Genomic DNA, 110,652 nt, shown 5'->3' on the forward strand with positions numbered 1-110,652 from the left:
TGGCTTCCATGGGGGTGGATTGGTAACCGCGGGGGGCGCTCTCCGGGTCCCGGGGGCGGCGGCCCGGCCGGGGGGCGACGTCGTCGCCCGCGGCCTTCGCCACCGACTGGCTGCTGGTGTCCACAGCCATCTAGCCGGTCTGCCTTCCTCGTCTGCTGCCGCTGCTGCCGTTACCCGGTGCTGCCGTTACTTCCAGCCCTTGAGGAGCTTGCGGTAGTTGTCGCCCACCGCCTTGGCTCCGTCCTCCGGGCTGGTCTGGTTGGTGAGGACCTTGGTGTACTCGGTGACGAGCGGGGTGAAGAGGCTGCCGCCCTCGGGGATCCAGGGGCGCTCGACGGCCTTGTCGACGACCGGCTTGAAGAACGTGATCATCGGGTTGAGGGCCACGTCGGGGTCGTTGTAGGCCGACTGACGGGTCGGGAGCAGGCTGAGCTCCTTGGCGACCTTGATCTGCGCCTCGGGCGAGCTCATGTACTGGACGAAGGCGTAGGAGGCGTCCAGGTTCTTCGACCCGGCGTACACGGCGAGGCCCTGGCCGCCCTGCGGGGCGCCCTGGCCGGCCGAGCCGGCCGGGACCGGGGCGATGCCCAGGTTCGCCTTGTCGGCGAACTCCTTGCCCGTGTAGGTGTCGGTCACGGCCCACGGGCCGTTGATCATCATCGCGACCTTGCCGTCCTTGAAGGCGGCCTGCATGTTGTCCCAGCCGTTGGTCGCGTCCGTGATCGCGGCCTTGGAGTCGACCAGGTCCTTGACGGTCTTGAACGCCTTGACGCCGGCGGGGTTGTCGATGGTGACGGTCTTGCTGTCGGCGTTGACCATGTCACCGCCCTCGCCGTACAGGAAGGAGAGGAACCAGTAGGCGTCGTCGCCGCGCAGGTAGAGGCCGGTCTTGCCGGTCTTCTGCTTGATCTTGGCGGAGACGGACTTCAGCTCGTCGATGGTCTTGGGGACCTCGACACCGGCCTCCTTGAAGATCTTCTTGTTGTAGAAGATGCCCATGGAGTCGATGACCTGCGGCACCGCGTAGGTCTTGCCGTTGTACTTGGTGGACGCGGCGGCCTGCTTGAGGAAGTCGTCCTGGTCCTTCAGCGCAGGGGTGCCGTCCAGCGGCGCGAGGTAGCCGAGGTTCGCGAAGTCCGCGGTCCAGGCGACCTCGGAGCGGATCACGTCGGGGGCGCCGGCGCCGGACTGGGCGGCGTTCTTGAACTTGTTCTGGGCCTCGCCGAAGGGCACGTTGACGTACTTGATCGTGACCTTGGGGTGCTGCTTGGTGAAGTCCTCGGCAAGCTGCTTGAAGACCTTGTCCTCGGAACCGACCGTGGACGTGTCCCACCAGGTCACGGTGCCGGAGAGCTCGCCCGAGCCCTTCGAGCCGCCGCCGGAGGAACCGTTGTCGCCGCTTCCGCACGCCGCCAGGGTCACGCCCAGGGCCGCGACCAGCGCGGTGGCCGCTATGCCACGCCGCATGTGAACTCCTTCAGGATGGTCCCGGGTGGACGAGGGGCTCGAACCTTCCTCATGCGACCGCTCCCTCGCGGCGCGCCGGGCTGGGCAGGAACGTAACAGGGATGAAAACTCGCCGAAAGACCTTGCGGGAAATTTCTGCAAGACCGGGGGATCGTTACATCCGCGTGTCCCGAAGGTTGCCGATGAGCCGCTTGACAGCGAAGAGACCCCGGTTCGGCTTGCAAGAACTTGCGAAAGAACACCCGAAGGGAGTCGAGAGCGGCCGGAACCCGTACGTGGTGGGCAATCCGACCCGCGAGCGGTACAGTCCACTCCCATGACCGCGCGGCTTTCCGACATCGCAGCCCAGGCGGGGGTCAGTGAAGCCACAGTCAGCCGCGTGCTCAACGGCAAGGCCGGTGTGGCCTCGGCCACCCGCGAATCCGTGCTTGCCGCGCTCGACGTGCTCGGCTACGAGCGGCCCGTACGGCTGCGCCAGCGCAGCGCGGGCCTCATCGGACTGATAACCCCCGAGCTGGACAACCCGATCTTCCCCGCGCTCGCGCAGGTCATCGGGCAGGCCCTCACCCGGCAGGGATACACCCCGGTGCTCGCCACCCAGACCCCCGGCGGGTCCACCGAGGACGAGCTCGTGGACATGCTGGTGGAGCGCGGCGTGGCCGGCATCATCTTCGTCTCCGGACTGCACGCCGACACCACGGCCGACATGGGCCGCTACGACCGGCTGCGCGGCAAGGGCGTCCCGTACGTCCTCATCAACGGCTTCTCGCCCAAGGTGCAGGCCCCCTTCGTCTCCCCGGACGACCGGGCCGCGATGGTGCTGGCGGTGACGCACCTGGCGGCGCTCGGCCACACCCGGATCGGGCTCGCGGTCGGGCCGAAGCGCTTCGTGCCGGTGCTGCGCAAGATCGAGGGTTTCGGCAAGGGGATGCGGGAGCGGTTCGGACTCTCCCCGGAGGAGACCGACGAGCTGGTCCAGCACTCCCTCTACACGCTGGAGGGCGGCCAGGCCGCCGCCGCCGCGCTCATCGCCAAGGGCTGCACGGCGATCGTGTGCGCGAGCGACATGATGGCGCTGGGCGCCATCCGGGCGGCCCGGCAGCAGGGGCTGCAGGTGCCGAAGGACGTCTCCGTCGTCGGCTTCGACGACTCCCCGCTCATAGCGTTCACCGATCCGCCGCTCACCACCATCCGCCAGCCCGTGCAGGCGATGGGGCAGGCGGCGGTCCGGGCGCTCCTGGAGGAGATCGGCGGGACGCCGGCGCCGCACAGCGAGTTCGTCTTCATGCCGGAGCTGGTGGTGCGCGGATCGACCGCCTCGGCGCCCGTGTCCCCGGCCGTGTCCCCTGCCTCTTCCCCTACGTCCTGAGGCGGAGCGGGTGCGCCTGATACCCGACCGAGGGATGATCGGTCGAGGAGCAGGCATCTGGCAAACTCTCCTCCTATGGGTGAAACGACCGTGAAGACCTCGGAAATTCGGACGACCCCGTCGTCACCCATCGTGGCCGACGGCTGGTTCGCGCGCGCTCTGCGGGCCCGTACGCCCCGGCGCCCGCGGATCTGGTTCGAGGTGCTCCTGATCGCGGTCAGCTACTGGACGTACTCGCTCATCCGCAACGCGGTCCCCGAGCAGAAGACCCAGGCCCTCAGGAACGCCGACTGGGTGTGGCAGACCGAGCACAGCCTCGGGCTCGCCTTCGAGCACGCCGTCAACCAGGCCGTGAACTCGGTGACCTGGCTGATCGTGGGCATGAACTACTACTACGCCACGCTGCACTTCGTCGTGACCATCGGTGTGCTCGTGTGGCTGTACCGATGGCATCCGGGCCGTTACGCGGCGTTCCGCACGGTGCTCTTCGCGACGACGGCCGTGGCCCTGGTCGGCTACTACCTGTACCCGCTCGCGCCGCCCCGGCTGATGAACGGCGGCCACTTCACCGACACCGTGCTCGTGCACCACACCTGGGGCTCGATGGCGTCGGGCAACCTCAAGCACATGTCGAACCAGTACGCGGCGATGCCGTCGATGCACATCGGCTGGTCGCTGTGGTGCGGGCTCACCATCCTCCTGCTGGCGAAGGCGCCCTGGGCGCGGATCCTCGGCATGCTCTACCCGGCGGCGACGCTCGTCGTCATCGTGGCCACCGCCAACCACTTCTGGCTGGACGCGGTGGGCGGCGTGCTCTGCCTGAGCTTCGGCTTCGCCGTCGCGTACGTCTGGTTCGGCACGCACCCGCACCGGCTGCCGAAGCTGGTGGAGCCCCTCGCGTCGGTCCCGCAGGGCGTCACGCCGGGCGGTCCGCCCCCGGCGGAGGGGGCGGACCGGGACCCGGCGGACGCCGGGGCCCAGGACTCCCCGGAGCGCGTCAGCTCCGGTAGGTGATCCTCCCTCCCGCGACCGTGAGCCGGATCGGCGCGGTCGCGGTCTCGTCGGCCGGGGCGTCGACCGGGTCGACGGTGAAGGCGGTGAGGTCGGCCCGGTAGCCCGGCGCGATCCGGCCCGCGATCCGCTCCTCCCCCGCGGCCAGCGCCGCGTGCGTCGTCATGCCCTCCAGGGCCATCCGTCCGGTGAGCCCGGCGCGGGCGGACGCGGCGCCGCGCGGGGCCTGGGCGGTGGCGAGGACCTGGCGGGCGTCGTGGTGGGCGATCGGCCAGTCGGAGCCGAGCGCGAGCGTGGCGCCCGCGTCGCGGAGGTCCCGGCAGCGCCAGGCCCGGGCGGCCCGTTCGTCGCCGAGCCGCTTCGACCACTCGTCGGTGCGGTCGGCGCGGGTGTACGCGGTGTGCGGGGGCTGCATGGAGGCGGCGACGCCGAGCGCGGCGAACCGGTGGAGCTGGTCGTCGGGCACGGTCTCGATGTGCTCGATCCGGTGCCGGGGCCCGGTCCGGTGGGCTGAGGCGCCCAGGGTTTCCACGGTGTCGAGCACATGGCGCACCGCCGCGTCGCCGATGGCGTGGGTGGCGGTGCCGACGCCCGCGCCGTGCAGGTGCCGTACGGCTGCCGAGTACGCGGCCGGGTCGGGCCAGAAGGCGGCGGTGCCCTGGCCGTGGCAGTCGGCGTGCTCCAGCCAGGCGGTGCCGCCCTCGACGGTGCCGTCCATGAAGAACTTCACCCCGCCGACCCGCCAGAGCCGCCCGGCCCGCTCCTGGAGCCGTACGAGCGTGTCGAGCTCCTCGGCGGTGGCCCCCGGCATGCACCAGGGCGCGAGGCGGAGCCGCAGCGGCAGGTCGCCGTCCGCCTCGATCGCGGCGAGCAGGCCGGGTACGTCGTGGCCGCCGAGGTCCATGACATGGGCGCCGGTCAGTCCGGTGCCGGCCATCTCCGCGAGCAGTGCGACGAGCCGGTCGCGGCGCTCCGCGTACGGCTGGGCGGGCAGCACGTGGGTCATCAGTTCCATGGCGGCGTGCTCGACCAGGTGCCCGGTGGGGCGTCCCGCGCCGTCGCAGACGATCTCGGAGCGCTGGGTGAAGGAGCGCGGCCCGTCGATGCCGGCGGCTTCGAGGGCGGTGGCGCTGACCAGGACGGAGTGGCCGTCGTAGAGGCGGAGGTGGGCGGGGGCGCCGTCGAGGGCGTCCTCGATCAGCTCGTGGTGGACGGGCCGGCCGGCGAAGACGTTGTGGTCGAGGCCGAAGCCGAGGACCCAGCCGTCCCTGCGCTCGGCGGTCCGCAGCGCGGCGCGCAGCCCGTGGAGGTCGGTGACGGCGGAGAGGTCGGTGCCGGTGTACATCTCCAGGCCCCACACGGGGTGGCTGTGGGAGTCGGTGAGGCCGGGGGTGAGGGTGGCGCCGCCCAGGTCGACGACCTCGGTGCCGGGGCCGCGCCAGTCCCGGGCGTCGGTGTCGTCGCCGAGGGCGGTGATCACTCCGTCGCGGACGGCGACAGCGGTGTGGTGGGAGGGGTCGGGGATGCGGAGGCGGGCGTTGCGGAGGACGAGCTCGGGTGCGGGCACGGGGCGTCGGCTCCTTCGGTGGGCGGCTCGGCGGCGAAGTGGGCGTAGACCTCGGGGCGGGTGCGGCGCAGCCGGTACGCGAGGAGGAGCCCGAGGACGAGGACGGCGGGGACGACGGCCACGAGGACCGCGTTGACGGTGGTGGAGGCGCCGGTGAACAGGGCCACCTTGGAGGCGACCAGCCAGAGCGCGACGGCCAGCAGGACGGCGGCCGCGACCGGGGCGACGAGGGTGCGCAGGGCGCCCTCCTGGTGCGGGACACGGCGGAAGTAGCGCACGACGGCGACGGCGGCGAGCAGCATCATCGCCATGAGTCCGAGCATGCCGGGGGTGTTCACCCACAGCAGCAGCTGGGTGTACGGGTCGGCGCCGGCGGCCGCGAAACCGAGGACGATCACGGCGCCGAGCACGGTCTGGACGACGCCCGCGAGGTACGGGGAGCGGTGGCGGGGGTGGATCCGGCCGAGCGCGGCGGGCAGCACGCCCTCCTCGGCGAGGGCCAGGCCGTAGCGGTTGATCGCGTTGTGGAAGGCGAGGAGCGAGGCGATGATGCTGGTCACGATGAAGAGGTGCATCAGGTCGGCGGCCCAGGAGCCCACGTAGGTGGTGATGGCGCTGAAGAAGAGCCCGCCGGTGTCGCCGGCGGCGGCCGCGACGACCTGGTCGTCGCCGAAGGCCTGGATCACGGTCCACACGACGAAGGCGTAGAAGAGGCCGAGGAAGCCGACCGCGATGTAGGTGGCGCGGGGGATGGTGCGGGCCGGGTCGCGGGCCTCGCGGCGGTAGATCACGGTCGACTCGAAGCCGGTGAAGGCCGAGAACGCGAAGGCGAGCACGGCGGCGGTGCCGGGGACGAGCACATGGCCGGGGGCGAAGGAGGCGAGCGAGAGCCCGTGCGCGCCGCCCTTGAGCAGCACCCCGCCGGCGAGGAGCACGAGGATGCCGGTCTCGGCGACGAGGAGGACGCCGAGGACCTTGGCGCCGAAGTCGATGGAGCGGTAGCCGCCGTACCAGATGAGCAGCAGGCCGGCGAGGGCGATCGGCAGCCAGGGCAGGTCGACGCCCCACAGGGCGTGGGCGGTGTCGGCGGTGGCGGAGCCGAGGAGTCCGTAGACGCCGATCTCCATGCCGTTGTAGCCGACCATGGCGATGAGCGCGGCGGCGATGCCGAGGGGTTTGCCGAGGCCCTGGGCGATGTACGCGTAGAAGGCGCCGGCGCTGCGGACGTGGCGGCTCATGGTGGTGAAGCCGACGGCGAAGATCGCGAGGGTGACGCCGGCGAGGAGGTAGCCGGCGGGGGCGCCGATGCCGCCGAGGACGAGGGCGATGGGGGCGACGCCGGCCATCACGGTGAGCGGGGCGGCGGCGGAGACGACGAAGAAGGAGATGTCGGCGGTGGTGAGGGTGCCGGTTCTCAGCCCGGGCGCGCCGGGTGGCTTGTCGGAGGTGCTGGAGGACATGGCTGGGGAGGCCCTTCCGCGACAGGAACAGGAAACCTAAAGCCTTTCGGTTGGCGCAATGTAGCCTCGGGTCCGACGATTCGGGAAGACCTGACCTAGGGGAAAACCTTCATGGGCCGGCCGCGCACGCCCCTCCTCGACCGGGAGCGCATCACCACCACGGCGCTCCAACTCGTCGACGAGCAGGGGGACTTCAGCGTCCCGCAGATCGCTCGGCGGCTCGGGGTGCAGACGGCATCGGTGTACCACCATGTGGACGGCCGGGACGGCATCGTGGAGCTGCTGCGGGAGCGGGTCTGCGACGCGATCGACGACGGCACCCTGGACCTCCAGCCCTGGGACGCGGCCGTGGCCGCCTATGCCCGCTCCTACCGGGCCGCCTTCGCCGCCCACCGGCGCGCGATCTCGCTCCTCACGACGTCACCGGTCCGCGCGCGCAAGGTGCTCCTGCAGTACGAGAAGGTCGTCGCCCGGCTGCTCGACGCGGGCTTCCCGCTGCGGGACGTGATGCCGGTGCTCATCGGCATGGAGAACCTGGTCCTCGGCTCGGCCCTCGACATGACGGCCCCGGCCTCGATGTGGGAGCTCCCCGACGAGACGACGACCCCGCGGCTCGCCCGCGCGCTCACGGAGATGACGGAGGACCGGGCGGACGAGGCCTTCGAGCTGGCGCTCGCCGGGTACCTGGAGCACTGCCGGCGCCGGCTGGACGGCTCCTAGCGGGTTGCGGGCAGCCGGACCGTGACGCGCAGACCGCCGGCCGGGCGCGGGACGAGGTCGAGGGTCCCGTCGTGGGCGCGGACGACGCTGTGCACGAGGGCGAGGCCGAGGCCGACGCCGGCGTGCTCGTCGGTGCGGGCGCGTTCCGCTCCGCGCTGGAAGGGCTCGGTGAGGGTCGGCACCAGGTCCGGCGGGACGACACGGCCCGTGTTCTCGACCCGCAGCACGCTCGCGCCGTCCCGCGCCTCGGTGTGGACGGTCACGCTGCCGCCGGCGGGCAGGTTGTGGACGATCGCGTTCTGCACGAGGTTCGTCGCCATTCGCAGCAGCAGCTCCGCGGAGCCGCTGGTCAGGGCCGCTCCCCCGGTGACGTCGAGCGTGAGCCCGCGCCGCTCGGCGAGCGGCAGCAGGGTCTCCGCGGCCTCCTCGGCGACGAGGGAGAGGTCGACGGTCTCACGGTTGAAGGCCCCGCTGTCGCTGCGGCTGAGCAGCAGCAGGGCCTCGGTGAGGTCGATCGCGCGCGTGTTGGCGGCCTGGAGGCGGGCGAGGACCTCGTCGCGGTCGCGGGCCGGGTCCCTGCGGGCGACTTCGAGCAGCGTCCGGGAGACGGCGAGCGGGGTGCGCAGTTCGTGGGAGGCGTTCGCCGCGAAGCGCCGCTGCTCGCCGACGTGCGACTCCAGCTGTTCCAGCATGGTGTCGAAGGTGTCGGCGAGTTCCCGGAACTCGTCCCGGCGGCCCGGCATGCGGATCCGGTGGGAGAGCGATCCGTCGCCGGCCAGCCGGGCGGCGGCCGTGATCCGGTCGAGCGGCGCGAGCATCCGCCCGGCCAGGAGCCAGCCGCCGAGGAGGCCGAAGACGAGCAGGAAGCCCATGGCGACGGCCGCGGCGGGGGCGAAGGTGTGCACGAGCAGGTAGCGGTTGGGCGAGATCCCGAGCAGGCCCTGGTCGTTGTCGGGAACGTACCGCAGCAGGAAGACCCACACGACGGCGAGGAGCAGGCCGCCGGCGACCGCGAGGAAGCCGGCGTAGCTGAGGGTGAGCTTGAGCCGGGCGCTGAGCCCGGCACGTCTGGTCGCGGTCACGCCTCGTCCGTACGGTCGGGGCACGGGTCGATGCGGTAGCCGACGCCCGGCACCGTGGCGATGAGCCAGGGTTCGCCGAGCCGTTTGCGCAGGGCGGAGACGGTGATGCGGACGGCGTTGGTGAAGGGGTCGGCGTTCTCGTCCCAGGCCCGTTCGAGCAGCTCCTCGGCGCTGACGACCCCGCCCTCGGCCGCGACGAGGACGTCGAGCACGGCGAACTGCTTGCGGGTGAGCGCGACGGGGCGCCCGTCGCGGAAGACCTCCCGGCGGAAGGGGTCGAGGCGCAGGCCCGCGATCTCGCGGACCGGAGGCCGGGCGTACGCGCGCCTGCGGTCGAGAGCCCGCAGCCGCAGGACGAGCTCCCGCAGCTCGAACGGCTTGGTCAGGTAGTCGTCGGCGCCCAGCTCGAAGCCGGACGCCTTGTCGTCGATCCGGTCGGCGGCGGTCAGCATGAGGATCGGGATGCCGCTCCCGGAGGCCACGATGTGCCGGGCGACCTCGTCGCCGGACGGGCCGGGGATGTCACGGTCGAGCACCGCGAGGTCGTAGGAGTGAACGCCGAGGAGCGCCAGGGCGGTGTCCCCGTCGCCGGCGATGTCGGCGGCGATCGCCTCGAGCCGCAGGCCGTCCCGGACGGCCTCGGCCAGATGCGGCTCGTCCTCCACGATCAGTACGCGCATGGGCGAAGCCTAGGGAACGGGGCATATCGGCGGCGTATGCGCCGGTGTCTCCGCCGCCGTGCGCCACCAGCGGCGCGAGGCCAGCCCGGCCAGGACCGCGCCGGTGGCGTTGACCAGGACGTCGTCCACGGAGGTGACCCGGTCGAGGCGCAGCACGTACTGCGCGGTCTCGACCAGGACCGAGCAGCCGGCGCCGAGCGCCAGGATCCGCGGCAGGGACGCCATCGCCGTCCAGCGCATCGGCGCGAAGAAGCCCAGCGACGCGAAGACCAGCAGGTTTCCGACGATGCCGAGCGTCCCCATGCCGACCAGGTCCCGCAGCGGTACGAGGCTCACCCGGGCGGGCGCGATGCCGGGCGCCGCGCCCGGCATCAGGGTCATCCCCAGGAACGGCACCGTCCCGTGGACCATGCCCACCTCGGCCAGCGAAAGCCGCCACGGCGACGCGACACCGGCGGCCCGGCGGTGCCGCGCGAGGGCCCACGCCACCAGCACGGCGAGCGGCAACGCGACCAGCGTCATGAGCACGACGCCGTTGAAGGTGTCGTAGCAGCCGTGCCACCGCCCGGCCATGCACCTCGGGGCGGCCATCATGAGCGGCCCGCGCAGGGCGTAACCGGCGCTCGCGAGGCCGAGGAGCGCCAGACCGGGGATCACGAGACGGCGGGCGTTCAGGGGTGCGTCGTGGTTCATGCGCCCATCGGACACGAGGGAGTGTTGCGCCGGCGTATGCGTTTTCCGCCCGTCCACACCCTGCCTACGCGCCGTAGAACAGCTCCTCCATCACCGCCCGCGCCCGCCGGGTGATCCGGCGGTAGTCGTCGACCATCTCACCGACATGGCCGGGGGCGTAACCCAGAAAGCGGCCGACGGCGGCCAGCTCGCGCGGCTCGGAGGGGAAGGTGTCGCCGGCGCGGCCGCGCACCAGCATCACCGCGTTGCGCACCCGGGTGGCGAGCACCCAGGCCTCGTCCAGGGTCTGCGCCTCCTCCGTGCCGATGAGCCCGGCCGCGTGGGCGGCGGCCAGCGCCTCGCGGGTGCGGGTGGTGCGCAGGCCCGGTTCGGCCCAGCCGTGCCGCATCTGGAGCAGCTGGACGGTCCACTCGACGTCGCTGAGGCCGCCGCGGCCCAGCTTGGCGTGCAGGGTCGGGTCGGCGCCGCGCGGCAGGCGTTCGGTCTCCATGCGGGCCTTGAGGCGGCGGATCTCGCGGACCGCGTCCTCGCCGAGGCCCTCCATGGGGTAGCGCAGCGGGTCGACGAGCTCGATGAAGCGCTGCCCGAGTTCCCGGTCGCCGGCCATCGGCTCGGCCCGCAGCAGGGCCTGGGACTCCCAGACGAGCGACCAGCGGCGGTAGTAGGCCCCGTAGGACTTCAGGGTGCGCACCATCGGGCCGCTCTTGCCCTCCGGGCGCAGGTCGGCGTCGATGAGCAGCGGCGGGTCGGCGGTGGGCAGCTGGAGCAGCCGGCGCATCTCGGTGACGACCCGGTTCGCGGCCTTCGCCGCCTCCTGCTCGTCGACGCCCTCGCGCGGCTCGTGCACGAAGAGGACGTCGGCGTCGGAGCCGTAGCCGAGTTCGTGCCCGCCGAAGCGGCCGACGCCGATGACGGCGAACCTGGTCGGCAGCTCCTCGCCCCACTCGGCGCGCACGGCGGCCCGGAGCGCGCCCGAGATCGTCGCCGCGTTGAGGTCGGTGACGGCGCGGCCGACGCGGTCGACGAGGGCGCCGGGGTCGGCCTCGCGGGGGTTGTCCTCGGTGCCGTAGGAGGCGATGAGGTCGGCCGCGGCGGTACGGAACAGCTCCCGGCGGCGCACTCCGCGGGCCGCGGCCACCGCCTGCTCGGGGCCCTCGGCACGGCCGACGGCGGCGAGCACCTCCTGTTCCAGGTGGTCGCGGCCGCGCGGCTTCAGGCCCTCCGGGTCGCCGAGGATGGCGACCGCCTCGGGGGCGCGGAGCAGCAGGTCGGGGGCGAGCCGGCCGGCGGACAGGACCCGGGCGAGGTTCTCGGCGGCGGCGCCCTCGTCGCGCAGGAGGCGCAGGTACCAGGGCGTCTTGCCGAGCGCGTCGGACACCTTGCGGAAGCCGAGCAGGCCCGCGTCCGGGTCGGCCGAGTCGGCGAACCAGCCGAGCAGCACCGGCAGCAGCGTGCGCTGGATGGCGGCCTTGCGGGTGACGCCGGAGGACAGCGCCTCCAGATGACGCAGGGCGGCGGCGGGGTCGGCGTACCCGAGCGCTTCGAGCCGCTGCCCGGCGGCCTTCGGGCTGAGCCGGATCTCGCCGGGGGCGAGCTGGGCGACGGCGTCGAGCAGCGGCCGGTAGAACAGCTTCTCGTGCAGCCGGCGCACCACGGCCGCGTGCCGCTTCCACTCCCGGTTGAGCTCGGTGACCGGGTCGGTGCGCAGGCCGAGCGAGCGGCCGAGGCGTCGCAGATCGGCCTCGCCCTCGGGGACGAGGTGGGTGCGGCGCAGCCGGTACAGCTGGATGCGGTGCTCCATGGCGCGCAGGAAGCGGTAGGCGTCGTCGAGCTGGGCGGCGTCGGCGCGGCCCACGTAGCCGCCCGCGGCGAGGGCGGCGAGCGCGTCGAGGGTGGTGCCGCTGTGCAGCGTGGCGTCGCTGCGGCCGTGCACCAACTGCAGGAGCTGTACGGCGAACTCGACGTCCCTGAGGCCGCCGGGGCCGAGCTTCAGTTCGCGGTCGACGTGGCCGGCCGGGATGTTGTCGACGACCCGGCGCCGCATCTTCTGCACGTCGGGCACGAAGTTCTCGCGCTCGGCGGCCTGCCACACCAGCGGGGAGACGGCGTCGATGTACGCGGCGCCGAGGTCGGCGTCGCCGGCCACCGCGCGCGCCTTCAGCAGGGCCTGGAACTCCCAGGTCTTGGCCCAGCGCTGGTAGTAGGCGAGGTGCGAGGAGAGGGTGCGCACCAGCGGCCCGTTGCGGCCCTCGGGGCGCAGGTTGGCGTCGACGGGCCAGATGCTGCCCTCGACCGTGGTCTCCGAACAGATCCGCATGAGGTGGGAGGCGAGCCGGGTCGCGGCCTGCAGCGCCTTGGACTCGTCGGTGCCGTCCGCCGCCTCGCCGACGAAGATGACGTCGACGTCGGAGACGTAGTTCAGCTCGTGGCCGCCGCACTTGCCCATGGCGATCACGGCGAGCCGGCAGTGCGCCGCGTCCTCGGGCGCGGCGGCCCTGGCGATGCGGAGGGCGGCCCGCAGGGTGGCGGTGGCGAGGTCGGCGAGTTCGGCCGCGGTCTGCGCGACGTCGGTCGTGCCGCACACGTCACGGGCGGCGATGGCGAGCAGACAGCGCCGGTAGGCGACCCGCAGCGTCACCGGGTCGACGGCCTCGGCGAGCCCGCGTTCGAACTCGGCGACGCCCGGGTGCAGATCGGCCGCCTCGTACGTGACGAGCGCCTGCCAGTCGTACGGGTGCCGGGCCAGGTGGTCGGCGAGCGCCTCGGACGCGCCGAGCACCCCGAGCAGCCGGTCCCGGAACGGTTTCGCGGAAAGCAGCGTCGTGGTGAAGGCCGGCCGCTCGGCCGGCGGCTGCGCCTCGACGAGCCGGACCAGGCCGAGCAGCGCGAGATCGGGGTCGGCGGTGGCGCCGAGGGCGTCGAGCAGCACGGAGTCGCCGCGCAGCGGGGCCAGGTCGTCCAGGTCGAGCAGCCGCTCGGCGGCGGACGGGTCGGTGAACCCGTGCCGCAGCAGCCGGGTGAACGTACTGCTCCTGCGTCCCGGCGCCGTCATTCCGCCGCTCCCTCCACCGGTCGATTGAATGCCCGGTCGAGCCTATCCCCGGCGGGGCGCCGGGTCGCCCCGGGGAGCGCGCGGCGGGGCGCGGCGGCAGAATCGGGGGCATGAACTGGACACTGGAAGTGGTCCCCGTACCCGTCAGCGACCTGGACCGGGCGAAGGAGTTCTACGGAGGCCGGCTCGGCTTCAAGGTCGACCTCGACCAGGAGGTCGCCCCGGGCGTCCGCGTCATCCAGATCACCCCGCCGGGCTCGCGCTGCTCGCTCTCCCTGGTCCAGGGCATGCCGCCCTTCCCCGGCGCCCGCCAGATGGAACCCGGCACCCTGCACGGGCTCCAGCTGTGCGTCACCGACATCGACGCGGCGCGCGCCACGCTCGCCGCCGCGGGCGTGGACATCTCGCCGGTGGTGCACGTGGGCGCGTCGGGCTGGGAGGAGGGCCGGGGCCAGCCCTGGAACTCGTTCCTGACCTTCGCCGACCCGGACGGCAACGGGTGGGTGGTGCAGGAGGCGCCGTCGGAGCTGTCCCAGCGCTGACCTCCGGACGGACGCCCGGCGTCGCCACTCCGCCCCGAAGCGTGGCCGAGCGGATGCGCCAAGGGGCCCGTGACCAGGGGGACCTGACGCCTGGTCAGCGTCCGGTGGCATGTGGAGAACACGATCACGGCCCCGGTCGCGCACCGGTGCGTTCCCGGCGTCGCCGTCGCCCCGCCGGGCACGGTCTTCGGCGACGACACCTGGCGCCTGGTGCTGCGCCGCCAGGGCGGCGCGCCGACCGTGTCGGTCGACGGCGCGTACGCCCGGATGTGACGGCCCCGGACGGGCCTCAGAAGACCAGGCGGTAGTTCCGCACCTTCTCGTCCTCGCCCTCGTACGCCATCCCGGCGGCCTCCATCACCCGCTGCGAGGGGATGTTGTCGAGGTCGGCGTCACCGCGCACCGCGGTGGCGCCGGCCTCGCGGGCGCGGGCGATCAGGGCGCGCAGGGACTCGGCGGCGTAGCCCTGCCCGCGGGCGCCGGGCACCAGGCCGTAGCCGATGGTCACGACGCCGTCGGCGTCCGGCGGGCCGTGGAAGCCGATGCCGCCGACGGTGGTGCCGTCCGCCAGGAGCCGTATCGCGTACGGCCGGTAGTCCCCCGGGTCACCGCGCTCGGCCACCCCGTTCAGGAAGCCGCGCGCGCTGCGCTCGTCGCCCGGGGTCGGGTACTCCTCGGCCCAGCGGTCGCCGGGCGCGGGCGCGCCGTCGACGATGCGCCGGGCGTCGTCGACGGAGAGCGGCTGGAGCAGCAGCCGCTCCGTCTCGATGATCTTCGCGTTGGTCACGGGCGGCAGTCTCGGCCCCGCCGCACGCGGGGCGCAACGGGGTTTTCCGGCCCGCCCCGCTACAGCACAGGCAGGTTCTTCCGCAGCTCGAAGGCGGTGACCTCGGAGCGGTACTCCTCCCACTCCTGCTTCTTGTTGCGCAGGAAGAAGTCGAACACGTGCTCGCCGAGCGTCTCCGCCACCAGCTCGCTGCGCTCCATCAGGGTGATCGCCTCGCCCAGGTTCTGCGGCAGCGGCTCGATGCCCATCGCGCGGCGCTCGGCGTCGCTGAGGGCCCAGACGTCGTCGTCGGCGCCGGCCGGGAGCTCGTAGCCCTCCTCGATGCCCTTGAGGCCGGCGGCGAGGAGGACGGCGTAGGTCAGGTACGGGTTGGCACCGGAGTCGATGGAGCGGACCTCGACCCGGGAGGAGCCCATCTTGCCGGGCTTGTACATGGGCACGCGGATCAGCGCGGAGCGGTTGTTGTGGCCCCAGCAGATGTACGCCGGGGCCTCGCCGCCGGAGCCGGCGGTGCGGCCGGAGCCGCCCCAGATGCGCTTGTACGAGTTGACCCACTGGTTCGTGACGGCCGAGATCTCGCCGGCGTGCTTGAGCAGGCCGGCGATGAAGGAACGTCCCACCTTGGAGAGCTGGTACTCGGCGCCCGACTCGTAGAACGCGTTCCGGTCGCCCTCGAAGAGGGAGAGGTGGGTGTGCATGCCGGAGCCCGGGAACTCGGAGAACGGCTTCGGCATGAAGGTGGCCTGCACGCCCTGCTCAAGGGCCACCTGCTTCATGACCAGGCGGAAGGTCATGATGTTGTCCGCGGTGGAGAGCGCGTCCGCGTAGCGCAGGTCGATCTCCTGCTGGCCCGGCGCGCCCTCGTGGTGCGAGAACTCCACCGAGATGCCCATCGACTCCAGCATGGTGATGGCCTGGCGGCGGAAGTCCATGCCCACGTTCTGCGGGGTGTGGTCGAAGTAGCCGGACTCGTCGGCCGGGGTGGGCCGGGAGCCGTCCAGCGGCTTGTCCTTCAGCAGGAAGAACTCGATCTCGGGGTGGGTGTAGAAGGTGAAGCCCAGGTCCGAGGTCTTGGCGAGGGCCCGCTTGAGGACGTACCGCGGGTCCGCGAAGGACGGCGAGCCGTCCGGCATCAGGATGTCGCAGAACATCCGGGCGGTGCCCGGGGCCTCGGCGCGCCAGGGCAGGATCTGGAAGGTGGCCGGGTCCGGCTTGGCGATCATGTCGGACTCGTAGACCCGGGCGAAGCCCTCGATCGCGGAGCCGTCGAAGCCGATGCCCTCGTCGAAGGCCTGCTCCAGCTCGGCGGGTGCGACCGCGACCGACTTCAGGAAGCCGAGCACGTCGGTGAACCACAGACGCACGAAGCGGATGTCGCGCTCCTCGAGCGTACGGAGCACAAATTCCTGCTGCTTGTCCATTTCCACACCCATCCTCGCCGGTCAGGCCGCCTGCTCCCGGACCCGAGCATCCCACCACATGGTTTCGTTCACGTTGCACACCCATACTGCCTGCTCGGCTGTGACTCAGGTAACGGGGGACGGCCGGCTTCGTACCCCGTTCGGCCCACGGGGCCCCTTCTGCCACTACGATCTGCGCCCATGGGAGCCTCCCGGCTCGACGGCCCGCCGCGACACGCGCGTCCCCTGGCACTGGCGAGTGCCGTGGCGACGCTCCTCGGCGCGCTCTTCCTCTGTCTCGCGGTGACCGCCGAACCCGGCGACCCGGAGCAGCACGGCCGGCACACGGCCGCGCGGACCGCGCAGGCGGCCACCGGGATCACGGGCGACCGGTACGCCTGCCCGTACGAGCCCGGCGGCTGCTCGCTCTTCCCGGCCCTCTCGCCGGCGGTGCTCAGCGCGCCGCCGATGGATCCGCCGCTGCACGCGGCGGGCCGCCTCCCGCACATCGGCGTGCCGCACCGCGCCGGCCAGGCGCCCCGCGCCGACGCGCGGCCCCGTGCGCCGGACCTCCACGTCCTTCAAGTACTGCGGACGTAAGCCGCCGGTTCTTCCGACGCGTTCCCCCTCCGTACACCTTTTTTCTCATACTTCACGAAGGACGACATTCCACATGGCCGCGAACCGCACCGCCACCGCCGAACGCCGCGCCCGAATAGAGGAGATGCGCCGCGCCGAGCAGGCCCGTGAGCGCCGCAACCGCTTCCTGACGATCGGTGTCTCCGCCGTCGTCGTGCTCGGCCTCGTCGGCTTCGGCGGCTGGGTGATCAACAAGCAGAGCAACGAGAAGGACCAGGCGGCCGCCGCCGCCAAGGCCCCCATCAAGGGCGAGAAGGACTGGGACGCCAAGAAGCTCGGCCGGAACCACGTCACCACCCCGGTGAAGTACCCGATGAACCCGCCGGTCGGCGGCGACCACAACCCGGTCTGGCAGAACTGCAACGGCGACGTCTACGACAAGCCGGTCGCCGACGTGAACGCCGTGCACTCCCTGGAGCACGGCGCCGTCTGGGTGACGTACAACAAGAAGGCCGCCCAGGGCGACCTCGACAAGCTGCGCGCCAAGGTCAAGAAGACCCCGTACTCGCTGATGAGCCCCATCGACAACCAGTCCGGCGCGATCATGCTGAGCGCCTGGGGCAAGCAGGTGACCGTGGACGGGGCCGACGACCCGCGCGTCGACGCCTTCTTCACCAAGTACGTCAACGGCCCGCAGACCCCGGAGCCCGGCGCCGCCTGCACCGGTGGCATCGACGCGAGCGGCCAGGGCGGCGCCGGGATGGGCCAGTGAGGCTGAACCGGACGCAGTGGGCGTCCGTCACCGCCGTCGCCCTCGCGGTGCTCTTCGCCGGCGGCGCGGTCACCGTCGCCTCGGCGAACCGCGACGAGGCGCCGCGGACGCCCACCGCCGAGTCGGCGGACGCCGGTTTCGCCCGTGACATGGCGGTCCATCACCAGCAGGCCGTCGAGATGTCGTTCATCGTCCGCGACCGGACGAAGGACGAGGAGGTGCGCCGCCTCGCCTACGACATCGCCAACACGCAGGCCAACCAGCGCGGCATGATGCTGGGCTGGCTGGACATGTGGGGGCTGCCGAAGGTGCAGTCCGGCGTGGCGCCGATGACCTGGATGGGCATGGGTGACATGCCCGGCATGGACATGGGCGGCGAGGACGGCGAGCTGATGCCGGGCATGGCCACCCGCGCCGAACTCGACCAGCTGCGCAAGGCGTCCGGCCGGGACGCCGAGGTGCTCTATCTGAAGCTGATGACCGAGCACCACAAGGGCGGCATCCACATGGCCCAGGGCTGTGTGGAGAAGTGCGCGCCCGGCATCGAGCGGAACCTGGCGCAGGGCATGGTCGACGCCCAGGCGTCCGAGATCAAGCTGATGGCCGACATGCTGAAGGCGCGCGGCGCCGGAGCGTAGCTCTCCGTGACGGCCGCGACGGCCCCCGTGACCGCTGCGGTCGCGGGGGCCGCGTCGCGCCGGGACAATTGAGGGTGCTCGGGGACGTACGTACGAAGGCCGTACGCAGGTGGTACGACGACGTTCTACGAAAGGCACGCACCCCATGACCACGGCGAAGGACATCATGCACCCCGGGGCCAAGTGGATCCCGGAACACGAGACGCTCGACCGCGCCGCCCAGATGATGCGCAACGAAAACGTCGGCGCGCTGCCCGTCGCCGACGCGAACGAACGGCTCTGCGGGATCATCACGGACCGCGACATAGTGGTCGGCTGTGTGGCGCTGGGCCACGACCCCGCACAGGTCACCTGTGGGGACATGGCCAAGGGCACCCCTCGCTGGATCAAGACCGACGCGGACGTCGACGAGGTCCTGACGGAGATGGAGGGCCACCAGATCCGGCGGCTGCCCGTCATCGACAACGACAAGCGGCTGGTCGGCATGATCAGTGAGGCCGATCTGGCCAGGCACCTGACGGACGAGCAGCTGAAGGAGTTCTGCGCGAACGTCTACGCCTGATCCCCGTCGCGTGAAACTCTCGTGAATCGAGACCGCCCGGACCACCGCGTCCGGGCGGTCTGCCATACGGGGCGGGGGTATGCTGCCCGGTATGTCGGAGACCAGGCGGGCGCGGAGGGGCGCGGAGCGGCTGCTGCTGCTCGCGGCGCTGCTGCTCGGCCTGGTGACGATGCACACGCTGGGACATGAGCCCCCGGGGCACGGTGCCGCGGCGGCGCAGGCGGCGCCGATGACCGGGATGACGTCCACGACGTCGATGACGACGGCGGTCCACGGCCGCGTCGGTCAGCACACCGGCCCCGACGCCCCGGCCCATCGCTCCGGCGACTCCGGCGGCCCCCTCGCCGTCTGTCTCGCCGTGCTCGGCGCGCTGGTCGTCGTGCTGGGCGGGGCGGCTCTGCGCCGGGCGCGGCGAACCGGGTGGGCCCGGCTGCGTGCGGCCGGAGTGGGGTGGCGCGCGGGGCGCCGTGCGCCTCCCGTGCCGATAACGGTTCTCGACCGGGTGGCGGTACTGCGGATCTAGGAGGAACGGGCAGCAGACGCGTTCCCGTTCCCTCCCTCCTCCCCCGAGAGGTGTCTTCGTCATGTCTCCGCAGTTCAACCGCCGTTCCGTCCTGGGCGCCGGGCTCGGCCTCGCCGGCACCGGCCTGCTCGCCGCCTGTTCCGACACGCCCGCCCCGGCCAAGGGCGGCGCGGGTTACGTCTCCCCCACCGGCACCGAGGTCGGCGCCGCCGAGCGGATGCGGCCCGGCGGCGGCCGGGTCCGCGACGTCCGGCTGACCGCCACGCCCACCACCCTGGACCTCGGCGCGGGCCGGACGGTGCGGTCGTGGGCGTACGGGGACTCCCTGCCCGGCAGGGAGGTGCGGGTCACCGCGGGCGACACCCTGGCCCTCACCCTCGCCAACCATCTGCCGCAGCCGACCTCGCTGCACTGGCACGGTCTCGCGCTGCGCAACGACATGGACGGCGTCCCGGGCCTCACCCAGCCGGAGATCAGGGCGGGCGGCGAGTTCGCCTACCGCTTCAAGGTCCCGCACCCGGGCACGTACTGGTTCCACCCGCACTCGGGCGTCCAGCAGGACCGCGGACTGTACGCGCCGCTGATCGTCGAGGACCCGAAGGAGCCGCTCGCGTACGACGAGGAGTGGGTCGTCGTCCTGGACGACTGGGTCGACGGGGTGGACGGTTCGACGCCCGACGCGGTGCTCGCCGAACTCCGCGCGGGCATGGGCGGCATGGGCCACGACATGGGCTCCATGCCGGGGATGGACCACTCCATGCCCGGCAGCACGGCCCCCTCCGCCGGTCCCTCGCGCATGATGATGGGCGCCGTCAGCGAGCTCCTCGGCGGCGACGCGGGCGATGTGGCCTACCCGCACTACCTGGTCAACGGCCGGGTCCCGGACGCCCCGAGCGAGTTCCGGGCCAGGCCCGGCGACCGGGTCCGGATCCGCTTCGTCAACGCGGGCGGCGACACCGCCTTCCGCGTCGCGCTCGGCGGCCACGAGATGACCGTGACGCACACCGACGGCTTCCCGGTCGTCCACACGCGGACCGACGCGCTGCTGCTGGGCATGGGCGAGCGGTACGACGTGCTGGTCACCGTCAAGGACGGCGTCTTCCCGCTCACCGCGCTCGCCGAGGGCAAGCGGGCGACGGGGCTCGCGGTGCTGCGTACGGGAAAGGGCGCCGCCCCGGCCGCCTCCGTACGGCCCAGGGAGCTGGACGGGCGGGTGACGACGGCCGACAGGCTGAGGCCGGCGCCCGGCTCGGCCCTGGCGGCGCGGAAGCCCGACCGGACGATCACCTCGAAGCTCACCGGCGGGATGATGAAGTACGACTGGGCCTTCGACGGCACGCCGTACGACCCGGCGCGGCGCTTCGGCGTGCGGGCGGGCGAACGGGTCCGGATGGAGTTCACCAACACCACGGACATGTGGCACCCGCTGCACCTGCACGGCCACACCTTCGCCCTGGCGAACGGAGTGCGGAAGGACACGGCGGTGGTGCTCCCGCGGCAGACCCTGGCGATCGAGTTCGACGCCGACAACCCGGGCCTGTGGATGATCCACTGCCACAACGTCTACCACTCGGAGTCCGGGATGATGACCGTCCTGGGATACCGGACCCCGTAAGCGGATTCTCGCGGACGCACGACATAGCGTCGGATTGACGATAAACTGAGCGGGTGCCTCAACTACGCCTCGCTCTGAATCAGATCGACTCCACCGTCGGCGATCTCACCGGGAACGCCGAGGCCGTCGTCCTCTGGACCCGGCACGCCGCCGAACAGGGTGCGCACCTCGTCGCGTTCCCCGAGATGGTCCTCACCGGCTATCCGGTCGAGGACCTGGCGCTGCGCTCCTCGTTCGTCGAAGCCTCCCGGGACGCCCTGCGGGGCCTGGCCCGGCGGCTCGCCGACGAGGGGCTCGGCGAGCTGCCCGTCGTCCTCGGCTACCTGGACCGCTCCGAGCGGGCCGTGTCCCGGCTCGGGCGGCCCGCCGGGTCGCCCGAGAACGCGGCGGCGGTGCTGCACCGCGGCGAGGTGGTGCTCCGGTTCGCCAAGCACCACCTGCCCAACTACGGGGTCTTCGACGAGTACCGCTACTTCGTGCAGGGCGACACCCTGCCCGTCGTCCGCGTGCACGGCGTCGACGTGGCCCTCGCCATCTGCGAGGACCTGTGGCAGGAGGGCGGCCGCGTGCCGGCCACCCGCACCGCCCGCGCCGGGCTGCTGCTCTCGATCAACGCCTCGCCGTACGAGCGGAACAAGGACGACACCCGGCTCGAACTGGTCCGCAAGCGGGCCCAGGAGGCCGGCTGCACCACGGCGTACGTGGCCATGATGGGCGGTCAGGACGAGCTGGTCTTCGACGGCGACTCGATCGTCGTGGACGCGGCGGGCGAGGTGATCGCTCGCGCCCCGCAGTTCACCGAGGGCAGCGTCGTCCTCGACCTGGAGCTGCCGGCCGCCGATCCCGGTGCGCCCGGGCCGGGCAGCGTCATCGACGACGGGCTGCGGGTCGACCGGGTCGTGCTCTCCGCCGATCCGCTGCCCGCGTACGAGCCGGAGGTCACCGGCGGTTACGCGGACCGGCTCGACGACGACGAGGAGGTCTACTCGGCGCTCGTCGTGGGCCTGCGGGCGTACGTGAACAAGAACGGCTTCTCGTCCGTCCTCATCGGCCTGTCCGGCGGCATCGACTCGGCGCTCGTCGCCGCCATCGCCTGCGACGCGCTCGGCGCGCGGAACGTGTACGGGGTCTCGATGCCGTCCAGGTACTCCTCCGACCACTCGCGCCACGACGCCGCCGAGCTGGCCCGGCGCACCGGCCTCAACTTCCGTACGGTGTCGATCGAGCCGATGTTCGACGCCTACATGGGCGCGACCGCCCTGACCGGGCTCGCCGAGGAGAACCTCCAGTCCCGGCTGCGCGGCACGCTCCTGATGGCGCTCTCCAACGAGGAGGGCCACATCGTCCTCGCCCCCGGCAACAAGTCCGAACTGGCGGTGGGTTACTCGACGCTGTACGGCGACTCCGTCGGCGCGTACGGCCCCATCAAGGACGTCTACAAGACCGACATCTTCCGGCTGGCCCGCTGGCGCAACCGGGCCGCCGAGGAGCGCGGCCAGACCCCGCCGATCCCGGAGAACACGATCACCAAGCCGCCGAGCGCCGAACTGCGCCCGGGCCAGGTCGACACGGACTCGCTGCCGGACTACGACGTCCTGGACCGGCTCCTGGAGCTGTACGTCGACCGGGACCGCGGCAAGGAGGCCATCGTGGCGGCGGGCTTCGACGAGGAGCTGGTCACCCGCACCCTGCGGATGGTCGACATCGCGGAGTACAAGCGGCGCCAGTACCCGCCGGGCACGAAGATCTCCGCGAAGGGCTTCGGCAAGGACCGCCGGCTGCCGATCACCAACCGGTGGCGGGAGACCCGTTCCTGAGGCCTCTCAGAGCTTGACGCGGGCGGCCACCGGGAGGTGGTCGCTGTTCGTCTCCGGCAGCGTCCACGACGACATCGGCTCGACCCCGCGCACCAGGATCTGGTCGATCCGGGCCATCGGGAACGCGGCCGGCCAGCTGAAGCCGAAGCCGTCGCCGGCCGCGCCCTGGGTGGAGCGGAGCTGGGCCGTGACGCCGTTCAGGGCGCGGTCGTTCATGGTGCCGTTGAGGTCGCCGAGCAGGACGATCCGCCGGTGCGGGTCGCGCGAGATGGCCTCGCCGAGGGCGCCCGCGCTGGCGTCGCGCTGGTTGGCGGTGAAGCCGGCGTTCATCTTGACCCGTACCGAGGGCAGATGGGCGACGTAGACGGCGACCTCGCCCGCCGGGGCGGCGACGGTGGCGCGCATCGCGCGGGTCCAGCCGAGCCGGATGTCGACCGGCTGGGCGCCGCGCAGCGGGTACTTGCTCCACAGGCCGACGGTGCCCTGGACGGAGTGGTACTTGTACGTGCCGGCCAGGCCGCGCTCGTACACCGGGACCATGTCGCCCTTGAGCTCCTCCAGGGCCACCACGTCCGCACCGGAGGCGGCCATCTGACGGGCCGTGCCCTCGGGGTCCGGGTTGTCGGCGTTCACGTTGTGCGACACGACGGTGAGGTCGCCGCCGGCCTGCGCCTTGTCGACGACCAGGCCGCCGAAGAGGTTGAGCCAGACCACGGCCGGGAGCACCAGCGCGATCAGCGCGGTCGCGGAACGGCGCAGCAGGGCCAGGACCAGGAGCAGCGGCACGCAGAGGCCGAACCAGGGCAGGAAGGTCTCGCCGAGGCTGCCGAGGTTGCCGATCCGGTTGGGCACGTCGGAGTGAAAGCCCATCAGGAGCGTGAGCAGCACGGCGCACAGGGCGAGGAGGATGCCGCGCCGCCAGATCCCGCGGTCGCCGCGGAGTCTGGCGAGTCTGCCGCCGAGGCCGGGCCGGGAGCCGGGGCGGACCGCGGAACCCTGCTCGTCCGGCGTTCCGCCGTGCTCGGTCCCCGTCATGTCCACCCGCGTCATCACTGTCGTCCTCACTGCCTTGCCGTGCGACCCGGTTTCCGACACTAGGCGATTCCGGGTCGGTCGTACGCATCGAGGGACGACACACGCCCGTGGCGGGTTCCTGCAGGTGGCGCGGGGCGGACGGCTGTGACAGAACGCGCACATTCGTACGAGACGGCCGAGACGGGGGCAAGAGGCCCCCTTGGCGTCACGCGGCGGGGCGCAGGCCCTCCAGGACGGCGTCGACGATCTGTTCGGCGAGGCCCGGCTCCAGGGCGGCGCCGGGCCGGATGACCGTGCGGGTCAGCAGGGGGCCGATGAACAGGTCGTTGACGAGCTCCACGTCGAGGTCGGTGCGGAGCTCGCCGCGCGCCATGCCGCTCCGGACGGCGTCCGCGATCATCTGGCGGCGCGGCTCGATGACGGTCTGCTGGTAGGCGTCCCACAGCTTGGGATACATCTGCATCTGCGAGAACACGTTGTACAGCAGCGCCGAGCTCCGCTTGACCAGGCCGCGCCGCCGCATCGCCTCCAGCATGGTGACGAGGTCCTCCCGGACCGAGGTGCCGGGCAGCACCGGGTCCGGGGGCTCGACGGACCGGATGAGGTCGATGAGGAGCTCCTCCTTGCCGGTCCAGCGGCGGTAGATGGTCGCCTTGCCGACACCGGCGGTGCGGGCGATCTTCTCGATGGACAGGTCGGTGAGCGGGACCCCGCTCTCCAGGAGTCCGATCACCGCGTCCAGGATCGCCTGGTCCGCCGCCTCGCTGCGGGGCCGCCCGCGCCGTGCGGTGCCTCCGCACGGCGACTGGGTCTGGGCCTCGGCCTGGGACACGTCCGTTCCGCCTCTCCTGTTGCGCCTCTGCCGGTTACCTCGGTACTGATTCTCCCGCCTCCGCGCGGCTGCCCGGAACGACCGCCTCCGCGTCCGGGGCGGCCGGCGGGCGGCCCGGGAGGAAGACGGCGACGACGATCGCGCCGAGGACGGCGACGGAGGCGGAGCCGATGGCGGTGATGTGCATGGCGTCGAGGAAGGCGTCGTACGCGGGGGCGACGAGGCCGCGGCCGGCCGGGCCGAGATTCTCGGCGACGGCGAGGGTGGCCTCGATGGACTCGCCGGCCGCGTCGCGGACGCCCGCCGGGAGCGCGCCGAGGTGCTTCTCGATCTCGCCGCGGTACGTGGTGGACAGGACGGAGCCGAGGACGGCCACGCCGAGCGCGCCGCCGACCTGCCGGAAGGTGTTGTTGATGGCGGAACCGGAGCCGGCCTTCTCCCGGGGCAGCGTCTGCATCACGGCGACGGTGACCGGGGTCATGATGTGCGCCATGCCCGCGCCCTGGAGGAAGAAGACGACCTCCAGGACCCAGATCGGGCTGTCGGCCCCGAAGAAGGCGAAGGAGCCCAGGCCGACGGCGACGGCGAGCATGCCCGCGGTGCACACCGCCTTCGCGCCGAACCGCTCGACGACGAGCCGGGCCCGGGGCGCGAACACCATCTGGGCGACGGCGAGCGGCAGGATCAGCAGGCCGGACTGCAGGGCGCTGTAGCCGCGGACGCTCTGCAGGTAGAACGCGGAGAAGAAGGTCACGCCCATGAGGGCGAAGAAGGTCAGCGCGATGGCGGCGACGGCGGCCGAGAAGGCGGGCTTGCGGAAGTACGAGATGTCGAGCGCCGGGTGCTTGCTGCGCTTCTCGTACGCGACGAAGAGGGCCAGGACGGCGAGGCCGGCGAGCGCCGGGGCGAGCACACTGACGTCGGTGAAGCTGGCCAGCTCGCCGCCGCGGATGATGCCGTACACGAGCAGGACGAGGCCGAGGACCGAGAGCAGCACACCAGGGAGGTCGATGCGGCCCGGCTTGGGGTCCTTGGAGTCGGGGACCAGCCACACCATGAGGGCGAGGGCGAGCAGCCCGATCGGCACGTTGACCAGGAAGATCGAGCCCCACCAGAAGTGCTCCAGGAGCAGGCCGCCGGTGATCGGGCCGATGGCGATGGCGAGGCCGACGCCGCCGGCCCATATGCCGATGGCCTTGGGCTGCTCCTCGCGCTCGAAGACGTTCATGAGCACGGCGAGCGTGGCCGGCATGACGAACGCGGCGCCGAAGCCCATCACGGCGCGGTAGGCGATGAGCTCGCCCGGCGAGCCGGAGTGGGCGGCGAGCGCGGAGCCGATACCGAAGACGACGATGCCGAAGAGCAGGATCTTCTTGCGGCCGAGCCGGTCGCCGAGCAGGCCGGAGGTGAAGAGCAGGCCGGCGAAGACGAGCGTGTAGGAGTTGATGGCCCACTCCAGCTCGCTCTGGGTGGCGCCGATGCCGGTGGGGGCGGGGCTGGCGATGGTCTTGACGGCGACGTTCAGGATCGAGTTGTCGAGGACGACGATCAGCAGGCTGAGCATGAGCACGCCGAGGATCGCCCAGCGACGGCGGTGCACGGCCTCCGGGACACGGGGCGCGCCCGGGCCGTCCGGGGCGGCGGAAACAGGTGACGGCTGAGACATGTTCCCCACCCTAGCCCTATTACGATACGAGACCGTCTCGTATCGGAAAGGGTTACGGACTCTTTACGTTGCGGGGGTGTGAACAGCGCCACTCGCCCGCTCCCGCGCCCGACTTCCCCGTCAGCCCGGCGGAGTGCCACCATGGATGTGGTCCGGGGACGCCACAGGGCGCCTCGAGATGACACAGAGGAGCCGTTCACCATGACGCTTCAGGCTGCCCAGAAACCGCCCGCCGACAGCAGCAAGGCGCTGTACGGGGGGAAGGGCACCCGCCGCATCACCGTCCACGACATCGCCGCCGCCAAGGTCCGCGGCGAGAAGTGGCCCATGCTCACCGCCTACGACGCGATGACCGCCTCCGTCTTCGACGAGGCCGGCATCCCGGTGATCCTCGTCGGCGACTCCATGGGCAACTGTCACCTCGGCTACGACACCACCGTGCCCGTCACGATGGACGAGATGACGCTGCTCTCCGCCGCCGTCGTACGGGGCACCAGGCGCGCCCTCGTCGTCGGCGACCTGCCCTTCGGCTCGTACCAGGAGGGGCCCGTCCAGGCCCTGCGCAACGCCACCCGGCTGGTCAAGGACGCCGGCGTCGGCGCGATCAAGCTGGAGGGCGGCGAGCGCTCGCTGCCGCAGACCGAACTGCTCGTCCAGGCCGGCATCCCGGTCATGTCCCACCTCGGCCTGACCCCGCAGTCCGTCAACACCATGGGCTACCGGGTGCAGGGCCGCAGCGACGAGGCCGCGCACAAGCTGCTGCGCGACGCCAAGGCGGCCCAGGACGCGGGCGCCTTCGCCGTCGTCCTGGAGCTGGTCCCGGCCGAACTGGCCGCCGAGGTGACCCGCTCCCTGCACATCCCCACCATCGGCATCGGCGCCGGCGCCGGCACGGACGCCCAGGTCCTCGTCTGGACCGACATGGCCGGTCTGACCGGCGGCAAGGTGCCGCGCTTCACCAAGCAGTACGCCAACCTGCGCGAGACCCTGGGCGACGCCGCCCGGGCCTTCGCGGAGGACGTCAGCGGCGGGGCGTTCCCCGCCGAGGAGCACACCTTCCACTAACCACCACCGGCACCACCGAGCAGCCCGCCGACCTTCCCCCGTCGGCGGGCTGTCGCCGTCCGCAGGCACCGCTGTCGGTGACCGCCGGCGGCTGTCGGTGGCTGTAGGCGGCCCTGTCGGTCGGCTGTCGGTGCGCTGTCGGTGGGCGCCTGTTCCATGGTGGACATGACGCGATCACACACCAACGCCGTCGAGGTACGGGGCCTCGTGAAGCACTTCGGCGACACCAAGGCCCTCGACGGGGTCGACCTGGACGTCCGCGAGGGCACGGTGCTCGGGGTCCTCGGCCCCAACGGCGCCGGCAAGACCACCCTCGTCCGCTGCCTGTCCACCCTGATCGTCCCGGACGCCGGGACCGCCACCGTGGCCGGCTACGACGTGGTGCGCCAGCCCCGCCAGCTGCGCCGCACCATCGGCCTCACCGGCCAGTACGCCTCGGTCGACGAGAAGCTGTCCGGCTGGGAGAACCTCTACATGATCGGGCGACTGCTCGACCTCTCCCGCAAGGACGCCCGCGCCCGCGCCGACGAGCTGCTCGAACGCTTCTCGCTCACCGAGGCCGCCAAGCGCCCGGCCATGAACTACTCCGGCGGCATGCGGCGCCGGCTCGACCTGGCCGCCTCCATGATCGGCCGGCCCGCCGTGCTCTACCTGGACGAGCCCACCACCGGTCTCGACCCGCGCACCCGCAACGAGGTGTGGGACGAGGTCCAGCGGATGGTCGCCGAGGGCGCGACCGTACTGCTCACCACCCAGTACATGGAGGAGGCGGAGCAGCTCGCGAGCGAGCTGACCGTCATCGACCGCGGCCGGGTCATCGCCCGGGGCGGTGTCGACGAGCTCAAGGCGAAGGTCGGCGGCCGCACCCTCCAGGTCCGCCCGGCCGACCCGGCCGACCTGACCGCGATGGCCGCGGCGCTGCGCGAGTCGGGGCTCGACGGGGTGGCCGGCGCGACCGTCGTGCCCGACGAGGGCCTGCTGTACGTGCCGATCCTCAGCGACAGCCAGCTGACCGCGGTCGTGGGCCTGTTCGGCGCCCGCGGCTTCGGCATCGCCCACATCGGCACCCATCTGCCCAGCCTGGACGAGGTGTTCCTCGCCATCACCGGCCAGAAGACGACTGCTTCCGACCCGATCCACGAGGAGGTCGCCGCATGAGCACGACCACGGCCACCCGTACGTCCGCCCCCGCGCCGGCCCCGGTGAAGCGGCCCGCCACCACCGACGGCCGGATCGGTCTGCGGGCCAACCTCCGCCACATCGGTGCCCTCGTCCGGCGCAACGCGCTGCAGATCAAGCAGGACCCGGAGTCGATGTTCGACGCGGTCCTGATGCCGATCATCTTCATCCTGCTGTTCGTGTACGTCTTCGGCGGCGCGATCGCCGGCAAGGGCAACAACGACGCGTACGTGAACTACGTCGTTCCCGGCCTGATGGCGATGATGGGCATGAACATCGCGATGGCCGTCGGCACCGGCATCAACGACGACTTCAAGAAGGGCGTCATGGACCGGTTCCGGACCATGCCGATCGCCCGCTCCTCGGTCCTCATCGCGAAGATCGTCGTCGAGGTCGGCCGCATGCTGGTCGCCACCGCGATCCTGCTCGGCATGGGCTTCCTGCTCGGCCTGGAGATCAAGACCTCGGTCCTCGACCTCTTCGCGGCCGTCGGCCTGTCGATGGTCTTCGGCGCCTCGCTGATGTGGATCTTCATCCTGCTGGGACTCACCATGAAGACGGCCCAGGCCGTCCAGGGAGTGGCCATGCTCGTCCTGATGCCGCTGCAGTTCGGATCCTCGATCTTCGCACCGCCGACGACGATGCCCGGCTGGCTGCAGTCCTTCACCGACTACAACCCGCTGTCCAATCTCGCCGACGCCGCTCGCGGCCTGATCAACGGCGGCCCGATCGCCCACTCGGTGTGGATGACGCTCGGCTGGGCGGTGGCCATCACCGTGGTCACGGCGCCGCTCGCGGTCGCCAAGTTCCGCAAGAAGACCTGACCCGCCGACGCGGGGGAAAGACTCGGCGCGCCTCAGATCGCGTCGGCGCGTTCGAGCAGGGCGGCGGCCTCCTCCAGGGAGAGGCCGTCGCCCTCGGCGTACGCGGCCTCGAAGACGGCGTCGTCGCCGAGCACGGCCCGGGTCAGCCCGGTCGCCCGCGCCCGGTTCTCCCGCTCCATCGGCGGCGGCAGATGACCGGGCGGGAGCAGCCCCTCGTACGCGCCGAGCAGTACGGCCGCGGTCCGGGCCAGCTTCGGGTCGCCGGGCCCGGCGAGCGCCCAGGCGGCGGTGACCAGGTGGATCGCCGGCATCTGCGGGGCGACCATCATCGACAGCGCCCCGAGGGAGCGCATGTACGCGCGCCGGGACAGCTCGAAGGCCGAGGCGTACCGCCCGTCCAGGTTGTCGATCCAGCCCAGGCTGCCGAGGGTGAAGCCCTCGAAGATGGAGTAGGTCTCGGAGCGGAACTCGTCGAGCAGCCGCAGCAGATGGACGCGGGCCTCGTCCGTACGGCCGGTGCGGCCGAGCAGCAGCGCCAGGAAGATCCGGGCCGCGAGCATCGGCTCGTGGCCGCGCCCGTGCCCGCCCTCCACGACCTCCCGCAGGATGCGCTCCGCCTCCTCGCGCCGGCCGGTCTCGATGAGCATGTCGGCGTAGCGGGCGCGCAGCAGCGCCATCTGCGACTGGGCGCCGATCCGCTGCGCGTAGCCGATGGCGGCCTCGAAGTCCTCGGCGGCGCCCTCGAACTCCAGCCGTCGCTCGCGTGCCTCGGCCCGCGAGGACAGCGCCTCGGCCGCGCCCCAGGCGTCGCCGAGGCGGACGAAGATCTCCAGGCTCTCCTCGGCGTCCGCGGCGGCCTGCTGGGCCAGGTCGGAGCGGTTGGCCAGCATGTTGGCGCGCAGCTGGAGGGCGTTGCCGAGCTCCCAGTCGTAGCCGTAGCGGCGGCAGGCCGCCACATGGGCCTCCAGGGCCTCGCCCATCCGGCCGGGTTCGCCGATGAGGAGGACGGCGAAGACGGTGAAGGAGCCGGGCAGCCGGCAGGTCTGCGGCAGCCCCGGCGCGTACACCTCGGTGATCCGCCGCAGCCGCGCCACACCCTGCGGACTCGTCCACCGCCCGGTCTCGTGGTCCATGTTGAGCAGTTCGATCATCCGCACCCCGCGCCTGGCCTCCCACAGCTGCTCCTCGCTGAGCGGCGGCGGGGCGGCCGTGATCGACTCGTACAGCGGTACGACGGGAGCCGCCGACGGCCCGAACGGGTCGGGCCCGAGCGCCGACACCGCCTCGGCCCACTGCAGCGCGTCGGTGCGCAGGTCCCGCATGTTCCAGTACCAGAGCAGCGCGTGCACGAGGACGAGCCCCTCGTGCTCGTCCCGCAGCCGTACGGCGGTCCGCAGCGCGGTCCGCAGGTTGCCGTACTCCAGCCCGAACCGGTTCACGGCGGCCACCTGCCGCCCGCCGCGCAGCTCGGGATCGGTCAGCCGCGCCAGCTCCCGGTAGTGGGTGAGGTGCCGCCGCTCGGCGGCCGCCCGGTCGCCCGCCTCGTCGAGGCGTTCGGAGGCGTACTCGGCGACGGTCTCCAGCAGCCGGTAGCGCATGCCGGCGCCGCCGTCGCCCGGCGAGGCGGCCGCCTGGGTGGCGACGACGAGCGACTTGTCGACGAGCGAACCGAGCAGGTCGAGCACGTCACCGGGAGCGGGCGTGCGCGGGCCCCGCGGGCCCGGCGCGGACGGTGGTTCGCCGCAGACCGCCTCCGCCGCCTCCAGGTCGCAGCCGCCGGTGAAGACCGCCAGGCGGCGCAGGACCGCTCGTTCGGGCTCGTCCAGCAGGTCCCAGGACCAGTCGACGACCGCGCGGAGGGTCTGCTGGCGCGGCAGCACCGTCCGCGCGCCCGAGGTGAGGAGGCGGAAGCGGTCGTCGAGGCGGTCGGCGATCTGGCGCGGCGTGAGCATCCGCAGCCGGGCGGCCGCGAGTTCGATCGCCAGCGGGAGGCCGTCGAGACGGCGGACGATCTCCGCGGCCGCCTCCGGGTCGTCGGCGACCAGGAAGCCGGGGCGCACGGCGGCGCCGCGTTCCGCGAACAGCCGGACCGCCGTCTCCTCCGGCAGCGGGCCGACGGGGTGCAGGACCTCGCCGGGGACGCCGAGGGGTTCGCGGCTGGTCGCGAGGACGGTGACGCCGGGGCAGCGGGCGAGGAGGACCTCGGCCAGCTCGGCGGCGGCGCCCACGACGTGCTCGCAGTTGTCGAGGAGGAGCAGCAGCCGGCGGCCCGCGCAGTGCTCGACGAGGCGGCCGGTGCGGTCCTGGTCCTCGCCGAAGCGGAGTTCGTCGGCGCCGGCGCCGCGCAGTACGGTCTCGCGGGCGCCGAGGGCGGTGAGGACGGCCTCGGTGACGGCCTCCGGGTCGGTGACCGGGGCCAGTTCGACGAGCCAGACGCCGTCGGGCCACAGCTCACGTCCGGCGGCGCGTTGGGCGGCGCGCTCCGCGGCCTCCTGCGAGAGGCGGGTCTTCCCGGCGCCGCCGGGGCCGAGGAGGGTGACCAGGCGATGGGTGCGCAGGCCGTCCTGGAGCGCGGAGATGTCGTCCTCGCGGCCGACGAAGCTGGTGAGCCGGGCGCGCAGATTGCCGGCCGCGGGCCCGCCGCCGCGACGGGCGGGCGTGGCCGTCGGCGTGGCCAGCAACCCGGCGTGCAGGTCCCGCAGTTCGGGCGCCGGGTCGGCGCCGAGCCGCTCGGCGAGCCCGCGCCGCACCTCCTCGTACGCGGCCAGCGCCTCGGACGGCCGCCCCGTGTCGCGCAGCGCCCGGATCCGCAGGGCCTGCAGCGGCTCGTCCAGCGGGTGGGCGGCGCACAGCGCGTCCAGTTCGGGCAGCACCGCGGCGGCCTCGCCCAGCGCGAGCGCGGCCGCGAGCCTGCCCCGGCGGGCGTCGAGCCGGCGGGCCTCCCAGCGGGCGGCCTCGGCCTCCCGGTCGGGCAGGTCGGCGAGGGCCGGGCCCTTCCACAGCGCGAGCGCCTCGTCGAGGAGTCCGGCCGCGCGCGCCGGCCGGCCCGCGTCGAGTTCCCGTGCGCCCTCGGCGGCGAGCCGTACGAAGCGGTGCGCGTCGACGTCGTCGGGCTCGGCGGCGAGCCGGTAGCCGCCGTCCGCGGAGAGCACCCGGTCGTGGCCGAGGGCCCGGCGCAGCCGCCCCACCAGGGCCTGGAGCGCGGCCACGGCGTCGGCCGGCGGTTCGGCGCCCCACACCTCGTCGACGAGCACGCCCACCGGCACCGCCCGTCCGGCGCGCAGCGCGAGCACGGTGAGCAGCGCGCGCACCCGCGGGCCGCCGGGAGCGACGGCGGTGCCTTCTGACGTGTGGGCCCGCGTCGGGCCGAGGACGGAGTAGCGCACGGGCCCATTCTCCGTGAGGAATCGTCAGCCGCCGCCGGGACCCGCGTCAGGAACCCGCGCGCCCGCCCGGTACGTTTCCCGCACACAACAGACCGTCACCGCGGACCGTCACCACGGACCCTCATCCCGGGAGCAGGCATGTCCACGACCACCCATCGCCACGACGAGCGGCGGATCAGCCCCGTCTTCCTGGCGATCCTCGCGGTCATGGCCGTCACCGGCTGGGCCGTGTGGACCGGCTTCGCCACCTCCACGGGGCTCGCGGTCTTCCTCTTCGTGACCTCGGCGTGGGTCGTCTCGCTCTGTCTGCACGAGTACGCGCACGCCCGCACCGCCCTGCACGGCGGCGACATCACCGTGGGCGCCCGCGGCTATCTGACGCTCAACCCGCTCGCGTACACCCACGCCGTGCTGAGCATCGTCCTGCCGGTGCTCTTCGTGATGCTCGGCGGCATCGGCCTGCCCGGCGGCGCCGTCTTCATCGACCGCAGCCGGGTGCACGGCCGCTGGAAGCACAGCCTCATCTCGGCCGCGGGCCCGCTGGCGAACGTCCTGTTCGCCGTCGTCTGCACGGCCCCGTTCTGGCTGCACGCCCTCGACGGGGTGCCGCGCGCCTTCCAGTACGCGCTCGCGTTCCTGGCGTTCCTCCAGGTCACGGCGGCGCTCCTGAACCTGCTCCCGGTGCCGGGCCTGGACGGCTACGGCGTGGTCGAGCCCTGGCTGTCGTACAACTTCAAGCGGCAGATCGAGCCGTACGCGCCCTACGGCTTCTTCGTCGTGATCGCGCTGCTGTTCATCCCGGCGCTCAACAACGCGTTCTTCGACGGGATCGACGCGCTGCTGCAGGCGCTGGGCGTGCCGGAGCTGTCCCGCTACTGCGGCTCGACGCTCTACCGCTTCTGGGAGTCGGCCCCGGACTTCTGCGAGGTCTAGCCCTGGTGCTGGGTGCGGCCGCGCTTGATGTAGTACCAGGCCATGTTGGAGGAGAGGCCGGCCAGCAGCACCCAGACGATGCCGAGGAAGCTGCCCTGGGCGAAGGAGACGACCGCCGCGGCGACGGCGAGCGCGCAGACGACCAGGGCGTAGAGGGCGAGGCGGGGCATGGGGGTCGGCTCCTGTCCGGTTACGGGCGATGTGCCCGTCCAGTGTCCCCCATGCCCGTCCGGCGCCCGGGACCGGCTCGGCGCTCGGCTCAGACGTCGGTGACGCGCAGGCCCGCGTGGGCCTTGTAGCGGCGGTTCACCGAGATCAGGTTGGCGACGAGCGACTCGACCTGGTGGGCGTTGCGCAGCCGGCCGGCGAAGACGCCGCGCATGCCGGGGATGCGGCCGGCCAGGGCCTGGACGATCTCCACGTCGGCCCGCGCCTCGCCGAGGACCATCACGTCGGTGTCGATCTCGGCGATCGAGGCGTCCTGCAGGAGGACCGCCGACAGGTGGTGGAAGGCGGCGGTGACCCGCGACCCGGGCAGCAGCGCGGCGGCCTGCTCGGCGGCCGAGCCCTCCTCCGGCTTGAGCGCGTAGGCGCCCTTCTTGTCGAAGCCGAGCGGGTTCACGCAGTCGACGACGAGCTTGCCGGCCAGTTCCTCGCGCAGCGACTCCAGGGTCTTGGCGTGGCCGTCCCAGGGCACGGCGACGATCACGACGTCGCTGCGCCGGGCGCACTCGGCGTTGTCGGCGCCCTCGACGCCGAGGCCGAGCTCGGCGGCCGCGGCCTGGGCGCGGTCGGCGGCGCGGGAGCCGATGATCACCTGCTGGCCGGCCTTGGCGAGCCGGTAGGCGAGGCCGCGGCCCTGGTCGCCGGTGCCGCCGAGGACGCCGACGACGAGCCCGGAGACGTCGGGGAGGTCCCACGGGTCCTTGGGTGCCGGGCTGGAAGTGGTGGAGGAAGTCATGGCCTCGACATTACTGGCCGGTCGGGCCGGCGGAACCCGTCCGGGTGAGTCCGCGCCGAACCGCTCGCGGGGCCGTGCGGGGCGGGGCACGATCCGGGGCCATGGACGCCGTACGTGTCGCGCTGCTGCGCGAAGTGCTCGCCGGTACGGAGTGGCCGGCGGCCGCCCGCCGCTTCGCCGGTTCGCTCCGCTCCTCGGTCGTGTCGCACGGCGGTGGGCTGCTCCTGGTCGGCACGGCGGAGTACGAGCCGTGGCACCTGGCCGCGCACCTGGTGGACGAGTCCGCCTGGTCCGGCCGCCCGGAGCTCGCGCCCACCCTCGTACGGCACCGTGCGCGGCCCGGCGACCCGCCGCACCTGGCGGTCGGGCTCGGCCGGATCGAGTCGGCGGGGCGCGGGGCGACGCTGCTGATGGTGGCGCCGTCGCGGCCGGAGGCGGGGCTGCTGGAGCGGGTCCACGACGCCCGCCGGGCGGGGGCGACGGTGCTGTCCCTGGACGGCGGCGCCCCGGAGCTGGGCGGTCTGGCGCACGAGACGCTGACGGTGGCGGCGGACGCGGGGGTCGACCTGGACACGGTGCAGCACCTGGTCAGCGCGGCGGCCGGCGAGAACTGCCTGCCGCCCGCACCCCGGGGCCGGCTGCGCTTCCGCGACCGGCTGTCCCGGCTCGCGGACCGGCTGACGGCGCCCCCGCCGCCCCGCTGGTGACCCCGGCCCCCGGCGCTCGGTCCGGGGGTTAATTCGGTTGCCCGCGGGCGGGCGGGCTCCCGACCATGGCCTGTCGTGACCCTGGTGAAACGTCTCCTGCCCGATCTGGCCCCCTGGCGCTCCTCCCGCGACTTCCGGCTGCTCTGGGTCCAGGGGACCGTCACCGTCTTCGCGAGCTTCATGGCGCTGGTCGCGCTGCCGCTGCAGATCGCGGACCTGACCGGCTCGCCGCTCGCCGTCGGCGCGATGGGCGCGGTGGAGCTCGTCCCGCTGGTGGTGTTCGGGCTGTACGGCGGGGCGCTCGCCGACGCCGTCGACCGGCGCAGGGTGATCGTGGCGACGGAGGCCGGGCTCGGCCTGCTCGCCCTGCTGCTCCTGCTGAACGCCCTGCTGCCGGACCCCATGCTCTGGCCGCTGTACGTGGTCGCCGCCGGCGTCTCCGCCCTGTCCGGGCTGCAGCGGCCGGCGCTCGACTCGCTGCTCTCCCGGATCGTGCCGCACGAGCAGCAGACGGCGGCCGCCGCCCTGAACGGGCTGCGCTGGCAGATCGGCTCCATCGCGGGCCCGGCGCTCGCGGGCCTGGTCGTGGCCTGCGCGGGGCACGCCGCCGCGTACGGGGTGACCGTGGTCGGCTACGTGGTGTCCGTGCTGCTGTGCCGGGGGCTCTCGCCCGCGCCGGCCGCGCACGACGCCGACAGGCCCTCGCTGCGCGGGATCGCGGAGGGCGCGCGGTACGCGTGGTCGCGGCCGGTGCTGCTCGGCACGTACGCGATCGACCTGGCCGCGATGTTCTTCGCGTTCCCGAACACGATCTTCCCGTTCCTCGCGGCCGAGCTGGACGCGGAGTGGTCGCTGGGCCTGATGTACGCGGCCGGTTCGGTCGGCTCGCTCGTCCTCGGCCTGACCAGCGGCTGGACCTCGAAGCTGCGGCGGCACGGGCTGCTGGTGGTGGCCGGGGCGACGGTGTGGGGCGCGGCGATCGCGGCGGCCGGCTGGTTCGGGAACGTGTGGCTGGTGCTGCTGTGCCTCGCCGTCGCGGGCGCGGGCGACATGCTGAGCGGACTGGGACGCTCCACCATCTGGAACCAGACCATCCCGGAGGAGCTGCGCGGCCGGCTCGCGGGCATCGAGCTCATCTCGTACGGCGTGGGCCCGCAGCTCGGCCAGGTCCGGGCGGGCACGCTGGCCGGCTGGACCGGCACCCGTCCGGCGATCTGGTCGGGCGGTCTCGCCTGCGTGGCCTCGGTGGGACTGCTGTGCCTGGCGCTGCCGAAGCTGCTCGCGTACGACGCCGCGACGGACGAGGACGCGCTGGCGCGCAGGGCACAGCAGGAGGCGGTCACCGCGGCCTAGCGGGTCCGCCGACCGTCCTCGGGGTCATGGTGAGGGCGAGGGCGAGGCTGATGGTGGTGATGGCTGAGGGAGGCCACCGCCAGGGTGGTCAGGACCGCCGCGCCCGCCGTCTCGACGTAGAGGGTCGGGCGGACCAGCTCCGCGCCGATCGACTCCTCGAAGCCGAACAGGCCCGTGGTGAGACTCAGGAACAGCGCGCCGAGGGTGCCGGCCGTGAACAGCGCGGTGACGGCGGCGACGGGCCCGAGCCAGCGTTCGGGCGTGACGAGCAGCGCCACGGCGAGCAGGATGCCGACGATGCCGTTGAGCAGGAAGAGCGGGCCGATGGTGGCGAGGTTCTGGTAGCCCTCGGCCCACAGCCGCAGGTGGATCGCGGCCATGGCCGCCGTCAGGCCCGCTCCGGCCAGGCGCAGGACGAGCCGCGCGGCCGCTCCGTTCGTGGTCATGACGGGCTCAGTAGCCGGTGCCCGGGGACTGGTTGTCGTTCGAGGGGCTCGACGGGTTGTTCGCGGCCGGGGCTCCGCCGACCGTGATGTCGGTCTTCATGCCGAGGTCCTTGTGTCCGTCGACCGGGCAGTAGACCTCGTACTTGCCGGACTTCAGCGTCACGGTGAGAGTGGTGGACTCGCCGGGCGAGACGTTCTGGCTGCGGTGCTCGTCGCTCTCGCCGCCGCTGCCCTCGACCACCAGGGCGTGCTCGACCTTGCCCGTGTTCTTCGCGGTGAAGGTGTAGCTGCCGGGCTGGAACTTCTCCGTCGAGAGCTTGATGTGGAAGTCGGACAGCTCCGCCGTGACCTGGGTCGCCGAGGTGCCGGACTTCGGCGGGGGCGGCGGGGTGGTGCTGCCGCCCCCGTTGCCGTTGTCGCTGCCGCCGCAGGCGGCGAGCAGGGCGGTCAGTCCGCCGGCGGCCACGCCGAGCACCAGGCGCTTGCTGGTTCGTACGGTTGCCATGAGTCTGTCCTCCAGATCGTCCCCGAAAGGGGATACGGAGCTGCCGGGGCGAGGGATTGCGTCACGGGGGATCGCGTCGCGCGGGTCGCGTCCCGGGATCGCGCCCGGGGGCTTCGGGGGCGTCGCGGGCGGACAATGAGTGCCAGGGGGCAGAGCGCAATCCCTTCCGGGCGGCGGAACGTATTCCTGGCATGTGGCGCATGGCCCTTTCTCTCGGGCGGGTACCCGACGAGGCACTGCTCACCGGTCTGACGACGGGCGACCCCGAACTCGCGGTCGCCTTCGTGCGCCGTTTCCAGCGCACGGTCTTCGGTGTGGCCGTGGCCGTCGTCGGCGACCCCCAGCTCGCCGAGGACGTCGCCCAGCAGACCTTCGAACGGGCCTGGCGGCACGCGCAGGTCTACGACCCGCGGCGCGGTTCCGTACGGGCCTGGCTGACGACGATCGCGCACAACCTGGCGATCGACGCGGTACGGGCCCGGCGCGCGAGCCCGGTGGCCCCGGAGGACCTGGAGACGCTGCTCGGCGCCATGACCGAGACGCCCGAGCGGCGGGCGCTCGCCGACGACAGCGCGGAGCGGGTCCGGCGGGCGGTGGCGGAGCTGCCCCGGGAGCAGGCGCGGGCGCTGGTGATGGCCGGGATCTACGGGATGACGGCGCGCGAGATCGCGGAGGCCGAGGGCGTGCCGCTGGGCACGGCGAAGACCCGGATCCGGACCGGGACGATCAAGGTGCGGGCGCTGCTCGAACCGGCGGAGGGGAGGTGACGGCGGTGGGCGGCATGAACGGCATGAACGGCGGCAGCGGCATGTACGGCGGCGACGGCATGAGCGGCATGGAGTGCGAGCGGCTGCGGGAGCTGGCCGCCGAGCTGGCGCTCGGGGTCCTGCCGGCCCGCGAGCGGGCCGAGGCCGTCGCGCATCTGGACCGCTGTCCCGAGTGCCGTGAGCACGTCGAGCGGCTGACGGCCGTCGGCGACGGGCTGCTCGCGCTGCTGCCGGGCGCCGAGCCACCGGTCGGTTTCGAGTCCCGGGTGGTGCGGGCGCTGGGCGCGGCGCCCGTACGGAAGCCCCGCCGGCACCGGCTGCGGCTCGCGGCGGCCGGCGCGGCCGCGGCGGTGGCCTGCGGGTTCGGCGGGTGGGCGGTCGGCTCGGCGGTCGTCGAGGGCGCGCCGGCGCCGGTGTCGCAGCGGACGGGGCTCGTGGAGGCGGCGCTGGTGTCCGGGACGGCGGCCGGCGGCCACGAGGTCGGCCGGATCTGGGCACACCCGGGCGGCGGCGGCTGGGTGTACATGTCCGTCGACCTGGACGGGGCGGGCGCCGGGCCGGTCCGCTGTGTGCTCGTCCACTCCGACGGGTCGACGGTCCCGGTGGGCTCGTTCCCGCTCAGGAACGGCTACGGGTACTGGGGCGCGCCGGCCGGCGCCGATCCGGCGACGGTGACCGGCGCGAGGCTGCTCGGCCCGGACGGGAACGTCCTGGCGACGGCGCGCTTCCCCGGCGCCTAGCGCGCCGGGGCGTGCCTGGCGGACCCGGCCGTGAACCGCCGGTCAGGTCCTACTCGGCGGACTCGTCCTTGCCGGCCCGGTCGTGCCACTTCGGGTCGGTGTCCCACTCCAGGTTCCGGTCCTGCGCCGTCTGCATGGCGTGGGCGGCCTCCTCACGGCTGGCGTAGGGGCCGAAACGGTCCTTCGCCGGACACTCGGGGCCCTCCTCTACCTTCTTGTGCTCCAGGCAGTAGAACCACTCGCCCGGCTTGCCGACCGTGCGCTTCTTGAACAGGGCCATCCTCGGCTCCTTCCTCCGTCATCATGCTGCCCCAGACGCGGTCGTTAGACTCGCTGACATGTCTGGCCAGTCGCTTCTCGTACCGGGGGAGCTGTCCCCCCACCGTTCCGTTCCGGGGTCCATCCGCCGCCCCGAGTACGTCGGCAAGCCCGCGCCCACCCCGTACTCGGGGCCCGAGGTGCAGGACGCCGACACGATCGAGCGGATGCGGATCGCCGGCCGCATCGCCGCGCAGGCGATGGAGGAGGCCGCCAAGCTCATCGCGCCGGGCGTGACCACGGACGAGCTGGACCGGGTCGCCCACGAGTACATGTGCGACCACGGCGCCTACCCCTCCACGCTCGGCTACCGCGGCTTCCCGAAGTCGCTGTGTTCGTCGGTCAACGAGGTCATCTGCCACGGCATCCCCGACTCGACCGTCCTGAAGGACGGCGACATCGTGAACCTGGACGTGACCGCGTACATCAATGGCGTCCACGGCGACAACAACGCCACCTACCTCTGCGGTGACGTCGACGAGGAGTCCCGGCTGCTCGTCGAGCGCACCCGGGAGTCCCTGAACCGGGCGATCAAGGCGGTCAAGCCGGGCCGCCAGGTCAACGTCATCGGCCGGGTCATCGAGTCGTACGCCAAGCGCTTCGGCTACGGCGTCGTCCGGGACTTCACGGGGCACGGCATCAACTCGTCCTTCCACTCCGGGCTGATCATTCCGCACTACGACTCGCCGCACCACACGACCGTCATGCAGCCGGGCATGACGTTCACGATCGAGCCGATGCTGACGCTGGGCACGCACGAGTACGACATGTGGGACGACGGCTGGACCGTGGTCACGAAGGACCGGAAGCGGACGGCGCAGTTCGAGCACACGCTGGTGGTGACGGAGACCGGGGCGGACATTCTTACGTTGCCCTGACCCGTCAGAGGGGTAGCGTTTTGCCGACAGGATGTCGGGAACTAGATGACCCCCTCCGGAGGCCCGCCTTGGACACGCCCTTCTCGACGCTGATCCGCACGGCCTCGCACGAGCAGCACACGCAGGCGGAGACGTCGACGTTCATGAGCGACCTCCTCGGCGGCCGCCTCGCCGTCGACGCGTACGCGCGGTACACGGAGCAGCTGTGGTTCGTGTACCGCGCGCTGGAGGACGGCGCGGCCGCCCTGGCGTCCGACCCGGTCGCGGGGCCCTTCATACAGCCGGAGCTGTTCCGCACGGCCGCCCTGGAGCAGGACCTGGCGCATCTGCGGGGCGCGGGGTGGCGGGCGGGGCTCTCGCCGCTGCCGGCGACGGAGGCGTACGCGGCGCGGGTCGCCGAGTGCGCCCGCGACTGGCCGGCGGGCTATGTGGCCCACCACTACACGCGCTATCTGGGCGATCTGTCGGGCGGTCAGATCATCCGCGACAAGGCGGAGCGCACCTGGGGCTTCGCGCGCAAGGGCGACGGCGTGCGGTTCTACGTCTTCGAGGCGATCGAGAATCCGGCGGCCTTCAAGCGGGCGTACCGGGGGCTGCTCGACGCGGTGCACGCGGACGACCTGGAGAAGCAGCGGATCGTCGACGAGTGCAAGCGGGCGTTCGACTTCAACGGGGCGGTGTTCCGGGAGCTGGCCCGGGAGTTCCCGCTCAGCGCCTGACGCCCGGGGGCCCTTCCGGCGCCGATCCGCCGGACGGGCCCTGGACGGCGAGGGTGCTCTCGATCCGCACCCGCCCGCCGAGCTCCACGATGCCGTCGGGCCCGGGTGCGGTGAGCAGCTGCGAGCCGAGGCCCTGGGTGATGTTGAGCGCCCGCCCCAGCTCGGCGGTGAGCAGCAGCGCCGCCGCGCCGGTGGCCTCGTCCTCGTCGATCCCGTCCCCGCGCCCGGGGAACGCCCGCGCCCTGATCCGCCCGGCGGCCTCGTCCTCCCACGCCCAGGCGTAGATCCACTCCCCCGGCTCGGGCACGTCGAGCGCCTCCACCTCGGCGGCCGTCGCGTACCGCTTCAGCGTCCGCGGCGGCGCCCACTCGGCCCGCGCCTCGATCCACGTGAACTCCCCGTCCCCGCGCACCCACACCTCGCCGGCCGGCGGGTTGACGACCTCCAGATCGAGCAGCCAGGCGGCCCCGACGAGCGGATGCCCGGCGAACGGCAGCCGCAGTCCGGGCGTGTAGATGTCGACGACCCCCCGCTCCGGATCGTCCACGAACACCGTCTCGCTGAACCCGAGCTCCTTGGCCAGCGCCTGCCGCGCCGCCTCGTCGGGATATCCGCGCCCGTCCCGTACGACCCCGAGCCTGTTGCCGTACCGGCCGTCGCCCGCACAGAAGACCCGCAGGACGTCGATGTCAGTCGTGTTCATGTCGGAATTCAACCATCCAGTCCTCCGGCCCGCCGGACCTACTCACGCGTAACCGAAAGCCGGACAAACTCCCTCGCTTGACCATTCCTTTACCAAGCCATAAAGACCCCATGAGCCGACCGTGACCACCCCGTGTCCCCTCGGCCGCCCCTGAGAGCTGAATCACTGGACGGGCGGGTATTGCTGAGGTAAGCCTCGGTTAAGTTAGGTCCGCCTCACCCCGTCCCCTCCGTACCGTCCCCCGAGTGGAGCACCGCATGCGAGCCGTCCGTCTGTCCGTCGTCACCGCCGCCGCTGCCGCGGCGAGCCTGGCCGCCGTCACGGGCTGCACGCAGAAGAGCGACGCCAAGGCGGACGACGGGGCGATCAAGGTCGTCGCCAAGGACGACGCCTGCGAGGTGTCGAAGACGAGCTTCCCGGCCGGCCACGTGAAGCTGGACGTGGAGAACCGCGGCGGCAAGGTCACCGAGGTCTACGTGCTCTTCCCGGACGAGCGGATCGTGACCGAGCGCGAGAACATCGGGCCGGGCACCAAGGCGACCATCACCGCCGAGATCAAGGCCGGTGACTACGAGATCGCCTGCAAGCCCGGCATGAAGGGCGACGGCATCAAGCAGAAGGTCACCGCCACCGGCAAGGGCGCCGCCAAGCGTTCGCCGGAGCTGGACGCGGCCGTCGCCGGCTACCGGCAGTACGTGGAGGCGCAGGCCGAGCAGACGCTGCCGAAGGTGAAGGTGTTCACCGACGCCGTCCGCGCCGGTGACATCGAGGCCGCGAAGAAGGCGTACGCCGAGTCCCGCATCGGCTGGGAGCGCACCGAGCCGGTCGCCGAGTCCTTCGGCGACATCGACCCGAAGGTCGACGTCCGCGAGGACGGCCTGGAGGCCGGCCAGGACCCGGTGAAGGACTGGACCGGCTGGCACCGCCTGGAGAAGGCGCTGTGGCAGGACAAGAAGATCACCGACCGCGAGAAGCAGCTCGCCGACCTCCTCGACAAGGACCTGGCGGACTGGGAGGAGCGGGTCGGCAAGGCCGAGATCACCCCGACGTCCATGGCCAACGGCGCCAAGGAGCTCCTGGACGAGGTCGCCACCGGCAAGGTCACCGGTGAGGAGGAGCGCTACTCCCACACCGACCTCGTCGACTTCAAGGCCAACGTCGAGGGCGCCCAGAAGTCCTACGAGCTGCTCAAGCCGGTCGCGCAGAAGAACGACCCCCAGCTCGTCGCCGAGCTCGACAAGCAGTTCGCCGCCCTGAACACGCTGCTCGACAAGTACCGCACCGACAAGAACGCGTACGTCTTCACCTCGTACGAGAAGGTCGGCAAGGAGCAGCGCAAGGAGCTCTCGGACGGCGTCAACGCGCTCGCCGAGCCGCTCTCCAAGCTCGCCGCCGCGGTCGCGAAGTAAGCAGGGGGTACCGGACATGAGCGAGAACGAGCAGGTCTCCGAGAACACCGCCGGCGCCACGGCGCCGTCCCGACGCGCCGTCATCGGCTGGGGCGGTGCCGGGCTCGCGCTCGGCGCCGCCGCGGCCGGCGGCGCCGTCGCCCTGACCCGGGGCCACGACGACGCCACCGCGCCCGTCGCCGACACCGGCTCCGCCGTGCCCTTCCACGGCGCCCACCAGGCCGGCATCGCCACCGCCGTCCAGGACCGGCTGCACTTCGCCGCCTTCGACGTGAGGACGACGGACCGCGCCGAGCTGATCCAGCTCCTGAAGGACTGGACCCGCGCCGCCGAGCGCATGACGGCCGGTCACGAGGTCGGCGAGGGCGCCTACGGCGGCCTCCCGGAGGCCCCGCCGGACGACACCGGCGAGGCCCTCGGCCTCAAGCCGTCCCGGCTCACCCTCACCATCGGCTTCGGCCCGTCCCTCTTCGACGGCCGCTTCGGCCTCGCGGGCAAGCGCCCCGACGCCCTGGTCGACCTGCCCAAGTTCCCGGGCGACAACCTGGACCCGGCCCGCAGCGGCGGCGACCTGTGCGTGCAGGCGTGCGCCGACGACCCGCAGGTCGCCGTGCACGCCATCCGCAACCTGGCCCGGATCGGCTTCGGCAAGGTCGCGGTGCGCTGGTCGCAGCTCGGCTTCGGCAAGACGTCCTCGACGACCCCGGACGCCCAGACCCCGCGCAACATGATGGGCTTCAAGGACGGCACCCGGAACATCGCGGGCACCGACACCGAGCGCCTCGACAAGCACGTGTGGGTGTCCGCCAAGGACGCCCCGGGCGCGGCGGCCTGGATGACGGGCGGCTCGTACCTCGTCGCCCGCCGGATCCGCATGAACATCGAGACCTGGGACCGCACCTCGCTCGCGGAGCAGGAGGACGTCTTCGGCCGGGACAAGAAGGAAGGCGCCCCGGTCGGCAAGGCCAAGGAGCACGACGAGCCGTTCCTCAAGGCGATGAAGCCGGACGCGCACGTGCGCCTGGCGCACCCCGACTCCAACGGCGGAGTGACGATCCTGCGCCGCGGCTACTCCTTCACGGACGGTTCCGACGGCCTGGGGCGCCTCGACGCGGGCCTGTTCTTCCTGGCGTACCAGCGCGACGTCCGCCACGGCTTCATCCCGCTGCAGACCTCGCTGTCCCGCCACGACGCGCTCAACGAGTACATCCAGCACGTGAGTTCCGCGATCTTCGCGGTTCCGCCGGGCGTCCGCGACAAGGACGACTGGTGGGGCCGGGAGCTGTTCGCCTGATCGCGTAGCCAAGTAGGAGCAAGAAGGAGTCCGACGTGTTCGGGAACTATCTGATCGGCCTGCGCGAAGGTCTCGAGGCCAGCCTCGTCGTCTGCATCCTCATCGCCTACCTGGTGAAGACCGGCCGCAAGGACGCCCTGCGGCCGATCTGGATCGGCATCGGCGTCGCCGTCGGGCTCGCGCTCGCCTTCGGCGCCGGCCTGGAGTTCGGCTCGCAGGAGCTGACCTTCGAGGCGCAGGAGGCGCTGGGCGGTTCGCTGTCGATCCTCGCCGTGGGCCTGGTGACCTGGATGGTCTTCTGGATGCGGCGCACCGCGCGGCATCTGAAGGCCGAGCTGCACGGCAAGCTGGACGCGGCCCTGCAGATGGGCACGGGCGCACTGGTGGCGACCGCGTTCCTCGCGGTCGGCCGCGAGGGCCTGGAGACGGCGCTGTTCGTGTGGGCGTCGGTGCGGGCCTCCTCGGACGGCACGTACGCGCCGCTGGTCGGCGTGGTCCTGGGCCTGCTCACGGCGGTCTTCCTGGGCTGGCTGTTCTACCGGGGCGCGCTGAAGATCAACCTGGCGAAGTTCTTCACCTGGACCGGCGGCATGCTGGTCGTGGTGGCGGCGGGCGTCCTCGCGTACGGCGTGCACGACCTCCAGGAGGCGGACTTCCTGCCCGGCCTGGCCAGCAAGGCCTTCGACATCTCGGCGACCATCCCGCCGGACAGCTGGTACGGCACCCTCCTCAAGGGCGTCTTCAACTTCCAGCCCGACCCGACCGTCATCCAGGTCACGGTGTGGGCGCTCTATCTGATCCCGACGCTCGCGATCTTCCTGGCCCCGATAGGGTCGGGTCCGTCCAAGCGGCTGGCGAAGCAGAAGGCGACGACCGAGACCGATGAGAAGGCTCAGGCGAACCGGACCAAGGCGACCGGCTGACACCCTCGTCCGCGCGTCGGGCCGGCCGGGGCACCCGGCCGGCCCGCGCACGTTCCTGGCGGCGACGACGGCCGCCCTCCTCGCGCTCACCGCGAGCGGCTGTGTCACCGTGCACGGCGAACAGGCGCTGATCCCGGCCGCCTCCCCGGCCGAGGCGCAGCAGGCGCTCAAGGACTTCACGACCGCCTTCAACGCCGCCGACCAGGCGTACGACCCGACCCGCGACGCGAACCGGGTCACCGGCGCGTTCGGGGAGATCAACCAGGCGGGCCTGCGGTCGCGTCATCTGACGAACCCGGGCGGCAATCCGAACCACCGCCCGCTGGAGCTCACCGACGCGAAGTTCGCGATACCCCGGAAGGCCGGCTGGCCGCGCTGGTTCGTCGCCGACACCGACTCCAACCGGGACACCGACAGCGGTCCGGCCGACACCCGCTGGGTGCTGGTCTTCGTGCGCGGCGCCGCCGCCGAGCCGTGGCGGGCCGCCTATCTGTCGATCCTGAACCCGGACCGCATCCCCGCCTTCAAGCGGGAGGCGGGGTACGCGGTGCCGGTCGCCGCCGACGCCGGCGGGCTCGCGGTCGCGCCGAAGGACCTGGGCGAGCGGTACGTGTCGTTCCTCAAGGACGGGCGGCCGGGGCCGTTCGCACCCGGACCGCACACCACCGAGTGGCGCGCCGAGCGCAAGAAGGCGGCCAACCGGCCCGGCCTCGTCACCCAGTACGTCGACCAGACCGAGTCCCGCGGCGACTTCGCCCCGCTCGGACTCGCCACGGAGGACGGCGGCGCCGTCGTCTTCTTCGCCACCCGCTACTTCGAGCGGCAGACCGCCGCGCCCGGCTACCGGCCGAAGGTCGGCCCCGACGTGAAGGCGCTGCTGACCGGCGAGGTGAAGAGCACGGTCACCAAGCGGTGGGTGTCCAGCCAGACGGTCCTCGTGAACGACGCCAGGGCCGAGGTCCTGAGCCGGCTCCAGGGCGTGACGGCGGCCGAGGGGTCGTGACCCCGGCCGGGCCCTCCTTCATGACTGGGCGGCTCAGCGACTCAACGGCTCAGCGGCTCAGCGGCTCAGCGGCCAGGCGATCTCGTGGTCCCCGGGGGCGCCCTGCTCCGCCCGCTCGGCCACGTGCCGGGCGCAGGCGTCGGTGAGGGCCTCCAGGAGGTTCAGCGGCTCGGGCAGCGGGTGTTCGGGGCCGCGCAGCCAGGAGAGGACGGGCTGGGCGCCCTCGTCACCGGGCAGCCGGGAGGGCGGCACGAGGACGTAGGAGCCGCGGCAGTGCCAGCGCAGGCCCGGATGCTCGTCCATGGTCTCCGGATGGCAGTCCAGCTCGCACGGCCACCACTCGTCCTCGTCCTCGGGGGTGCCGCGGGTGGCGGTGAAGAAGAGCATGCGGCCCGAGTCGGGCCGGTCCTCGGCGGCGTCCGAGAGGACGACCGGGCCGACGTCCACGCCCTCGGCGAGCAGCCGCTCCAGGGCGGCGCGGCCGGCGGGCAGCGGCACGTCGAGCACGTCGTGGACCATGCCGGTGGCGGTGATGAAGTTCGCCTCGGGCTGGCTGCGGGCCCAGCGCTCGATCTGGGCGCGGTCGGTGGTCGACTGGGTCTGCCAGGCGAAGGAGACGGGGTGCCGGGCGGGAGTGGGACAGCCGATCCGCTCACAGGAACACCGGTAGCCGACGGGGTAAGCGGCGGGGGCGAGCGGCAGCCCTGCGGCGGCGACGGCCAGGAGCAGCTTCTCGCGTTCGTTCTCGGCGTCGGCCTTGGTCCGCTTGGGGCGCCTGCGCAGCCACTGCGCGAGTTTGCTCTCCGTGCCGCGGTAGCGGCCGATGCCGTCGCCCATCTATCCCCTCACACCTCATGCGTGCCCGGTCGGCCGGGGTTCGCCCGGCTGGCCCTCCATGGTCCCACCATCCTGCGCCCCGGGTGACCGGAGTCGGGAACCGGGGTGGGGTCGGGGCGGCAGGAGAGGCGCGAGTGTGGCGCGGAGCACGCGGTCGACGTCGAACGGAGCGGTCGCCGGTGTCGGGGATCTCACTCCCGCCCGCGCCCCGGCGCCGCCCGGTTCCGCGGCCGGGGCCTCGCTGGGAGGCGTCGTCCCGCCACCCGCTTTTCATCCGAACCACCCGAACGGTCCACTGCGCAAGGCGCCGAGAGAGCGGACCATGTCCTCAACGATCTGCGTTCAGCGATCAGCGACCGTAGAGGAGCCCTCTTTGCGCCACACCCCGCGCGATGCCTCGCCCCGCCGTTATCTGATGTGCCCACCCACGCACTTCAAGGTGACGTACTCCATCAACCCCTGGATGGATCCCACGAAGCCGGTCGACCTGCCGCTCGCCCTCGCGCAGTGGGAGGACCTGCGCGACCGGTACCGCACGCTCGGCCACACCGTCGAACTGCTCGAACCGGCCCCGGGCCTGCCGGACATGGTCTTCGCCGCGAACGGCGCCACCGTGGTCGACGGCCGGGTGCTCGGCGCCAGGTTCGCCTATCCGGAGCGCTCGGACGAGGCGGCGGCACACCTCGACTGGTTCCGCGGAAACGGTTACGCGGAGACCGACCTCAAGGTCCCCGAGCACGTCAACGAGGGCGAGGGCGACTTCGCCGTCACCGCGTCCTGGATCCTGGCCGGCCGCGGCTTCCGGTCCAGCCCGCTCGCGCTCGCCGAGGCCCAGGAGTTCTTCGGCCGCCCGGTGATCGGCCTGGAGCTGGTGGACCCGCGCTACTACCACCTGGACACGGCGCTGTGCGTCCTGGACGACGCCCGCGACGAGATCATGTACTACCCCGCCGCGTTCTCCCCCGCCAGCCGCGCCGTCCTGGAGCGGCTCTTCCCCGACGCCCTGGTCGTCGGGGAGCCGGAGGCCGCCGTGCTCGGTCTGAACGCGGTGAGCGACGGGCGGCACGTGCTGCTCCCGCAGGCCGCCGTGGGCCTCTTCGAGCCGCTGCGGGAGCGCGGCTTCGAGCCGCTCGGGATGGACCTGAGCGAGCTGCTCAAGGGCGGCGGCAGCGTGAAGTGCTGCACGCAGGAGCTGCGGCCCTAGTCCTCCGCGGGGGGCCAGGGGTCGCCCCATTCGGCGTCCCTGGCCTCCTTGTAGAGGCCGCCGTGCCGCTTGGTCACCGTCTCCCGGGCCAGACCGTCCGGCCCGCAGAGGTCGAGCAGCACCTGGCCCTTGCGGATCTGCGGCTTGCGGATCACCCGGGCCGGGGCCGGGGTCACCGGGAACCTGGTGGCAGCGACGTACGCGTACTTCTCGTCCTCGTACGGCAGCGAGCCGCCCTTCACCTGCCGGTGCAGCGAGGAGCGGCTGACCCGCGCGGCGAAGTGGCACCAGTCGGTGCCCGGAACGATCGGGCAGGCGCCGCTGTGCGGGCAGGGCGCGGCGACGGTGAAGCCGGCGTCGATCAGCAGGGTGCGGGCGGCGATGATCCGCTCGTAGCCGTCGGGGGTGCCCGGCTCGACGATCACGACGGCCTGCGCGGCGCGGGCGGCCTCGGTGACGAGGGCGGTGCGGTCCGACTCGGTCAGCTCGTTGAGGACGTACGAGACGGTCACCAGGTCCGAGTCGGGGAGCCGCAGCGCCGCGCCGATCCGCTCCCGGCGCCACTCGGCGTCGAAGACGCCCCGGGCGAGCTCCTTGCCGATGGCGAGGGCCGGCTCGGCCCAGTCGAGGACGGTGGTGCGCGCCGCGCCCTCCCAGGTCTCGGCGACCGCCCAGCTCGCCGCGCCGGTGCCGCCGCCGACGTCCGTGTGCGTGGCGGGCGCCCAGTCGGGCGCCGCGTCCGCGAGGGCGTACAGGGCGGCCCGTACCGCCTCGAAGGTGGCGGGCATGCGGTACGCGGCGTAGGCGGCGACGTCGGACCGGTCGCGCAGCACGGGCGCGTGCGTCGGGGTGGCCCCCCGGTAGTTCGAGATCAGCCGCTCGACGGCCTGGGCGGCCTGGCGCGGCGGCAGTCCGTCGAGGACGGCGGCGAGCGCGGCGCGCAGGGTGTCGGCGGAGGGGAGGGAGGCGTTCACCGCCACATTTTAGGCGTCGGCGTCCGTGCTCCGGGGCGCTGCCCGCCAGGGGCGGCAGAGGAGGAGGAAGCAGGCGACGGCGGCGACCGCGCAGCAGACCTGGACGGCGGCCATCGGGACGGCGGTGGTCTCGCCCGCGATGCCGACGAGCGGGGAGGCGACGGCGCCGATGAGGAAGGACGAGGTGCCGAGGAGCGCGGAGGCGGAGCCGGCGGCGTGCGGGGTGCGCATGAGGGCCTGGGCGTTGGTGTTCGGCAGGGTGAGGCCCATCGCCGACATCAGTACGAAGAGCCCGGCGGCGACGGCCGCGAGGCCCGGGGCGCCGAGGACGCCGCTGGTCATGACGAGCAGCGCGAGGGACGCGGTGAGGATGACCGCGAGGCCGCAGCCGAGCGCCTTGTCGAGGCTGACCCGGCCGACGAGCAGCTTGCCGTTGACCTGGCCCATGACGACGAGTCCGACCGAGTTGACCCCGAAGAGCAGGCTGAAGGTCTGCGGGGAGGCGCCGTAGATCTCCTGCATGACGTAGGGCGAGGCGGTGATGTACGCGAAGAGCGCGGCGAAGGCGAGTCCGCCGGCCAGCATGTAGCCGGTGAAGACGCGGTCCGCGAGGAGGCCGCGCATGGTGCGCAGGGCCTCGCCGACGCCGCCCGCGTGGCGCCGCTCGGGCGGCAGGGTCTCGTGCAGGAAGCGCCAGACGACCAGGGTGAGCAGGACGCCGACGCCGGTGAGGACGTAGAAGACGCCCCGCCAGTCGGTGATCCGCAGGATCTGGCCGCCGATGAGCGGGGCGACGATCGGCGCGACGCCGGAGATCAGCATCAGGGTGGAGAAGAACCGGGCCATCTCGACGCCGTCGTACAGGTCGCGGACGACGGCCCGGGCGATGACGATGCCGGCGGCACCCGCGAGGCCCTGGAGCAGCCGGAAGCCGACGAGCAGCCCGGCGGTGGGCGCGAGGGCGCAGACGGCGGTGGCCAGGACGTACACGACCATGCCGACGAGCAGCGGACGCCGCCGGCCCCACTTGTCGCTCATGGGGCCGACGACGAGCTGGCCGAGCGCCATGCCGGCGAGGCAGGCGGTCAGCGTGAGCTGGACGGTGGCGGCGGGTGACCGCAGGGCGTCGGTGACCTGCGGCAGCGCCGGCAGGTACATGTCCATGGAGAGCGGCGGGAGGGCGGTGAGCCCGCCGAGGACGAGCGTGACGAGCAGCCCGACGCGCCGCGCGGCGGCGACCGGGCCGCTGTCTATATGGCCCTCGGTGCTCGTGGTGGACGGCCCGCTGTCCGGCATCGACTGCTCCATTGAATCTGCTGAATCGGCTTGAATCCGCTGAACCCGTTTGTTGAAACCTTCCCTAGGTTAGAGGGGCCTTCCGACACCGGACGTCCATGTTTCGGACGGATGCGTTCATGGGGCACGGGTCTGCCGTACGCTGCGCGCCCATGAGCGCTGGTATCGCAGTCGTAACGGGAGCCGGATCGGGCATCGGCCGGAGCGTGGCGCGGGCCCTCGCGGAGGCGGGCTGGTCGGTGGCGCTCGCGGGCCGCCGCCGGGAGGCCCTGGCGGAGACGGCGGCCGGCCTGCCGGCCGACCGGGTCCTGTGCGTGCCGACGGACGTGACGTCCGAGGAGCAGGTCGCGGCCCTCTTCGCGGCGGTACGGGACCGGTTCGGCCGGGTCGACCTGCTCTTCAACAACGCGGGTTCGTTCGCGGGCGGCGGCACCCCGGTCGAGGATCTGGACCCGGCGACCTGGCGTTCGGTCGTGGACGTCAACCTGACGGGCGCGTTCCTGTGCGCGCAGGCCGCCTACCGGGCGATGAAGGAGCAGTCGCCGCAGGGCGGCCGCATCATCAACAACGGCTCTATCTCGGCGCACGTGCCGCGCCCGCACTCCATCGCGTACACGGCGACGAAGCACGCGATGACGGGCCTCACCAAGTCCCTGTCCCTGGACGGGCGTCCGTACCGCATCGCCTGCGGCCAGATCGACATCGGCAACGCGGCCACGGACATGACCGCCCGCATGCAGACCGGCATCCTCCAGGCCGACGGCCGGCTGGCGGTGGAGCCGGTGATGGACGCGGCGGACGTGGCGGCGACGGTGGTGCACATGGCGGCGCTGCCGCTGGAGGCGAACGTGCAGTTCGCGACGGTGATGGCGACGACGATGCCGTACATCGGGCGCGGCTGAGAACCCCGCCCGGGGCGGTACGCGGCGCCGGACACGTCCTAGTCGGCGGGCGCCTGACCGGTCTCGAACCGCGCGATCCTCCCTCCCTCGACGGTGAACCGCCAGGCGGTCCGCATCGCACCCCAGGTGTCGTTGCGGTAGGTGGCGACGAGGGTGCGCCCGCCGTCGGTCTCGTCCTCGACCTCCAGGTGCCCGTTGGAGGAGAAGATCTCCCGCCGGGTCCAGTCGCGGAGGTCCCGCTCCGAACCGTCGTCGGACATGGTGGCGTCCGGGGTGAGGACCTCGAAGAAGGCCTGCTGGTCGTTGGCGTTGAGCGCGGCGACGAAGGCCCGCACGGCGGGGTCGCTGAGCCGGTCCACGGGAATGGTCATGCCCTACCCGTACACCGCCCGCCCCCGCCGCCCCGGGAACCCGGCCGCGCGTCAGCGCAGCGGCTCGGCCACCTGGGCGAGCAGCGCGGCCGACTCCTCGGGCTCGAGGACGCGCTCCAGGACCAGGTCGCCGGTCATCCGCGGGAAGAGCCGGCCGGCGTCCCAGCGCATGGCGTACGGGGGCGGGCCGAGGACCACGAGCCGCACACCGTCCACGACGGGGATGCCGTACGGGTTGCCCTCGTTCGGGATCCACGCGCCGTCGGCACCCGTCAGGCCGAAGCTGCCGGTGGTCGGCGCCGTGCCCGCGCGGTCCCGGCAGCGGGCCACGGCCGCGGCGGACGGCGGCCGGCCGGGCAGGTGGCCGCCGCCGACGAGGGCGTGGGCGAGGAGGGTGTGCAGCTGGAGGTTGTCCCCGATGCCGGAGGCGCGCAGCGCGAAACCGGCGCCGGTGGCGCGGTCGACCGCGACGATCGGCGCGTCGTCGAGGACGGCGAGCGCGTACTCCAGGCACGTGAAGCGGAAGCGGTCCTCCGCCGCGACGGCGATCTTCCGTACGGCGGCGAGGTGCCCCTCGCGGTCGGGCAGGCTCCGCCGTACGTCCGGCGAGCAGAGCACCGCGACCCCGGCCGCCTCGAACTGCGGCAGCGCGCGCCAGGCGACGATCGGGCCGTATCCGTACCGGCCGTAGTCCTCGTTGCCGAGCCCCTCCCCGTCGGGCCCCGGCGCCGCGCCGCGCCCGTCCGCGGCCCAGCGCTCAGCCAGCTCACCGGCCTGCTCGAAGGCCGCCCGCACCCGGTCGAGCACGGCCGGGGCGCAGGCCACCGGATCGGCCCCGCGCTCCACGCACGCCCCCGCCATCACGGCGATCCTGCTGTCCGGCCCCTGCCCCAGCGCGGGCAGCAGCGCGGCGAGCCGCGGCCCGGCCTCGGACAGCTCGGCGTCCCTGAAGTCCTCGGAGTCCTTGGCGCCGTGGGCGTCCACGGCGTCCACGGTCTCCCGGAAGGCGCGCAGAAGGGCGTCGAAGGCGGCCGGCACGTCGCGCGAATCGGCCCGGACGGCCGCCTCGAACTCGCCCACGGCGGCGAGGAGTCGCCGCTCGCTCCGCTGACGCCGCCCCTTGCGCCTGAATATCATCCGCGCACCCTACCGCCGGTCCCGGACCTGACAGTCTGCCCCCATGAAGGACACGACGGACACGACGGACCCCTGGCCCACCATCGCCCGCCTCCAGGAGTGGCTCACGACCCATCAACAGCTGCCGCCCGACCAGGAGATCCTGCTCCGCGTCCTCAAACTGTCCGAGGAGGTCGGCGAGGCGGCGCAGGCGGTCATCGGCGCGACCGGCCAGAACCCCCGCAAGGGCCGCAGCCACACCTGGCAGGACGTCGAGGCCGAACTCTGCGACGTCGTCATCACGGCGATGGTGGCGCTGCGCACCCTGAACCCGGACGCACGGCAGGTGTTCGAGGCGCATCTGCGGAGGGTGGCGGCGCGGTCCCTGGCACAGGCGACCCCGACCGAGGGCGACGCCGGGACACGAAAGCACCCCTGACCTGGTGTTCCACCTGGTCAGGGGCGCTTCTCCGGCTTGGCGACAGACGAGTCGGGCTGTACGCCGGGTTCTGTACCCCGGGACCTCGCGGTCGTCGGGGTGACGGCCATCCATCTAGGACCGGCGTTGCCGCCGGCCTCGTGCGGTCTACCCGCGGACTCGGGCGGGCAGCCCTCGATCGTCCGCGCAGGAACACCGGGGTGTTCCCTTTTGACCTTGCTCCGGGTGGGGTTTACCTAGCCGCCTGAGTCACCTCAGGCGCTGGTGGTCTCTTACACCACCGTTTCACCCTTACCGAGGACCGAGGTCCCCGGCGGTCTGTTTTCTGTGGCACTGTCCCGCGGGTCACCCCGGGTGGCCGTTAGCCACCACCTTGCCCTGTGGAGCCCGGACGTTCCTCGGGAGGATCCGAGGATCCCCACGCGGCCGCCCGCCCGGCTCGTCTGCCGTGCCGACCATGCTACCTGGCGTTCCGGACCGGCCGGATCAGCGGAAGCCGGCGACGGGGCGCCCCGCTCAGGCAGGGGGCGACGCGACGGGCGCGAACTGCACCTTCGCCCGTCCCGGGTCCGCCTGCGTCAGCCTGACCCGCAGCCGGTCCCCGAGCGGAAGTCGCGCGTGGTCGCCCAGGACGCGGCCGATGACCGCGGGGTCCTCCAGGTGCACGGTGCCGACGTTCGGCTCGTGGTCGTTCACGTCGATGACGACCGAGTCGAAGGTCTCGCCGATCCGGTGGCTCAGCAGGGCCTCCTCGACGATGTCGACGCACTCGCGTTCGGCCTTGTTGGCGAGCCGGGTGCCCTTCGCCATGTCCTCGGGCAGCCCGTCCAGGGCCCGCAGCACCCAGTCGGGCGGCGCGGTGCCCGCGACGGCGGCCAGGCTCAGCTCGCCCGCGTACCGGTCGACGAGCCGGCGCAGCGGCGCCGTGCAGTGGGTGTACTCGTCGGCGACGGCGGCGTGCATCGCGGGCGACGGGATGTGGCCGCCGGTGAAGGGCGTGTAGTCGGAGCCCTTCAGGAGGGCGGTCGCGTCCTGCAGGAACGCGGCGTGCTTCGGGTTGTTCGGGTCGAGCGACCGGATGAGGGCCGCGTACGAGACGTGGTGCGGCCAGTCGATGCCGAGGGCCTTCGCGGAGAGCCGCAGCTGGGCGACCGCCCCGTCCGGGGCGGGCGGCAGGGTGCGCAGGATGCCCGTGCCGGCGGCGATCATCAGGTCGGCGGCGGCCATCCCGGTGAGCAGGGAGATCTGCGCGTTCCAGCCGTCCACGGGGAGCGTGGCGCGGTAGTGCAGCGTGTACGTGCCGTCGGCCTCGACGATCTCCTGCTCGGGGACGTTGAGGGAGATCCCGCCGCGCTCGATCTCCAGCGCCTCGCGGAGGCGGCCGACGTCCCGCAGGAGGGCGAGCGGCTCCTCGGCGGTGCCCGCGTCGATCTGGGCCTGGGCGCCCTCGTAGTCGAGCCTGACCTGACTGCGGACCTTGGCGCGGCGGACGTCGGTGGCCACCGTGCGGCCCTCCGCGTCGAGGTCGAGGCGCCACAGCAGGGCGGGCACGGTGTTGCCGGGCAGCAGGCTCGCGACGCCCTCGGAGAGCACCGCGGGGTGCAGCGGCACCTTGCCGTCGGGCAGATAGAGGGTGGTCGCCCGCCTGTGGGCCTCGGCGTCGATCGCGCCGCCGGGGGCGACGAAGGCGGCGACGTCGGCGATCGCGTAGTGGACCCGGTACCCGCCGCCGTCCCGGCGCGCCAGGTGCATGGCCTGGTCGAGGTCGCGGGAGGTGGGCGGGTCGATGGTGAAGAAGGGGATGCCGGTGGCGTCCTCGTCGGGGAGGTGCGGCGCCTTCGCGACCTCCTCGGCCTCGGCGAGGACGGCCTCCGGGAAGCCGTCGGGAATCGCCAACTGGGTGCGCAGCGCTCGCAGAGCGGCCCGCAGCGGGTCGTCCGCTGCGGCGGTCACGTGGATGTGGCGGCGGGGCATGGACCGAGCGTATGGCGGGGGTGGGCGCGCGGCATGTCGGCGAAGGGCGGAGGGGTGCGGGGGCGGGGCGGGACGCCTCGCCTCGGGCCCGGTGCGCGTGCGGCCCGGGGGCGGGGCTGGTCGAGGCGGGGCCGGAGCCGGGGAGGCGGGGCCGGGCCGAGGAAGGCCGGGTCGGGGCCGGGCCGGGGGAGGCGGGGCCGGGGGTGGGCCGAGGAAGGCCGGGCCGCGGAGGCGGGCCCGGGGCCGGTCGAGGCCGGGCCGGGGAGGCGGGCCCGGGGCCGGGCCGACGAAGGCGGGCCCGAGGCCAGGCCGAGGAAGGCGGGGCCGGGCGAGGCGGGCCGGGGCGGACGGAGCTTCGCGGCCGACCTCGTACGCTGGGCCGGTGGGGCCGCACCCCCGCCACCCCCCGTACGTACGAAGGAGACCCACCGTGCTCGTCCTGTTGCCGCCCTCCGAAGGAAAGGCCGCCTCGGGGAGCGGGGCGCCGCTCAAGGCGGAGTCGCTGTCGCTGCCGGGGCTCGCGGAGGCGCGGGCGGCGGTGCTCGACGAGCTGGTGGAGCTGTGCGTGGCCGACGAGGAGAAGGCGCGCGAGGTGCTCGGGCTCAGCGAGGGGCTGCGCGGCGAGGTGGCGAAGAACGCCGAGCTGCGGACGGCCGGGGCGCGGCCGGCCGGGGAGATCTACACGGGCGTGCTGTACGACGCGCTCGGCCTGGCCACGCTGGACGCGGCCGCGCGCGAGCGGGCCGGCCGGTCACTGCTGGTGTTCTCCGGGCTGTGGGGCGCGGTCACGGTCGCGGACCGGATCCCGTCGTACCGCTGCTCGATGGGCGTGAAGCTGCCGCGCCTCGGTGCGCTGGGTGCGCACTGGCGCGGCGCGATGGCGTCGGTGCTGCCGGAGGCGGCGGGCGACGGGCTTGTGCTGGACCTGCGCTCGTCGGCGTACGCGGCGGCTTGGAAGCCGAAGGGCGAGGTGGCGGCGCGTACGGCGACGGTGCGGGTGCTGCACGCGCCGACGCGGAAGGTGGTCAGCCACTTCAACAAGGCGACGAAGGGCCGGATCGTGCGCAGCCTGCTCGAGTCGGGGGCGGCGCCGACGGGCCGGGAGGAGCTCGTGGAGGCGCTGCGGGACCTCGGGTACGTGGTGGAGGAGGGCGGGAAGGCGGGGCTGCTGGACGTCCTGGTGGACGAGATCCACTAGCCCCGGCCCCCGCAGGACCAGGCGCCGTTGCAGTATGTGCAACGCTCGTTGCACACCGCGCTCGCCGTCGGCAGGATGAGGCGCATGCGCATGACGAGCGTGTTCGACCTCGCCCCCGCCGTGCCCGTCGTCCCGGTCGTCGTCGTCGAGGACGCCTCCGACGCCGTACCGCTGGCCCGTGCCCTCGTGGCCGGCGGCCTGCCGTTGATCGAGGTGACGCTGCGCACTCCCGCCGCGTTCGACGCGATCCGGGCGATCGCGGACGGCGTCCCCGGCGCGGTCGTCGGCGCGGGCACGGTCGTCTCGGCGGCGGGCGTCGCGGACGCGGTCGGCGCGGGGGCGCGCTTCCTCGTCAGCCCCGGCTGGACGGACGGGCTCCTCGACGCGATGCGGGGCCCCGGCGTGCCGTTCCTGCCGGGCGTCTCGACGGCCTCCGAGGTCGTGGCGCTGCTCGAACGCGGGGTCACGGACATGAAGTTCTTCCCGGCGGAGGCGGCGGGCGGCGTCCCGTACCTCACGTCCCTCGCCGGCCCCCTCCCCCGCGCCCGCTTCTGCCCGACCGGCGGCATCTCGCCCGCCAACGCGCCCGGCTACCTGGCGCTGCCGAACGTCTCCTGCGTCGGCGGTACGTGGATGCTGCCGGCGGCCGCGCTCGCGGGCCGGGACTGGGCACGGGTGGAGACGCTGGCCCGGCAGGCGGCCGCGCTGCTCAGCTGACGGTCAGCCGAACGTCACCGCGGTGTGGTCGAGGACGGGGCGGTAACCGAGCCGCTGGTAGAGCGCGTTGCTCGTCGGGTTCGCCAGGTCGGTGAAGAGCAGCACCTGTGCGGCGCCCGCGTCGAGCGCCGCCCGGCTGACCGCGCTGGTCACGGCGCCGGCGTAGCCTCGGCCGCGGTGCGCGGGCGGCGTGTAGACGGTCGAGACCCGCGCCTGGCCGGCGACGACCGGCGACGTGCTCGCCATCGCGAGCGGCTCGCCGTCCTCCGCCACCCAGAACCGCAGCCGTCCGCCGCCGATCCGTCCCTCGACGTTGGCCCGGTAGTCCGCTTCCGGGTCCTCCCCGATGTCCCGCGCGTACGCGCGCATCCAGGCGAGCGCCCGCGGCACGTCCGCCGCCCCCGCCGTGCGCGCGGCGCCCTTCGGGGCGGGCTCCGGCGGCGTCAGCTCGCCCAACCGGAACAGCCTCATCCGCCGCGTGACCGCCCACGCCCGTCCGGTGGCGCGCGCGAACACCTCGACGGCCTCCGACTCCCCTCGTACGGCGCTCACTTCGCCCGCACCCGGCAACTCCGCCGCGAGCGCCCGCGCCGCCTCCGCCCCCGTTCCCGCCACCAACGGCACACCGGCCGGCGCCACCAGCACCGCCCCGGCGACCTCCCCGTCGGCGGGTTCCACCCACCAGCCGCAGGGCCCGGCGAGCTGCTCGGGCGCCTCCAGCATCGTGAGCATCGCGGTATGGCGGGCGGGGTCGGCCGCGAGGTAGGGGCGGACGGTCTCGCGGAAGGCGTGGTGGTCCTCGGTGAAGTACCAGGTCATGGGGCGATGCTGGTACGGAGACGGGGCGGCGGTCCAGCGGTTTCAGCCCCGCGCTCGGCGCAGCCCGGGCGGGCTGCGCCGCGCGGGGGCGTCGCCCCGCCACCGACTACCGCAGGTGCGACGTGTCGTTCAGCAGCCGCACCGACGCGTTGCCGTCCCCGTAGTACGCCACCGCCGAGATCGACGCCGCCGACAGCTCCATCCGGAACAGCGACTCCGGCGGCGCGCCGAGAGCCAGCCGGATCAGGGTCTTGATCGGGGTGACGTGCGTGACCAGGAGCACCGTGCGGCCCGCGTAGGCGGCCGTCAGGCGGTCACGGGTCGCGGCGACGCGGCGGGCGACCGTCGCGAAGGACTCGCCGCCGCCGGTGGGGGCGGCCTTCGGAGAGGCGAGCCAGGCGTCGAGGTCGTCCTTGTGACGCTCGCGGACCTCCGCGAAGGTGAGGCCCTCCCAGGCGCCGAAGTCGGTCTCGCGGAGGCCGTTCTCGATCCGTACGTCCAGACCGAGGCGGGTGGCGACGGCCTCGGCGGTCTGGCGGCAGCGGGTGAGCGGCGAGCTGACGATCTCCTGGATGGTGCCGCGGGCGGCGAGCGCCGCGGCCACGGCCTCGGCCTGGCGTCGTCCTGCGGCGGACAGCTCGGGGTCGGCGCCGCCGCTGCCGGAGAACCGCTTCTCGGGGGTGAACGCCGTCTCGCCGTGCCGCAGCAGCACGAAGGTGGCCGGCGCCCCCATGTCGGGCCCGGCCCAGCCCTGCGAGACGGGTGCGGTGGGCGCCGCCGTATCGGAGGCCACGGTCGCGCCGGGCACCGCCGCGACGGCGTGCCCGGTCGGGGCCGTGTGCCCGGCGACGGCCGGCACCTCCGCCCGGACCGCGTGCCCGGTCGGGGCCGTGCGTCCGGCCTCCGCCTCGAAGTCGCCGGTGGCCGTCCCGGCCCCCGTCGCCCCTTCGCGGTCCGCCTCGCGGTCCGCCTCCGCGGCGGCGGCCAGCGCGGCGCGCGCCTCGTCCGGGGCGCCGGGGGCGAAGAGGCCCTCGGGCTCCCCGGGGCGGACGCCGGCGAGGGCGGCCCGGGCGCGGGCGGCGCCCGCCGTCGCGTCGCCGGCGGCGCTGCGGGCGGCGGCCAGGTCGGCGGCGAAGGCGGGACGGGGCGCGGTGGCGGACGGCGCCCACTGCTCGCCGCGCCGGCCCGCGTCCATCGCCTCGTTGGCGAGCCGGTCCGCGTGCTTGTTGCGCTCGCGCGGGATCCACTCGTAGCGGACCCGCCCCGGCGGGAAGACGCGGGCGGCCTCGGCGGCCAGCGGCTTCATGTCGGGGTGCTTGATCTTCCAGCGGCCGGACATCTGCTCGACGACCAGCTTGGAGTCCATGCGGACGTGCACCACGGCGTCCGGGAACATCTCCCGGGCCGCCCTCAGGCCGGCCACGAGACCCTTGTACTCGGCCACGTTGTTCGTCGCGACGCCGATGTACTCGGCACGCTCCGCGAGCGTCTCGCCCGTCACCGGGTCCAGGACCACCGCGCCGTAGCCGGCGGGGCCCGGGTTGCCCCGGGAGCCTCCGTCGGCCTCGACGATCAGCTCGCTCGGCGCGTTCATCAGAGGCCGGACTCCGAGGTGCGGACCAGGATCCGGCGGCAGTTCTCGCAGCGCACGACGGCGTCGGCCGCGGCGGCCCGCACCTCGTTGAGCTCGGTGATGTTGAGCTCGATGTGGCAGCCCTCGCACTTGCGCTGGTACAGGCGGGCCGCGCCGACGCCGCCCTGCTGCTCGCGCAGCTTCTCGTACAGCTTCATCAGGTCGGCCGGGACGGAGCCGGCCACCAGCTCGCGCTCCTTGGCGACCGACGCGGACTCGGCGTCCAGCTCGGCCTGGGCGGCGTCGCGGCGGGCGGTCGCGTCGTCGACCTTGGCCTGGACGGCGGAGGTCCGCTCGGTCAGCTCGGCGACCCGCTCCTGGGCGGACTCGCGGCGCTCCATGACCTCCAGGACGATCTCCTCCAGGTCGCCCTGGCGCTTGGCGAGCGAGGTGATCTCGCGCTGCAGGTTCTCCAGGTCCTTCGGGGAGGAGACGGCGCCCGAGTCGAGCCGCTGCTGGTCGCGGGCGGCGCGCTGGCGCACCTGGTCGACGTCCTGCTCGGCCTTGGTCTGCTCGCGGGCGCAGTCGCTCTCCTCGGTCTGCGCGGCGACGAGCAGGTCGCGCAGCTGCGTGAGGTCCTTGTTCAGCGACTCGATCTCGGCGTGCTCGGGCAGCGACCGGCGCTTGTGCGCGATCTGCTGGAGTCGCACGTCCAGGGCCTGGACGTCGAGGAGTCGGATCTGGTCGGCGGGCGCGGCGTTCAGTTGGGGGCTCCAGAAGAGGTGTGGTGGGAGGACCAGGGGTCGGTGACCGTCTTCGAGACGTGGACGCGGAGGTCCCAGCCGTGGCGGTCGGAGATCGAGTCGAGCTGCGCGGCGGCCTGCTCGCACCAGGGCCATTCGGTGGCCCAGTGGGCGGCGTCGACGAGCCCGAGGGGCGCGCCGTGCCGGGCCGCGTGCTGCGTCGCCTCGGAGACGGGGTGGTGGCGCAGGTCGGCGGTGAGGAACGCGTCCACGCCCGCGGCCCGCACCGCGCCGAAGAGGCTGTCGCCGGAGCCGCCGCTGACGGCGACCCGGTGCAGGACCATGTCCGGGTCGCCGGCGACGCGGATGCCCTGCGCGGTGGCCGGCAGGCGCTTCGCGGCGCGGGCGGCGAACTCGGCGAGGGTCTCGGGACGGTCGAGCTCGCAGATCCGGCCGAGGTTGTTCTCGGGGACCAGCGGCCCGGTGACCCGCAGGTCGAGCGCGCCGGCGAGGGCGTCGGAGACACCGGGGTCGGCGGTGTCGGCGTTGGTGTGCGCCACGTGCAGGGCGATGTCGTGCTTGATCAGGCTGTGCACGACCCGGCCCTTGAAGTGCGAGGCGGCGACGGTCGTCGTACCGCGCAGATAGAGCGGGTGGTGGGTGACCAGGAGGTCGGCGCCGAGGCTGATCGCCTCGTCGGCGATCTCCTGGACGGGGTCGACGGCGAACAGGACGCGGCGGATCTCCGCGTCGGGGTCGCCGCAGACGGTGCCGACGGCGTCCCACTGCTCGGCCAGCTCTGGCGGCCAGAGGGCGTCGAGCTCGGCGATGACTTCAGACAGACGGGGCACGGAGGAAAGGCTACCTGTCCTCCGTCCCCCACCGTTCTGGCCTGTGGACAACCCGGCCCGTGCGCGAAGGGCGGGGCGGGGACAGGGGGACGGACAAGAGGACGGATATGAGGACGGGTGGACGGCCGTACGACCAGACGGACGCACGGCCGGAGGGACGGCCGGAGGTGCGGTCCGCCGCACGAAGACCGCACGGCGGCCCCGTGCGGGCCGAAGGCCGGCCCCGCGAAGAATCCGGACGGCGGCGCCACCGTCGGCGCATCACGGCAGCTGAGGGCCCCGCACCTCATCCCCAGCCCCACTAAGGTGTACCTCACCTCACCCACCTCCGGTCACTCCAGCACACCCCGCCTTCTCGGCTCAGCGGAATCCGCGGACCGCCACCCTTTGGTGTGAAGTGGGGTGGCTCGTGTTGTTCGGCTGGAAGTGCGAAAACTAGCTTCGTGGCCGGAGGTGACGATTCGATGACAGCCTGTGCCATCGAGACGGCCGCGGGGGACGCGGAAGACGGCGACGCCATGTGGCCGCCGATGCCCGCCCACCGCCCCGGCGGGTTCACGATCACCGCGAACGGCGCCTACGCGGCGCGGCTCGCCGGGTCCGGAGACGCGCTGTACGCGGAACGGTGGACGCTGGACGGCCCGGAGCCGTACGCCGTGCCGCTCCCGCTCGCCCAGCCCGAGGAGGCAGGCGCGCTGCTGCTGCCGCTCGCGGACGGCCGGGTGCTCGTCGGCCGCCGGGTCGACGGGCTCCGCCACACGTTCTCGCTGCTCTACCCGACCGGCCCGGACACCGGCGAGCTGGTACTCGGCTCGGTCGAGGCACCCGCGCCGGGCGCCCTGACGCTGCTGCCGCCGTCGCCGGACGGCATCTGCGCGTACGCGATGTGCGTCGGCCGGGACACCACCACGCTGTGGCTGGTGGCGGGCGGCGCGTTCGGGCCCGAGCGGGTCGCCGAGATCAAGGGCCGCTGTACGGGCGGGGTGTGGCTGGACCGTACGGGCCGGATGCTCGCGCTCGACCGGCAGCTCGACGACGGCCCGGTGAAGGCCGTCGCGATCGACCTGGAGCGGGGTGGCGAGGTCACGCCGCTGCTCCAGATCACGGAGCGGAGCAACGACCGGCTGCTGCTCGCCGACCCCGACAGCGGCCTGCTCCTGATCCGCTCCGACGCGCCGTCGCCGGGGCACGAGCGGCTCGGCTGGGGCGTCCTGGGCAGCCTGCTGCCGGTGCGCTTCCCGGACTGTCTGCGCCTGGACGACGCGGCGGTGACGCCGTTCGCCGTGCAGCCGGGGCAGGTGCTGATGCCGGAGAGCTGCGGGGTCGCGCTGCGGATCGACGCGGCCGGAGGCAGCTGGGTCGGCATGTGGCGGCCGTCCGCGCGCCGGATGAGCCAACTGGCCGCCCCCGTCGGCTGGCTGGCGGGATCCGGACTGTGGACGGCCGACGGGGTGCTCCGGCTGCCGTACGCGACGGCTGACACGCCCTGCGGCCTCGCCGCCCTGGAGGAACCGGCGGAACCCGCGGAACCGGTTGCGGCCGACGCGGAGACCGAGGCGGAAACCGCCGCGGAAGCCGAGGCGGAAGCGAAGGTGTGCCGTCCGATTCCGCTGGGCCAGGCGCCGTTGGCGGACCGCAAACCCGGCGCCTAGAACTGTCAGTCCCGGTGGCTAGACTCACGGACGCCGCACAGCAACAAGCGACAACTACGGGGTGAGTTCCACCATGAACAACATGAACGCGCAGGAGCCGAACGGCTCGGGCAAGCACCGCGGCCCGGCCGCGCCGACCGAGGACTCCTCGTCCTCCCCGCACGGCCGCCACCGGCGCGAGCCCGAAGCGCAGTGAACGACGAACGGCCCCCGGAGTCTCCGGGGGCCGTTCGCGTCCTCGGCCCTCAGCCCTTCTTCAGCCCCAGCACCTCCGCCGCCGCGAAGGTCTCCCCCGCCGGGCGGTCCGCGTAGTGCGGGGTGAGCAGCGCGTCCAGCTCCTCGTACGAGAAGACGTCCTTGGCCGTGTCGAACTTGGCGGCCACTTTGGGCCGGTCCACGATCGCCACCATCCCGCCGTGGACGACGAGCAGCTGCCCGTTCACGCCCGCCGCCGCCGGGGAGGCGAGATAGCCGACGAGCGGCGCCACGTGCTCGGGCGACAGCGGGTCGAGCTCGTCCTCGGCCGTCGGCTCGGCGAAGCCGGCGAACACGTCCTCGGTCATCCGGGTGCGGGCCCGGGGGCAGATCGCGTTGGCGGTGACCCCGTACTTGGCCAGCGCCAGCGCGGTCGACGTCGTCAGGCCGACGATGCCGCCCTTGGCGGCCGCGTAGTTGGGCTGCCCGGCCGAGCCCGCCAGGAACGCCTCCGAGGAGGTGTTGACGATCCGGCCGTAGACCCCGCTCTCGCCCGCCTTGGCGCGGGCGCGCCAGTGCACGGCGGCGAAGTGGGTGGTGTTGAAGTGGCCCTTGAGGTGGACCCGGATGACCGAGTCCCACTCGTCCTCGCTCATCGAGAAGACCATGCGGTCGCGCAGGATGCCCGCGTTGTTGACCAGGACGTCCAGCTTCCCGAACTCGCTCACGGCCAGGTCGACCAGGCCCCGCGCGGTCTCGAAGTCGGCGACGTCGCCGAGGTGCGCCACGGCCCGGCCGCCCGCCGCCCGGATCTCCTCGGCGACCTCCTCGGCGGGCGCGGCGGAGGCCGCGCCGGAGCCGTCGCGCCCGGGCTGCCCGTAGTCGTTGACGACGACGGCCGCGCCGAGCCGGGCCAGTTCGAGGGCCTCGGCCCGGCCGAGGCCGCGCCCGGCGCCGGTGACGATCGCGCTCAGCCCCTCAAGAGGCAGTGACGGCAGTGACGGCAGTGACATGGATGATCGCGTCCCCTCAACTCGGATGTCGGATCCAACGTCCTGGATCCCGAATAGTGGATCCAGCGGTCAGATCTCGATGCAGGTACGCAGCGCCACACCCGTCCGCATCTGCTCCAGCGCCTCGTTGATCCCCGCCAGCGGCACCCGGTGCGTGATCAGCGACTCCAGGTCGATGCGGCCGGCCCGCCAGAGTGCGATGGCCCGTTCGTACGAGCGGAGCACGTCTCCGCCCCCGTACATCGACGGCAGGATCCGCTTCTCGTCGAAGAACAGCTCGAACATGTTGAGCTGGAGGAAGTCGTCGAGGGCGCCCGCGCCGACGACGCACAGCGTGCCGCCGCGTCGGGTGGTCTCGTAGGCCGTCCGCGCGGTGGCCGACTTGCCGACGACCTCGAAGACGTAGTCGAAGCCCTCGCCCCCGGTGACGCGCTGCTTGGCGTCACCGAGCGCCTCGGGGGCGACGGCCTCGGTCGCGCCGAAGCGGAGGGCGGCCTCCCGCCGCGACTCGACGGGGTCGACGGCGACGATCTGCGCCGCGCCCTGGAGCCTGGCGCCCTGGATGGCGGAGATGCCGACGCCGCCGCAGCCGATGACGGCGACCGACGAACCGGCCTCCACCTTGGCCGTGTTGATGGCCGCGCCGAGCCCGGTCGTCACCCCGCAGCCGATGAGCGCGGCGATGTCGAAGGGCACGTCGTCGGGGATCGGGACGGCGCAACCGGCGTCGACGACGACCTCCTCGGCGAAGGTGCCGGTGCCGGCGAAGCCGAAGACGTCGCCGCCGGGGCGCTTGAAGTTGGGGGTGCCGGCGTTGAGGAAGCCGGCCAGGCAGAGCTGGGTCTGGCCGCGCTTGCAGGCGGGACAGCTGCCGCAGGCGGGCAGCCAGCACAGCAGCACCCGCTGCCCGGCGCTCAGACCCGTGACCCCGTCGCCGACGTCGAGGATCTCGCCGGCGCCCTCGTGCCCGGGGACGAAGGGCGCGGGCTGCGGCAGGACGCCGTTCATGGCGGAGACGTCGGAGTGGCACAGGCCGGTGGCCCGGACCCGGATCCGTACCTTGCCGGGGCCGAAGCCCACGGCCTCGACGTCGTCGAGGACTTCGAGCTTGTCCTGGCCTGTCTCGTGCAGTACGGCTGCGCGCATGGTGCGGCTCCCCTCGGGGCTGGTGTCAGGAGTGGTCCACGACGGTGTCGGCGAGTACGGGGGCGTCGTCCCGCTCCACGGCGGTGACGGCGACCTGGACGGTGTGCTCGTCCTGGCGCCACATCCGGATGCGCAGGGTCTCGCCCGGGAAGACGATCCCGGCGAAGCGGGTGCGGTAGCCGCGGACGCGGGTGACGTCGCCGCCGAGGAGGGTGTCGACGACCGCCTTGAGGGTCATGCCGTACGAGCAGAGGCCGTGCAGGATCGGCCGGTCGAAGCCCGCGAGCTTGGCGAACTCGGGGTCGGCGTGCAGCGGGTTCCAGTCGCCGGAGAGCCGGTAGAGCAGCGCCTGGTCCTCGCGGACGGGCCGTTCGGCGGTGGCGTCGGGCTCGCGGGCGGGGAGTTCGAGGCGCTCGGAGGGCCCGCGGTCGCCGCCCCAGCCGCCTTCTCCCCGTACGAAGATCTGGGCGTCGCTGGTCCACAGCGGCCCGTCCGCGTCGGCGGCCTCGGAGCGGAGCACGAGGACGGCGGCCTTGCCCTTGTCGTACACGGCGGCGACGCGCGAGGTGGAGACGGCCCGGCCGGCGACGGGCAGCGGGCGGTGCAGGGTGATCGACTGGCCGCCGTGCAGGACGGCGGCGAGGTCGATGTCGATGCCGGGGGCGGAGAGCCCGCCGACGACGCCCATGCCGGCGCCCGCGACGGTGGCGAAGCTGGGCAGGACGTGGAGCCGGGATTCGAGGGTGTAGCGCAGCTCGTCCGGGTCGGTCGCGGGGACGCCCGCGCCCAGGCCGAGGTGGTAGAGCTGGACGTCCTTGTGGTCCCAGGCGATCTCCGCGCTGCGGGGCTCGGCGGCGACGGCCTTGGCGGCGTCAATGGGCATCGCGTTGCTGCTCCTTGCTGCTGCTTGTTGCAGGTGGAGACCTCGGCGCGGCCGTCCGCACCGTCGACCGCGCCGAGGCCGTGCGGGGCACGAACCGGAACGCGCACTAGAACGCGTTCTAGAACGGCGATCCCCATGTATAGCGGAGGGGTCCGACGATGGGAACCCTCCTGACACCATGTCAGATACCGTGGGTACGGGCCGCGTCCGGCGCGGGACCCAGGACATTTGTCACGGCCAGGTCCGTACGCCCGAGCCTGCCGGGACCCTGCCCGCGCTCCGTAGTTTCGTGGTCATGACGAACGAGACAGCGGGAAACCGGGCGGGGGATGACATGGCGGTCGCCTTCTCCTCCGTCACCAGGACCTTCGGCGCGGTCCGCGCCGTGGACGGCATGGACCTCACCATCCGGCGCGGCGAGACCGTCGCCCTGCTCGGCCGCAACGGAGCCGGCAAGTCCACCACCATCAACCTCCTCCTCGGCCTCGACGAGCCCGACAGCGGCCGGGTCCGCCTCTTCGGCGACGCGCCCGTCCGGGCGGTCGAGGCCGGCCGGATCGGCGCGATGCTCCAGGACACCCGCCCGGTGCCCCGGGTCACCGTCCGCGAGCTGGTCGAGTTCGTGGCCCGTACGTACCCGAAGCCGCTGCCGGTCGCCGAGGCCCTGGAGCTGGCCGGCCTCACCGACCTGGCCGGCCGCCGGGTCGACCGGCTCTCCGGCGGCCAGGCCCAGCGCGTCCGCTTCGCCGTCGCGCTGGCCGGCAACCCCGAGCTGATCGTCCTGGACGAGCCGACCGCCGCGCTCGACGTCGAGGCCCGCGAGGCCTTCTGGCACTCGATGCGGGCCTACGCCCGGCGCGGCAACACCGTCCTCTTCTCCACCCACTACCTGGAGGAGGCCGACGCCAACGCCGACCGGATCGTGGTCGTCGACTCCGGCCGCGTCCTCGCCGACGGCACCGCCGAGCAGCTGAAGCGGACCGCGGGCGGCACGACCGTCTCGTTCGACCTGGCCGGCCGCCCCACCGAGGGCCTGGCCACGCTCCCCGGCGTCACCTCCGTCGAGATCCGCGGCGACCGCGCCCAGCTGCGCAGCGACGACTCGGACGCGACGGTCCTCGCCCTGGCCGCGATGGACGCGGTACGGGGCCTGGAAGTCACCCGGGTCTCGCTCAACGACGCCTTCCTGGCCCTGACCCGCCCCACCGCCACCGCCGCCGCCGCCACCGCTCACGAGTCCGAGACCCTGGAGATGTCCCGATGATCACCGCGTATGTCCGTCTCGAAGTCCGCCGCACCCTGCGCGACACCGGTTTCGCGATCTCGTCGCTCGGCGTGCCGGTGATGATGTACCTCCTCTTCACCAACCTCGGCGGCCAGGACAGCTCCGGGTACAAGGCGTACGCGATGGTCGGCATGGCGGCGTACGGCGCGCTGGGCGCCGCCCTGTCGCTCGGCAGCGGCGTCGCCGAGGACAAGTCGATCGGCTGGCTGCGGCAGCTGCGGATCACCCCGATGACCCCGCGCCAGGTGGTGACGGGCCGCGCCCTGACCGGCACGGTCGTGGTCCTGCCCGCCATCGTCGCCGTGCTGCTCGCGGGCGGACTCGTGAACGGCGTACGGCTCGACGCCTGGCAGTGGGCGGTGGTCGCCGTCGCGCTCTGGGCCGGCTCGCTGCCCTTCACGCTCCTCGGCCTCGGCAACGGCTACCGCCTCTCCGCGGCTACCACCGGCGTCGTCAACGTGGCCTGCAACCTGGGCCTTTCGGTGGTCGGCGGCCTGTGGTTCCCGGTCGAGCTGTTCCCGCACTGGCTGGCCACGATCTCCTCGTACACCCCGACCAACCGCTTCTCGGAGCTGGGCCGCGCGGTGACGGAGGGCACGATGCCGGGCGCGGCGACGGTGGCGATCCTGGCGGCGTGGGCGGTGCTGTTCGGCGGGTACGCGGCGGTCTCGTACCGTCGTTCCGCGCGGACGGCGTGACGGACGGCGTAACGGACGACGTGAAGGACGGGGACGGCCATGGCAGGGTTGCGGGACATCTGGCGGCGCAGGAGAGAGAGCGCGAAGGATCGCGGGCCGACGGGGCTGAGCCTGATGCCGTGGCTGCTGATGGGCCTGGGCGCGATCTCCAACCTCATCGACCACGAGGTGCCGAACCCGTGGATCGGCGGCCTCGGCCTGCTGGCCTTCAACACCCTCTACATCACGATCGTCCTCCGCGCCTTCCACGAGCGCACCCGCGAGACCCGGGTCACGTGGGGCCTGCTCGTCGTCCTCTGCGCGCTGACCTTCGCGCTCGCCGCCGGCTACGGCGGTGACTGGCTGCTCTTCTTCCCGCTCATGGGCCTCGCGGTGGGCTCGGTCGTCCGGCGCGGCCGACGGCTGGCGCTGATCGCGTTCCCGCTGTGCGTGGGGGTCGGGGCGGTGTCGGTCTGGCGGGAGGGCTGGGACGAGTTCGGGATCGTGTACGGGACGTTCATCTCGATCATGGTCACGGCGGCGATTCTCACCCTCAACGAGACGGTGCAGGAACTGCGGGCGACCCGCGAGGAGTTGGCCCGCACGGCCGTCGAGAAGGAGCGGCTCCGTTTCTCCCGCGACATGCACGACCTGCTCGGCCACACGCTCTCCGTCATCGTCGTGAAGTCGGAGGCCGCCCGCCGGCTCGCCCCGCGCGACCTGGACGCGGCGCTCGCGCAGCTCACGGACATCGAGTCGGTCGGGCGTCAGGCGCTGACCGAGATCCGCGAGGCGGTCACCGGCTACCGCGAGGGCAGCCTGACGACGGAGCTGGACCGCGCCCGCGACGCGCTCTCCTCGGCCGGCATCGAGCCCGTCGTACGCCAGTCGGGCCCGCCCCTGGAGCCGCAGACGGAGGCGCTGCTGAGCTGGGTGGTCCGCGAGTCGGCGACCAACGCCGTGCGCCACAGCGGCGCGTCGCGCTGCGAGATCGAGGTGGGCGGCGGACCGGAGCGGGTCCGCCTGACGGTGACGGACAACGGGCGGGGTACGGGTTCGGGGACGCCGGGCAGCGGCCTGAAGGGCCTGCGGGAGCGGGTGGCGGCGGCGGGCGGCACGCTGGTGTCGGGTCCGGGTCCGCGGGGCGGTTTCCGGGTGACGGCGGAGCTGCCGGTGGAGGTCGCCGAACCCGCCGGTGCGGCCTAGCCGATGCTCTGCACGGAGTCGTTCCCGCTGACGGTGGCCTGCTGATCTCCGGAGTCGGGGCCGTGATCGAGCACCTTGGTGGGGCCCTTGGTGGGGCCCTGGCCGGCGCCTTGATCGAGCCCGAGGAGGCCGACGAGCCCGGCGTCGCGGGTGCCGTCGGACGCGCCGTCGGCGGCAAGGGCGTGCGGTGCGGCGGCGAGGCCGAGGGCGGCAGCGGCGAGGAGTGCGGCGGCGAGGGTGCGCTGGGTGGTGTTCATGCCGTGCCAACGAGCGGGACGGGACGGGGGATGCGATCCGGACAGTCTGCGGGAGTGCGCCCCGCCACACGGGGAGCACGAGACAGCAAGATCATCTCCAGCGGGCCCCCTTCCCGGCGGAGCATTTCGTTCCCCGACCCCCGGAACCCACCCTCACAGCAAGATCAACTTCGTTCAAGTCTGCACTTTTCGCGGGAGGTTGTCCGCATCACGACCAACCGACTCGCGGCGATTTCCGCCGGACCGACACCCCCTAGTACGGATTGAAACAGCCGGGGGCATATGACCAACCCTCGGCCGCACAACCATGAGGGGGTTTCCATGTCTTCGAGCATCACCCGCCGTACGGCACTGGGCGTGGCCGCGGGCGCGGCGGCCGGCGCCGCCGCGGGCCTCGCCCTGGCGGTCCCGGCGCAGGCCACGACCGCCACGGCTTCCGCTCCGGACTCGTTCGACGAGGTCTACCAGGGCCGCCGCATCAGGGGCGGCCCCGCGCAGAGCACCGGCCACCACGGAGGACATCACGGGGGCGGCCACGGCGGCTACAGCGTCACGATCGACGGCGAGGAACTGCACGTCATGCAGAACGCCGACGGCACCTGGATCAGCGTGATCACCCACTACGAGCCGGTCGCCTCGCCCAGGGCCGCCGCCCGCGCGGCGGTACGCGAACTCCAGGGCGCCGCGCTCGTCCCGCTCTCCCAGGCCTGATCCGCTCACACGCTCATCCGCACCAGGAGCCGCACCACCATGACCGTACGCAAGAACCAGGCCACGCTCACCGCAGACGAGAAGCGCCGCTTCGTCAACGCGCTCCACGAACTGAAGCGGAACGGCCGCTACGACACCTTCGTGACGACGCACAACGCCTTCATCATGGGCGACACGGACAACGGCGACCGGGTCGGCCACCGTTCGCCGTCGTTCCTGCCCTGGCACCGGCGCTTCCTCATAGAGTTCGAGCAGGCGCTGCAGTCCGTCGACCCGACCGTCACCCTCCCCTACTGGGACTGGACGGCCGACCGCACCACCGCCGCCTCGCTCTGGGCCCCGGACTTCCTCGGCGGCACCGGCCGCGCCCGCGACGGCCAGGTCACCGACGGCCCGTTCGCCCGCTCGGGCAACCGCTGGACGGTCAACGTCCGCGTCGACGGCCGCGACTACCTCCGCCGCGACCTGGGCGCCGGCGGCCGCCGGCTGCCGACGCGCGCCGAGGTCGACTCGGTCCTCGCGATGGAGACGTACGACTCGGCCCCCTGGAACAGCGCCTCCGACGGCTTCCGCAACCACCTCGAAGGCTGGCGCGGCGTGAACCTCCACAACCGCGTCCACGTCTGGGTCGGCGGCCAGATGGCGACCGGCGTCTCCCCGAACGACCCGGTGTTCTGGCTCCACCACGCCTTCATCGACAAGCTCTGGGCCACCTGGCAGTCCCGCCACCCCGCCTCGCCCTACCTCCCGGCGGCCGGCACCCCGAACGTCGTCGACCTCCACGACACGATGCGCCCCTGGAACAACGTCACCCCGGCGGACATGCTCGACCACACGGCCCACTACACCTTCGACACGGCGGCCTGACGACCGCACCGGCTCAAGAGGACGACGCCGACGTGACCGAGGACCACACCCCGAACCACTGCTCGGCGCCGTACTCCTCGAACCGCTCCACCTCACCGAACCCCAGCTTCGCCGCCAGCCGCATCGCGCGTTCGTTTGCGGTCCGGGTGACGAGCACCACCGGCTCTCCGGGCAGCGCGCCGGCGAACCATTCGAGCGCCGCCGCGCACGCCTCGGCGCCGTACCCGCGCCCCCACGCCTGCGGCAGGAACATGTAGCCGAGCTCGGCCTCTCCGCCCTCCACCCGGACATGTCCCGGCCGCTCCGCGTCGCGCCGGTCGAACGTGACCATGCCGATCATCGCTCCGTCGGCCTCGACCACGAACAGCCCGAACCGCCGCCCGGGCACCTCGGGCATCGCCCGCTCCAGCTCGTGACGCGGCCGAGCGCCACCGACGTACGTCCCCACCTCCGGCGACGCGAACAGCTCGACGAACGCCGCCCGGTCCCGGGCCTCGGCCCCGCGGAGCACGAGCCGCTCGGTCGCTATCGGTGCGGGTGGCCAGAGGACGGATCCACGTTCTGTCATGGCGGGCAACCTACACGGCGCGCCCCAACAGGTCGGCGGAACTACGCTGTTCCTCGTGAACGAGATGCCGCAGGACCACCGCCCCTCGAAGTCCGTCCGGGTCCTCCTCGCCGAGGACCAGGGCATGATGCGGGGCGCGCTCGCCCTCCTCCTCGGCATGGAGCCGGACATCGAGGTCGTGGCCCAGGTCGGCCGCGGCGACGAGATCGTCCCCACGGCGCTCACCGCCCGGCCGGACGTCGCCCTCCTCGACATCGAGCTGCCGGGCCGCTCCGGCCTCGACGCCGCCGCCGACCTCCGCGACGAGGTCCCCGACTGCCGCGTCCTGATCCTCACCACCTTCGGCCGCCCCGGCTATCTCCGCCGCGCGATGGAGGCCGGCGCGGCCGGCTTCCTCGTGAAGGACGGCCCGGTCGAGGACCTCGCCGAGGCCATCCGCAAGGCCCTCCGAGGCGAGACGGTCATCGACCCGGCCCTCGCGGCCGCCGCCCTCAGCGCCGGCCCGAACCCGCTGACGGCCCGCGAGCGCGACGCCCTCGGCGCCTCCGTCGACGGCGCGACGATCGCCGACATCGCGGCCACCCTCCACCTCTCGGAGTCGACGGTCCGCAACTACCTCTCCTCCGCCATCGGCAAGACGGGCACCCGCAACCGCATGGAAGCGGTGCGGGCGGCCCGCCAACAGGGCTGGCTGTAACAGGATCGATACCGATCAGGCTCCTGATGATCTCTTCTTTCTCTGCATGGCGCGAGCCGAGCAAGCCAAACCGAGCGCGGGGCTGGGGACCCCACGTGGCCCAATGCGGGCAAGTGTTCACCGCTTCGGAAAGCAGACCCCCCGACCAACCTCACCCACACCTGCAACGCGCTGCTCCGCAATGCCCGCCTTCGCACCCTGCTCCTGGAACAGGGCGTCGAACTTGTCGTGATCAAGGAACTCCTCGACCACGCCAACATCGGCGTCACCGCCACCGTCTACGCCCACGTGCGAGTCCGACTCCAGTGCGACGCCATCGACACTCTGGGCCATGCTCTCGGCCGCCAGGAAGACGACCCCGCCCCACCAGCCGCGGCCGTCGTCCGCTGACGTTGCCGTCAAACGACTCAGAAGCCCACCAGAAACAAACTCTGGTGGGGCTTCCGGCGATATGACTACCTTGCGGATTGGTGCAACGCGGCACAATGCCAGGCTTACACTGCGACATTATGCGCTTCCACCACTCCGGGACCTGCGCGCTGTCCGCTCGCTCCGCACCCTGGCGCCTGGTTCTCCATTCCACCGGATTCGGCACCAACTCCTGAAAATTTCCTTTCACCAGGGCTTCGATGGTCCTGAGGATCTCGGCCCTTGTTACCGAGCGGACGACCAGCAAGTTAGGATCGGTAAAATACGCACGATCCGAATCCAGATCACCATCGAGTTCTTGAACCAGGCGAGCCCGGTCGTAGACCGTAAGTTCGAACGATCGATTCCCTGCACTCACGACCACTCCCACCAGATAGCCTATGGCCTCGGTCTCATGGTCCTGCAACCTCACCCGCCGCTTGCGTAGCTTCCTCGACTGGGCCAGACTTCGCCGCATCCGCTTCCACGACCTCCGGCACTCAACCGCGACCCCTCTCCTGGAGCAGGGCGTGAACCTCGTCATCATCAAGGAACTCCTTGGCCACGCCCACATCGGGCGTCACCGCCGGCATCTACGCCCACGTCGGCTCCGCCTCTACGCCAAGCCATCGACTCCCTGAGCACGTCCTCGGCCACGCAGAGGACCCCCTGACAAGCTGCCTGCCGCAACGCTCGTCCGCTGACGTTGCCGTCAGCGTGGCCGTCAAACGCCCTAGATGTGTTGTCCGGGGACGTTGGTGACACGCGTGCTGGGTTCTTGAACGGGTGAGGGCCTCCGGGTTCGGTGTGGATTGCGACATCTGCACCGATCCGAGGAGGCCCTCGTGCCCCGCTGACCGAGACCGGGCGTCTTCGCCTGGCCCGCTGTGTCGTCGAGGACGGCTGGCCGCTGCGCCGGGCAGCGGAGCGTTTCCAGGTCAGCCACACCACCGCCGCCCGCTGGGCCGGCCGCTACCGGCAGCTCGGCGTCGCCGGAATGAGTGACCGCTCCAGCCAGCCCCATCACCAGCCCCGACGGACGCTGGCCGAGCTCGAGGCGGAGGTAGTCCGGCTCCGGCGCGAACACCGCATCGGCCCGCTGCGGCTGGCCATCCGGTGCCGCATCGCGGCCTCGACCGCCCACCGCATCCTCGTCCGCAACGGGCAGCCGCCCCTGACGGCCCTGGACCAGGCAACCGGCGAACCGATCCGCCGCTACGAACGCGCCCGACCCGGCGAACTGGTCCACATCGACGTCAAGAGGCTGGGCCGGATCCCCGACGGCGGCGGCCACAAAGTCCTCGGCCGGGCGGCCGGCAGCCCCAACAAGGACCGCGGAGGCGGCGCCGGATACGCCTACCTCCACACCGCCCTCGACGACCACAGCCGCATCGCCTATACCGAGGACCTGCCCGACGAGACCGCACCGACCTGCGCAGCCTTCCTGACCCGGGCCACCGCCTACTTCGCGCCCCTGGGCATCTGCATCGAGCGGGTCCTGACCGACAACGCCTGGGCCTACAGCAAGAACACCTGGCGCGACACCTGCCGCGACCTGGGCATCAGCCCCCGCTGGACCAGGCCATGGCGCCCCCAGACCAACGGCAAAGTCGAACGCTTCCACCGCACCCTGCTCGAGGAATGGGCCTATCAGCGGCCCTACACCTCAGACCACGAGCGCATGGAAGCGTTCACCGACTGGCTGCACTGGTACAACTACCACCGACCCCACACCGGCATCGGCGGCCAAACACCCGCCAGCCGCGGCACCAACCTCTCCAGACAGCACACCTAGAGCCCCCGCCAATTACCGACTCGGCGGGGGCTCCCAATATGCGCCCAAGGGAACTCTGAAACCCTCGGCAATCTACCCATCGGTGCGCCGGTGGCGTCGGCGCTTACGACAGGTTATGCCAGGCGTGGCTACAAGTTCCTCGGCACTCCGTTTCTCTTCGTCGCGTGTCAGCTACTGCAAACGCAGACAAGAGGACACGAAATGATTTCACGTACTCACCGGGGGGCAGATTTATGATCTTCCCCATCTGCTCGAGAATCGGTTCCCGGACAATCAGCACTGCCGGGGTCATGGTCGGCTTGACGCCTGATCGCGGTAGCCCCTCACGCGCGTCGTTCACCGTTGCATGGGCCTGCATGGCGTAACGAACAACCTCGTGCAGTACCGCCTTCTGCTGCGCCTGTTCCAATGAGGAGAACCAGGTCACAGCATCGTCCAGGGCGCGGAGCCCTTGAGCGACCTCGTTGATGACGCGCTCTGACACTCTCAAGTCCTCACCTGCTCCGGGGCTCGAATACCACGTACGGCCTATTCCGATCCAGCTCTGCATAGTCGGGACGGTTCGGATTATAGCTTTGCCAGAAGTCTCGACCGCGCCCGCTGCCTTCACCATCACCCATCCCTCTTGGCAGCGAATTCTTGACACTGTGACGAGTTCTGGACGGGCCAGACAGGATATAGTCCCAGTCTGACGTCGGGTTGGGGGTTCCGTTTGCGCGGCTTCCGACCACGATGATTGGCTGCCCCGCCTTGTCGGCGGCGTTCTGAATTCGCTTGGCATCATTCGGGCTGATACCAGCTTCCGATGTCGTTCTCAGGCCAGGTCCACACCACCCGTTAGAGTTGTGAACCAGGACCGGAGTCTGTCCCGCCAGCACATAGTACGTGTGAAGGTCGTCAACCGTGAGGTTGAAGGTGCGGGCCCTCTTGGCGAACCCTCTATTGCCGACCACCGTGACGGTCTTGCCCCGGTCAGTCAGCAGAGTCATGCCCTCGGCCAGCTCACCCGCAGGGACCCAGCGACGCTCGGACGGCGACCAGAACGGGTGCTCGTGGGTCGCGGTCAGCTTCTCTTGACCGCGTGGCGTCGAGATTACGAGCTCGTTGAAGAGTTTATCGTCCTCAGTGACGATGCGACGCGTGACTTTCCTGATCCCAGACTTACCGGTCTCGGGATCGGTAGCACGAACCTCGTCACCGACTTCGATCTTATCGATATCCTTCGTCGTTCCGTCGGCCATGAGCACATCGGTGCCAGCAAGGAAGCACTTACAGCCCCGGATCCCTTCCATAGCCAGTACGACAGGGAGTCCCGAATTACTGCAGACGGGGCACGTGTCTACCGATCCGATGCTGTCGACATGCTTCCATCCGCCATAGAACTTTCGGATGGCACCGCATGGATCATTCATTCCGCCAAAGCTGCACTGCTCGCGGTAATAGAGCTCGAGATTGAGTTCATAGCTCAGGACATCATAGTACCCCTGGTTGGTGCTCCGGAGTTGCCTCTCGCTCGGGTACCCAGTGGTCAGCCATTCCTTGGCCAACGTCTCGGGAAGGAGCGGGGCTTTCCCGTCACCCAGGTCATCGACACTGCTTGTCCCAGGAGAATTGTGCGACCGCTTGCAGTCCGGGTCGTTGTGACATTCGGCCCCGCCGGTGGTCTTACGGTCTCCGTCGTTGTTGTCGCTGCCGTCGTTGTTGTAATCCTGCTCGTAGCAGGAATTACCGTAAGCGCCACACGTCTCTCGCTGCCCAGTCGGGTCCGATGTCGTGGCCGGGTGCTGGTTCGCGTAGCTGTAGCCGTTCAGCGACTGATGCTGGTCCATGGAGAGCAGCGGGTCGACACTGATGAACTGGCCGATTACCGGGTCGTATTCGCGGGCGCCAATGTGGGTGAGGCCCGTGGTCTTGTCGGCTGTCTTGTCCAGGAAGCCCCGGTCCGTCGGCCAGGTGCCGACGGAGCCGCCGCGCTCGGCGCCGAAGGGCGTCATGTAGCGCTTGGTGACCTTCTGGGTGGTGTCCGAGGTGACCGCGAGGCTCTGGGTGCCGTGGTGGTCGCCGGCCAGGTACTGGACCTGGGCCGTGCCGGACTGGTTGGTGCGGATCGCGGTCGCGGCCCCGCCCGCGGTGTACGTGCGCTGAGCCCAGGCCGACTTGCCCACGGGCAGGTGAAGTTCCGTGGCTCCGGCGTACAGGACGCGCTCGCCGTCCTTTGAGCCGCGGAGCAGCAGAGTGCCGTCGGCGTCGTAGACATAGTCCGTGACGTTGGTGCCCTCCGTCAGCGTGGAGAGCTGGCCCTCGTTGGACCATGCCAGGACCTGCTGCCCCGTCGTGCCCGGGCGCTTGATCGTGTTCCCGGACGTGTCGTAGTCGTAGACCTTGTCCTTCGCCAGGTCGGCCGCCGTGCCGCAGTCGGTGCGGGTGGTGGTGTAGCGCAGCGCGTGCGGCTGCTTGGCCGGGTCGTAGCAATACGTCGTCGTGGTGTCGCCACCCGCCCCGTGCTGCGTCTCCTTCAGTCGCTGGCCACCCTGGTTGTAGGTGTACGACGTCCAGTACGGAGCCGGTCCGTCGAGCGTGCTCGCGGAACGGGCGTCCGAGCACTTCAGCGACGTTGGCGTCCACGCCTCTGCCAGACGGCGGTAGCCGTCGTAGGCGAAGCACTGGGTCTCGGCCTTTCCGGTCCCGCCCATCGTGGTCGGGTCGGCGATCGACAGAACGTTGCCCGCCAGATCGTAGGTGTACTTCAGGTCCTGCAGCAGGTACGGGTGCGTCTGGTCGGTCACGCTGCTCTGCGTGAGGCGGCCAGTGCCCGGCTCGTACACATTGGCTATGTAGACGTTCTTCGCGCCCGTACCCCCCGTGCCGAGGGTCACCTTCTCGACCTGGCCGAGAGGGGTGTAGCCGACGTTCTGGAGGTACCCGGCGAGTCCCGACATTCCGGTGATCAGGCCGAGATCGTTGTAGGTGTAGCTGACGATCTCCGAGGGCAGTCCGCCCAGCGCCGGCTCGGTGCTGGTCAGCAGCGTGCCGTCGATGTCGTAGCTGCTCGAGAAGTCAAGCGTCGCCGGGATGGTGCCGGCCTTGACGAGCGGCTCCTCAGCGGGGAGCAGTAGCTGCGTCGTGGTGGGACGCGACATGCTGTCGTACGCGGTGACCTTCTTCGTGTACGGCAGTCGGCTGCTCCCGACCGTCGCGTAGCTCGTGGACGTCGCCGGCAGCCCCCGGAAGGGCGTGTCGTACGTGCGGTTGGTCAGCAGTGTCGCGGGACTCTTGGTTCCGGCCCAGGTGTTCGTCGGGCGGTTGAGCTCGTCGTACTCGGTGAGGACCGTCTTTCCGCCGCCCGTGGTCGTGATGACCCGGTCGAGCGTGTCGTAGTCCGTGGTGGTCGTGCCCTTGTCGGGGTCGGTGGTCGCTACCTGGCGTCCGAACAGGTCGTAGGTGTAGGTCCACTGCGCCTTGTCGGGACCGGTGATCGACTGCTGCTTGTTGTCCAGGGCGTAGGTGAACAAGGAGGACGTGTATGCCGTCCCGAGACCGCCGCCGTACGCGGGGTCGGCCGGGGTCTCGCCGGCGTACTCACGCGTCTCGACGGTCCGGCCGCGCGCATCGCTGATCGTACGGGTCGCGGAACCGCCCGTCAGCGCGCTCGTCGCGACCGAGTCACCGGTGTAGGTGGTGGTGATTGTGCCCTTCGCCACGCCGTACACGCGCAGCGTGCTGGAGATCGCCCGGCCCGCGCCGTCGAATTCGATGTCGGTCTGGGTGGGGGCCTCACCGTATTCGGCACGCGCGTACACGCCGTTGGGTGTGGTCGGCGTATCGAAGATGCCGGAGTGCGTCTGATACACCAGCCCCCGCGTGTCGTACCGCGTGTCGGTCAGCAGCCGTCCGCCCGAGGGGGTCGGTGACTGCGTCTGCAGCGGACGCAGCAGCGAGTCATAGATCGCGTAGCTGGTGTTGTAGGTGGTGCCGTCCTTCCTCAGGGAAGAGGTCGAGACCCAGGACTGCGTGGTGTTGCTCAGGTTGTAGGCGTACTTGGTGTTGGGTGTCTGCCCCAGGCTGTGGGAGCGGTTGGGCAGCCACACGTCGGTGAGCCGGCCGAGCGCGTCGTACGCGAGCTCGGTGTGCTTACCGTTCGCGTCATAGGTGTGCAGTGGCTGACCGCGCTTGGGGTCGAGGAGGGTCAGAACAGGGTGGCTCTTCGCGTTGAGCACTCTGGTCGTGGTCAGCGGGCCCGCGTCGCTGGGCGTGTACGTGGTCTGGCTGGTCACCAGGTCGTTCACGTCGGTCGTCGACGTGGGTCGGCCGAGGGCGTCGTAGCCCGTGCCGACGAGCTTCTGCCAGGTGGGCGTACCACCCGCGGCATAGCCCTTGGCCCGCCCGGTCCAGGTGGGCAGGCCCTTGGTCGGCGTCATGGACTCGGTCCAGTCGGTGGCGCCGTCATAGGCCACTGCCGCGTCGGAGAGGACGTCACCGCGGGTCTTGTCGTCTGTGGGCCATGCCAGGTCCGCATCCGCCACCGAGCACGACTTGCCGACGGTGCGGATCCGGGAGGCCAGCCTGGTGAGGCCGGCGGCATCATTGCGGGCGTACCAGGTTCGCGTGCAGGTCTCGTCGCCGCTCTTGTTGTAGTCGCCCGAGTCGTAGACCGTGCTCGCCATGCCGTAGGAGTCGAACGTCGTCTGGACCGCCCGGCGCCACCACGTGTCGGACGCGGTGAGGTACGTGTAGGTAGTGGTCAGCTTCGTCCGCACGAAGCGGGCCACATGGTCGCCTGCGTCCGGAACGTCACTCTGCCGCGCGGTTTCCTGGGACCACGGCTGGTGCGCGATAGCCGAGATCGGAGTCGTTCCGTTATACGTCACCTGCTCACGCAGCTGCCCGGAGTACTGGTCGCTGTCGGTCAGGGTCGAGGCACCCACCGAAGGCTGTGCCAGCGGTGCAATGCTCACGGCCTTGGCGGTGCCGTCGGCGTTCTTGTCGCCGTTCATGCCTTGCATATAGAGCGAGATGCTCTTGGAGCGCGGCTGGGTGGCGCTGTTGGCTCCCTTGTAGACCGTGACCTGCCGGTAGCCGCGCCAGTCGGACCAGGTCCGTTCGTTCTTCGGCGTGAGCGGGTCGTCGTTGTAGTGCCAGGCGGCGCCGCTGTACTCGTAGGCGTTCTCGACGGCGTCGTTCTGGCCGGCCGGATCGGACTCGGTCACGCCGAGCACACGGTACTTGTGGAACCAGTCCACCGAGGCGTCCGGGGAGCCGTTGATGTTCCAGAACTGCGGGTAGCAGTTGCGGGTGTTGGAGTCCTGCGCTGCCGCGAGTACCTCGCTTCGGACGCACTCCTTGTCCGAAAGGGTCACCGTGGTGATCGCACCGGTCTCCGTCGTGACAGTGGAGATACGCGGGCGCGTCAGAGGCAGGATGTCATCCGTGGCATCTACGCGGTTGTGACGCATCTGGTAGGTGAACGAGACCGGTTTCATCGGGATCTCGGTTGCCCCGGCCTTGGCCGACCGCGTGATCGACATCAGTGCCAGAACCTGGTCCGAGGTATCGCCGATGTCACCGCCGTCCAGGTACTGCTGCGTGAAGTTCCATGAGTCGACAGGGTCGTAGACGGACGTCGTGGCGTTCCACGAGAAGGTGTCGACGCCGGTCAGGCGCTTGCGCGTGAAGAACGAGGGTGACGCCGCCAGGCAGTCCGTGGAGTCCTTGGCACAGATCGAGTCGAACGGGACGTCAGGCCAGTTCTGGGAAGTCGCCTTCGTCAGTGAGCTGCAGTCCGCGGCCGTGCACCGCTCGGCGTAGGTGAAGGTCACCTTCGCGTCGGCGTCGTCCGTGAAGAGGCTCCCGTTCACGTCCTTGCGCAGGCCGTACTTGATCTCCTTCAGGTAGCCGCCACGGGCATATACGGCGTTGGCCGTGGTGGCCTTGTTCTTCTTGTAGTAGTTGGTCTCCTTGGCGTACCAGTACGTGGCCGCGTTGCCGCGAGTGTCCTCGACGTAGTCGAGGTTCCACCGCCACGCCTGGAGCAACGAGCGGTCGGCGAAGGCGCTGCCCTTGTCGTATCCGGGCTCGCCCGAGTCGTCACCGAACACCGGAACGTTCCAGGTGGAGTTCGTGCGCTCCGTGGTGGCGCCGGGGAGCTTGCTCAGGCCGAAGACGTACTTCGTCCCGTCACCGGTGACGACCGTCCAGTACTCACCGTCGTCGTCGTTGTTGTCTGCCCCGGTGGAGCGGGTCACCTTGGAAGCGTCGTCGTTCTCCAGGCGCCATGTGGTGTCGGAGACCTTCACCAGCCGGGAGGACTTGCCGTTCAGGACGATGCGGGCGTTGTCGTACTTCCAGCAGAGGTCGAAGACGTCGGTCTGCCCGTCCTTGTCGCAGCTGCCGTAGGAGCGCTCGATGTAGGACTCGGTCAGGGAAAAGCCCTCACCGACCGAAGTGCTCTGGTTGTTGGTGGCAGCGGTGCGGCCGTCGACGCTTCCGGAGTCGTAGGAGAGCCCGAGCGACGGCGTCGGGCCGGCCGCGGCCGGCGGCAACGTGAAGCCGTAGTTCCAGGTGAAGGAACCGGAATTGCCGCCGGCCGACCAGGACGACGACGCCGAAAGCGGGGTGGCACCGTAGTCGCCCGTGCCCTTGGGCGACTGGCTGCCCGCGGACGAGGCCGTCAGAGCCATCACCGTGGTGCCGGAGACGGACGTGCCGAGTTGCGGCGTCAGACCCCGGTCCGTCGCGCCCAGGCGGACCTTGCCGGTGACCGTGAGGCTCTGGGCGTCGTTGTGGGAGGCGATCGGCGTTTGCGTGCGGCACTCGGCCTTCTGCGGAGTCGTCACCGCACAGGCCGGCAGTTCCACGAGATGCAGCCGGCCCGACCAGCCGCCGCCGACAGCCGAGGCGAAGGCGCGGTAATCAACGCGGACTTCGGCCTGGCCGGGGCTGTCTGCGGTGGCGGTCAGCACAACGCCGGTGATGCCGAGCCTGTCTGCAGCCTTCTGGTCCAGGACCTCAAGATGGGCTGTACCGGTGGCGCTCGGCGCCTTCGCGGTACCTCGCACCGATGTGACGGCGACCGGCAGGCCGCCAGGGACCGACTTCGTCCTGGCCCCCCGAAGCGGAAGCTCCGCGGCGGCAGCACGAGGCCACGTGACATGCTGCTCGGCACGGGCCCGGGCCGCCTCGGCATTGTTCTTCTTCCGGTCGTTCGCGACGTGCTCGTGGGCCTTCTTCGCCCCCAGCCCGGTGACTGCTCGGACCTTGCTGACCCGCTGTGCCGGCAGGTTGATGCTCCCGAGTCCACCGCCATCGGCTGCCTGCGCCACCGGCGTCAGTCCCACTGGTACGGACAGCGCCAGGACGAGCGGCAGCGTCACACGCCGGCGACGTTCCTTCCACCGCGCGCGCTCAGCCGCGGTTCTGGTCCTGCTCATGCCAAATGTCACGGATTCTTCATCCCCACCCTGAATTCGAGAGAGTTGCGTGTTGACCGGCCCAGAAGGCCGGGGAGGCGGCACCGACCTGCGGTGCCGCCTCCGGTGTCAGTCGGTCGACGTGTACTTCTCGACCTGCTGAGCGGTTGTCATCGCCCCGGTCCACAGCCGTACGTCATGGATGTCTCCGGTCATGAACGACAACGGGGCCCCGTTCGCGAAACCGCTGCCCACGGTGAAGTCACCCGAGCCGGTCTTGGCGGTGAACTGCTTCGGCGCGCTCCGGTCGATCTGCACCCACAGCGAGATCGCCCCCGGCTCCCCGCCCAGTACGGCGGGCGCGGCCTGCGCGTCGTACACACCGGTCAGACGTACCGACGTGCCCAGACTTGCCGCTTCCTTCGACTCGACGAACTCGCCCTCCTTGCCGTCGGCGCTCACGCGACCGAAGCGCCAGAGGCCTGCCTTCTGCATCACGGGATTGCCCTTGTCATCGAGGACCGGGACCCCGTACTCGTCGGTCACCGGGACGCTTCCGGTGACCGTGAACCACAGCCCCCAGGAAGATCCGTCGGTGCTCGGCTGAGCGAACACCTGAGCCATGTCGCCTGTGCTCATCGCCTGGACGCTGGACTTGTCCAGCGACACCTCCGTCGTGAGCGTGAAGGATCCGGTCTCGTCGACCAGAGGACCGCCCTTGGCGGCGGCGGAGTCCTTCTCGGCGCCCACGAAATGAAGCGCGTCACCTACAACGGTCGCCCCCGACAGAGTCAGCTGCCTGCCGTATCCGGAGGTCGTGTCGGCGAGATCGGTGGTCGCGCCGACCACGGGCTTCCAGTCTGCTACCAGTTCCGTTGCCGTAAGACCGTTGGGCAGGACCGCCTTGGCTTCGTCGGCGATCTGGTCGCTGTTCAGCGCCTCCTGCCAGACGGACACCTCGTCTACGGAGCCCGGGAAGTAGTCGACGTAGTTCCCCTGGTACTTCGCCCGGCCGATCTGAAGCGCGCTCGTGGTCACGACCGGCGGGGCCACGACCGTGTGCGTGCCTTGCGACCGGCCATTGACGTAGAACTCGATCTGCCCCGTGCTCGCGTCGTACACGCCGGCCAGGTGCGTCCACACGCCCATGGGCGCGGGGTCCTTGGCCACGACGATCTGGGTGCTGATGTTGCCGCCTGCTACATCGGTCGTCGCCGTCCTTAGCGACCACTTGCCGAGACTGGACAGGTAAGAAAGGTAGAAGGAGCTGAAGTAGGAACCGTCCTGGCTCAGGACCGTGACGTTGCCGGCAGGCTTGGCATTGAGGCGGACCCACGAGGCGATCGTGTACGACTTCGTGACGTCGAGGACTCTCGCAGGAGTGGCGGCGTAGGCGCCGGTACCGCTGAGCGACATGCCGCGGTCCTTCTCCGGAGTCGTCAGCAGGTTTCCATTCGCGTCCTTGAACCAGTTCTCGCCGCGCCGACCGCGCTCGTCGCGAACGGCACCGCCGTAGAGGGCCGCATTCTGGCGAGGCGCACTCGTGGCCGTGCCGGAGTCGACAGCGGCCGACCCGTCCGGCTCGCTGAAGTTCCAGCGGCCGACCGGCCCCTCGCTTTCGGCGACGTTGACCTTCACGATGGCCGGTTCGCTCCAGCGGCCGACCTCGTCCTTACCTCGGACTTTCAGGAGCTTGAGGCCCGCCGTCCGAGGAATGACGGTGTCTCCGGTCTTGCCGACCGCCAGCTCGGTGTAGGTGGTGTTCTCATCGGGGAACGCGTACTTGTACTGGACGAGCTTGGAGCCGACGGAGTCCGCGGTAGCGGCAGTGAAGGTCAACGGCCGGTTGGGACCACCGACGGGCGGGCAGTTGATGGGATCCGTCAGGTCGTCGCTGGTGCAGATCTTGTCGTACGGCGCCGTCAACGTGATCTTGGGAGGAAGGGGAGTTTCGGTGTCTACGTCGAAGTAGCACCAGTTGCTGTAACCGGACGACTGGGAGTAGGTGCCATTGTCATAGAACGCCTGAGTGAGCGCCGCGAAGCGGTAGATGCCACCGTTGGCAAGAGATGTCTCCCACTTGTACGCCACCTTGGAGTTGTCCCCGACGAAGTTCGGGTCCGAGGGGCGGGAGACTCCAGTTCCCCTCCACGCCCACGTGCCGTCCGTGCCCTTGGTCCACTGCTCGACACGGAAATGCGCTCGCAGCTTCGCGCCCGTCTCTCCACCTGCCGCGGTCTGCGGGGTGGCGTTCAGCTGAGGCTTCGGGTCGGCGATCATGTCCGGGTCCAGATGATTCGTGCTGCAGATATTCCCCGACCCGGTGACGATCGCCGCGCCGGTGGGAACCGCCGGAAGGGCGACGTAGCTCACGGCCAGCACGGCATCGTTCCTGAAACGCTTCCAGGCCGAGGCGTCGGACTCGTCATGGGCGCGGATTTCGAGCGTCAGTCGCGAGAACTTACCGGCCGCGAAATCACGCACGGTCGGCGTGAGGTTCTCGTTCGTCTCGTCCGGGTTGTCGTTGAACTCAATCGGCGCGTCCGGCGAGTTCGGGTCACAGAGAGAACCGCGTCCTGCTGAGACGTAGCGGTCGACCAGCCAGTCGAGCTCGGTCGGGCGACTCGACCAGGTCGTCGACGAGGAGATGTTGTTCGTGCGCACGAGATCCACCCAGCGCGGATCGCACTGGAATGCCCACGGCTCGGTCACACGGAAGGTCGCGTCCAGGACCTTCTTGCCGCGCAGGCTGTCCGGCGCGAATTCGAAGTAGAGCTTCTGGACGTAGCCGGGGCCGCAGTAGTAGCCGTTCCACGAGCCGCACTTGCCCGCGCCCTGGCCCTGGCCGTCGCTGCCGTTGCCCCAGCCGTACGACTCGTAGCCGTCGGACCGGAGGAGCGTGCGCTCGGACTCGCCCCAGGTGACGGTGGGGTCGATGAAGAGGGGATAGTCGTCCGACGCGGTGTTGGTCAGCATGTCCGCGTCCGGGACGACCGACAGCGAGTCGTGGGTGACGTTGACGTCCATACGGGAGACGTTGTCGCCCTGCCCGGGCGCCAGGCCCGTGCCGGAGGCCGCCTGCTCGGACGGATCGCCCGGCGTCGGCTGCACGTCGTCAGCGGCGAGGGCGGTCCGAACGAGCTGCGGAGCGGTACCGGAGTCGGTGGTGGAAGCGGCGGTGGGCTCAGCTGCCGGCTGGCCGGCCGAGTCCCACATCCGTGCCGGCGGGGAACGGAAGACGGTGTTGCCATTGCCGTCGACGGCCGCGAGGTTGCCGGCGGCGCCCTTGCGGATGGCGAGGCCGTCCGTCTTCAGGTCGAAGGTGAGCTCCTTGAGCGCCGGGTTCGCGGCGGCCTCGGGCGTCTTGACCACGAGGACCTGCTGGAAGCTCTCGACGGTGGCCGTGACCTTCAGGTCGACGTCCGGCAGGACGTTGCGGTAGACCGCGTTGGCTCCGTCGAGCTCGGGCGCGGGAAGGTCACCCTTCCAGTCCAGCTCCATCGACCGCCCCTCATCGGCGATCTTGACGAGCGGCGTGCTGTCGGCGCCGCCCGAGAAGGTCATCTCGGCCGAGGCCGCCTTCGGGCCGACGGTGCCGTCGGCACGCTTCTCAAGCGTGGCGTCCGGGGTCTGCCAGCCGCCGCCGGGCTTGGCGACGCGAATCGGCACCGAGTGCTGTTCCAGCGTGAAGGTGAATCCATCGGGATTCGCGAACACGCTGGTCCGCTCGCCACGCTCGCCCTGGACCTCGACGCGCTGGCCGGAAGCCTTGGCATCTTCGAGCGCCTGATGCGCTTCGTCGAGCACGGGCGAATCCACGGCCGGCATCGCCGCCTGGGCTGCCGGAAGCGGAACCACCAGCCCGACGGCCATAGCCGAAATGGCGACCACGGTACTTCGGGCACGCCGAAGCACCAGCTGTCTCTTCACAATCCCCACCCCTGCATCGCGCAAAGTTCACAGTCGGTGGGTCACCCAACGGCATGACTCGCTGCCGCGTCAAGGACGTTTGTCATGTCCGGAAGAGGAGATTCCGCCTAGGTAAATGCCCCCATAAGGCCATACAGTCGATGTCAGCCATCACCGATTGAAACTCTTCATCGATTACGGAAAGTCACGACCTTGACCATAGGTGCGCGCACAACCAGCCCCCTCATTCGCCACTCAATCCGCCACCCGGAGTCGCAAACACGTTCGACCGGAATATGAGATTCCAATAAACGTGCGCAGCGTCACCACTGGACACTCATCGCGGATGTGGCATGGATCACCACTACGTGCGCCTTCTGATGTCAGGTCAGGTTTGGTTTCGCTAGCGCCGCAGCAGCGTCACCACCGCCGCCCCGCCGAGGCCGATGTTGTGCGCCAGGCCCACCCGCGCGCCCGCGACCTGGCGTGCGCCCGCCTCGCCGCGTAGCTGCCAGACCAGCTCGGCGGCCTGGGCCAGGCCGGTGGCGCCCAGGGGGTGGCCCTTGGAGATGAGGCCGCCGGAGGGGTTGACGACCCAGCGGCCGCCGTAGGTGGTGGCGCCCGACTCGACGAGCTTGCCCGAGGCGCCCTCCTCGCACATGCCGAGGGCTTCGTACGTGAGGAGCTCGTTGATGGAGAAGCAGTCGTGGAGTTCGACGACGTCGACGTCCTCGATGCCCAGGCCGGAGGTCTCGTAGACCTGGCGGGCTGCCGCCCTCGACATCGGGCGGCCCACGACGTCGATGCAGGAGCCGGAGGAGAAGGACTCCTCGGTGTCGGTGGTCATGGCCTGGGCCGCGATCTCCACCGCGCGGTCGGCCAGGGCGTGTTCGGCCACGAAGCGTTCCGACACCACCAGCGCCGCCGCGGCGCCGTCCGAGGTCGGGGAGCACTGGAGCTTGGTGAGGGGGCGGTGGATGGTCTTGGCGGCGAGGATCTCGTCGACCGTGTAGACGTCCTGGAACTGGGCGTTGGGGTTCCGGGACGAGTGGCGGTGGTTCTTGGCGGCCACGGCGGCGAGCTGGACCTCGGTGGTGCCGTAGCGGTCCATGTGTTCGCGGGCGGCGTTGCCGAAGATCTGGGCGGTGGGCGGGGTCATCTCGAAGCCGTGGGCGGCGGCCATGACGCCGTAGTGGCGGGCGACCGGTGACGTCTTGAAGTTTCCCGCGCCCTCCGCGCCGCCGCCCAGTGCGCCCCGCGCCATCTTCTCGAAGCCGAGCGCGAGCACGCAGTCGGCCGCGCCGCCCTCCACGAGCTGGCGGGCGAGCATCAGGGCGCTCGAACCGGTGGCACAGTTGTTGTTGACGTTGTAGACGGGCACGCCGGTGAGCCCGAGTTCGTACGTGGCGCGCTGGCCGGCGGTCGAGGGCTGGAAGCAGTAGCCGACCGGGACCTGCTCCACCAGGCCGTACGGGATGCCCGCGTCGGTCAGGGCGGCTGAGCCGGCCTCCTTGGCCATGTCCCAGTACTGCCAGTCGCGCGTCTCCGGCTTCTCGAACTTCGTCATGCCCACACCGACGATGAATGACCGCATAGCGAAAGCCCCCTCAGTCTCTCGGCAGGCCGAGCAGGCGCTCGGCCACCACGTTCAGCTGCACTTGCGTCGTCCCGCCCGCGATCGTCAGACACCGCGACATCAGCATCCCGTGCACCGCCCGTGGCGACGGCAGGAGTTCGAGCGTCAGCTCGGCGACCTTCTGCTGGTGCAGGGTCTGGACGAGCTTGCGGACGCTCGCGCCCGGGCCCGGTTCCAGGCCGGAGACCTGGAGCAGGGTCGTCCGCAGGCCGATGCAGGCCAGGGCGTGCGCCTCGGCGACCAGGGCGCCGATCCGGACCCGGACGGAGCCGTCGACGGAATCGCACGCCGCTATCAGGGACTCCAGGCCCGTGTCGAAGGCCACCTGGTCGGCCATGTGCACGCGCTCGTTGCCGAGCGTGTTGCGCGCGACCTGCCAGCCGCCCCCGACCTCGCCGACGACGGCGTCGGCCGGCAGGAGCGCGTCGTCGAAGAAGACCTCGTTGAAGAGGGAGTCTCCGGTGATCTCCTTCAGCGGGCGGACGGTGATCCCGGGCGTGTTCTTCATGTCGACGACGAAGTAGGTGAGGCCGCGGTGCTTGGGCGCGGCGGGGTCGGTACGGGCGAGCAGGATGCCGTAGTCGGCCCACTGCGCCGCGCTCGTCCACACCTTCTGGCCGTTCACCCGCCAGGAGCCGTCCGCGTCGCGCTCCGCCCGCGTGCGCAGGGACGCGAGGTCCGACCCCGCCTCCGGCTCGGAGAAGAGCTGGCACCACTGCTGCTCGCCGCGCAGGGTCGGGCCGAGGTGGCGGGCCTGCTGCGCGGCCGTCCCGTACGCGATCAGCGACGGGATCACCCACGTGGCTATGGAGAGGGGCGACAGGCGGATGCCCAAGGACTCCATCTCGCGCTGCACGGAAAGCTGTTGGACCGGGCCGGCGCCCAGGCCGTACGGCTTCGGCAGGTGCGGCGCCGCGTAACCCGTGGCCGCCAGCGCCCTCCGGGCCGCCCTCGGATCCAGCCCCACGGCGCCCGCGAGGACTTCACGCGCCTCCCGCCGGAACTCCGCCGCCTCTTCCGGAAGTTCGACGCGCAGCTCCCGCCGTGTCCCCGCCGCCGCGTGCCGTACGGCCGTCAGCCGGTGCGCATCGCCCGTGCCGAGGAGCTGGCGCGCGACAAGGGCCCGCCGCAGGTACAGATGGGCGTCGTGCTCCCACGTGAAGCCGATGCCGCCGAGCACCTGAATGCAGTCCTTGGCGCACCCGTACGCGGCGTCGAGCGCGGTCGCGGCGGCGAGCGCTGCCGTGTACGAGCGGACCTCAGCGGCGGTCGCCCCGGCGGACATCCCCCCGAACGCCCCGGCGGCGACCTCCGCGGGCGCCCCGGCGTCGACCCCGGCAACCACCTCCGTGGCCACCCTGGCGCCCGCCCCCGCGGCCATCCCCCCGGCCACCTCCGCGGCCACCCCCGCGCCCACCCCTGACCCGCCGCCGTCCTCGCGCGCCGCCCGCGCCGCGTCCCACGCCAGTGCCCGCGCCTGTTCGAGGCGGACGAGCATGTCGGCGCACAGGTGCTTGACGCCCTGGAACCGACCGATGGGGCGGCCGAACTGGACGCGGGTGCGGGCGTGTTCCGCCGCCGTCTCCACCGCCCGCGCGGCCGTTCCGCACGCGTCCGCCGCGTACAGCACCGCGGCCAGGTCCCGTACGAGGTCGGAGTCGACGCCCGCGAGCAGCCGGCCGGCGGGTACGAGGACGCCGTCGGCGGCGACCTCACCCGTGGGCCGCGTCGGGTCGGCGCTGTCGTCGTGCGGGCGTACGGCCACGGTGTCGGCGTCCACCGCGAGCCAGACGACCCCGTGCGATGCCGAGCGCGCGGCCAGGATCAGCAGGTCGGCGTGGGCGGAGCCGAGGACGGGCGGGGCCAGGCCGTCGAGGACCAGGCCGTCGTCGACCGAGGAGGAGGCGACCGTCAGAGTTCCCGCCCCGAACGCCACCGCCCCGATCCGCTCCCCCGCCGCCAGCGCGCCCGCCGACTCCGCGTGCCCGGCCCGCCGCAGCAGCTCGGCGGCGAGCACGGTCGGCAGGTACGGCCCCGGCAGGAGCGCGCGCCCCGCCTCCTCCAGGACCACGGCGAGGTCGACGAGATCGCCGCCCCCGCCCCCGTACTCCTCGGGCAGGTGGATCCCGAGCAGGCCCTGCGCCGCCGCGCCGTCCCAGTACGCGGGGCGGCCCAGGGCCAGGTCGGGGACGTCGAGGTGCTTTCGCACCGCCTCGGGCGGTACGGCGCGGTTGAGCCAGCCGCGTACGGATCGGGCGAGCTCCCGCTGTTCATGCGTGATGGCGATGCCCATGGCACCGCAGACTAGAACACGTTCCAATCTGACGGAAGGTCAGAAACTGTGTCGGCTGCGGAACTTCGGCGACTTCGGTCCGCCTCGGTCCACTTCGGTCCGCCTCGGTCCACTTCAGTCCGGCGGCTTCACTTCGAGCCCGTAGCGCCTGCCGATCTCTGCGATCCGCTCGTAGTCGGGCGGCTCCTCCGACAGTGGGGGCAGGGTGTTCGACTCGGCGGGCTCGCCCACCTCGGCGAAGAACTTGTCGAAGCCGCCAGGTGTGTAGACGGCCAGGATCCTGGACTCCTCCACCACCTCCGGCTGCTCGTCGGTCCCGACGGGAATGTGGAAGAAGGAACCGGGCCCGGCGTCCACCGCCTCGCCGGCGAGGTGCATGCGCAGCCGGCCTTCGAGCACGTAGATCGACTCGGCCACGTCGTGCGTGTGCGGCGGCGGACCCCAGCCCTCGCGCAGCCACATCTCCATGACGCTGCACACGTCCCCGGACTCCTCGCCGGAGACCTTCACCGTGTACAGCCCGTTCATGAACCAGAACGATCTGCCTTCGCCGAACTTCAGCGAGACCTTCTCAGCCATGAGGACAGACCTCCTCTCGCTCTCGGCCTTGCTCCTTCCAGCGTCCGGCCGCCGGGAGCGCCTCGCAACCGCCACGAGCCGCCCCGCACGCGCGCGAGCCGCCGCCCGCACGCGGGTTGTCCGCCGCGTTGACGCGGCGAAGGCGGCGGCCGTCGGAAGGGTGCGGGCCGGCCGCCGTCGGGGCCGTGAGGGGCCGGTGGGGAGCGGGGAAACGGGCGACGGGAGGACGGTGTGGTCCGAGTGCGGCGCGTAGGGCACCATGGGCGCCCGTACGTCCGTACTCGCCAGTAGGAGCCAGCATGTCCGAGCCCACCCCCGAGATCCTCGCCGCCTTCGAGGCCGCCAAGGGCTTCATGCCGGTCAAGGAAGGGCTCGCGCTGTACGAGGCCGCCGCCGAGGCCGCCGAGCTGAGGCTTCCGCTCCTGGAGGTCGGCACGTACTGCGGGCGCTCGACCATCCTCCTCGCCGACGTGGCGCGGGCGGCCGGGACCGTGGCCGTCACCGTGGACCACCACCGGGGCAGCGAGGAGCAGCAGCCGGGCTGGGAGTACCACGACGCGAGCGTCGTCGACCCCGAGGTCGGCGTGATGGACACGCTGCCCACCTTCCGCCGCACCCTCCGCAAGGCCGGCCTGGAGGACCACGTCATCGCGGTCGTCGGCCGGTCCCCGCAGGTCGCGGCCGTGTGGGGCGGGCAGCTCGGCTTCGTCTTCATCGACGGCGGCCACACCGACGAGCACGCCACCGCCGACTACGAGGGCTGGGCCCCCAAGGTCGCCCCCGGCGGCCTGCTCGTCATCCACGACGTCTTCCCGAACCCGGAGGACGGCGGCCAGGCCCCGTACCGCATCTACCTCCGCGCCCTGGAGTCCGGCGACTTCGAGGAGGTCTCGGTCACGGACTCCCTCCGGGTGCTGCGCCGCCGACCGGTCGCCTAGGACCTGTCCGGCCGACGTTCCCTGTGGTCTTCGGCACCGTCATCGGCACCCACGCTAGAGGCGTGTCGCGGTGCGGACGAGGTCGGCGACGGCTCTGGATCTGCTGTGTGGCGGCCAGGCGATGACGGTCGTGACGGCCGGTGCGTCCGGCACCGGCACCGTCGCGTGGTCGTCGCGCAGGTGGGCTCGGAGGGACTCGGGCACGACCGCGCAGGCCCGTCCGAGCGCGATCAGCTGGAACAGCTGGGTGTGGTCGCGCGCCTGCGGGCCAGGTCCGTCCGGATAGCCCCCGTCCCGTCGAGGCCAGCGCGGCAGGGGCAGGTCCGTCAGGGCGGTCACCTCGGCCATCGACATATGCGGTCGGGTGGCCAAGGGATGCCCGGCGGGCAGGACCACGACCTGCTGTTCGGTGCGCAGTTCCTCGGTGTCGAGTCCGGCCGTCGTGTCGAAGGGCCGCTGGAGCAGAGCGACGTCGGCACGCCCGTCGCGCAGCAGCCTCTCCTGCTCGCCGGGCCCGCACAGCATCACCTCGACGGCGACCGCGCCGGGTTCGGCGGCGTAGGCGGCCAGCAGCTTCGACAACAGTTCGCCGGCCGCTCCGGCTTTCGTGGCCAGCACCACACCGGGCGATTCGGCGGCTGCGCGGCGGGTGCGGCGCTCGGCGGCTTCGACCGCGTCGAGTGCGGCCCGGGCCTCGCGCAGAAGCACCGACCCGGCCTCGGTCAGGGCGACCGCGCGAGCCGTGCGGTGCAGCAGGACCACTCCGAGCCGCCGCTCGAGCTGCTGGATCGCCCGCGACAGCGGTGGTTGCGCCATGGCGAGCCGCTGCGCCGCCCGCCCGAAGTGCAACTCCTCCGCGACGGCGACGAAGTACCGAAGCTCCCGCGTCTCCACCGCGTCATGGTATCCGGCTCACCAGGAACGATATCGGTGCGGTATCACCGCCCACCCAGTCGGTCTTGGACGCCCAACCCGAGTCCGCAGCACGCTTGATGACATGAGTGAACAGAGGATCGCGCTGGTGACCGGCGCGAACAAGGGAATCGGATACGAGATCGCGGCGGGCCTGGGAGCCCTCGGCTGGCGGATCGGCGTGGGGGCGCGGGATCAGCAGCGCCGTGACACCGCGGTGGAGAAGCTGCGGGCAGCCGGGACCGACGCGTTCGGCGTTCCGCTCGACGTGGCGGACGACGCGAGTGCGGCCGCGGCGGCCGAGCTGATCGCCGAACTCGCCGGAGGGCTCGACGTCCTGGTCAACAACGCCGCGATCACCGGCGGTCTGCCGCAGACGCCCACCACGGTCGATCCCGCGACCGTACGGGTCGTCGTGGAGACCAACGTGATCGGGGTCATCCGCGTCACCAACGCGATGCTGCCCATGCTGCGCCGCTCGGCATCGCCGCGGATCGTGAACATGTCCAGCAGCGTCGGCTCGCTCACCCTGCAGACCACGCCCGGCGTCGACATGGGCCCGGTTCCCACCGCGTACCTGGCGTCCAAGACCTTCCTCAACGCCGTCACCGTCCAGTACGCCAAGGAACTGAGCGACACCGACATCCTGGTCAACTCCGGCTGTCCCGGCTTCACCGCCACCGACCTCACCGGCTTCCAGGGTGTCCGCACTCCCCAGCAGGGCGCGGCGATCGCGATCCACCTCGCGACCCTGCCCGACGACGGACCGACCGGCGGATTCTTCGACGACGGTGGATCAGTGCCCTGGTGACGGGCTCACCGGCCCCTGGTGGTCCGGCCGATGTCCGTCGCCGGTGTTGCGGGAGGGACCGCCACCGCGCGCGCGAAGGCGTCGGGGTTGTCGAACATGATGTTGTGGCCGGCGCCGGGGACGGTCACCACGCCCACGCCGGCGGCCCTGAGTTCGTCGGCGCCGGGCAGCTCGCCGCTCGACTCGCCCTGGAGGTAGACGCGCTCGACGCCGCGCGCCTCGCGGAACATCTCCCGCATCATCGGCTCGGTGCCGCGTCGCAGGTGCGCGGCCGAACGGTGGAGCGCGAGCGGGTCCGCGAGCCGCATGGTCGCCGCCCAGGTGGGGCCGACGCGCTCAAGGACGCGGGCGAAGCCGCCGCCGCGCGCGAACTCCTCCTCCGTGTACGCCGCGATGCCGCTGCTGCCCGCCGAGGGCGGAGGAAACGGGTCGAGATTCCCCTCGGTGACGACCAGGCGCGTCACCAGGTCCGGCCGGCGGTGAGCGAGGACGATGGCGACCGCGCCGCCCATGCTGTGCCCTGCGATCACTCCGCCGCTCACCCCCGCCTCGTCGAGCGCGGCGGCCAGCGCGTCCGCGTGGTCCTCCAGGGTGTAGCCGAAGTCGGCGGGGCGGTCGCTGATGCCGTGCCCCGGCAGGTCCACGAAGAGGATCCGCCGGCCCGCGAGCTCCGGGCGGGCCGCGATGTGGGCGTGGTAGACGGTCGAGGCGGCGCCCAGACCGTGCACGAACACCGTCGCCGGCCCCTCCCCGGGTGCCTCGGTCCACCGGATCACGCTGCCCCGAGCGTCGAATCGCGCCTCACGCACCGCCCACTCCCCCGTCCTCTGAGTCGGGCCACCCAGGTGGTGACCACGCGAAGGACCATACAACGATGGCGTAGTACTACGCCACCGATGTACACCGATGCGCACGACGGTGCGAGACAATGCGGCCATGCTGGAAATGTCGATCCTCGGATTCCTCTACGAAGCCCCCCTGCACGGCTACGAGCTGCGCAAGCGCATCACCGCCCTCACCGGCCACGTGCGCCCGGTCGGGGAGTCCACGCTGTATCCGGCGATCAAGCGCCTGGAGAAGGCCGGGCTGCTGGCACGCGAGACCCAGCAGGGTCCCGCCGCCGCCCCCCGCCACGTCCTCAGCCTGACCGCCGAGGGCAGGCACGAGCTGCGCCGCCGGCTCGCCGGGGCGGAGGGCACCGACATCACGGACGAGAACCGCTGGTTCACGCTGCTGACGTTCCTGCGCCACCTGGACGACCCGGTGGTGCAGGCCGGCGTGCTGCGGCGCCGGCTGGAGTTCCTGGAGGAGCCGGCGAGCTTCTTCTACGACGGCGAACGGCCGCTGCGCGCCGAGGAGTTGGACGACCCCTTCCGGCGCGGCGTGCTGACCGTGGCCCGGGCCACCACCGAAGCGGAGCTGGCGTGGCTCCGGGCCACCCTCGCCGACCTGGAGAGCACCTCCTAGTGCGCCCCGCGCGCCGGGCGCACGCGGCGCACCGCGCGCACCCGGCGTATCCGGCCCCGCTAGTACAGCGACGTCACGTACAGGCAGTTCGTGTACGTGTAGCCCGACTCGATCTTCGTCGTGCTGCCCTTCTTGACCTCCTGTGACGTGGTCGTGCCCGCGCGCTTCTGGAGCATCTGGTAGTTGCCCGGCGGCAGCATCAGCGTCCGCTTCGGGTACTTCGAGGACGAGCCGGAGCAGGGCTTCAGGCTGCCGCCCTTGGGGATGAGGAGGGTCGGGTACGTCTTGCAGCTGCCGCACGCCGGGATGGTGATGCGGCCGGTCACGGGGCCGGTGTAGAGGAGTTCGACCTCGCCCGGGCCGTCGTTGCTGACGACCATGGGCTGGCCCGAGCCGTCGGCGGTGTCCCCGGAGGGGACCTTGTTGCCGGCGGCCGGGGTCTCCTGGGCGATCTCGGCGGCGATGGCGACGTTGCGGGCCTGGGCGTTCTGCGGGCTGCCGGGGTACGCCTTGACGTAGTCGTTCATCGCCGAGACGGCCTCGTCGTACTCCTTCTTCTCGAAGTGGTCGATGCCGCAGGCGAAGTCGCCGCGCTGGATCGACCGCTTGGTGTCCTGGCCGAGCGCGGCGAAGGTCGTGTTCGGGAGGAGGCCGACGGTGGTGTCGAAGCGGCGCAGTTCGGCGACGCCGTCGCAGGGCGAGACGCCGAGCGTCTTGTCACGGCTGCGCAGGCCCTCGCGGAGGGTGGGCTCGACCTTCGTCGCGTACGGCGACTGCGGGAAGGTGCTGATGAGCTCGTTGAGCTGGTCGCCGGACGTGCTCTCCTGGCCGGCCAGGCCGATCGTGCGCGTGCCGCACTCGAAGAGCGACTGGGCGAGCGGGTCGTCGGCCTTGCCGACGAGGCTGCCGAGCAGCTTGCGGTCCACCGTCTCGGGGAGGGCGCGCAGGTGCTTGAGGGGGGCGACGGCGTTGCAGTAGTCCTGCTTGTCGTACGGGGCGGACACCGTCTTGTAGTAGGTGACCAGCCGGTCGGGGACCTGCTTGGCGGCGCGCGAGCCGGCGTGCCGGGCGCCGATGTCCTGGTACGTGGCCAGGGCCTGGCGGTAGGTCGGCTCGACGCTCGCGAAGGACTGGCCCTCGCCCTGCTTCACCTGGGTGTCGGCGGCGGCCAGGCGGTCGAGCAGCGACTGCTCGATGGCCTCGTCGCGCGCCGCGCCGTACGCGAAGGTGCCGCCGCCGGGGACGACGAGCAGCAGCGCGAGCGCGGCCGGCAGCGCGAGGCCGCGGCGCGGGGCCGGGAGCGCCAGGGTCTCGGGGTTCGCGCGCAGGCCGCGGCGGGCGCCGTCGGCGGCGGCGAGGAGGAGGAAGAGCGCGTACGCGACGAGCGCGCCGAGCGGGACGCCGTCGGGGTCGGCGGGCAGCGCGACGACGAGCAGGGCGGCGGTGGCGGCCCAGCAGACGGCGGCGGACTTCCAGTGCTTGAGGAAGACGTAGCCGAGGCCGAGGCAGGAGAGGTTCAGCAGGGCGACGGCGGCGGCCTGGGCGGGGTTCGCCGGGCCGGGCGCCGGCGCGGGTGCGGGCGGTACTGGCGGTACGGGCGCGGGCGGCGGGCCCTGGAAGGCCGGCGGCACCGCGTCGTAGACGGGCGGGTGCGCGGGAGGCGGCGGCGGTAACGGGCTGCCGCCCGGGGCCCCTTCCGGCACTCCACCCGAAGCCCCGCCCGGCACACCGCCCGCGCCCCCTCCCGAAGCCCCTTCCGGCGCACCGCCCGAAGCCCCTCCCGGCGAACCTCCCGAAGCCCCTCCCGGCGGACCTTCCGGCGCACCGCCCGGCGCAGCCCCTCCCGGGTACTCCCAAGGTCTGGGTGTTGCGTTGGTCTCGTCGGACCCGTCGCTGCGGTCCCGATGCTCTTCGCCCGTCACCGTTCCCCCTCTGCTCGTCGCGGCAGTTCCCCGCACTTACCCTTCACGATCCCTTTACACACACGGTTCCGGTGCAGGCAATCCCGACCGGAAACCGTTACGGTCGCGGGGTGCCCCACCACCACCGGAAGCTTCTCGCGCTCGCCCTGCCGTCCGCTCTGACGCTGACCCTGACGGCCTGCGGCGGCGCCGCCGAGTCCGCGGCCCCGCGGCCCGCTCGTACCGTCGACGCGAAGGCCACGGCCGCGCCCAGCCGTACTGCCGCCGCTGCGCCCGCGGCGCCCGCCGCACCCCTCGGCGCGCCTCTCGCCGGGCGGACGATCGTCATCGATCCCGGGCACAACCCCGGCAATTTCCGGCATTCCACCGAAATCAACAAGAAGGTGGATATCGGCACGAACCGCAAGGAGTGCGACACCACCGGCACGTCCACGAACCACGGTTACACCGAAGCCGCCTACACCCTCGATGTTTCACACCGTCTTCGCGATCTCCTCAAGAAGCAGGGCGCCAAGGTCGTCCTCGTGCACGACGCCGACCGTCCGTACGGGCCCTGCATCGACGAGCGGGCGCGGATCGGGAACGAGGCGAAGGCCGACGCCGTCGTGTCCGTGCACGCGGACGGTTCGGCGGCCGGGAACCGCGGCTTCCATGTGATCCTGCCCGCGAAGGTGCGGGGCGGGAGCGCCGACACCGCGAAGATCGTGGGCCCGTCCCGTACCCTCGGCGAGGCGCTGGTCACGCAGTTCGCCCGCGCGACCGGGACGAAGCCCGCCAACTACATCGGATCCGGTGCCGGGTTGGACGTCCGCGACGATCTCGGGGGCCTCAATCTGTCCACCGTTCCCAAGGTGTTCATCGAATGCGGCAATATGCGTGATCCGAAGGACGCCACGCTGTTCACCGACGCCGCGTGGCGCCAGAAGGCGGCGCAGGGGATCGCGAACGGCATCGCGGCCTATCTCAAGGGGTAGGAACTTGGATCCAGGATCCAGGGCCGGAGCCCGTGAACGATCGGGCGAACGATAGATTCGATCGGTACGCTCCGTACGCTCCATGCTCTCCGTACGCTTCCGTACGATGGGGCCGCCCCCGTGCTTCGCGCCACCCCGACGAGACGACCCGACGAAGGATTCTTACGTGAATATCCGCTCCCTCACCCGAGGCGACGGCGTGCTGGCCGGTGCTGCGGTGCTGCTTTTCATCGCCTCGTTCCTCGGCATCTCCGGCTGTAGCGGCCCGGACGACATGTGCAAGGGGTACGACTCCGCGTACTCGTGGGAGGTCTCCCCGCTCGGCTGGGGTGCCGTCTTCCTCGGCATCGCCGGTGCCGCGCTCGTGATCCTCACGCGCGCACTGCCGCAGTCGCAGCCGCGCAAGGTGGTCGGTCTGGAGCTCGGGCAGGTCGGCGCGGCCTTCACCGTCGCCTCGGCGTGGTCCATGCTCATGTGGGTCTTCGAGTCGGGCAACGCCGGCGCCGGCCTGATCCTCGGCCTCATCGCCTCGCTCGTCATCGCCGGCGCCGCGGTGGCCGGCCCGCTGGTCCCGGCGCTCCAGGCGCCGCTGGTCGGTGCGCCGAAGCCGCAGACCCCGCAGCCGTACGGCATGCAGCCGGGTGCCCAGCAGGGCGTCCCGGGCGGTTACGGCTACCCGGGCGCGCAGCAGCAGCCGTACGGGGCCCAGCCGGACCCGTCGCTCGGCGGCGGCCAGCCCTTCGGTGCCCAGCCGCAGCCGCAGTCCGCTCAGCCCCAGGCCGCCCAGGCCCAGCCGCAGGCCGCGCAGGCCCCGGCCCCGACGCCGGCCGCGACTCCCGCTCCGGCCCCGGCGGCTTCGGACTTCGCGCCGTTCTGGTTCGCGGTCCCGGTGGCCCGTCCGCTCTACGGCGAGGACGGCGGCGCCGCGCCGATCGCCGAGCTGGCGCCCGGCACCTGGTACCTGGCGGTCGACCAGCGCGGTCAGGCCCTGGTGGCGCAGACGCAGGACGGCCGGCGCGGTGTGCTCCAGGACACGACGGGCATCCAGCGCGGCTGACCTCCGCCGCCCGACGGCCCCTCGCCCGGATCCCTTCCGGGCGGGGGGCCGTTGTCGTACAGTGCCGACCTGGCCGACTTGGCTGACGTATCGTCAGAAAGGCTGCTCGGCATGCGACTCGGACTCGCCCTCGGCTACTGGGGCCGCGGCCCCTCCCCCACGCATCTCGAACTCGCCCGCGAGGCCGAGGCGCTCGGCTACCACTCGGTGTGGACGGCCGAGGCATGGGGATCCGACGCCTTCACCGCGCTCACCTGGATCGCCGCGCACACCTCGCGGATCCGGCTGGGCACGGCGGTCGCGCAGATGGCCGCCAGGACCCCGACCGCGACCGCGATGCACGCGCTGACGCTCGACCACCTCTCCGGCGGCCGGATGATGCTCGGGCTCGGGCTCTCCGGGCCGCAGGTGGTGGAGGGCTGGTACGGGCGCCCGTTCCCGCGCTCGCCGCTCACCGCGACCCGGGAGTACGTGGACGTGGTGCGGCAGGTGCTGCGCCGCGAGGGACCCGTCACGCTCGACGGGCGCTACCACCCGCACCCGTACGCCGGCCCGGACGGCACCGGCCTCGGCAAGCCGCTCAAGCCGATCACGCATCCGCTCCGCGCCGGCCTGCCCGTGCTGCTCGGCGCCGAGGGCCCGAAGAACATCGCGCAGACGATCAGGATCGCCGACGGCTGGCTGCCCCTGTACTGGTCGCCGGGCCGCTGGGCCGAGGTGTACGCACTGCCGGGCGCGCTGCCGCAAGGCTTCCTGGTCGCGCCGATGGTCCGGGCGCAGCTGTGCGACGACGTCGCCGCGGGGCTGCTGCCGGTCAAGGCGATGCTGGGCTTCTACATCGGGGGCATGGGGCACGCCGCCCGCAACTTCCACGCGGACCTGATGGCGCGCATGGGGTACGAGGCGGAGGCCCGGCACGTCCAGGAGCTGTTCGCGGCCGGGCGGCGCGAGGAGGCCGTGCTGGCCGTGCCGGACGCCTTCGCGGACGAGATCTCGCTCGTTGGGCCGCGGGAGCGGATCGCGGAACGGCTCGCGGAATGGCGGAAGGGCCCGGTGACGGACCTGCTGGTCACGGCACCGGACCCGGCCACCCTGCGGACGCTCGCGGAACTGGGTCTCTGAGCGCTCAGCCGCCGCTGAGCTGGGACGCGCTCGGCACCTTGTCGACGACCTCGGCGCCCGCGCTCTTCCCCGCGCTCTTCACGCTGTTGATGACGCCCTCGAAGACGCCGACGTCGCCGTCGGTCACGTCGCCCGTGCGGAGCTTCGTACCGAGCCCCTTCAGCGACTCGATGCCGGCGCTCAGCGGCGCGACCGCCTTCGACAGGAGCGGATCGCCCTTCGCGTTGTTCACGGCCGCCTTGAGGCGGTTGTAGGTGAACGCGCCCGCGAGGCCCGCCTTGACGAGGGCGAAGGTGCGGCCGTCGGCGCCCTTCTTGAACTTGCCCGCGCGATAGGGCTTCACGATCCACTGGTACGTGGCGCCCGCCGCGAGGCCCGCGTTCGCCACGAAGCGGGTCTTGGCCAGCTTCTGCTTCTCGAAGCTCGCGCTCGCCGTCGGGGTCGCGGGCGCGGTCGCCTGCACGTCGGCGCTCGTCGTCATGTTCTGCGAGCCGTCGCCGCAGGCGGCCGTGGTCGAGAGCAGCGCGCCGGACAGGAGGACGGCGACGAGGGCGCGGCGGGCACGCGGGAAACGGGGCACGGTGGGCATGGCGTCAGCCTGGCCCCGGGGCCCCGCGGGTGCCAGCGGAGTGAGTCCGTACGGGTTCCGCCGTCCCTTCCTGCACCCGCACCGATGGACATCCTCGCAGGTCAGAGCCGTGGGACGTCCCTCCGCGTCCCTGGGACGCCGACACCTCTGGCCCTCACCGCCGGACCCCTCGGAGAGTGATCACCGAGAGCGGAACGAGAGGTTCGAGGGATAGATGGTCAGAAGCCGCGTGTGCACCGGTGGGGGCCGGTGCCAGTGGTATTACAGGGCGCCCGACGCCCGGCTGCGGCCGGGCATCGGCACGTACCGGGGGTACCGGACGACGGCGGGCGTGCCGCAGGAGCGTCTGGTGGTGCCGAGCGGGCGGGTGTCGCTGCTCATCGGCTTCGGCGGGGAGCTGCGGGTCCGAGGGGGGTCCGGCGGGGGTTCCGGAGCCGGTGCCGGCGGGGGTACGAGCGTGGGGCGGCACAGGTCGCTCGTGTCGGGCCTGCACACCCGGGCGAGGGTCCTCGGACACGGGGGCGAGGCGTACGGGGTGGAGCTCGCGCTCGCGCCCTGGGCGGCGTACCGGCTGTTCGGCAGCCCGCTCGGCGAGCTGGCCGACGCGCTCGCCGACCCGGCCGACGTGCTCGGCGCCCGTGCCCGGCACCTGGCCGAGGCCCTGGCGGAGGCGCCGGGCTGGCCGGAGCGGTTCGCGCTGCTCGACGCGACGCTGCTGCGCTGGACGGCGGAGGCGGCCGCGGCGCCCGGGCCCGCGCCTGCCGTCCTGGAGGCGTGGCGGGTCCTGGAGCGCTCCGGCGGGGCGATTCCGATCCACGAGGTGGCGTCCGAGACGGGCTGGAGCATGCGGCACCTGGAGAGCCGCTTCCGTGAGCAGCTCGGCATCAGCCCGAAGCGGCTCGCCCGCGTCCTGCGCCTCAACAGGGCGATCCGGCTGCTCACGTCGGGCACGCCGGCGGCGGACACGGCGGCGGAGTGCGGGCTCTACGACCAAGCGCACCTGAGCCGGGAGTTCAAGGCCCTGACGGGGCTGCCGCCGGGGCGGTTCCTGGCGGGCCGGGAGACGGCGAGCGCCTGGATCGCGGGCTGAGCGGGCTCTCCGCGAACCGTGCGGTTTTTTCCAATGCGAGAACCGGCCGCGGATGTCATTGTTGATCTTGCGGGGGCTTTGCCTCGACAGATGGGCGGGTCCCGGTGCGACAGGGGTGCACCGGGGTCCGCTCGTTCAACCGGTCGGCCGGCCGGTGACCCGGCCGGTCGGCTCAGCAGGTCAGGAGTTCTTCTCCTGGCTCGGGATGAAGCGGCCCGTACAGGTCGGCGCGCTGTCCTTGTCGCCCTTCTTGGGCAGGGCCGAGCAGACCCAGACCGAGCCGTCGTCCGGTGCCGCGATCAGCGGCGTGTAGACGTCCCGGTCGTAGTGGACGACATCGGCCTGGGCGGCGCCGTCGGAGTTGTTGACGACGACGGTGGCACCGATCTCGGCGAAGGTGATGCGGCCCCAGGCGGCCTGGCAGGCGCGGCTGTAGCGCAGCTCGATCACGAGGTCCTTGGGGATGGAGCCGGTGCGGACGGTGACCGCGTCGGCTCCGCAGTTCATCTTCTTCGGGTCCTTGCCCTCGCAGCCGGTGAGCTTGCAGCCGGTGGCCGGGCCCGCGACCTTCACGACCGGCTTGGGCTTGGGCGGCGCGGGGTCGCCGGTGAGGGCGACGACCGCGTACGTGGCGGCGCCGGCCGTCAGGAGCGCCGCGAGGCCGAGCGAGGCCCACAGCGTCCGGCGACGGCGGCCCTTGGCCGGATTGCGACCCTCCGCAGACTCCGACTCCGACTCCGGTACGGACTCGGGGTCCGACTGGGAATCGGCCTCCGGCTCGGGCGCGGTACGCCGCGCCTCCTCCTCGTCCCAGAGCGCGAGCAGCGGCTCCGGGTCCGTCTCACAGAGCCGGGCCAGGCTCTCGACGGCGTCTCGCGGCGGGAACTGCTTGCCGTTGACCCAGCGTTCCCACGACGATTTGGCGTAGTGCGTCTTCTCGCTGAGCTGGGCGAAGCTCGATCCCGACGCCTTCTTCAAGGCAAGCAGTTCGCTTGCCAGGTCCTTGACCGACCCCGCACGGTCCATCTTTGACCGGTACTCCTGTCATGCGTGTTCATGCCAGCCATGAACACGCACATATTAGGGCCACGTGCGGGCGATTTCGCGCCACCGGCTGAGCAGCCGGTTTTGTGCATCGTGCACAAAGTTCGCGCCTCAAACAGGTGTAACAGGCACCTACAACTGTCACTTACAGCAGTCGGGCTCCAGGCCCCGCGGCAGCCGCTCGCCGCCGAAGACCGCGACCGTCGCCTCCTCGCCGCCGAGCGCCGCCACCGCGAGCAGCAGCGAACCCGCGGTCCAGGTGGTCTGCTCCTCCGGCCAGACGGCCCGGTTGCCCTCGAAGACGTAACCGGTCCAGTAGTTGCCGTTGTCGGCCCGCAGGTGCCGGATCGACTGGAGGATCTCCAGGGCCCGGTCCGACTCCCCCATCGCCCAGAGCGTGAGCGCGAGTTCGCAGCTCTCGCCGCCGGTGACCCAGGGATTGGGCAGCACGCAGCGCACACCGAGGCCGGGCACGACGAAGTCGTCCCACTTCTCCTCGATCCGCGCCGTCGCCTCCGCGCCGGTCACCGCGCCGCCGAGGACCGGGTAGTACCAGTCCATCGAGTAGCGGGACTTGTCGAGGAAGCGCTCCGGGTGACGGCGGATCGCGTGGCCGAGCGCGCCGGCCGCCAACTCCCAGTCGGGCTGCGGCTCCTCGCGCTCGTCGGCGATGGCGAGCGCGCAGCGCAGCGCCTGGTGGATCGACGAACTGCCGGTCAGCAGCGCGTCGTTCACCGGCGTGCCGTCGGCCTCGCGCTTCCAGCCGATCTGTCCGCCGGGCTGCTGGAGCCCGAGGACGAACTCGACGGCCGCGAAGACGACGGGCCACATGCGGTCGAGGAAGGCGTCGTCGCCCGTCGACAGGTAGTGGTGCCAGACGCCGACGGCTATGTACGCGACGAAGTTGGACTCCCGGCCGCGGTCGGTGACGTCGTCCGGGTCGCCGTCCTGATAGGCCGCGTACCAGGAGCCGTCGCCGTTCTGGTGCCGGGCCAGCCACTCGTACGCCCGCCGTGCCGCCTCGTGCTCGCCGGCCGTGTCCAGGGCCATCGCGGCCTCGGTGTGGTCCCAGGGGTCGAGGTGGTGACCGCGGAACCACGGTATGGCGCCGTCCTCGCGCTGTGCGGAGAGGATGCCGGTCACGGTCTCCGCGGCCTGCTCGGCGGTCAGGACGCCGGGGAGCACCAGGTGCTCCGCCATCCGCTCGGGGCTCGTCACTTGGCGTCGGCCTTCGCGGCGTCGGTGGCGTCCACGGCGGCGTCGGTGGCGTCCACGGCGGCGTCGGCCTTCGGCAGGTGGGGCTTGGTCGCGTAGGCGACGAAGCTCTTGCCGACGACCGGGTTGAGCAGCTGCTCGGCGATCCGGGTCACGGCGGGCTTCTTCATGATGTCCCAGACGAGCAGCTTGTGGTACGCGCGGACCGGCAGCGCCTTGTCGTTGTCCACGCCGAACGCGCACTTGAGCCACCAGTACGGCGCGTGCAGGGCGTGGGCGTGGTGGGTGCCGTACGGCCTGAGGCCGGCCTCGCGCATCTTGCCGAGGAGCTCGTCGGCCTTGTAGATGCGGATGTGGCCGCCCTCGACCTCGTGGTACTCGTCGGACAGCGCCCAGCAGACCTTCTCCGGGCCGTAGCGCGGGACGGTGACGGCGATCCGGCCGCCGGGCTTGAGGACCCGGACCATCTCGGCGAGCACGCCCTTGTCGTCCGGGATGTGCTCCATGACCTCGGAGATGATGACGACGTCGAAGGACTCGTCGGGGAACGGCAGGTTGAGCGCGTCGCCCTCCATCGCGGTGGCGCTCGCGCCGGCCGGGGCCTCGCCGGCCTCCTTCATGGCGGCGAACCACTTGGCGACCTCGCGGATCTCCTCGCCGTTCTGGTCGAGGGCCACGACCCGGGCGCCGCGCCGGTAGCACTCGAAGGCGTGCCGGCCCCCGCCACAGCCCAGGTCGAGCACGCGGTCGCCGGGGGCGAGCGGGAAGCGGGTGAAGTCGACGGTCAGCACGGGGTCTGCCTTTCAGAGGCTTTGTCGGGGGCGATACCGCGGTGTGTGGGGGGCGGCGGCGTGGGTGTTTCAGGGGCGAGGGGCCGCGGCGGTACGGCTCCGGGCCGCACCTTGTCCGGCGAGGGCCTCGCGGTACAGCTCGGCGGTGCCCTGGGCGGCGCGCGCCCAGGTGAAGTTGGCCAGCACGCGCTCCCGGCCGGCCCGGCCCAGCCGCGCCCGCAGCTCGGCGTCCCCCAGCACCCGTCCGAGCGCCACGGCCAGCGCACCCGCGTCGCCCGTCGGCACGGCGAGGCAGGTCTCGCCGTCGGGCCCGGCGACCTCGGGGATCGCGCCGCCGGTGGTGGCGACCAGCGGGGTGCCGGTGGCCATGCCCTCGGCGGCGGGCAGCGAGAAGCCCTCGTAGAGCGAGGGCACGCAGGCGACCTGGGCGGAGCGGTAGAGGTCGACGAGCTCGGCGTCGCTGATGCCCTTGACGAAGCGGACGGCGCCGTCGAGCCCGTACCGCTCGATGGCCTGGGCGACCGGCCCGTCCTCGGCGCGCCTGCCGACGACGACGAGGTGGGCGTCGGGCTGCTCGGTGCGGAGCTTCGCGAGCGCCTCGATCAGGAAGACCAGGCCCTTGAGCGGGACGTCGGCGCTGGAGGTGGTGACGATCCGGCCGGGGACCTCGGCGACGGACGGGTCCGGGGACCACAGCTCGGTGTCGGCGCCGATGTGGACGACCCGGATGCGGTCCTCGCGTACGCCCAGGTGCTCGACGATCTCCTGGCGCGAGGTGCCGGAGACGGTGAGGACGGAGGGCAGCCGGCGGGCGACCCGCTTCTGCATGCGGGTGAAGGCGTACCAGCGGCGGACGGAGGCGCGGCGCTTCCAGTCGGCGGCGGCGTCGAGTTCGAGCTGCCGGTCGACGGTGATGGGGTGGTGGATCGTGGTGACGAGCGGGGCGCCGAGGGCGCGCGGGCCGCCGAGGAGCCCGTAACCGAGCGTCTGGTTGTCGTGGATCACGTCGAAGTCGCCGCGGCGGGCGGCGAGCATGCGCCGGGCCCGGAGCGAGAAGGTGAGCGGCTCGGGGAAGCCGCCGGTCCACATGGTGCCGACCTCGAGGGCGTCGATCCAGTCCCGGTACTCCTCGCGCGCGGGCGTGCGGAAGGGGTCGGGCTGCCGGTAGAGGTCGAGGCTGGCGATCTCGGTGAGCGGGACGCCCTCGTCGAGGGTGGGGTACGGCTGGGAACCGACGACCTCGACGGTGTGGCCGAGGCGGGCGAGTTCCCGGGAGAGGTGGCGGACGTAGACGCCCTGGCCGCCGCAGAACGGGTTCCCCTTGTACGTGAGGAGAGCGATCCGCAACGGACGGTCGCCGTCCGCGGTGGTGCCGCCCTGCCGGGGGCTCGCCTCTATGGCCTCCGCGGTCAACTGGGACCCCCTTCGAGCGTGCGTTTCGCGGGAGCGTAACCGCCCGCGCTAACCTAGAACAAGTTATAGATCGATCCTGCGAGGAGCACTGAATCTACCGGCAGGTAGCTCACCCGTAAGAGGCGCGTCAGGTGATTCGCGCCACGGCCGCCGACCCGCCATACTGTCGCCCCTCCACCGGCACGGACACGGCACGGACACGGCACGCACACCGCACGGACACCGCACTGACTCCGGTCGGAGACACCGCACCGACACCGCACTGACACCGCACGGAACGGGACCCATGACCGCGGAAGCCAGACCTGCGTCACCGCCCCTGACAGAGCGCCAGGAGGCCCGTCGGCGGCGCATCCTGCAGGCCAGTGCGCAGCTCGCCGGGCGGGGCGGCTTCGACGCCGTCCAGATGAGGGAGGTCGCGGAGGCGGCCGGGGTCGCGCTCGGCACGCTCTACCGCTACTTCCCGTCGAAGATCCATCTGCTGGTCGCGACCATGCAGGACCAGCTCCAGCACATGCACAGCACGCTGCGGAAGCGGCCGCCGGCGGGCGCGGACCCGGCGGAGCGGGTGGCGGAGACGCTGATGCGGGCCTTCCGGGCGCTGCAGCGCGAGCCGCAGCTCGCGGACGCGATGGTGCGGGCGCTGACCTTCGCGGACCGGAGCGTGAGCCCCGAGGTGGATACGGTGTCACGGCTGACGACCGCGATCATCCTGGACGCGATGGGGGCGGAGCATCCGACGCCGGAGCAGCTGTCGGCGGTGCGGGTGATCGAGCACACGTGGCACTCGGCGCTGATCACATGGTTGTCGGGGCGGGCGTCGATCGCACAGGTGAAGATCGACATCGAGACGGTGTGCCGGCTGATCGACCTGACGGCGCCGGGGGCCGCGCCCGCGCGCCCCGAGGGGCACGGGCGCGGCTGACCTCCCGCCGCGGGGCGTCAGGGGGTCTTCTGCGGGCCGGCGGCCTTGAGCGCGGCCTCGCACTCGGGCTTGGCGTCGGTGGCGATGAACATGTCCATCTTGAGCATGCCCATGCTGTGGTCGCTGGCCTTGAGCAGCCAGGTGCCCTTGCTGAGGCTCTTGATGGTCGAGCCGCTCTGCTCGAAGTTCTTGTCGATGTTCCAGCCGGCCTGGCCGAGGGCCGTGACGGTCTCCTTGTAGGACTTCTTCTGGTCGGCGGCCTTCGCGGAGTCGGCGGTCCACATGACCATGCACTGCTCCGTGCCGGCCGGCACCTTGTCGCCGGAGGCGTCCTGCGTGAAGCCGGCGCCGGTGGCCGCGGTCTCGATCTCCTTCTTCACGGCCTCGGCCGTCAGCTCCTCGCCGCCGCCCGTCTGCGAGCCACCGGTCGAACCGCCCGACGTCACGGACGTGTTCCCCTTGTCCGAACCGCCCTTGTCCGACCCGCCGTTGCTTCCGCAGCCGGCGACCAGCAGCACCACACCGGCGGCCGCGGCCACCCAATTCGCCTTGCGCACAACTCTCCCAAATACGTGCGCACGAAGGCCCCTTGCCCCCGTGACCAAGGGAGTAGTTTTGCATACGGGAACCGGTCCTCCGGCCCTAGTCCTCGGGCGGGAAGACCTGTTCCCCGCCGTCCGCCAGGGTGATCGTGATCGCCTCCACCGGGCAGCCCTCCGCCGCCGCCAGGACCTGCTCGTTCGCGTCGGGGTCGGGGTCGAGGGGGTGGGACTGGCGGGCGGTGTCGAGGCGGAAGGCGCCGGGGGCGTGGTTGAGGCACATGCCGGAGCCGATGCAGACGGTGCGGTCGACCTCGACGTGCCAGCGGTCGCCCATCAGGCACCACTCCCCGGGGCCGCGTAGCCGGCCGGGAGGTGGATCATCTTGTGTTCCAGGTACTCGGAGAGGCCCTCGGGGCCGAACTCGCGGCCCAGGCCGGAGTTCTTGTAGCCGCCGAAGGGGCCGAGCATGTCGAGGCTGAAGGTGTTGACGTTGAAGGTGCCGGTGCGGACCCCGCGGGCGAAGTCGATGCCGTGTTCGACGTCGGCGGTCCAGACGCTGCCGGAGAGGCCGTAGTCGGAGTCGTTCGCGATCCGCAGGGCGTCGGCCTCGTCCCCGTACGGGAGGAGGCAGATGACCGGGCCGAAGATCTCCTCGCGGGCGATCCGCATGGAGTTGTCGACGCCGCCGAAGAGGGTCGGTTCGACGTACCAGCCGCGGTCCAGGCCGGCCGGGCGGCCGCCGCCGGTGAGGAGCTTGGCGCCCTCGGCCTGGCCGATGCCGATGTAGTCGAGGGAGCGCTGCTGCTGGCGGCGGGCGACGAGCGGGCCGACCTGGGTGGCCGGGTCGAGCGGGTCGCCGACCACGAGCGCGCCGGCCGCCGCCGCGAACGCCTCCGCGGTCTCCTCGTAGCGGGAGCGCGGGACGAGGATCCGGGTCTGGGCGACGCACGCCTGGCCGTTGTTCATCCACGCGGCCGGGACGATCCCGGCGACCGCCGCCGCCAGGTCGGCGTCCGGCAGGACGACGGCCGCGGACTTGCCGCCGAGTTCGAGGGTGACCCGGGTGAGGTTGCGGGAGGCGACCTCCATCACGCGCTTGCCGGCCGCGACCGAGCCGGTGAAGGAGACCTTGTCGACGCCCGGATGCCCGACCAGGTACTCGCTGACCTCCCGGTCCGCGGGAAGGATGCTGAGCACTCCCTCCGGCAGCCCGGCCTCCGCCGCGATCTCGCCGAGGATGTACGAGTCGAGCGGCGACTCCGGCGACGGCTTGAGGATCACCGTGCAGCCCGCGAGCAGCGCGGGCCCGAGCTTGGCGGCGGCGGTGAACTGCGGCACGTTCCAGGGCACGACCGCCGCGACCACCCCGACCGGCTCGCGCCGCACGAGCAGCGGCCCGAGGACACCGGGGCGCCGCTCCTCGTAGGCGTACTGCCGGGCGACCGTGATCGCCGAGTCCCACACCATCATCGCGCCGAGCGCCTGGGCGAGGACGGACCAGGAGTACGGGGAGCCGTTCTGGGCGCTGATCGAGCGCGCGATCTCCTCGTGCCGTACGGCGATCGCGTCCTTGATCCGGCCGACGACCTCGATCCGCTCCTCCAGCGTGGCCCGCGGCCACGGCCCCTCGTCGAAGGCCCGGCGCGCGGCGGCGACGGCCCGGTCGACGTCGGCCTCGGAGGCGTGCGGGACGCGGCCGATGACCTCCTCCGTGTGCGGGGAGACCACCTCGATGACCTCGCCACCCAGGGGCTCGGTCAACTCGCCGCCGATGAACAGTTCTCCGTGCTCCACAAGCTCGGTCATGACCGACTGCCTCCCGGAACCCACGCCTCTTCTGACGGTGTTTCAGAACTGATACCAGTTCTAGTTCCAGGGCGCCAGGCCACGGCGAGGGCCGAAACGGCCGGAAGGCCCCCCGTGCGGGGGGGGCCTTCCGGCTCGGCCGTGACCGACGGGATCACGGGTCGATGACGCCGAGGTTCCGGGTGAGGAGGTCCACGCCGTTCTGCTGGATGTGCACCGTGACGTTGCTGTACGTCAGGTGCAGCAGGTGCACCGTCCAGTTGCCGTTGGGGCACACGTCCTTGGCGCTCGGCGTGCTCGGCGCCGGGAGCGTCGCCGTGAAGGTGATCTGGCCGTTGTGAGGCTGGATCGTCCTGGTCGGGCCCTTCACGTTCTGGGTCTCGGTGCCCTGGCCGGGCGCGACGTTGCCGCCCTTGTTGACGCACACGTACTCGGCGTCGACGGCGGACGCCGTGAGGAAGGCGTCGGTCGGGCTGCTGCCCAGGCCGGCCGCCTTGCCGGTGCAGGTGAGACCGCTGGTGAGGGACTTGGTACAGGTGACGTCACCGATGAAGTGAGGACTGTCGGCCGTGGCCGTCGCCATGCCGGCAACGGTTACCGCCGCCGCCATGAGGGCCGTGGCGAATGCGCGACGCATGGACTCTCCGTTGAGTGTGGACGCTGGGGCACGACATCCATGTCACGCCACGTGCGGACTTATGCGCGAAATCCGACGTTCGGACCAATGGGGCGTCACCCTCGGTAATGCGGCTTGCATCTGCCTGACGATCCGTCAGTTCTCGTTATAGTGGTCAACGGCCGTACCGGTACGCAGAGATGAGGACGCTCATGACGCAGGTGACCGAGACGGTGACGGACCACGGCGGCGGCGTCTGGTCCCTTCGGGTGCCCATCCCGGACAACCCGCTCGGCCACACCCTCGTCCATGTCGTCGACACCGCCCGCGGGCCCGTCCTCGTCGACACCGGCTGGGACGACCCCGGGTCATGGGCCGAGCTCACGGGTGGGCTCGCCGCCCTGGGGCTCGGCGTACGGGACGTGCACGGCGTGGTCGTCACCCACCACCACCCCGACCACCACGGCCTGTCCGGCCGGGTCCGGGAGGAGTCCGGCGCCTGGATCGCCATGCACGCCGCCGACATCGCCGTCGTCCGCCGCACCCGCGAGGCCGAGCCCGGCACCTGGTTCGGCTATCTGACCCGCAAGCTCCAGGCCGTCGGCGCCCCCGAGGAGCACACCGCCCCGCTGCTCGCCGCCCGCGGCGCCCGCCGCGACGGCCGGACGCGCACGCTGCCCGGGCTGCGCTCCGCCCTGCCAGACCGCGAGATCGTGCCCGGCGAACTCCTCGACCTGGCCGGCCGACGGCTGCGCGCCGTCTGGACCCCCGGCCACACCCCGGGCCACGTCTGCCTCCACCTGGAGGAGGCCCACCCGGCCGGCCTGCCCGGCCACGGCCGGCTCTTCTCCGGCGACCACCTGCTGCCCGGGATCAGCCCCCACATCGGGCTCTACGAGGACCCCGACGATGCCGCCAACACCGACCCCCTCGGCGACTACCTCGACTCCCTGGAACGCATCGGCCGCCTCGGCGTCGCCGAGGTGCTCCCCGCCCACCAGCACGCCTTCCCCGACGCCGCCGGCCGCGTCCGCGAACTCCTCGCCCATCACGAGGCCCGGCTCGCCGACCTGCTCGCCCTCCTCGCCACCCCGCTCACCCCCTGGCAGCTCGCCGAGCGCATGGAGTGGAACCGCCCCTGGGACCGCATCCCGCACGGCTCGCGCAACATCGCCGTCAGCGAGGCCGAGGCCCATGTGCGGCGCCTGGTGAAGGCGGGACGGGCGGAGGCGGTGCCGG

At 72.0% G+C, this 110,652-nt stretch carries 101 protein-coding genes, 1 other RNA gene and 1 pseudogene (1 of these 103 only partly in view); 50 read left to right on the top strand and 53 right to left on the bottom strand.

From position 1 onward, the window contains the following. Nucleotides 1–186 precede the first annotated feature (186 nt). A complete protein-coding gene (locus tag ACWEV0_RS01075; RefSeq protein ID WP_453145276.1) occupies nt 187–1,467 on the bottom strand; it encodes an extracellular solute-binding protein in 1,281 nt (426 codons plus the stop codon). A 316-nt stretch (nt 1,468–1,783) separates the two neighbouring features. Here ACWEV0_RS01075 and ACWEV0_RS01080 point away from each other — a divergent pair, with 316 nt between their 5' ends. Together ACWEV0_RS01080 and ACWEV0_RS01085 are read left to right on the top strand one after the other, a co-directional pair. Next, a complete protein-coding gene (locus ACWEV0_RS01080) occupies nt 1,784–2,836 on the top strand; it encodes a LacI family DNA-binding transcriptional regulator (protein ID WP_453145278.1) in 1,053 nt (350 codons plus the stop codon). Nucleotides 2,837–2,911: 75 nt separating this feature from the next. Next, complete coding sequence (locus ACWEV0_RS01085) at nt 2,912–3,850, top strand: phosphatase PAP2 family protein (RefSeq protein ID WP_453145280.1); 939 nt, start codon at nt 2,912–2,914, stop codon at nt 3,848–3,850. Here ACWEV0_RS01085 and ACWEV0_RS01090 read toward each other — a convergent pair. Together ACWEV0_RS01090 and ACWEV0_RS01095 are read right to left on the bottom strand one after the other, a co-directional pair. Next, the gene (locus ACWEV0_RS01090; protein WP_453145282.1) at nt 3,834–5,414 is read right to left on the bottom strand and encodes an amidohydrolase; all 1,581 of its coding nucleotides are present in this window, start codon (nt 5,412–5,414) and stop codon (nt 3,834–3,836) included. The two genes, ACWEV0_RS01085 and ACWEV0_RS01090, sit on opposite strands and share 17 nt — an antisense overlap. Further along, the gene (locus ACWEV0_RS01095; RefSeq protein WP_453145284.1) at nt 5,324–6,874 is read right to left on the bottom strand and encodes an APC family permease; all 1,551 of its coding nucleotides are present in this window, start codon (nt 6,872–6,874) and stop codon (nt 5,324–5,326) included. Before ACWEV0_RS01095 ends, ACWEV0_RS01090 begins: the two co-directional genes overlap by 91 nt. A gap of 111 nt (nt 6,875–6,985) precedes the next feature. On the opposite strand from ACWEV0_RS01095, the gene ACWEV0_RS01100 reads away from it, so the two are divergent. Continuing rightward, nucleotides 6,986–7,594 (top strand): TetR/AcrR family transcriptional regulator C-terminal domain-containing protein, encoded by a 609-nt coding sequence (locus ACWEV0_RS01100; RefSeq protein ID WP_453145286.1) that lies wholly within the window; start codon nt 6,986–6,988, stop codon nt 7,592–7,594. Here ACWEV0_RS01100 and ACWEV0_RS01105 read toward each other — a convergent pair. From ACWEV0_RS01105 to ACWEV0_RS01120, 4 genes are all read right to left on the bottom strand, one after another. Beyond that, entirely contained in the window at nt 7,591–8,676 is a 1,086-nt protein-coding gene (locus ACWEV0_RS01105; protein WP_453145288.1) for a sensor histidine kinase, read from the bottom strand. The genes ACWEV0_RS01100 and ACWEV0_RS01105 overlap by 4 nt on opposite strands. Continuing rightward, nucleotides 8,673–9,356, bottom strand: coding sequence for a response regulator transcription factor (locus ACWEV0_RS01110; protein ID WP_453145290.1), 684 nt, complete (start codon nt 9,354–9,356; stop codon nt 8,673–8,675). The genes ACWEV0_RS01105 and ACWEV0_RS01110 overlap by 4 nt, the downstream gene beginning before the upstream one ends. Before the next feature lie 9 nt (nt 9,357–9,365). After that, entirely contained in the window at nt 9,366–10,049 is a 684-nt protein-coding gene (locus ACWEV0_RS01115) for a VanZ family protein (protein ID WP_453145292.1), read from the bottom strand. Between the two features lie 64 nt (nt 10,050–10,113). Next, nucleotides 10,114–13,101 carry a bifunctional [glutamine synthetase] adenylyltransferase/[glutamine synthetase]-adenylyl-L-tyrosine phosphorylase gene (locus ACWEV0_RS01120; RefSeq protein ID WP_453145294.1) on the bottom strand — a complete coding sequence of 996 codons (2,988 nt, stop codon included), beginning with the start codon at nt 13,099–13,101 and terminating at the stop codon, nt 10,114–10,116. Nucleotides 13,102–13,211: 110 nt separating this feature from the next. Here ACWEV0_RS01120 and ACWEV0_RS01125 point away from each other — a divergent pair, with 110 nt between their 5' ends. Next, on the top strand, nt 13,212–13,643 hold the full coding sequence (locus ACWEV0_RS01125) for a VOC family protein (RefSeq protein WP_453145296.1): 432 nt from the start codon (nt 13,212–13,214) through the stop codon (nt 13,641–13,643). A gap of 111 nt (nt 13,644–13,754) precedes the next feature. After that, the gene (locus ACWEV0_RS01130; protein WP_453145298.1) at nt 13,755–13,916 is read left to right on the top strand and encodes a hypothetical protein; all 162 of its coding nucleotides are present in this window, start codon (nt 13,755–13,757) and stop codon (nt 13,914–13,916) included. A 16-nt stretch (nt 13,917–13,932) separates the two neighbouring features. On the opposite strand, the gene ACWEV0_RS01135 is transcribed toward ACWEV0_RS01130, so the two are convergent. Both ACWEV0_RS01135 and ACWEV0_RS01140 read right to left on the bottom strand, forming a co-directional pair. Then, entirely contained in the window at nt 13,933–14,430 is a 498-nt protein-coding gene (locus tag ACWEV0_RS01135) for a GNAT family N-acetyltransferase (RefSeq protein WP_453145300.1), read from the bottom strand. A gap of 59 nt (nt 14,431–14,489) precedes the next feature. Then, nucleotides 14,490–15,851: a glutamine synthetase family protein gene (locus ACWEV0_RS01140; protein ID WP_403793512.1), complete on the bottom strand. Its 1,362-nt coding sequence runs from the start codon at nt 15,849–15,851 to the stop codon at nt 14,490–14,492. 180 nt (nt 15,852–16,031) lie between these two features. Here ACWEV0_RS01140 and ACWEV0_RS01145 point away from each other — a divergent pair, with 180 nt between their 5' ends. The 7 genes from ACWEV0_RS01145 to ACWEV0_RS01175 all read left to right on the top strand — a co-directional run bounded on the left by ACWEV0_RS01145 (nt 16,032) and on the right by ACWEV0_RS01175 (nt 22,336). Beyond that, nucleotides 16,032–16,430, top strand: coding sequence for a hypothetical protein (locus ACWEV0_RS01145; RefSeq protein ID WP_453145302.1), 399 nt, complete (start codon nt 16,032–16,034; stop codon nt 16,428–16,430). Between the two features lie 73 nt (nt 16,431–16,503). Further along, the gene (locus ACWEV0_RS01150) at nt 16,504–17,181 is read left to right on the top strand and encodes a DUF3105 domain-containing protein (RefSeq protein WP_403793509.1); all 678 of its coding nucleotides are present in this window, start codon (nt 16,504–16,506) and stop codon (nt 17,179–17,181) included. After that, entirely contained in the window at nt 17,178–17,819 is a 642-nt protein-coding gene (locus ACWEV0_RS01155; RefSeq protein ID WP_453145304.1) for a DUF305 domain-containing protein, read from the top strand. Before ACWEV0_RS01150 ends, ACWEV0_RS01155 begins: the two co-directional genes overlap by 4 nt. A gap of 145 nt (nt 17,820–17,964) precedes the next feature. Further along, nucleotides 17,965–18,381: a CBS domain-containing protein gene (locus ACWEV0_RS01160; protein WP_453145306.1), complete on the top strand. Its 417-nt coding sequence runs from the start codon at nt 17,965–17,967 to the stop codon at nt 18,379–18,381. Nucleotides 18,382–18,472: 91 nt separating this feature from the next. Continuing rightward, a complete protein-coding gene (locus ACWEV0_RS01165) occupies nt 18,473–18,904 on the top strand; it encodes a DUF6153 family protein (RefSeq protein WP_453145308.1) in 432 nt (143 codons plus the stop codon). 61 nt (nt 18,905–18,965) lie between these two features. Beyond that, a complete protein-coding gene (locus ACWEV0_RS01170) occupies nt 18,966–20,519 on the top strand; it encodes a multicopper oxidase family protein (protein WP_453145310.1) in 1,554 nt (517 codons plus the stop codon). A gap of 53 nt (nt 20,520–20,572) precedes the next feature. Beyond that, a complete protein-coding gene (locus ACWEV0_RS01175; RefSeq protein WP_453145311.1) occupies nt 20,573–22,336 on the top strand; it encodes an NAD+ synthase in 1,764 nt (587 codons plus the stop codon). A 6-nt stretch (nt 22,337–22,342) separates the two neighbouring features. Here the strand turns inward: ACWEV0_RS01175 and ACWEV0_RS01180 are convergent, their stop codons facing one another. The 3 genes from ACWEV0_RS01180 to ACWEV0_RS01190 all read right to left on the bottom strand — a co-directional run bounded on the left by ACWEV0_RS01180 (nt 22,343) and on the right by ACWEV0_RS01190 (nt 25,869). Then, nucleotides 22,343–23,386 carry an endonuclease/exonuclease/phosphatase family protein gene (locus ACWEV0_RS01180; RefSeq protein WP_453145313.1) on the bottom strand — a complete coding sequence of 348 codons (1,044 nt, stop codon included), beginning with the start codon at nt 23,384–23,386 and terminating at the stop codon, nt 22,343–22,345. Between the two features lie 190 nt (nt 23,387–23,576). Further along, nucleotides 23,577–24,203, bottom strand: coding sequence for a TetR/AcrR family transcriptional regulator (locus ACWEV0_RS01185; protein ID WP_453145315.1), 627 nt, complete (start codon nt 24,201–24,203; stop codon nt 23,577–23,579). A gap of 34 nt (nt 24,204–24,237) precedes the next feature. Further along, nucleotides 24,238–25,869: an MFS transporter gene (locus ACWEV0_RS01190; RefSeq protein ID WP_453145317.1), complete on the bottom strand. Its 1,632-nt coding sequence runs from the start codon at nt 25,867–25,869 to the stop codon at nt 24,238–24,240. Between the two features lie 201 nt (nt 25,870–26,070). Between ACWEV0_RS01190 and panB the strand changes: the two genes are divergently transcribed. The 3 genes from panB (at nt 26,071) to ACWEV0_RS01205 (ending at nt 28,937) form a co-directional block, all read left to right on the top strand. Then, nucleotides 26,071–26,934: a 3-methyl-2-oxobutanoate hydroxymethyltransferase gene (panB, locus tag ACWEV0_RS01195; protein ID WP_453145319.1), complete on the top strand. Its 864-nt coding sequence runs from the start codon at nt 26,071–26,073 to the stop codon at nt 26,932–26,934. Nucleotides 26,935–27,090: 156 nt separating this feature from the next. Then, nucleotides 27,091–28,092, top strand: coding sequence for an ATP-binding cassette domain-containing protein (locus ACWEV0_RS01200; protein WP_453145321.1), 1,002 nt, complete (start codon nt 27,091–27,093; stop codon nt 28,090–28,092). Then, nucleotides 28,089–28,937 carry an ABC transporter permease gene (locus ACWEV0_RS01205; protein ID WP_453145323.1) on the top strand — a complete coding sequence of 283 codons (849 nt, stop codon included), beginning with the start codon at nt 28,089–28,091 and terminating at the stop codon, nt 28,935–28,937. The genes ACWEV0_RS01200 and ACWEV0_RS01205 overlap by 4 nt, the downstream gene beginning before the upstream one ends. A gap of 32 nt (nt 28,938–28,969) precedes the next feature. Here ACWEV0_RS01205 and ACWEV0_RS01210 read toward each other — a convergent pair whose 3' ends face one another. Further along, nucleotides 28,970–32,323, bottom strand: coding sequence for a BTAD domain-containing putative transcriptional regulator (locus ACWEV0_RS01210; RefSeq protein WP_453145325.1), 3,354 nt, complete (start codon nt 32,321–32,323; stop codon nt 28,970–28,972). A gap of 138 nt (nt 32,324–32,461) precedes the next feature. Here ACWEV0_RS01210 and ACWEV0_RS01215 point away from each other — a divergent pair, with 138 nt between their 5' ends. Next, nucleotides 32,462–33,256, top strand: a complete 795-nt coding sequence (locus tag ACWEV0_RS01215; RefSeq protein ID WP_453145327.1) for a site-2 protease family protein — start codon at nt 32,462–32,464, stop codon at nt 33,254–33,256. Here ACWEV0_RS01215 and ACWEV0_RS01220 read toward each other — a convergent pair. Together ACWEV0_RS01220 and npdG are read right to left on the bottom strand one after the other, a co-directional pair. Continuing rightward, nucleotides 33,253–33,426, bottom strand: coding sequence for a hypothetical protein (locus ACWEV0_RS01220; RefSeq protein WP_451608709.1), 174 nt, complete (start codon nt 33,424–33,426; stop codon nt 33,253–33,255). The genes ACWEV0_RS01215 and ACWEV0_RS01220 overlap by 4 nt on opposite strands. A gap of 89 nt (nt 33,427–33,515) precedes the next feature. Beyond that, the gene (npdG, locus tag ACWEV0_RS01225) at nt 33,516–34,217 is read right to left on the bottom strand and encodes an NADPH-dependent F420 reductase (RefSeq protein ID WP_453145329.1); all 702 of its coding nucleotides are present in this window, start codon (nt 34,215–34,217) and stop codon (nt 33,516–33,518) included. Nucleotides 34,218–34,318: 101 nt separating this feature from the next. On the opposite strand from npdG, the gene ACWEV0_RS01230 reads away from it, so the two are divergent. Further along, complete coding sequence (locus tag ACWEV0_RS01230; protein WP_453145331.1) at nt 34,319–34,924, top strand: hypothetical protein; 606 nt, start codon at nt 34,319–34,321, stop codon at nt 34,922–34,924. Between the two features lie 81 nt (nt 34,925–35,005). After that, nucleotides 35,006–36,277, top strand: a complete 1,272-nt coding sequence (locus tag ACWEV0_RS01235) for an MFS transporter (protein ID WP_453145543.1) — start codon at nt 35,006–35,008, stop codon at nt 36,275–36,277. On the opposite strand, the gene ACWEV0_RS01240 is transcribed toward ACWEV0_RS01235, so the two are convergent. Continuing rightward, nucleotides 36,274–36,723, bottom strand: a complete 450-nt coding sequence (locus tag ACWEV0_RS01240; protein ID WP_453145333.1) for a hypothetical protein — start codon at nt 36,721–36,723, stop codon at nt 36,274–36,276. The two genes, ACWEV0_RS01235 and ACWEV0_RS01240, sit on opposite strands and share 4 nt — an antisense overlap. 7 nt (nt 36,724–36,730) lie before the next feature. Further along, nucleotides 36,731–37,228 carry a plastocyanin/azurin family copper-binding protein gene (locus tag ACWEV0_RS01245; protein WP_453145335.1) on the bottom strand — a complete coding sequence of 166 codons (498 nt, stop codon included), beginning with the start codon at nt 37,226–37,228 and terminating at the stop codon, nt 36,731–36,733. 191 nt (nt 37,229–37,419) lie between these two features. On the opposite strand from ACWEV0_RS01245, the gene ACWEV0_RS01250 reads away from it, so the two are divergent. After that, entirely contained in the window at nt 37,420–37,995 is a 576-nt protein-coding gene (locus ACWEV0_RS01250; RefSeq protein WP_453145337.1) for an RNA polymerase sigma factor, read from the top strand. A gap of 14 nt (nt 37,996–38,009) precedes the next feature. Beyond that, nucleotides 38,010–38,735 (top strand): zf-HC2 domain-containing protein, encoded by a 726-nt coding sequence (locus tag ACWEV0_RS01255; RefSeq protein WP_453145339.1) that lies wholly within the window; start codon nt 38,010–38,012, stop codon nt 38,733–38,735. A gap of 49 nt (nt 38,736–38,784) precedes the next feature. Here the strand turns inward: ACWEV0_RS01255 and ACWEV0_RS01260 are convergent, their stop codons facing one another. Beyond that, complete coding sequence (locus ACWEV0_RS01260; protein WP_453145341.1) at nt 38,785–39,015, bottom strand: hypothetical protein; 231 nt, start codon at nt 39,013–39,015, stop codon at nt 38,785–38,787. A gap of 58 nt (nt 39,016–39,073) precedes the next feature. On the opposite strand from ACWEV0_RS01260, the gene map reads away from it, so the two are divergent. Beyond that, entirely contained in the window at nt 39,074–39,931 is an 858-nt protein-coding gene (map, locus tag ACWEV0_RS01265) for a type I methionyl aminopeptidase (protein ID WP_453145343.1), read from the top strand. Between the two features lie 68 nt (nt 39,932–39,999). Next, nucleotides 40,000–40,650 (top strand): biliverdin-producing heme oxygenase, encoded by a 651-nt coding sequence (locus ACWEV0_RS01270; RefSeq protein ID WP_453145345.1) that lies wholly within the window; start codon nt 40,000–40,002, stop codon nt 40,648–40,650. On the opposite strand, the gene ACWEV0_RS01275 is transcribed toward ACWEV0_RS01270, so the two are convergent. After that, the gene (locus tag ACWEV0_RS01275) at nt 40,640–41,353 is read right to left on the bottom strand and encodes a PhzF family phenazine biosynthesis protein (protein ID WP_453145347.1); all 714 of its coding nucleotides are present in this window, start codon (nt 41,351–41,353) and stop codon (nt 40,640–40,642) included. The two genes, ACWEV0_RS01270 and ACWEV0_RS01275, sit on opposite strands and share 11 nt — an antisense overlap. Before the next feature lie 257 nt (nt 41,354–41,610). Between ACWEV0_RS01275 and efeO the strand changes: the two genes are divergently transcribed. Genes efeO through ACWEV0_RS01295 form a run of 4 tightly spaced genes read left to right on the top strand, consistent with a single transcriptional unit; the run spans nt 41,611 to nt 45,982 of the window. Further along, nucleotides 41,611–42,762, top strand: coding sequence for an iron uptake system protein EfeO (efeO, locus tag ACWEV0_RS01280; protein WP_453145349.1), 1,152 nt, complete (start codon nt 41,611–41,613; stop codon nt 42,760–42,762). A gap of 16 nt (nt 42,763–42,778) precedes the next feature. Continuing rightward, nucleotides 42,779–44,056 carry an iron uptake transporter deferrochelatase/peroxidase subunit gene (efeB, locus tag ACWEV0_RS01285; RefSeq protein ID WP_453145351.1) on the top strand — a complete coding sequence of 426 codons (1,278 nt, stop codon included), beginning with the start codon at nt 42,779–42,781 and terminating at the stop codon, nt 44,054–44,056. Nucleotides 44,057–44,091: 35 nt separating this feature from the next. Then, on the top strand, nt 44,092–44,979 hold the full coding sequence (efeU, locus tag ACWEV0_RS01290) for an iron uptake transporter permease EfeU (protein WP_453145353.1): 888 nt from the start codon (nt 44,092–44,094) through the stop codon (nt 44,977–44,979). Then, nucleotides 44,939–45,982, top strand: a complete 1,044-nt coding sequence (locus ACWEV0_RS01295) for a hypothetical protein (protein WP_453145355.1) — start codon at nt 44,939–44,941, stop codon at nt 45,980–45,982. The genes efeU and ACWEV0_RS01295 overlap by 41 nt, the downstream gene beginning before the upstream one ends. A 57-nt stretch (nt 45,983–46,039) precedes the next feature. On the opposite strand, the gene ACWEV0_RS01300 is transcribed toward ACWEV0_RS01295, so the two are convergent. Next, nucleotides 46,040–46,819 (bottom strand): bifunctional DNA primase/polymerase, encoded by a 780-nt coding sequence (locus ACWEV0_RS01300; RefSeq protein ID WP_453145357.1) that lies wholly within the window; start codon nt 46,817–46,819, stop codon nt 46,040–46,042. A 373-nt stretch (nt 46,820–47,192) separates the two neighbouring features. On the opposite strand from ACWEV0_RS01300, the gene ddaH reads away from it, so the two are divergent. Then, nucleotides 47,193–48,023: a dimethylargininase gene (gene ddaH / locus ACWEV0_RS01305; protein WP_453145358.1), complete on the top strand. Its 831-nt coding sequence runs from the start codon at nt 47,193–47,195 to the stop codon at nt 48,021–48,023. On the opposite strand, the gene ACWEV0_RS01310 is transcribed toward ddaH, so the two are convergent. Together ACWEV0_RS01310 and ACWEV0_RS01315 are read right to left on the bottom strand one after the other, a co-directional pair. Then, entirely contained in the window at nt 48,020–48,997 is a 978-nt protein-coding gene (locus ACWEV0_RS01310) for a small ribosomal subunit Rsm22 family protein (protein WP_453145360.1), read from the bottom strand. The genes ddaH and ACWEV0_RS01310 overlap by 4 nt on opposite strands. Before the next feature lie 9 nt (nt 48,998–49,006). Further along, on the bottom strand, nt 49,007–50,293 hold the full coding sequence (locus ACWEV0_RS01315; RefSeq protein WP_453145362.1) for a Bcr/CflA family multidrug efflux MFS transporter: 1,287 nt from the start codon (nt 50,291–50,293) through the stop codon (nt 49,007–49,009). Between the two features lie 119 nt (nt 50,294–50,412). Here ACWEV0_RS01315 and ACWEV0_RS01320 point away from each other — a divergent pair, with 119 nt between their 5' ends. Further along, nucleotides 50,413–51,195: an SDR family oxidoreductase gene (locus ACWEV0_RS01320; RefSeq protein ID WP_453145363.1), complete on the top strand. Its 783-nt coding sequence runs from the start codon at nt 50,413–50,415 to the stop codon at nt 51,193–51,195. 38 nt (nt 51,196–51,233) lie between these two features. On the opposite strand, the gene ACWEV0_RS01325 is transcribed toward ACWEV0_RS01320, so the two are convergent. Together ACWEV0_RS01325 and ACWEV0_RS01330 are read right to left on the bottom strand one after the other, a co-directional pair. Then, nucleotides 51,234–51,566 (bottom strand): nuclear transport factor 2 family protein, encoded by a 333-nt coding sequence (locus tag ACWEV0_RS01325; protein ID WP_453145364.1) that lies wholly within the window; start codon nt 51,564–51,566, stop codon nt 51,234–51,236. 51 nt (nt 51,567–51,617) lie between these two features. Continuing rightward, a complete protein-coding gene (locus tag ACWEV0_RS01330; protein WP_453145366.1) occupies nt 51,618–52,703 on the bottom strand; it encodes a hypothetical protein in 1,086 nt (361 codons plus the stop codon). 43 nt (nt 52,704–52,746) lie between these two features. Here ACWEV0_RS01330 and ACWEV0_RS01335 point away from each other — a divergent pair, with 43 nt between their 5' ends. Continuing rightward, nucleotides 52,747–53,121, top strand: coding sequence for a MazG-like family protein (locus ACWEV0_RS01335; RefSeq protein ID WP_453145367.1), 375 nt, complete (start codon nt 52,747–52,749; stop codon nt 53,119–53,121). 43 nt (nt 53,122–53,164) lie between these two features. Here the strand turns inward: ACWEV0_RS01335 and rnpB are convergent. Beyond that, nucleotides 53,165–53,563: RNase P RNA component class A (gene rnpB, locus ACWEV0_RS01340), an RNA gene on the bottom strand. A gap of 74 nt (nt 53,564–53,637) precedes the next feature. Continuing rightward, nucleotides 53,638–55,095, bottom strand: coding sequence for an RNB domain-containing ribonuclease (locus ACWEV0_RS01345; protein WP_453145369.1), 1,458 nt, complete (start codon nt 55,093–55,095; stop codon nt 53,638–53,640). A 430-nt stretch (nt 55,096–55,525) separates the two neighbouring features. Between ACWEV0_RS01345 and yaaA the strand changes: the two genes are divergently transcribed. Beyond that, nucleotides 55,526–56,293 (top strand): peroxide stress protein YaaA, encoded by a 768-nt coding sequence (gene yaaA / locus ACWEV0_RS01350; protein ID WP_453145371.1) that lies wholly within the window; start codon nt 55,526–55,528, stop codon nt 56,291–56,293. Nucleotides 56,294–56,383: 90 nt separating this feature from the next. Further along, complete coding sequence (gene eda / locus ACWEV0_RS01355) at nt 56,384–57,010, top strand: bifunctional 4-hydroxy-2-oxoglutarate aldolase/2-dehydro-3-deoxy-phosphogluconate aldolase (protein WP_453145544.1); 627 nt, start codon at nt 56,384–56,386, stop codon at nt 57,008–57,010. 3 nt (nt 57,011–57,013) lie between these two features. On the opposite strand, the gene ACWEV0_RS01360 is transcribed toward eda, so the two are convergent. From ACWEV0_RS01360 to ACWEV0_RS01375, 4 genes are all read right to left on the bottom strand, one after another. Further along, nucleotides 57,014–57,829 carry a GNAT family N-acetyltransferase gene (locus tag ACWEV0_RS01360; RefSeq protein WP_453145372.1) on the bottom strand — a complete coding sequence of 272 codons (816 nt, stop codon included), beginning with the start codon at nt 57,827–57,829 and terminating at the stop codon, nt 57,014–57,016. Nucleotides 57,830–57,935: 106 nt separating this feature from the next. Continuing rightward, complete coding sequence (locus ACWEV0_RS01365) at nt 57,936–59,423, bottom strand: bifunctional RNase H/acid phosphatase (RefSeq protein WP_453145374.1); 1,488 nt, start codon at nt 59,421–59,423, stop codon at nt 57,936–57,938. Beyond that, a complete protein-coding gene (locus ACWEV0_RS01370) occupies nt 59,423–60,166 on the bottom strand; it encodes a zinc ribbon domain-containing protein (RefSeq protein ID WP_451610433.1) in 744 nt (247 codons plus the stop codon). Before ACWEV0_RS01370 ends, ACWEV0_RS01365 begins: the two co-directional genes overlap by 1 nt. Next, nucleotides 60,163–60,996: a Nif3-like dinuclear metal center hexameric protein gene (locus tag ACWEV0_RS01375; protein WP_453145376.1), complete on the bottom strand. Its 834-nt coding sequence runs from the start codon at nt 60,994–60,996 to the stop codon at nt 60,163–60,165. Before ACWEV0_RS01375 ends, ACWEV0_RS01370 begins: the two co-directional genes overlap by 4 nt. 464 nt (nt 60,997–61,460) lie before the next feature. Between ACWEV0_RS01375 and ACWEV0_RS01380 the strand changes: the two genes are divergently transcribed. Continuing rightward, nucleotides 61,461–62,648, top strand: a complete 1,188-nt coding sequence (locus tag ACWEV0_RS01380; RefSeq protein ID WP_453145377.1) for a hypothetical protein — start codon at nt 61,461–61,463, stop codon at nt 62,646–62,648. A gap of 245 nt (nt 62,649–62,893) precedes the next feature. Here the strand turns inward: ACWEV0_RS01380 and ACWEV0_RS01385 are convergent, their stop codons facing one another. The 3 genes from ACWEV0_RS01385 to ACWEV0_RS01395 all read right to left on the bottom strand — a co-directional run bounded on the left by ACWEV0_RS01385 (nt 62,894) and on the right by ACWEV0_RS01395 (nt 65,885). Continuing rightward, complete coding sequence (locus ACWEV0_RS01385; RefSeq protein WP_453145379.1) at nt 62,894–63,856, bottom strand: 3-oxoacyl-ACP reductase; 963 nt, start codon at nt 63,854–63,856, stop codon at nt 62,894–62,896. A gap of 69 nt (nt 63,857–63,925) precedes the next feature. Next, on the bottom strand, nt 63,926–65,002 hold the full coding sequence (locus ACWEV0_RS01390) for a Zn-dependent alcohol dehydrogenase (RefSeq protein ID WP_453145381.1): 1,077 nt from the start codon (nt 65,000–65,002) through the stop codon (nt 63,926–63,928). A gap of 25 nt (nt 65,003–65,027) precedes the next feature. Next, nucleotides 65,028–65,885 (bottom strand): MaoC/PaaZ C-terminal domain-containing protein, encoded by an 858-nt coding sequence (locus ACWEV0_RS01395; protein ID WP_453145383.1) that lies wholly within the window; start codon nt 65,883–65,885, stop codon nt 65,028–65,030. A gap of 334 nt (nt 65,886–66,219) precedes the next feature. Here ACWEV0_RS01395 and ACWEV0_RS01400 point away from each other — a divergent pair, with 334 nt between their 5' ends. The 3 genes from ACWEV0_RS01400 to ACWEV0_RS01410 are packed head-to-tail and all read left to right on the top strand — an operon-like array spanning nt 66,220 to nt 69,053. Further along, nucleotides 66,220–67,149, top strand: coding sequence for an ABC transporter ATP-binding protein (locus tag ACWEV0_RS01400; RefSeq protein WP_453145546.1), 930 nt, complete (start codon nt 66,220–66,222; stop codon nt 67,147–67,149). Continuing rightward, nucleotides 67,146–67,868, top strand: a complete 723-nt coding sequence (locus ACWEV0_RS01405) for an ABC transporter permease (protein ID WP_453145384.1) — start codon at nt 67,146–67,148, stop codon at nt 67,866–67,868. The genes ACWEV0_RS01400 and ACWEV0_RS01405 overlap by 4 nt, the downstream gene beginning before the upstream one ends. A 39-nt stretch (nt 67,869–67,907) precedes the next feature. Further along, nucleotides 67,908–69,053, top strand: a complete 1,146-nt coding sequence (locus ACWEV0_RS01410) for a sensor histidine kinase (protein ID WP_453145386.1) — start codon at nt 67,908–67,910, stop codon at nt 69,051–69,053. On the opposite strand, the gene ACWEV0_RS01415 is transcribed toward ACWEV0_RS01410, so the two are convergent. Continuing rightward, nucleotides 69,050–69,310, bottom strand: a complete 261-nt coding sequence (locus tag ACWEV0_RS01415; protein WP_453145387.1) for a hypothetical protein — start codon at nt 69,308–69,310, stop codon at nt 69,050–69,052. The two genes, ACWEV0_RS01410 and ACWEV0_RS01415, sit on opposite strands and share 4 nt — an antisense overlap. 321 nt (nt 69,311–69,631) lie before the next feature. On the opposite strand from ACWEV0_RS01415, the gene melC1 reads away from it, so the two are divergent. Next, nucleotides 69,632–70,021, top strand: coding sequence for an apotyrosinase chaperone MelC1 (gene melC1 / locus ACWEV0_RS01420; RefSeq protein ID WP_453145389.1), 390 nt, complete (start codon nt 69,632–69,634; stop codon nt 70,019–70,021). A gap of 39 nt (nt 70,022–70,060) precedes the next feature. Then, a complete protein-coding gene (melC2, locus tag ACWEV0_RS01425; protein ID WP_453145391.1) occupies nt 70,061–70,888 on the top strand; it encodes a tyrosinase MelC2 in 828 nt (275 codons plus the stop codon). Nucleotides 70,889–70,901: 13 nt separating this feature from the next. Here the strand turns inward: melC2 and ACWEV0_RS01430 are convergent, their stop codons facing one another. Next, complete coding sequence (locus ACWEV0_RS01430; RefSeq protein WP_453145393.1) at nt 70,902–71,456, bottom strand: GNAT family N-acetyltransferase; 555 nt, start codon at nt 71,454–71,456, stop codon at nt 70,902–70,904. 64 nt (nt 71,457–71,520) lie between these two features. On the opposite strand from ACWEV0_RS01430, the gene ACWEV0_RS01435 reads away from it, so the two are divergent. The 4 genes and pseudogenes from ACWEV0_RS01435 to ACWEV0_RS01450 all read left to right on the top strand — a co-directional run bounded on the left by ACWEV0_RS01435 (nt 71,521) and on the right by ACWEV0_RS01450 (nt 74,356). Next, nucleotides 71,521–72,153 (top strand): response regulator, encoded by a 633-nt coding sequence (locus ACWEV0_RS01435; protein WP_403793641.1) that lies wholly within the window; start codon nt 71,521–71,523, stop codon nt 72,151–72,153. 228 nt (nt 72,154–72,381) lie between these two features. Beyond that, complete coding sequence (locus ACWEV0_RS01440; RefSeq protein WP_453145395.1) at nt 72,382–72,543, top strand: integrase; 162 nt, start codon at nt 72,382–72,384, stop codon at nt 72,541–72,543. A 443-nt stretch (nt 72,544–72,986) separates the two neighbouring features. Continuing rightward, a pseudogene (locus ACWEV0_RS01445) lies at nt 72,987–73,234 on the top strand (tyrosine-type recombinase/integrase); the annotation flags it as partial. 156 nt (nt 73,235–73,390) lie between these two features. Beyond that, nucleotides 73,391–74,356: an IS481 family transposase gene (locus ACWEV0_RS01450; protein ID WP_453145548.1), complete on the top strand. Its 966-nt coding sequence runs from the start codon at nt 73,391–73,393 to the stop codon at nt 74,354–74,356. 103 nt (nt 74,357–74,459) lie between these two features. Here the strand turns inward: ACWEV0_RS01450 and ACWEV0_RS01455 are convergent, their stop codons facing one another. The 6 genes from ACWEV0_RS01455 to ACWEV0_RS01480 all read right to left on the bottom strand — a co-directional run bounded on the left by ACWEV0_RS01455 (nt 74,460) and on the right by ACWEV0_RS01480 (nt 90,179). Further along, nucleotides 74,460–74,840: a DUF5958 family protein gene (locus ACWEV0_RS01455; protein WP_453145397.1), complete on the bottom strand. Its 381-nt coding sequence runs from the start codon at nt 74,838–74,840 to the stop codon at nt 74,460–74,462. Nucleotides 74,841–74,850: 10 nt separating this feature from the next. Next, a complete protein-coding gene (locus ACWEV0_RS01460; protein ID WP_453145399.1) occupies nt 74,851–81,783 on the bottom strand; it encodes a polymorphic toxin-type HINT domain-containing protein in 6,933 nt (2,310 codons plus the stop codon). 108 nt (nt 81,784–81,891) lie between these two features. Next, nucleotides 81,892–85,635: a LamG domain-containing protein gene (locus ACWEV0_RS01465; protein WP_453145401.1), complete on the bottom strand. Its 3,744-nt coding sequence runs from the start codon at nt 85,633–85,635 to the stop codon at nt 81,892–81,894. 439 nt (nt 85,636–86,074) lie between these two features. Beyond that, nucleotides 86,075–87,265 carry a lipid-transfer protein gene (locus ACWEV0_RS01470; protein ID WP_453145402.1) on the bottom strand — a complete coding sequence of 397 codons (1,191 nt, stop codon included), beginning with the start codon at nt 87,263–87,265 and terminating at the stop codon, nt 86,075–86,077. Between the two features lie 13 nt (nt 87,266–87,278). Further along, nucleotides 87,279–89,600: an acyl-CoA dehydrogenase gene (locus ACWEV0_RS01475; RefSeq protein WP_453145404.1), complete on the bottom strand. Its 2,322-nt coding sequence runs from the start codon at nt 89,598–89,600 to the stop codon at nt 87,279–87,281. Nucleotides 89,601–89,714: 114 nt separating this feature from the next. Continuing rightward, complete coding sequence (locus ACWEV0_RS01480) at nt 89,715–90,179, bottom strand: cupin domain-containing protein (RefSeq protein WP_453145406.1); 465 nt, start codon at nt 90,177–90,179, stop codon at nt 89,715–89,717. 299 nt (nt 90,180–90,478) lie between these two features. Between ACWEV0_RS01480 and ACWEV0_RS01485 the strand changes: the two genes are divergently transcribed. Next, on the top strand, nt 90,479–91,117 hold the full coding sequence (locus ACWEV0_RS01485) for a class I SAM-dependent methyltransferase (protein WP_453145408.1): 639 nt from the start codon (nt 90,479–90,481) through the stop codon (nt 91,115–91,117). Between the two features lie 54 nt (nt 91,118–91,171). Here the strand turns inward: ACWEV0_RS01485 and ACWEV0_RS01490 are convergent, their stop codons facing one another. Next, complete coding sequence (locus tag ACWEV0_RS01490) at nt 91,172–92,011, bottom strand: LysR family transcriptional regulator (RefSeq protein WP_453145410.1); 840 nt, start codon at nt 92,009–92,011, stop codon at nt 91,172–91,174. A gap of 103 nt (nt 92,012–92,114) precedes the next feature. Between ACWEV0_RS01490 and ACWEV0_RS01495 the strand changes: the two genes are divergently transcribed. Next, nucleotides 92,115–92,840, top strand: a complete 726-nt coding sequence (locus ACWEV0_RS01495) for an SDR family NAD(P)-dependent oxidoreductase (RefSeq protein WP_453145412.1) — start codon at nt 92,115–92,117, stop codon at nt 92,838–92,840. A gap of 5 nt (nt 92,841–92,845) precedes the next feature. Here ACWEV0_RS01495 and ACWEV0_RS01500 read toward each other — a convergent pair whose 3' ends face one another. After that, nucleotides 92,846–93,649: an alpha/beta fold hydrolase gene (locus ACWEV0_RS01500; RefSeq protein WP_453145413.1), complete on the bottom strand. Its 804-nt coding sequence runs from the start codon at nt 93,647–93,649 to the stop codon at nt 92,846–92,848. A 127-nt stretch (nt 93,650–93,776) separates the two neighbouring features. Here ACWEV0_RS01500 and ACWEV0_RS01505 point away from each other — a divergent pair, with 127 nt between their 5' ends. Continuing rightward, a complete protein-coding gene (locus ACWEV0_RS01505) occupies nt 93,777–94,307 on the top strand; it encodes a PadR family transcriptional regulator (RefSeq protein ID WP_453145414.1) in 531 nt (176 codons plus the stop codon). A 59-nt stretch (nt 94,308–94,366) separates the two neighbouring features. On the opposite strand, the gene ACWEV0_RS01510 is transcribed toward ACWEV0_RS01505, so the two are convergent. Next, nucleotides 94,367–96,010, bottom strand: a complete 1,644-nt coding sequence (locus ACWEV0_RS01510; RefSeq protein WP_453145416.1) for a hypothetical protein — start codon at nt 96,008–96,010, stop codon at nt 94,367–94,369. A gap of 329 nt (nt 96,011–96,339) precedes the next feature. On the opposite strand from ACWEV0_RS01510, the gene ACWEV0_RS01515 reads away from it, so the two are divergent. The 3 genes from ACWEV0_RS01515 (at nt 96,340) to ACWEV0_RS01525 (ending at nt 99,382) form a co-directional block, all read left to right on the top strand. After that, entirely contained in the window at nt 96,340–97,203 is an 864-nt protein-coding gene (locus ACWEV0_RS01515) for an N-acetylmuramoyl-L-alanine amidase (protein ID WP_453145417.1), read from the top strand. A 166-nt stretch (nt 97,204–97,369) separates the two neighbouring features. Beyond that, nucleotides 97,370–98,260, top strand: a complete 891-nt coding sequence (locus ACWEV0_RS01520) for a DUF5336 domain-containing protein (protein WP_453145419.1) — start codon at nt 97,370–97,372, stop codon at nt 98,258–98,260. A 111-nt stretch (nt 98,261–98,371) separates the two neighbouring features. Further along, nucleotides 98,372–99,382 (top strand): LLM class F420-dependent oxidoreductase, encoded by a 1,011-nt coding sequence (locus ACWEV0_RS01525; protein WP_453145420.1) that lies wholly within the window; start codon nt 98,372–98,374, stop codon nt 99,380–99,382. 4 nt (nt 99,383–99,386) lie between these two features. On the opposite strand, the gene ACWEV0_RS01530 is transcribed toward ACWEV0_RS01525, so the two are convergent. Then, the gene (locus ACWEV0_RS01530; protein WP_453145550.1) at nt 99,387–99,962 is read right to left on the bottom strand and encodes a hypothetical protein; all 576 of its coding nucleotides are present in this window, start codon (nt 99,960–99,962) and stop codon (nt 99,387–99,389) included. Nucleotides 99,963–100,302: 340 nt separating this feature from the next. Here ACWEV0_RS01530 and ACWEV0_RS01535 point away from each other — a divergent pair, with 340 nt between their 5' ends. Then, nucleotides 100,303–101,061, top strand: a complete 759-nt coding sequence (locus tag ACWEV0_RS01535) for a helix-turn-helix domain-containing protein (protein WP_453145422.1) — start codon at nt 100,303–100,305, stop codon at nt 101,059–101,061. Nucleotides 101,062–101,241: 180 nt separating this feature from the next. Here ACWEV0_RS01535 and ACWEV0_RS01540 read toward each other — a convergent pair whose 3' ends face one another. The 4 genes from ACWEV0_RS01540 to ACWEV0_RS01555 form a co-directional block, all read right to left on the bottom strand. After that, nucleotides 101,242–102,087 (bottom strand): DUF2690 domain-containing protein, encoded by an 846-nt coding sequence (locus ACWEV0_RS01540; protein WP_453145424.1) that lies wholly within the window; start codon nt 102,085–102,087, stop codon nt 101,242–101,244. 159 nt (nt 102,088–102,246) lie between these two features. Further along, on the bottom strand, nt 102,247–103,305 hold the full coding sequence (locus tag ACWEV0_RS01545) for a prenyltransferase (protein WP_453145551.1): 1,059 nt from the start codon (nt 103,303–103,305) through the stop codon (nt 102,247–102,249). 14 nt (nt 103,306–103,319) lie between these two features. Continuing rightward, on the bottom strand, nt 103,320–104,111 hold the full coding sequence (locus tag ACWEV0_RS01550; protein WP_453145425.1) for a methyltransferase domain-containing protein: 792 nt from the start codon (nt 104,109–104,111) through the stop codon (nt 103,320–103,322). Nucleotides 104,112–104,180: 69 nt separating this feature from the next. Continuing rightward, on the bottom strand, nt 104,181–105,524 hold the full coding sequence (locus ACWEV0_RS01555) for a glycosyltransferase family 4 protein (RefSeq protein ID WP_453145427.1): 1,344 nt from the start codon (nt 105,522–105,524) through the stop codon (nt 104,181–104,183). 286 nt (nt 105,525–105,810) lie between these two features. Here ACWEV0_RS01555 and ACWEV0_RS01560 point away from each other — a divergent pair, with 286 nt between their 5' ends. Continuing rightward, nucleotides 105,811–106,449, top strand: coding sequence for a TetR family transcriptional regulator (locus tag ACWEV0_RS01560; protein ID WP_453145429.1), 639 nt, complete (start codon nt 105,811–105,813; stop codon nt 106,447–106,449). Between the two features lie 17 nt (nt 106,450–106,466). Here ACWEV0_RS01560 and ACWEV0_RS01565 read toward each other — a convergent pair whose 3' ends face one another. The 4 genes from ACWEV0_RS01565 to ACWEV0_RS01580 form a co-directional block, all read right to left on the bottom strand. Continuing rightward, a complete protein-coding gene (locus tag ACWEV0_RS01565) occupies nt 106,467–107,006 on the bottom strand; it encodes a hypothetical protein (protein WP_453145431.1) in 540 nt (179 codons plus the stop codon). A gap of 85 nt (nt 107,007–107,091) precedes the next feature. After that, nucleotides 107,092–107,325: a ferredoxin gene (locus ACWEV0_RS01570; protein WP_453145433.1), complete on the bottom strand. Its 234-nt coding sequence runs from the start codon at nt 107,323–107,325 to the stop codon at nt 107,092–107,094. Next, nucleotides 107,325–108,797 carry an aldehyde dehydrogenase gene (locus ACWEV0_RS01575; RefSeq protein WP_453145435.1) on the bottom strand — a complete coding sequence of 491 codons (1,473 nt, stop codon included), beginning with the start codon at nt 108,795–108,797 and terminating at the stop codon, nt 107,325–107,327. Before ACWEV0_RS01575 ends, ACWEV0_RS01570 begins: the two co-directional genes overlap by 1 nt. A 154-nt stretch (nt 108,798–108,951) precedes the next feature. Further along, complete coding sequence (locus ACWEV0_RS01580; RefSeq protein WP_453145437.1) at nt 108,952–109,380, bottom strand: hypothetical protein; 429 nt, start codon at nt 109,378–109,380, stop codon at nt 108,952–108,954. 245 nt (nt 109,381–109,625) lie between these two features. Here ACWEV0_RS01580 and ACWEV0_RS01585 point away from each other — a divergent pair, with 245 nt between their 5' ends. Continuing rightward, a protein-coding gene (locus tag ACWEV0_RS01585) for an MBL fold metallo-hydrolase (RefSeq protein WP_453145438.1) crosses the window boundary here: on the top strand, nt 109,626–110,652 show its 5' portion. Its footprint extends 32 nt past the window's final position; 1,027 of the gene's 1,059 nt are visible here — the first part of the coding sequence; it begins with the start codon at nt 109,626–109,628; its stop codon lies beyond the right edge, outside the window.

The organism is Streptomyces sp. NPDC003943, assembly GCF_053605265.1.

What these genes read in the sequence shown, in the direction of transcription:
- ACWEV0_RS01075 (WP_453145276.1), bottom strand. Translation starts at nt 1,467, where the DNA reads ATGCGGCGTGGCATAGCGGCCACCGCGCTGGTCGCGGCCCTGGGCGTG.
- ACWEV0_RS01080 (WP_453145278.1), top strand. Translation starts at nt 1,784, where the DNA reads ATGACCGCGCGGCTTTCCGACATCGCAGCCCAGGCGGGGGTCAGTGAA.
- ACWEV0_RS01085 (WP_453145280.1), top strand. Translation starts at nt 2,912, where the DNA reads ATGGGTGAAACGACCGTGAAGACCTCGGAAATTCGGACGACCCCGTCG.
- ACWEV0_RS01095 (WP_453145284.1), bottom strand. Translation starts at nt 6,874, where the DNA reads ATGTCCTCCAGCACCTCCGACAAGCCACCCGGCGCGCCCGGGCTGAGA.
- ACWEV0_RS01100 (WP_453145286.1), top strand. Translation starts at nt 6,986, where the DNA reads ATGGGCCGGCCGCGCACGCCCCTCCTCGACCGGGAGCGCATCACCACC.
- ACWEV0_RS01110 (WP_453145290.1), bottom strand. Translation starts at nt 9,356, where the DNA reads ATGCGCGTACTGATCGTGGAGGACGAGCCGCATCTGGCCGAGGCCGTC.
- ACWEV0_RS01115 (WP_453145292.1), bottom strand. Translation starts at nt 10,049, where the DNA reads ATGAACCACGACGCACCCCTGAACGCCCGCCGTCTCGTGATCCCCGGT.
- ACWEV0_RS01120 (WP_453145294.1), bottom strand. Translation starts at nt 13,101, where the DNA reads ATGACGGCGCCGGGACGCAGGAGCAGTACGTTCACCCGGCTGCTGCGG.
- ACWEV0_RS01125 (WP_453145296.1), top strand. Translation starts at nt 13,212, where the DNA reads ATGAACTGGACACTGGAAGTGGTCCCCGTACCCGTCAGCGACCTGGAC.
- ACWEV0_RS01140 (WP_403793512.1), bottom strand. Translation starts at nt 15,851, where the DNA reads ATGGACAAGCAGCAGGAATTTGTGCTCCGTACGCTCGAGGAGCGCGAC.
- ACWEV0_RS01145 (WP_453145302.1), top strand. Translation starts at nt 16,032, where the DNA reads ATGGGAGCCTCCCGGCTCGACGGCCCGCCGCGACACGCGCGTCCCCTG.
- ACWEV0_RS01150 (WP_403793509.1), top strand. Translation starts at nt 16,504, where the DNA reads ATGGCCGCGAACCGCACCGCCACCGCCGAACGCCGCGCCCGAATAGAG.
- ACWEV0_RS01160 (WP_453145306.1), top strand. Translation starts at nt 17,965, where the DNA reads ATGACCACGGCGAAGGACATCATGCACCCCGGGGCCAAGTGGATCCCG.
- ACWEV0_RS01165 (WP_453145308.1), top strand. Translation starts at nt 18,473, where the DNA reads ATGTCGGAGACCAGGCGGGCGCGGAGGGGCGCGGAGCGGCTGCTGCTG.
- ACWEV0_RS01170 (WP_453145310.1), top strand. Translation starts at nt 18,966, where the DNA reads ATGTCTCCGCAGTTCAACCGCCGTTCCGTCCTGGGCGCCGGGCTCGGC.
- ACWEV0_RS01180 (WP_453145313.1), bottom strand. Translation starts at nt 23,386, where the DNA reads ATGACGCGGGTGGACATGACGGGGACCGAGCACGGCGGAACGCCGGAC.
- ACWEV0_RS01190 (WP_453145317.1), bottom strand. Translation starts at nt 25,869, where the DNA reads ATGTCTCAGCCGTCACCTGTTTCCGCCGCCCCGGACGGCCCGGGCGCG.
- panB (WP_453145319.1), top strand. Translation starts at nt 26,071, where the DNA reads ATGACGCTTCAGGCTGCCCAGAAACCGCCCGCCGACAGCAGCAAGGCG.
- ACWEV0_RS01200 (WP_453145321.1), top strand. Translation starts at nt 27,091, where the DNA reads ATGGTGGACATGACGCGATCACACACCAACGCCGTCGAGGTACGGGGC.
- ACWEV0_RS01205 (WP_453145323.1), top strand. Translation starts at nt 28,089, where the DNA reads ATGAGCACGACCACGGCCACCCGTACGTCCGCCCCCGCGCCGGCCCCG.
- ACWEV0_RS01215 (WP_453145327.1), top strand. Translation starts at nt 32,462, where the DNA reads ATGTCCACGACCACCCATCGCCACGACGAGCGGCGGATCAGCCCCGTC.
- ACWEV0_RS01220 (WP_451608709.1), bottom strand. Translation starts at nt 33,426, where the DNA reads ATGCCCCGCCTCGCCCTCTACGCCCTGGTCGTCTGCGCGCTCGCCGTC.
- npdG (WP_453145329.1), bottom strand. Translation starts at nt 34,217, where the DNA reads ATGACTTCCTCCACCACTTCCAGCCCGGCACCCAAGGACCCGTGGGAC.
- ACWEV0_RS01230 (WP_453145331.1), top strand. Translation starts at nt 34,319, where the DNA reads ATGGACGCCGTACGTGTCGCGCTGCTGCGCGAAGTGCTCGCCGGTACG.
- ACWEV0_RS01240 (WP_453145333.1), bottom strand. Translation starts at nt 36,723, where the DNA reads ATGACCACGAACGGAGCGGCCGCGCGGCTCGTCCTGCGCCTGGCCGGA.
- ACWEV0_RS01245 (WP_453145335.1), bottom strand. Translation starts at nt 37,228, where the DNA reads ATGGCAACCGTACGAACCAGCAAGCGCCTGGTGCTCGGCGTGGCCGCC.
- ACWEV0_RS01250 (WP_453145337.1), top strand. Translation starts at nt 37,420, where the DNA reads ATGTGGCGCATGGCCCTTTCTCTCGGGCGGGTACCCGACGAGGCACTG.
- ACWEV0_RS01255 (WP_453145339.1), top strand. Translation starts at nt 38,010, where the DNA reads ATGAACGGCATGAACGGCGGCAGCGGCATGTACGGCGGCGACGGCATG.
- ACWEV0_RS01260 (WP_453145341.1), bottom strand. Translation starts at nt 39,015, where the DNA reads ATGGCCCTGTTCAAGAAGCGCACGGTCGGCAAGCCGGGCGAGTGGTTC.
- map (WP_453145343.1), top strand. Translation starts at nt 39,074, where the DNA reads ATGTCTGGCCAGTCGCTTCTCGTACCGGGGGAGCTGTCCCCCCACCGT.
- ACWEV0_RS01275 (WP_453145347.1), bottom strand. Translation starts at nt 41,353, where the DNA reads ATGAACACGACTGACATCGACGTCCTGCGGGTCTTCTGTGCGGGCGAC.
- efeO (WP_453145349.1), top strand. Translation starts at nt 41,611, where the DNA reads ATGCGAGCCGTCCGTCTGTCCGTCGTCACCGCCGCCGCTGCCGCGGCG.
- efeB (WP_453145351.1), top strand. Translation starts at nt 42,779, where the DNA reads ATGAGCGAGAACGAGCAGGTCTCCGAGAACACCGCCGGCGCCACGGCG.
- ACWEV0_RS01295 (WP_453145355.1), top strand. Translation starts at nt 44,939, where the DNA reads ATGAGAAGGCTCAGGCGAACCGGACCAAGGCGACCGGCTGACACCCTC.
- ACWEV0_RS01300 (WP_453145357.1), bottom strand. Translation starts at nt 46,819, where the DNA reads ATGGGCGACGGCATCGGCCGCTACCGCGGCACGGAGAGCAAACTCGCG.
- ACWEV0_RS01315 (WP_453145362.1), bottom strand. Translation starts at nt 50,293, where the DNA reads ATGCCGGACAGCGGGCCGTCCACCACGAGCACCGAGGGCCATATAGAC.
- ACWEV0_RS01320 (WP_453145363.1), top strand. Translation starts at nt 50,413, where the DNA reads ATGGGGCACGGGTCTGCCGTACGCTGCGCGCCCATGAGCGCTGGTATC.
- ACWEV0_RS01325 (WP_453145364.1), bottom strand. Translation starts at nt 51,566, where the DNA reads ATGACCATTCCCGTGGACCGGCTCAGCGACCCCGCCGTGCGGGCCTTC.
- ACWEV0_RS01330 (WP_453145366.1), bottom strand. Translation starts at nt 52,703, where the DNA reads ATGATATTCAGGCGCAAGGGGCGGCGTCAGCGGAGCGAGCGGCGACTC.
- ACWEV0_RS01335 (WP_453145367.1), top strand. Translation starts at nt 52,747, where the DNA reads ATGAAGGACACGACGGACACGACGGACCCCTGGCCCACCATCGCCCGC.
- ACWEV0_RS01345 (WP_453145369.1), bottom strand. Translation starts at nt 55,095, where the DNA reads ATGCCCCGCCGCCACATCCACGTGACCGCCGCAGCGGACGACCCGCTG.
- eda (WP_453145544.1), top strand. Translation starts at nt 56,384, where the DNA reads ATGACGAGCGTGTTCGACCTCGCCCCCGCCGTGCCCGTCGTCCCGGTC.
- ACWEV0_RS01360 (WP_453145372.1), bottom strand. Translation starts at nt 57,829, where the DNA reads ATGACCTGGTACTTCACCGAGGACCACCACGCCTTCCGCGAGACCGTC.
- ACWEV0_RS01365 (WP_453145374.1), bottom strand. Translation starts at nt 59,423, where the DNA reads ATGAACGCGCCGAGCGAGCTGATCGTCGAGGCCGACGGAGGCTCCCGG.
- ACWEV0_RS01380 (WP_453145377.1), top strand. Translation starts at nt 61,461, where the DNA reads ATGACAGCCTGTGCCATCGAGACGGCCGCGGGGGACGCGGAAGACGGC.
- ACWEV0_RS01385 (WP_453145379.1), bottom strand. Translation starts at nt 63,856, where the DNA reads ATGTCACTGCCGTCACTGCCGTCACTGCCTCTTGAGGGGCTGAGCGCG.
- ACWEV0_RS01390 (WP_453145381.1), bottom strand. Translation starts at nt 65,002, where the DNA reads ATGCGCGCAGCCGTACTGCACGAGACAGGCCAGGACAAGCTCGAAGTC.
- ACWEV0_RS01395 (WP_453145383.1), bottom strand. Translation starts at nt 65,885, where the DNA reads ATGCCCATTGACGCCGCCAAGGCCGTCGCCGCCGAGCCCCGCAGCGCG.
- ACWEV0_RS01400 (WP_453145546.1), top strand. Translation starts at nt 66,220, where the DNA reads ATGGCGGTCGCCTTCTCCTCCGTCACCAGGACCTTCGGCGCGGTCCGC.
- ACWEV0_RS01405 (WP_453145384.1), top strand. Translation starts at nt 67,146, where the DNA reads ATGATCACCGCGTATGTCCGTCTCGAAGTCCGCCGCACCCTGCGCGAC.
- ACWEV0_RS01410 (WP_453145386.1), top strand. Translation starts at nt 67,908, where the DNA reads ATGGCAGGGTTGCGGGACATCTGGCGGCGCAGGAGAGAGAGCGCGAAG.
- ACWEV0_RS01415 (WP_453145387.1), bottom strand. Translation starts at nt 69,310, where the DNA reads ATGAACACCACCCAGCGCACCCTCGCCGCCGCACTCCTCGCCGCTGCC.
- melC1 (WP_453145389.1), top strand. Translation starts at nt 69,632, where the DNA reads ATGTCTTCGAGCATCACCCGCCGTACGGCACTGGGCGTGGCCGCGGGC.
- melC2 (WP_453145391.1), top strand. Translation starts at nt 70,061, where the DNA reads ATGACCGTACGCAAGAACCAGGCCACGCTCACCGCAGACGAGAAGCGC.
- ACWEV0_RS01430 (WP_453145393.1), bottom strand. Translation starts at nt 71,456, where the DNA reads ATGACAGAACGTGGATCCGTCCTCTGGCCACCCGCACCGATAGCGACC.
- ACWEV0_RS01435 (WP_403793641.1), top strand. Translation starts at nt 71,521, where the DNA reads ATGCCGCAGGACCACCGCCCCTCGAAGTCCGTCCGGGTCCTCCTCGCC.
- ACWEV0_RS01460 (WP_453145399.1), bottom strand. Translation starts at nt 81,783, where the DNA reads ATGAGCAGGACCAGAACCGCGGCTGAGCGCGCGCGGTGGAAGGAACGT.
- ACWEV0_RS01465 (WP_453145401.1), bottom strand. Translation starts at nt 85,635, where the DNA reads ATGGCCGTCGGGCTGGTGGTTCCGCTTCCGGCAGCCCAGGCGGCGATG.
- ACWEV0_RS01470 (WP_453145402.1), bottom strand. Translation starts at nt 87,265, where the DNA reads ATGCGGTCATTCATCGTCGGTGTGGGCATGACGAAGTTCGAGAAGCCG.
- ACWEV0_RS01475 (WP_453145404.1), bottom strand. Translation starts at nt 89,600, where the DNA reads ATGGGCATCGCCATCACGCATGAACAGCGGGAGCTCGCCCGATCCGTA.
- ACWEV0_RS01480 (WP_453145406.1), bottom strand. Translation starts at nt 90,179, where the DNA reads ATGGCTGAGAAGGTCTCGCTGAAGTTCGGCGAAGGCAGATCGTTCTGG.
- ACWEV0_RS01485 (WP_453145408.1), top strand. Translation starts at nt 90,479, where the DNA reads ATGTCCGAGCCCACCCCCGAGATCCTCGCCGCCTTCGAGGCCGCCAAG.
- ACWEV0_RS01495 (WP_453145412.1), top strand. Translation starts at nt 92,115, where the DNA reads ATGAGTGAACAGAGGATCGCGCTGGTGACCGGCGCGAACAAGGGAATC.
- ACWEV0_RS01505 (WP_453145414.1), top strand. Translation starts at nt 93,777, where the DNA reads ATGCTGGAAATGTCGATCCTCGGATTCCTCTACGAAGCCCCCCTGCAC.
- ACWEV0_RS01525 (WP_453145420.1), top strand. Translation starts at nt 98,372, where the DNA reads ATGCGACTCGGACTCGCCCTCGGCTACTGGGGCCGCGGCCCCTCCCCC.
- ACWEV0_RS01540 (WP_453145424.1), bottom strand. Translation starts at nt 102,087, where the DNA reads ATGGACCGTGCGGGGTCGGTCAAGGACCTGGCAAGCGAACTGCTTGCC.
- ACWEV0_RS01545 (WP_453145551.1), bottom strand. Translation starts at nt 103,305, where the DNA reads ATGGCGGAGCACCTGGTGCTCCCCGGCGTCCTGACCGCCGAGCAGGCC.
- ACWEV0_RS01560 (WP_453145429.1), top strand. Translation starts at nt 105,811, where the DNA reads ATGACCGCGGAAGCCAGACCTGCGTCACCGCCCCTGACAGAGCGCCAG.
- ACWEV0_RS01570 (WP_453145433.1), bottom strand. Translation starts at nt 107,325, where the DNA reads ATGGGCGACCGCTGGCACGTCGAGGTCGACCGCACCGTCTGCATCGGC.
- ACWEV0_RS01575 (WP_453145435.1), bottom strand. Translation starts at nt 108,797, where the DNA reads ATGACCGAGCTTGTGGAGCACGGAGAACTGTTCATCGGCGGCGAGTTG.
- ACWEV0_RS01580 (WP_453145437.1), bottom strand. Translation starts at nt 109,380, where the DNA reads ATGGCGACGGCCACGGCCGACAGTCCTCACTTCATCGGTGACGTCACC.